This window comes from Terriglobus roseus (assembly GCF_900102185.1).
Taxonomy (GTDB): domain Bacteria; phylum Acidobacteriota; class Terriglobia; order Terriglobales; family Acidobacteriaceae; genus Terriglobus; species Terriglobus roseus_A.
In genome coordinates, this window is record NZ_LT629690.1 from 3,395,189 (window position 1) to 3,510,531 (window position 115,343).

General features: G+C 57.0%; 97 protein-coding genes (2 of these 97 running past the window's edge). 60 read left to right on the forward strand and 37 right to left on the reverse strand.

The genetic code is table 11. The features are described from left to right. Positions 1-531: the start of an Asp-tRNA(Asn)/Glu-tRNA(Gln) amidotransferase subunit GatB gene (gene gatB / locus BLT38_RS14270; RefSeq protein WP_083345784.1), read on the reverse strand. It extends 951 nt beyond the left edge of the window; only the first 531 of its 1,482 coding nucleotides appear in the window; its start codon is at positions 529-531; the stop codon falls past the left edge of the window. A gap of 177 nt (positions 532-708) precedes the next feature. Between gatB and BLT38_RS14275 the strand changes: the two genes are divergently transcribed. From BLT38_RS14275 to galU, 6 genes are all read left to right on the forward strand, one after another. Continuing rightward, positions 709-2,703, forward strand: coding sequence for a DUF3857 domain-containing transglutaminase family protein (locus BLT38_RS14275; RefSeq protein ID WP_083345785.1), 1,995 nt, complete (start codon positions 709-711; stop codon positions 2,701-2,703). A gap of 33 nt (positions 2,704-2,736) precedes the next feature. Further along, positions 2,737-4,749 (forward strand): DUF3857 and transglutaminase domain-containing protein, encoded by a 2,013-nt coding sequence (locus tag BLT38_RS14280; RefSeq protein WP_083345786.1) that lies wholly within the window; start codon positions 2,737-2,739, stop codon positions 4,747-4,749. Between the two features lie 133 nt (positions 4,750-4,882). Then, positions 4,883-8,509 (forward strand): transcription-repair coupling factor, encoded by a 3,627-nt coding sequence (gene mfd / locus BLT38_RS14285; RefSeq protein ID WP_083347106.1) that lies wholly within the window; start codon positions 4,883-4,885, stop codon positions 8,507-8,509. Next, entirely contained in the window at positions 8,506-9,174 is a 669-nt protein-coding gene (locus BLT38_RS14290) for a YdeI/OmpD-associated family protein (RefSeq protein WP_083345787.1), read from the forward strand. The genes mfd and BLT38_RS14290 overlap by 4 nt, the downstream gene beginning before the upstream one ends. A 38-nt stretch (positions 9,175-9,212) precedes the next feature. Next, positions 9,213-10,967 carry a DUF885 domain-containing protein gene (locus tag BLT38_RS14295; protein ID WP_083345788.1) on the forward strand — a complete coding sequence of 585 codons (1,755 nt, stop codon included), beginning with the start codon at positions 9,213-9,215 and terminating at the stop codon, positions 10,965-10,967. A 116-nt stretch (positions 10,968-11,083) separates the two neighbouring features. Then, entirely contained in the window at positions 11,084-11,959 is an 876-nt protein-coding gene (gene galU, locus BLT38_RS14300; RefSeq protein WP_083347107.1) for a UTP--glucose-1-phosphate uridylyltransferase GalU, read from the forward strand. A 60-nt stretch (positions 11,960-12,019) separates the two neighbouring features. Here the strand turns inward: galU and BLT38_RS14305 are convergent, their stop codons facing one another. Genes BLT38_RS14305 through BLT38_RS14315 form a run of 3 tightly spaced genes read right to left on the reverse strand, consistent with a single transcriptional unit; the run spans position 12,020 to position 15,008 of the window. Then, positions 12,020-12,952: a glycerophosphodiester phosphodiesterase family protein gene (locus BLT38_RS14305; protein WP_231966508.1), complete on the reverse strand. Its 933-nt coding sequence runs from the start codon at positions 12,950-12,952 to the stop codon at positions 12,020-12,022. Positions 12,953-13,001: 49 nt separating this feature from the next. Next, positions 13,002-14,006: a transglutaminase family protein gene (locus BLT38_RS14310; RefSeq protein ID WP_083345789.1), complete on the reverse strand. Its 1,005-nt coding sequence runs from the start codon at positions 14,004-14,006 to the stop codon at positions 13,002-13,004. A 15-nt stretch (positions 14,007-14,021) separates the two neighbouring features. Beyond that, positions 14,022-15,008, reverse strand: a complete 987-nt coding sequence (locus BLT38_RS14315; RefSeq protein WP_083345790.1) for an alpha-E domain-containing protein — start codon at positions 15,006-15,008, stop codon at positions 14,022-14,024. 196 nt (positions 15,009-15,204) lie between these two features. On the opposite strand from BLT38_RS14315, the gene BLT38_RS14320 reads away from it, so the two are divergent. From BLT38_RS14320 to BLT38_RS14360, 9 genes are all read left to right on the forward strand, one after another. Beyond that, on the forward strand, positions 15,205-16,464 hold the full coding sequence (locus BLT38_RS14320) for an efflux RND transporter periplasmic adaptor subunit (RefSeq protein WP_083347109.1): 1,260 nt from the start codon (positions 15,205-15,207) through the stop codon (positions 16,462-16,464). A gap of 13 nt (positions 16,465-16,477) precedes the next feature. Continuing rightward, positions 16,478-17,203: an ABC transporter ATP-binding protein gene (locus BLT38_RS14325; protein WP_047490166.1), complete on the forward strand. Its 726-nt coding sequence runs from the start codon at positions 16,478-16,480 to the stop codon at positions 17,201-17,203. 49 nt (positions 17,204-17,252) lie between these two features. Then, positions 17,253-19,751 carry an ABC transporter permease gene (locus BLT38_RS14330; RefSeq protein WP_083345791.1) on the forward strand — a complete coding sequence of 833 codons (2,499 nt, stop codon included), beginning with the start codon at positions 17,253-17,255 and terminating at the stop codon, positions 19,749-19,751. Positions 19,752-19,771: 20 nt separating this feature from the next. After that, positions 19,772-22,231, forward strand: a complete 2,460-nt coding sequence (locus tag BLT38_RS14335; RefSeq protein WP_083345792.1) for an ABC transporter permease — start codon at positions 19,772-19,774, stop codon at positions 22,229-22,231. A 32-nt stretch (positions 22,232-22,263) separates the two neighbouring features. Continuing rightward, positions 22,264-22,944, forward strand: a complete 681-nt coding sequence (locus BLT38_RS14340; RefSeq protein ID WP_083345793.1) for an ABC transporter ATP-binding protein — start codon at positions 22,264-22,266, stop codon at positions 22,942-22,944. A 50-nt stretch (positions 22,945-22,994) separates the two neighbouring features. After that, positions 22,995-24,983: a TolC family protein gene (locus tag BLT38_RS14345; protein WP_231966510.1), complete on the forward strand. Its 1,989-nt coding sequence runs from the start codon at positions 22,995-22,997 to the stop codon at positions 24,981-24,983. A gap of 18 nt (positions 24,984-25,001) precedes the next feature. After that, on the forward strand, positions 25,002-26,411 hold the full coding sequence (locus BLT38_RS14350; protein ID WP_231966512.1) for a sigma-54-dependent transcriptional regulator: 1,410 nt from the start codon (positions 25,002-25,004) through the stop codon (positions 26,409-26,411). Positions 26,412-26,450: 39 nt separating this feature from the next. Further along, positions 26,451-27,866, forward strand: coding sequence for a sensor histidine kinase (locus BLT38_RS14355; protein WP_083345794.1), 1,416 nt, complete (start codon positions 26,451-26,453; stop codon positions 27,864-27,866). Between the two features lie 95 nt (positions 27,867-27,961). After that, complete coding sequence (locus tag BLT38_RS14360; protein WP_083345795.1) at positions 27,962-30,679, forward strand: glycoside hydrolase family 3 C-terminal domain-containing protein; 2,718 nt, start codon at positions 27,962-27,964, stop codon at positions 30,677-30,679. On the opposite strand, the gene BLT38_RS14365 is transcribed toward BLT38_RS14360, so the two are convergent. Beyond that, the gene (locus tag BLT38_RS14365; RefSeq protein WP_083345796.1) at positions 30,680-31,426 is read right to left on the reverse strand and encodes a TIGR03435 family protein; all 747 of its coding nucleotides are present in this window, start codon (positions 31,424-31,426) and stop codon (positions 30,680-30,682) included. 126 nt (positions 31,427-31,552) lie between these two features. Here BLT38_RS14365 and BLT38_RS14370 point away from each other — a divergent pair, with 126 nt between their 5' ends. Together BLT38_RS14370 and BLT38_RS14375 are read left to right on the forward strand one after the other, a co-directional pair. Then, complete coding sequence (locus BLT38_RS14370; protein WP_156785141.1) at positions 31,553-32,248, forward strand: ankyrin repeat domain-containing protein; 696 nt, start codon at positions 31,553-31,555, stop codon at positions 32,246-32,248. 73 nt (positions 32,249-32,321) lie between these two features. Further along, positions 32,322-33,119, forward strand: a complete 798-nt coding sequence (locus BLT38_RS14375; protein ID WP_172838286.1) for a TIGR03435 family protein — start codon at positions 32,322-32,324, stop codon at positions 33,117-33,119. Between the two features lie 100 nt (positions 33,120-33,219). Here the strand turns inward: BLT38_RS14375 and rpmA are convergent, their stop codons facing one another. The 3 genes from rpmA to BLT38_RS14390 all read right to left on the reverse strand — a co-directional run bounded on the left by rpmA (position 33,220) and on the right by BLT38_RS14390 (position 35,639). Continuing rightward, positions 33,220-33,477: a 50S ribosomal protein L27 gene (gene rpmA, locus BLT38_RS14380; RefSeq protein ID WP_047490196.1), complete on the reverse strand. Its 258-nt coding sequence runs from the start codon at positions 33,475-33,477 to the stop codon at positions 33,220-33,222. A 114-nt stretch (positions 33,478-33,591) separates the two neighbouring features. Next, the gene (rplU, locus tag BLT38_RS14385; protein ID WP_083345799.1) at positions 33,592-33,924 is read right to left on the reverse strand and encodes a 50S ribosomal protein L21; all 333 of its coding nucleotides are present in this window, start codon (positions 33,922-33,924) and stop codon (positions 33,592-33,594) included. A 260-nt stretch (positions 33,925-34,184) separates the two neighbouring features. Next, positions 34,185-35,639, reverse strand: a complete 1,455-nt coding sequence (locus tag BLT38_RS14390; protein WP_083345800.1) for an MHYT domain-containing protein — start codon at positions 35,637-35,639, stop codon at positions 34,185-34,187. A 159-nt stretch (positions 35,640-35,798) separates the two neighbouring features. On the opposite strand from BLT38_RS14390, the gene ggt reads away from it, so the two are divergent. Next, positions 35,799-37,580 carry a gamma-glutamyltransferase gene (ggt, locus tag BLT38_RS14395; protein ID WP_083345801.1) on the forward strand — a complete coding sequence of 594 codons (1,782 nt, stop codon included), beginning with the start codon at positions 35,799-35,801 and terminating at the stop codon, positions 37,578-37,580. 71 nt (positions 37,581-37,651) lie between these two features. Here ggt and BLT38_RS14400 read toward each other — a convergent pair whose 3' ends face one another. Further along, entirely contained in the window at positions 37,652-38,428 is a 777-nt protein-coding gene (locus BLT38_RS14400) for a VOC family protein (RefSeq protein WP_083345802.1), read from the reverse strand. 172 nt (positions 38,429-38,600) lie between these two features. Between BLT38_RS14400 and BLT38_RS14405 the strand changes: the two genes are divergently transcribed. Continuing rightward, positions 38,601-39,224 carry a TetR/AcrR family transcriptional regulator gene (locus BLT38_RS14405; protein ID WP_231966514.1) on the forward strand — a complete coding sequence of 208 codons (624 nt, stop codon included), beginning with the start codon at positions 38,601-38,603 and terminating at the stop codon, positions 39,222-39,224. A gap of 13 nt (positions 39,225-39,237) precedes the next feature. Here BLT38_RS14405 and BLT38_RS14410 read toward each other — a convergent pair whose 3' ends face one another. Next, on the reverse strand, positions 39,238-40,569 hold the full coding sequence (locus BLT38_RS14410) for a hypothetical protein (RefSeq protein WP_083345804.1): 1,332 nt from the start codon (positions 40,567-40,569) through the stop codon (positions 39,238-39,240). Positions 40,570-40,848: 279 nt separating this feature from the next. On the opposite strand from BLT38_RS14410, the gene aspS reads away from it, so the two are divergent. Next, a complete protein-coding gene (gene aspS / locus BLT38_RS14415) occupies positions 40,849-42,705 on the forward strand; it encodes an aspartate--tRNA ligase (RefSeq protein ID WP_269456821.1) in 1,857 nt (618 codons plus the stop codon). Between the two features lie 60 nt (positions 42,706-42,765). Here aspS and BLT38_RS14420 read toward each other — a convergent pair whose 3' ends face one another. Both BLT38_RS14420 and BLT38_RS14425 read right to left on the reverse strand, forming a co-directional pair. Further along, entirely contained in the window at positions 42,766-42,993 is a 228-nt protein-coding gene (locus BLT38_RS14420) for a YgaP family membrane protein (RefSeq protein ID WP_083345806.1), read from the reverse strand. Positions 42,994-43,133: 140 nt separating this feature from the next. Beyond that, positions 43,134-44,075, reverse strand: a complete 942-nt coding sequence (locus BLT38_RS14425; RefSeq protein ID WP_083345807.1) for a GGDEF domain-containing protein — start codon at positions 44,073-44,075, stop codon at positions 43,134-43,136. A gap of 113 nt (positions 44,076-44,188) precedes the next feature. On the opposite strand from BLT38_RS14425, the gene BLT38_RS14430 reads away from it, so the two are divergent. Continuing rightward, positions 44,189-44,407: a hypothetical protein gene (locus BLT38_RS14430; RefSeq protein WP_047490226.1), complete on the forward strand. Its 219-nt coding sequence runs from the start codon at positions 44,189-44,191 to the stop codon at positions 44,405-44,407. A 149-nt stretch (positions 44,408-44,556) separates the two neighbouring features. Here the strand turns inward: BLT38_RS14430 and BLT38_RS14435 are convergent, their stop codons facing one another. Continuing rightward, entirely contained in the window at positions 44,557-45,282 is a 726-nt protein-coding gene (locus BLT38_RS14435; RefSeq protein WP_156785142.1) for a DUF72 domain-containing protein, read from the reverse strand. Between the two features lie 5 nt (positions 45,283-45,287). After that, the gene (locus BLT38_RS14440; RefSeq protein ID WP_083345808.1) at positions 45,288-46,340 is read right to left on the reverse strand and encodes an alpha/beta hydrolase; all 1,053 of its coding nucleotides are present in this window, start codon (positions 46,338-46,340) and stop codon (positions 45,288-45,290) included. 184 nt (positions 46,341-46,524) lie between these two features. On the opposite strand from BLT38_RS14440, the gene BLT38_RS14445 reads away from it, so the two are divergent. After that, positions 46,525-47,154, forward strand: a complete 630-nt coding sequence (locus tag BLT38_RS14445; protein ID WP_231966516.1) for a Crp/Fnr family transcriptional regulator — start codon at positions 46,525-46,527, stop codon at positions 47,152-47,154. Positions 47,155-47,212: 58 nt separating this feature from the next. Here BLT38_RS14445 and BLT38_RS14450 read toward each other — a convergent pair whose 3' ends face one another. Continuing rightward, the gene (locus BLT38_RS14450; protein WP_083345810.1) at positions 47,213-48,880 is read right to left on the reverse strand and encodes a cytochrome c oxidase subunit I; all 1,668 of its coding nucleotides are present in this window, start codon (positions 48,878-48,880) and stop codon (positions 47,213-47,215) included. A 360-nt stretch (positions 48,881-49,240) separates the two neighbouring features. Here BLT38_RS14450 and BLT38_RS14455 point away from each other — a divergent pair, with 360 nt between their 5' ends. The 8 genes from BLT38_RS14455 (at position 49,241) to BLT38_RS14490 (ending at position 61,193) form a co-directional block, all read left to right on the forward strand. Beyond that, entirely contained in the window at positions 49,241-53,971 is a 4,731-nt protein-coding gene (locus tag BLT38_RS14455) for a beta strand repeat-containing protein (RefSeq protein ID WP_083345811.1), read from the forward strand. Positions 53,972-54,113: 142 nt separating this feature from the next. After that, complete coding sequence (locus BLT38_RS14460; RefSeq protein WP_083345812.1) at positions 54,114-55,220, forward strand: alpha/beta fold hydrolase; 1,107 nt, start codon at positions 54,114-54,116, stop codon at positions 55,218-55,220. 51 nt (positions 55,221-55,271) lie between these two features. After that, positions 55,272-57,224: a glutamine--fructose-6-phosphate transaminase (isomerizing) gene (gene glmS / locus BLT38_RS14465; RefSeq protein WP_083345813.1), complete on the forward strand. Its 1,953-nt coding sequence runs from the start codon at positions 55,272-55,274 to the stop codon at positions 57,222-57,224. Between the two features lie 21 nt (positions 57,225-57,245). Next, positions 57,246-58,403, forward strand: coding sequence for a hypothetical protein (locus BLT38_RS14470; RefSeq protein WP_083345814.1), 1,158 nt, complete (start codon positions 57,246-57,248; stop codon positions 58,401-58,403). 4 nt (positions 58,404-58,407) lie between these two features. Next, complete coding sequence (locus tag BLT38_RS14475) at positions 58,408-58,998, forward strand: hypothetical protein (protein ID WP_083345815.1); 591 nt, start codon at positions 58,408-58,410, stop codon at positions 58,996-58,998. Positions 58,999-59,031: 33 nt separating this feature from the next. After that, positions 59,032-59,568, forward strand: coding sequence for a hypothetical protein (locus tag BLT38_RS14480; RefSeq protein ID WP_083345816.1), 537 nt, complete (start codon positions 59,032-59,034; stop codon positions 59,566-59,568). 246 nt (positions 59,569-59,814) lie between these two features. Beyond that, complete coding sequence (locus BLT38_RS14485; protein ID WP_083345817.1) at positions 59,815-60,381, forward strand: hypothetical protein; 567 nt, start codon at positions 59,815-59,817, stop codon at positions 60,379-60,381. Positions 60,382-60,881: 500 nt separating this feature from the next. Then, positions 60,882-61,193 (forward strand): hypothetical protein, encoded by a 312-nt coding sequence (locus BLT38_RS14490; RefSeq protein ID WP_083345818.1) that lies wholly within the window; start codon positions 60,882-60,884, stop codon positions 61,191-61,193. Between the two features lie 46 nt (positions 61,194-61,239). On the opposite strand, the gene BLT38_RS14495 is transcribed toward BLT38_RS14490, so the two are convergent. The 3 genes from BLT38_RS14495 to BLT38_RS14505 all read right to left on the reverse strand — a co-directional run bounded on the left by BLT38_RS14495 (position 61,240) and on the right by BLT38_RS14505 (position 64,806). Further along, complete coding sequence (locus BLT38_RS14495; RefSeq protein WP_231966518.1) at positions 61,240-62,844, reverse strand: zinc dependent phospholipase C family protein; 1,605 nt, start codon at positions 62,842-62,844, stop codon at positions 61,240-61,242. 156 nt (positions 62,845-63,000) lie between these two features. After that, a complete protein-coding gene (locus BLT38_RS14500) occupies positions 63,001-63,660 on the reverse strand; it encodes a BON domain-containing protein (protein ID WP_083345820.1) in 660 nt (219 codons plus the stop codon). Positions 63,661-63,816: 156 nt separating this feature from the next. Beyond that, complete coding sequence (locus tag BLT38_RS14505) at positions 63,817-64,806, reverse strand: AraC family transcriptional regulator (protein ID WP_083345821.1); 990 nt, start codon at positions 64,804-64,806, stop codon at positions 63,817-63,819. Positions 64,807-64,903: 97 nt separating this feature from the next. Between BLT38_RS14505 and BLT38_RS14510 the strand changes: the two genes are divergently transcribed. From BLT38_RS14510 to BLT38_RS14540, 7 genes are all read left to right on the forward strand, one after another. Continuing rightward, positions 64,904-65,794, forward strand: coding sequence for an SDR family oxidoreductase (locus tag BLT38_RS14510; protein ID WP_083345822.1), 891 nt, complete (start codon positions 64,904-64,906; stop codon positions 65,792-65,794). Between the two features lie 220 nt (positions 65,795-66,014). Continuing rightward, on the forward strand, positions 66,015-66,581 hold the full coding sequence (locus tag BLT38_RS14515) for a DUF305 domain-containing protein (protein ID WP_231966520.1): 567 nt from the start codon (positions 66,015-66,017) through the stop codon (positions 66,579-66,581). Beyond that, entirely contained in the window at positions 66,578-68,581 is a 2,004-nt protein-coding gene (locus tag BLT38_RS14520; protein ID WP_197674889.1) for an LVIVD repeat-containing protein, read from the forward strand. The genes BLT38_RS14515 and BLT38_RS14520 overlap by 4 nt, the downstream gene beginning before the upstream one ends. A 102-nt stretch (positions 68,582-68,683) precedes the next feature. Continuing rightward, complete coding sequence (locus BLT38_RS14525) at positions 68,684-69,301, forward strand: hypothetical protein (protein ID WP_083345823.1); 618 nt, start codon at positions 68,684-68,686, stop codon at positions 69,299-69,301. Beyond that, entirely contained in the window at positions 69,294-69,668 is a 375-nt protein-coding gene (locus BLT38_RS14530) for a transcriptional regulator (RefSeq protein WP_083345824.1), read from the forward strand. Before BLT38_RS14525 ends, BLT38_RS14530 begins: the two co-directional genes overlap by 8 nt. 54 nt (positions 69,669-69,722) lie before the next feature. After that, a complete protein-coding gene (creD, locus tag BLT38_RS14535) occupies positions 69,723-71,129 on the forward strand; it encodes a cell envelope integrity protein CreD (RefSeq protein ID WP_083345825.1) in 1,407 nt (468 codons plus the stop codon). Further along, positions 71,126-71,713, forward strand: coding sequence for a hypothetical protein (locus BLT38_RS14540; protein ID WP_231966523.1), 588 nt, complete (start codon positions 71,126-71,128; stop codon positions 71,711-71,713). The genes creD and BLT38_RS14540 overlap by 4 nt, the downstream gene beginning before the upstream one ends. On the opposite strand, the gene BLT38_RS14545 is transcribed toward BLT38_RS14540, so the two are convergent. The 3 genes from BLT38_RS14545 to BLT38_RS14555 are packed head-to-tail and all read right to left on the reverse strand — an operon-like array spanning position 71,680 to position 73,618. Continuing rightward, the gene (locus tag BLT38_RS14545) at positions 71,680-72,402 is read right to left on the reverse strand and encodes a hypothetical protein (RefSeq protein ID WP_083345826.1); all 723 of its coding nucleotides are present in this window, start codon (positions 72,400-72,402) and stop codon (positions 71,680-71,682) included. The two genes, BLT38_RS14540 and BLT38_RS14545, sit on opposite strands and share 34 nt — an antisense overlap. Next, positions 72,402-73,061 carry a hypothetical protein gene (locus BLT38_RS14550; protein WP_083345827.1) on the reverse strand — a complete coding sequence of 220 codons (660 nt, stop codon included), beginning with the start codon at positions 73,059-73,061 and terminating at the stop codon, positions 72,402-72,404. Before BLT38_RS14550 ends, BLT38_RS14545 begins: the two co-directional genes overlap by 1 nt. Further along, positions 73,058-73,618 carry an RNA polymerase sigma factor gene (locus tag BLT38_RS14555; protein ID WP_231966525.1) on the reverse strand — a complete coding sequence of 187 codons (561 nt, stop codon included), beginning with the start codon at positions 73,616-73,618 and terminating at the stop codon, positions 73,058-73,060. Before BLT38_RS14555 ends, BLT38_RS14550 begins: the two co-directional genes overlap by 4 nt. A gap of 134 nt (positions 73,619-73,752) precedes the next feature. On the opposite strand from BLT38_RS14555, the gene BLT38_RS14560 reads away from it, so the two are divergent. Beyond that, positions 73,753-75,153: a hypothetical protein gene (locus tag BLT38_RS14560; RefSeq protein WP_083345828.1), complete on the forward strand. Its 1,401-nt coding sequence runs from the start codon at positions 73,753-73,755 to the stop codon at positions 75,151-75,153. 103 nt (positions 75,154-75,256) lie between these two features. Here BLT38_RS14560 and BLT38_RS14565 read toward each other — a convergent pair whose 3' ends face one another. From BLT38_RS14565 to rpsD, 3 genes are all read right to left on the reverse strand, one after another. Next, positions 75,257-75,775, reverse strand: coding sequence for a hypothetical protein (locus tag BLT38_RS14565; RefSeq protein WP_231966526.1), 519 nt, complete (start codon positions 75,773-75,775; stop codon positions 75,257-75,259). 192 nt (positions 75,776-75,967) lie between these two features. Then, positions 75,968-76,192, reverse strand: coding sequence for a hypothetical protein (locus tag BLT38_RS20545; RefSeq protein ID WP_156785143.1), 225 nt, complete (start codon positions 76,190-76,192; stop codon positions 75,968-75,970). A gap of 52 nt (positions 76,193-76,244) precedes the next feature. Next, on the reverse strand, positions 76,245-76,868 hold the full coding sequence (gene rpsD, locus BLT38_RS14570) for a 30S ribosomal protein S4 (RefSeq protein WP_083345829.1): 624 nt from the start codon (positions 76,866-76,868) through the stop codon (positions 76,245-76,247). A 255-nt stretch (positions 76,869-77,123) separates the two neighbouring features. On the opposite strand from rpsD, the gene BLT38_RS14575 reads away from it, so the two are divergent. Then, positions 77,124-78,233 (forward strand): hypothetical protein, encoded by a 1,110-nt coding sequence (locus BLT38_RS14575; protein WP_083345830.1) that lies wholly within the window; start codon positions 77,124-77,126, stop codon positions 78,231-78,233. A gap of 19 nt (positions 78,234-78,252) precedes the next feature. Here the strand turns inward: BLT38_RS14575 and BLT38_RS14580 are convergent, their stop codons facing one another. From BLT38_RS14580 to BLT38_RS14600, 5 genes are all read right to left on the reverse strand, one after another. After that, entirely contained in the window at positions 78,253-79,119 is an 867-nt protein-coding gene (locus tag BLT38_RS14580; RefSeq protein WP_083345831.1) for a hypothetical protein, read from the reverse strand. Between the two features lie 6 nt (positions 79,120-79,125). Further along, on the reverse strand, positions 79,126-80,349 hold the full coding sequence (locus BLT38_RS14585; RefSeq protein WP_083345832.1) for an alpha/beta hydrolase family protein: 1,224 nt from the start codon (positions 80,347-80,349) through the stop codon (positions 79,126-79,128). A 191-nt stretch (positions 80,350-80,540) separates the two neighbouring features. Continuing rightward, complete coding sequence (gene plsX / locus BLT38_RS14590; protein WP_083345833.1) at positions 80,541-81,581, reverse strand: phosphate acyltransferase PlsX; 1,041 nt, start codon at positions 81,579-81,581, stop codon at positions 80,541-80,543. 27 nt (positions 81,582-81,608) lie between these two features. Beyond that, positions 81,609-81,794, reverse strand: a complete 186-nt coding sequence (gene rpmF / locus BLT38_RS14595; RefSeq protein WP_083345834.1) for a 50S ribosomal protein L32 — start codon at positions 81,792-81,794, stop codon at positions 81,609-81,611. Positions 81,795-81,915: 121 nt separating this feature from the next. Next, positions 81,916-82,476, reverse strand: a complete 561-nt coding sequence (locus tag BLT38_RS14600; RefSeq protein WP_231966528.1) for a YceD family protein — start codon at positions 82,474-82,476, stop codon at positions 81,916-81,918. Positions 82,477-83,427: 951 nt separating this feature from the next. On the opposite strand from BLT38_RS14600, the gene BLT38_RS14610 reads away from it, so the two are divergent. The 9 genes from BLT38_RS14610 to dut all read left to right on the forward strand — a co-directional run bounded on the left by BLT38_RS14610 (position 83,428) and on the right by dut (position 89,404). After that, positions 83,428-84,465 carry a response regulator gene (locus BLT38_RS14610; RefSeq protein ID WP_083345837.1) on the forward strand — a complete coding sequence of 346 codons (1,038 nt, stop codon included), beginning with the start codon at positions 83,428-83,430 and terminating at the stop codon, positions 84,463-84,465. Positions 84,466-84,536: 71 nt separating this feature from the next. Continuing rightward, on the forward strand, positions 84,537-85,055 hold the full coding sequence (locus tag BLT38_RS14615; protein ID WP_083347117.1) for a molybdenum cofactor synthesis domain-containing protein: 519 nt from the start codon (positions 84,537-84,539) through the stop codon (positions 85,053-85,055). Positions 85,056-85,058: 3 nt separating this feature from the next. After that, positions 85,059-85,406, forward strand: a complete 348-nt coding sequence (locus BLT38_RS14620) for a cupin domain-containing protein (RefSeq protein WP_083345838.1) — start codon at positions 85,059-85,061, stop codon at positions 85,404-85,406. A gap of 13 nt (positions 85,407-85,419) precedes the next feature. Beyond that, on the forward strand, positions 85,420-87,198 hold the full coding sequence (gene dnaG / locus BLT38_RS14625) for a DNA primase (protein ID WP_083345839.1): 1,779 nt from the start codon (positions 85,420-85,422) through the stop codon (positions 87,196-87,198). Positions 87,199-87,236: 38 nt separating this feature from the next. Then, positions 87,237-87,668 (forward strand): RidA family protein, encoded by a 432-nt coding sequence (locus tag BLT38_RS14630; RefSeq protein ID WP_083345840.1) that lies wholly within the window; start codon positions 87,237-87,239, stop codon positions 87,666-87,668. A gap of 23 nt (positions 87,669-87,691) precedes the next feature. Continuing rightward, positions 87,692-88,066: a RidA family protein gene (locus tag BLT38_RS14635; RefSeq protein ID WP_172838287.1), complete on the forward strand. Its 375-nt coding sequence runs from the start codon at positions 87,692-87,694 to the stop codon at positions 88,064-88,066. A gap of 18 nt (positions 88,067-88,084) precedes the next feature. Then, complete coding sequence (locus tag BLT38_RS14640; RefSeq protein WP_083345842.1) at positions 88,085-88,672, forward strand: histidine phosphatase family protein; 588 nt, start codon at positions 88,085-88,087, stop codon at positions 88,670-88,672. Positions 88,673-88,707: 35 nt separating this feature from the next. Then, the gene (locus tag BLT38_RS14645; RefSeq protein ID WP_083345843.1) at positions 88,708-88,935 is read left to right on the forward strand and encodes a hypothetical protein; all 228 of its coding nucleotides are present in this window, start codon (positions 88,708-88,710) and stop codon (positions 88,933-88,935) included. Positions 88,936-88,969: 34 nt separating this feature from the next. Further along, positions 88,970-89,404, forward strand: a complete 435-nt coding sequence (gene dut, locus BLT38_RS14650; protein ID WP_083345844.1) for a dUTP diphosphatase — start codon at positions 88,970-88,972, stop codon at positions 89,402-89,404. A gap of 23 nt (positions 89,405-89,427) precedes the next feature. Here the strand turns inward: dut and BLT38_RS14655 are convergent, their stop codons facing one another. Then, entirely contained in the window at positions 89,428-89,961 is a 534-nt protein-coding gene (locus BLT38_RS14655; protein ID WP_172838288.1) for a GrpB family protein, read from the reverse strand. Positions 89,962-90,059: 98 nt separating this feature from the next. Between BLT38_RS14655 and BLT38_RS14660 the strand changes: the two genes are divergently transcribed. From BLT38_RS14660 to BLT38_RS14685, 6 genes are all read left to right on the forward strand, one after another. Then, positions 90,060-91,130: an aldo/keto reductase gene (locus BLT38_RS14660; protein WP_083345846.1), complete on the forward strand. Its 1,071-nt coding sequence runs from the start codon at positions 90,060-90,062 to the stop codon at positions 91,128-91,130. Positions 91,131-91,179: 49 nt separating this feature from the next. Then, positions 91,180-93,675 carry a phosphoribosylformylglycinamidine synthase subunit PurL gene (gene purL, locus BLT38_RS14665; protein ID WP_156785146.1) on the forward strand — a complete coding sequence of 832 codons (2,496 nt, stop codon included), beginning with the start codon at positions 91,180-91,182 and terminating at the stop codon, positions 93,673-93,675. Continuing rightward, positions 93,672-95,150 carry an amidophosphoribosyltransferase gene (purF, locus tag BLT38_RS14670; RefSeq protein WP_083345847.1) on the forward strand — a complete coding sequence of 493 codons (1,479 nt, stop codon included), beginning with the start codon at positions 93,672-93,674 and terminating at the stop codon, positions 95,148-95,150. Before purL ends, purF begins: the two co-directional genes overlap by 4 nt. Further along, complete coding sequence (locus BLT38_RS14675) at positions 95,147-95,575, forward strand: MerC domain-containing protein (RefSeq protein ID WP_083345848.1); 429 nt, start codon at positions 95,147-95,149, stop codon at positions 95,573-95,575. The genes purF and BLT38_RS14675 overlap by 4 nt, the downstream gene beginning before the upstream one ends. Further along, a complete protein-coding gene (locus BLT38_RS14680) occupies positions 95,568-96,749 on the forward strand; it encodes an MFS transporter (protein ID WP_083345849.1) in 1,182 nt (393 codons plus the stop codon). Before BLT38_RS14675 ends, BLT38_RS14680 begins: the two co-directional genes overlap by 8 nt. 143 nt (positions 96,750-96,892) lie before the next feature. Continuing rightward, positions 96,893-97,954, forward strand: coding sequence for a GGDEF domain-containing protein (locus BLT38_RS14685; protein WP_083345850.1), 1,062 nt, complete (start codon positions 96,893-96,895; stop codon positions 97,952-97,954). A gap of 63 nt (positions 97,955-98,017) precedes the next feature. Here BLT38_RS14685 and BLT38_RS14690 read toward each other — a convergent pair whose 3' ends face one another. The 4 genes from BLT38_RS14690 to BLT38_RS14705 form a co-directional block, all read right to left on the reverse strand. Beyond that, the gene (locus BLT38_RS14690) at positions 98,018-99,043 is read right to left on the reverse strand and encodes a DUF4434 domain-containing protein (RefSeq protein ID WP_083345851.1); all 1,026 of its coding nucleotides are present in this window, start codon (positions 99,041-99,043) and stop codon (positions 98,018-98,020) included. 84 nt (positions 99,044-99,127) lie between these two features. Then, a complete protein-coding gene (locus tag BLT38_RS14695; protein WP_231966530.1) occupies positions 99,128-100,879 on the reverse strand; it encodes a hypothetical protein in 1,752 nt (583 codons plus the stop codon). Positions 100,880-100,937: 58 nt separating this feature from the next. Next, positions 100,938-102,416 carry an RNB domain-containing ribonuclease gene (locus tag BLT38_RS14700; protein WP_083345853.1) on the reverse strand — a complete coding sequence of 493 codons (1,479 nt, stop codon included), beginning with the start codon at positions 102,414-102,416 and terminating at the stop codon, positions 100,938-100,940. Positions 102,417-102,475: 59 nt separating this feature from the next. Further along, on the reverse strand, positions 102,476-103,720 hold the full coding sequence (locus BLT38_RS14705) for an NAD(P)/FAD-dependent oxidoreductase (protein ID WP_231966532.1): 1,245 nt from the start codon (positions 103,718-103,720) through the stop codon (positions 102,476-102,478). An 87-nt stretch (positions 103,721-103,807) separates the two neighbouring features. Here BLT38_RS14705 and BLT38_RS14710 point away from each other — a divergent pair, with 87 nt between their 5' ends. The 3 genes from BLT38_RS14710 (at position 103,808) to BLT38_RS14720 (ending at position 107,856) form a co-directional block, all read left to right on the forward strand. Continuing rightward, positions 103,808-105,268: a serine hydrolase domain-containing protein gene (locus tag BLT38_RS14710; RefSeq protein WP_083345855.1), complete on the forward strand. Its 1,461-nt coding sequence runs from the start codon at positions 103,808-103,810 to the stop codon at positions 105,266-105,268. Positions 105,269-105,306: 38 nt separating this feature from the next. Next, entirely contained in the window at positions 105,307-105,975 is a 669-nt protein-coding gene (gene msrA / locus BLT38_RS14715) for a peptide-methionine (S)-S-oxide reductase MsrA (protein WP_083345856.1), read from the forward strand. Between the two features lie 114 nt (positions 105,976-106,089). Next, on the forward strand, positions 106,090-107,856 hold the full coding sequence (locus tag BLT38_RS14720; RefSeq protein ID WP_083345857.1) for a VWA domain-containing protein: 1,767 nt from the start codon (positions 106,090-106,092) through the stop codon (positions 107,854-107,856). A 19-nt stretch (positions 107,857-107,875) separates the two neighbouring features. Here BLT38_RS14720 and BLT38_RS14725 read toward each other — a convergent pair whose 3' ends face one another. Together BLT38_RS14725 and BLT38_RS14730 are read right to left on the reverse strand one after the other, a co-directional pair. Beyond that, complete coding sequence (locus BLT38_RS14725) at positions 107,876-108,745, reverse strand: Nif3-like dinuclear metal center hexameric protein (RefSeq protein ID WP_083345858.1); 870 nt, start codon at positions 108,743-108,745, stop codon at positions 107,876-107,878. A 31-nt stretch (positions 108,746-108,776) separates the two neighbouring features. Beyond that, positions 108,777-109,502, reverse strand: a complete 726-nt coding sequence (locus BLT38_RS14730; protein ID WP_083345859.1) for a hypothetical protein — start codon at positions 109,500-109,502, stop codon at positions 108,777-108,779. 80 nt (positions 109,503-109,582) lie between these two features. Between BLT38_RS14730 and BLT38_RS14735 the strand changes: the two genes are divergently transcribed. Then, positions 109,583-109,897: a DUF3861 domain-containing protein gene (locus BLT38_RS14735; protein ID WP_083345860.1), complete on the forward strand. Its 315-nt coding sequence runs from the start codon at positions 109,583-109,585 to the stop codon at positions 109,895-109,897. Positions 109,898-109,936: 39 nt separating this feature from the next. Beyond that, positions 109,937-110,182 (forward strand): hypothetical protein, encoded by a 246-nt coding sequence (locus tag BLT38_RS14740; RefSeq protein WP_156785148.1) that lies wholly within the window; start codon positions 109,937-109,939, stop codon positions 110,180-110,182. Between the two features lie 53 nt (positions 110,183-110,235). On the opposite strand, the gene BLT38_RS14745 is transcribed toward BLT38_RS14740, so the two are convergent. Then, a complete protein-coding gene (locus BLT38_RS14745) occupies positions 110,236-113,064 on the reverse strand; it encodes an aconitate hydratase (RefSeq protein WP_083345862.1) in 2,829 nt (942 codons plus the stop codon). Between the two features lie 357 nt (positions 113,065-113,421). Between BLT38_RS14745 and BLT38_RS20990 the strand changes: the two genes are divergently transcribed. Beyond that, positions 113,422-115,343 carry the 5' portion of a YXWGXW repeat-containing protein gene (locus tag BLT38_RS20990; protein ID WP_083345863.1) on the forward strand. The gene runs 73 nt beyond the window's last position, so only the first 1,922 of its 1,995 coding nucleotides appear in the window; it begins with the start codon at positions 113,422-113,424; the stop codon falls past the right edge of the window.

Sequence of the window (115,343 nt, forward strand, 5' to 3'; positions counted from 1 at the left end):
CGTGCGGAGATCCGGCTCGCTGACGATCTCCACCAACGGCGTGCCGCAGCGGTTCAGATCAATATAAGTACGGTTCGCGCTGTCGGCGAATCCGTCATGGATGCTCTTGCCCGCGTCCTCTTCCATGTGCAGGCGCGTAATACCGATGCGGCGTGTGCCGCCCTTGCCATCGCTGACGTCCAGCCATCCGTTCTCTGCAATCGGCTTATCGAACTGCGAAATCTGATAACCCTTAGGCGAGTCGGGATAGAAGTAGTTCTTGCGCGCGAAGATGCTCTCTTCATTGATGGTGAGGTTCAGCGCACGCGACGCCAGCACGGCAAACTCCACCGCCTGCCGGTTCAGCACAGGCAGCGCGCCGGGCAGTCCCAGGCAGACTGGGCAAACGTGCGTGTTCGGGTCGCCACCGTACTTGTTAATGCAGCCGCAGAAGGCTTTCGTCTGCGTCAACAACTGTACGTGGACCTCCAACCCGATCACGGGCTGGTACTTAGCGAGAACCTCAGGAGAAACACCGGCAACGAGCGACATATCTATCTTTCATTCTAGCGAAGGCGAGCGGCGGACCATTTTGGGAATCCCAGAATCCTGCGACATCCGACTGCTTGCGCGTTGGCGCGGTGTGGCGTATTACTCCTGTATCCCGATTTCCCTGATTGACCCTGCCGTACGATTTCGTCCGGTAGGTAGTTTGAGGTACTTGCTCCCATGTCGCCCGTTGCCCTGCCTGGCAGCCTGCTTCGCGCCGTCGCCGCATCCTGGGTGATGGCAGCATGCTGTATTCCTGCGTTTGCCAAAGATCAGGTCCCGGACTGGGTGAAAACCGCAGCCCAGACCTCCACCGATAAGGTTTCGAAAGAAGCCGACGCCGCTGTCCTGCTGCAGGAAGTCACGTATTCCGTTGCGCCGAATGGCTTGCTCGTGGAGCATGTGCGCCGCGTGGTGAAGATTCTGCGTCCGCAGGGACGCAAGCAGACTGAGATGTACGCGTACTATCGCAGTTCGCGAGACAAGCTGAACTATCTACACATCTGGAGCATCGGTCCCGACGGCAAGGAATACGCTCCGAAAGACAAGGAGCAGACCGATCTTGCCACTGACGGCGGATTTGAGCTGTACAGCGATTCCCGCGTCCGCGGTTTGACGCCACCCGCCATGGATGTGGGCGCAATTGCCGCCATGGAATATGAACGGCAGGAACAGCCCTACGAAAACGACATTATCTGGATTCCGGGAGAGGACATCCCCGTTTTGCGGGAGCGGATGACCTTGAATCTGCCAGACGGTTACACCTACAAAGCGACATGGAAAGGCAAAGCGAAGGCGCAGCCTGTCGATGCCGAACATGGAAAGACGTTGTGGGAGGTGGTGAACCAGCAATCGTTGGTGACGCATGACCGTGTGCCACTATCCCCCAATCAAATTACGGTGGCGCCGCGTCTGGACATCTTCTACCAAGGTCCGGTCACGACTCCGTATGGGGCGATGACTGGCGATTGGAAGAGCATTGGCGAATGGTACGAACGGCTCGCCAAGGATCGCAACAAACCCGATCCAGCGATTACTGCGAAAGCCCAGGAGTTAGTCGCTGGAAAGACTGACTTCCGCGATCGCGTAGCAGCAGTATCGAATTTCGTACAAGGCGACGTTCGTTACGTGGCCATTGAAATTGGTGTAGGTGGCCACCAGCCACACGCGGCAGCGGACATCTTCCGCGCACGTTATGGCGATTGCAAGGACAAAGCCACACTGCTAAGCGCGATGCTGGATGCAGTTGGCGTGCGCTCGACGTGGGTGATGGTGGATACGCATCGCGGCATGATCAACGCGGAAGCGCCATCTCTGATTGGCAACCACATGATTGCTGCCATTGAATTGCCCGCGAACTACACGCCGAAAGAGATGTACAGCGTGGTCACGGCGAAGAGCGGCAAGCGCTTCCTGATCTTCGATCCCACATGGGAGAAGACACCTTTCGGCCAGCTTGAACATGAGTTGCAAGGCAGCGATGCGTTGTTGGTTGATGGAGCAGACAGCCAGGCTATCCGACTGCCAATACTGAAGCCTGAGCAGAACCATGTTCAGCGCAAAGCCAGTTTCCAACTCGCGGCGGATGGCACGCTTTCTGGAACCGTCACGCAGGAAGAAGGCGGCGACATTGCTCGTACCCTGCGTGCACTCTCACTGAATGATGAGAAAACGCAGCAGCAAGCGCTGGATCGCTCGCTGGCCAGAGATCTTCGAGCTTTCCACGTGGAGGGCATGAAGATGGAGAACACCGCGGCGCTGGATCGCAACCTGGAGCTTCAATACACGATCAAGGCAGATCACTTCGCAGAACCTGTGGGCAATCTTTTCGCGATCCGTCCACGTGTGTTGGGAACAGAATCGATGAGGGTGGACGAGAAACCACGCATCCTTCCCATTGATCTTGGTGAAACGCGCCTTATCCATGATGACTTCACGATTGCTTTGCCAACAGGCTTCTCTGTGGATGAACTGCCTGCACCGGTGCATCTTGATCTTGGCTTCGCAGCCTACACCAGCGAGAGCAAGGTGGTGGACCATGCGATTCATTACAGCCGCACCTACACCGTGCGTGAAGTAAGCCTGCCCGCCGAACGTTATGCGGATGTGAAGAAGCTGGCCCGTACCATTGACGCCGATGAACAGAGTAGCGCGGTATTGAAGCGCGCAAATTAGTTTCCAAGTACGACCACTTTAGGAGTTCGAGTGATGAAGTTCCGCCTTATCGCAGCCGCAACATTAGCTCTTGCGATCACACCGCTAATCCATGCACAGCAATGGACCGCGCCCACGCCGGAAGAGTTGAAGATGACTTCCTTCCCGGAAGTTCCGGGCGCCGATGCCATTGTGTTGAACAAGGAAGAGATCGACGACGATGACATGCATGTGCAGTACCACTACATGCGCATCAAGGTGCTGACAGAAAAGGGCCTGAAGTACGCAGATATTGAAGTGGACTTCAATAAAAAAACAGATCTGTCCGGTTACACCATTGGCGAATTCTTTGCGCGCACCGTGCAGCCAGACGGGACCATTGTTCCCTTTACTGGAAAGGGCATGGACAAGGTGTTGGAAAAGGACGCGATCAATAACTACACACGGCGCGCTTATACGCTACCAGCCGCCAAAGTAGGCAGCATCCTGGAATATCGCTATACCATCCGCCGCGACGACCATTGGTTCGCACCGGCACGATGGACCATGCAGGGCGACCTCTACATTAAGAATGAGCATTTCCTATGGAAGCCCACGGATAAGGAACTGGTAGGCACTACACGCGGTGGCCGCGAGCACGTTTCGCAGCGCCTGACCTGGGCAAAGTCGCTTCCGGCTGGCGTGGATGTGGTCCAGCACAAAACGCCCACGGGTCGTGTTCAGATGGAGGCCACTGTATCCGACGTAATGCCATTCGCGAACGAGCAGTACATGCCTCCTATCTACTCCTCGCGTTACCACGTGTTCTTTTACTACACGCCTTATTACAACGGTAAAGATTACTGGGATACAGAGATCAAGTACTGGAACTCTGACACGAACAAGTTCACCGGAAATAACGGCACCGTTTCTTCTGTTGCGCATGATGTAACAACAGGCGCAACCACCGATGAAGAGAAGGCACGACTGCTCTACAGGTACGTAATGACCCTGGAGAATACGGACTACACGCGTGCGCGTTCGTCACAGGAAGAGAAGAAAGAGATTAAGTCCGCCGAAGATGTTTTGAAGCGCAAACATGGCTCCGCGAACCAGATTGCGATGACATACGTTGCACTGGCTCGTGCCGCTGGCTTGAAAGCAGATTCCATGCTCGTTGCCGACCGCTCTTACCTCATCCTGGATGTAACTTGGCAGGACATCTCGCAGCTTACGGATACGATTGCGGTCGTTAACTATGGTGGCCAGGATCATTACCTTGACCCGGGCAGCCGTTACAACTCCTTTGGCCATCTGGAATGGGACCACACCATTTCTGGTGGAATCCGTCAGGACAACAAAAATGCGGCGCAAGAGTTTTCAATGACTCCCGGTGAACCTTATAAGTACTCACACACTTCGCGCGTTGGCGATTTGAACATTGCTGACGATGGTCATATGACCGGGAAAGTGATTTTGACTTTTGAGGGAAGCCCGGCACTTCGCTGGCGCCACGTTGCATTAAAAAATGATGATGCGGAACTGAAAGACCAATTGAAGAAAGAGATCGAATCACTGCTGCCGGGTGGATCGGAAGTCAGCGTTGCGTCCATCACAAACCTGGACAACGGCGAACTTCCACTAAAGGTGGAAGCTAATGTCAGTGGACGAATCGGCAACAGTGTTGGTTCGCGAGTGATGCTGCCCAGCGTTCTGTTTGAGAACAACAGCAATCCACGTTTCCCGCACGAAAAGCGTGATCTGGGTGTCTATTTTCCGTACTCGGAAATCAGTCAAGATGCGGTGCGCTACACGCTGCCCGCGAACTGGACGGTGGACTCTGCTCCTGTAAATCAGGGGACAACGTATGAAAAGCTGGCAGCTTACTCGCTCACCTCGCAGCAGAAAGCAAACACCATCACTCTGCGGCGCGACTTCATCATGGGCGATATCTATTTCCCGAACGATAAGTACAAGGATCTGCGCACGTTCTATAGCGACTTTGAAGCGAAAGACCACAGCAATGTCGTAATCAAACGGAGCCCTGCAACGGCTTCAACAGGGGCAGCTCCCGCAGGCGCACAATAATCATCCTTCCAATAAATAAGAGAGGCGCTCTTTCGGGAGCGCCTCTCTTATTTATGTGCATCGTGCTGGCAGCGGCTCCACGGCACGATCTGACACCACTTTTCGAACCGCGGAAGACTACACTGGAAAGGCAATGATTCTCCCCTTTGTCCGCGACATGATAGCGGACCTGGAACATACCGAACCGTTTGAACGCTTGCGCCGCCATCTTTCCGGCGGGTCAGGGCGACGCCGCGTCTCGGGGCTCACGGCGACGGCTCGATCCATTTACCTGCCATTAATGATTCGCGCCAGCAATGCTCCGGCACTGATCCTGGTCAGTGACAACAAGGCTGCAGAAGCGCTTCACGAACAACTGAACGCCACCTGCGAACTGACCGGCGCGCTGAAGTGCGAAGAGGTGCTGCGCCTGCCAGCGCACGACGTTCTGCCGTTTGAGAGTCTGTCGCCGCACGCCGAGATCGCAGAGCAGCGTGCAAGCACTCTATGGAAGATCTGCACCGGTGCCGCGCGGGTGGTGATTGCGCCGTTGGAAGCTGCGTGCATGATCCTGTTTGGTCGCGACTATTATGCGGCACTCACCATTGAGTTAAAGCGCGGCGAAGAGCATGACACCACCATGCTGCTGGAACACCTGCTCACGGTGGGTTACACGCGTGTCGATGTAGTGGAAATGCCTGGGCAGGTAACGCTACGCGGCGGCATCATGGATGTTTATTCGCCAGAGATGGATCGGCCCGTGCGCATTGATTTCTTCGGCGACGAGATCGAGTCCATGCGCAAGTTCGATCCGGAGACGCAGCGCTCGTCTTCACCCGTGGACGAAATTACGCTGCTGCCGCTCACGGAAACTCCGGTTACTGAAAAGTTGTTGGGCGCAGTACATGCACGGCTTGTGCGCGGTGGCGCGGCTGGCGCCGAACTGGAAGGCGGCGAAGAGCCGCGCGAAATTGCATCCAGTGTTGGCAATGTCTCCGTCTTTCCCGGATGGGAATTCTTTGCTCCTGTGGCAGGCGCGGCAAGCACGCTGCTGGACCTGATGGGCCCAAAGACACGCGTGTATGTGGAAGAGCCCGCCATGGTGAAAAACCAAGGCGAGCGCTGGTGGAACAAGATTGAACAGCGACACGATCGCAGCGGCATTGGCAATCTTGTAAAGCCGGGCGACATCTATATCTCACCGTGGGATCTTGAAGATCGCATCCGCCGCTACCCCGGCGTGGAACTCGATCAACTTGGCGCTGTCGATGTTCTTGATCCAGACACATCTTCACAGACGGAGATTGAATTTGCATCGCGCCCCACAATGCGTTTTCACGGTTCCATTCCTGCGTTCACGGAGCACCTGAAGTCGCTGCAGCAAGCTGATGCGCGCGTGATAATCGCCGCGCCCAATCAGGGCGAAGTGGAACGGCTTGCAGGCATGTTGCAGGAGTACGGGCTGGCTTATCGCATTGGTTCGCGCGTGCAGCAACAGAGCGGTTCCGCGACAGTATACGAAGAGAGTAGCTATCTCACCGGCGACATTCGCACGCCCGTTATCGTGCGCACGCCGCTCGCTGCAGGCGTGCAGTTTCTTGATCTGGACAAAGCGACAGCGCGGCAACTTATCATCTTTGGCGCGCAGGATCTGAATGATGAAGCGGATGTGCATGCGCGTCCTGTGCAACGTAAATCGAAAACAGCAGCATTCATCAGCGACTTCCGCGACCTTACCGTGGGTGACTACGTTGTCCACGTAGAGCACGGCATTGCGAAGTACATGGGCCTGCGCACGATTGAACAAGAAGGCGCGCCGCTTGAATTGATGATCCTGGAGTTTGCCGATGAGGCAAAGCTCTATGTGCCGCTGACGCGTCTTGATCTGATTCAGAAGTACCGCAGTAGCGAAGCCGGGCCTGCACCGGAACTGAACAAGTTGGGCGGACAGGCGTGGGCCAAGACAAAGGCTCGCGTAAAGAAGGCCATGCAGGACATGACGGAGGAGTTGCTGAAGCTTTATGCGCAGCGACAGGCCGCCATGGGTTTTGCGTACACGCAGGACACGCAGATGATGCGTGAGTTTGAAGACGCCTTCGACTACAACGAAACCGACGACCAGATCGCCGCAATTGCGGACATCAAGAACGACATGGAATCGAATCAGCCGATGGATCGGCTGCTATGCGGTGACGTGGGTTACGGCAAGACCGAAGTGGCAATGCGTGCCGCGTTCAAGGCAGTGCAGGATTCAAAACAGGTGGCGATTCTTACGCCAACGACGGTACTCGCATTCCAACACTTTCAATCGTTCAAGAAACGCTTCGCGCGTTTCCCTGTGAATGTGGAGCTTGTATCGCGCTTCCGCACCGCGAAAGAACAGAAGAGGATTCTGGAAGACACTGCGGAGGGCAAAGTCGATATTCTCATCGGCACACATCGCCTGCTGTCGAAAGACATTGTCTTTCAAGACCTGGGTCTTCTCATCGTCGATGAAGAACAGCGCTTTGGTGTGCGACATAAGGAACGCCTCAAGCAGATGCGCGCACACATTGATGTGCTTGCGATGTCTGCTACGCCCATCCCACGCACACTTCACATGAGCCTGCTGGGCCTGCGCGATATGAGTGTGATTGAAACGCCGCCCAAAGATCGAATGGCGATTCAGACCATCGTGGCGAAGTTTGATGAGAAGCTGTTGCGCACCGCCATTGAATTGGAACTGGAACGTAACGGCCAGTGCTACTTCGTACACAATCGCGTGGAGACGATCTACGAGCTTGCGTCGAAGATTCGTGAACTTGTGCCGCAGGCACGCGTGATCACGGCGCATGGACAGATGGCCGAAGGCGAGTTGGAAAAAGCGATGCTCGCCTTTATGAACGGTGAGTATGACGTTCTGTGCGCCACCAGCATTATTGAAAATGGCCTCGACATTTCAAGAGCGAACACCATCATCATTAACCGTGCAGATCGTCACGGATTGAGCGAGTTGTATCAGCTACGTGGGCGCGTGGGCCGTAGCGATCGCCGCGCATACGCGTACTTGCTAATCCCACCAGAGAACGAACTTACAGAGATCGCGCGCAGACGCTTGGCCGCATTGAAAGAGTTCAGCGACCTTGGCGCAGGCTTCAAGATTGCCGCGCTTGATCTCGAATTGCGTGGCGCCGGAAACATGCTGGGTGGCGAACAGAGCGGCCACATTGAAGCCATCGGTTTTGAGATGTATACATCGATGCTGCAGGAAGCTGTAAGCCGCATTAAGGGTGAACTGAAGGACGAGCGCCCGGGTGTGGTGCTGAACCTTGGCATCTCGCTGCGCATTGATCCCACGTATATCGCCGAAGAGAATCAGCGCCTCCGTATGTACAAACGCATTGCTGGCGCAACCGACACGGGTGTTCTTGCGGACGTTCGTTCCGAGATGATTGATCGCTACGGCGAGCTTCCCGACTCCGTGGCGAATCTGCTTGCAGCAGCCGAGATTCGTTTGCAGAGTGAGCGCATCAGCATTGCACAGCTTGATCGCAAACGTGTGCAGATGGAAGAGAACCGTCAGAAGGTCTTCCGCGAGATGATCATCATCAAGTTCGATCCGAAGGCGAAGATCGATCCTGGCATGCTGATGAAGCTGGTGTCGCGCAATACGAAGAAGGGCGCGAAGTTTACACCGCAAGGTGTACTCTACTGGCCTCTGACCAGCGCGCAATCGGCGGATGTAATCGCAGAGACGAAAGCATTGCTGGAACAGCTTGATCTAACGCCGGTGACTGCATGAAGACAAAACCGCGATCTTTCAAGGCCACGCTTGAGAAGATGCAGGACACGCTTGGTTGGACGATTGTCCCCGTGCCGTTTGATCCAGCAAAAGTGTGGCCAGAGAAGATTCGCCAGCGCATCAAAGGTACTATCAACGGCTTCGCGTTTCGCACCTCGCTCTTCCCTGTCACGGGCAAAACCGGCACTTACTTTTTGCTGGTGAATCGATCCATGCAAGTAGGTGGCGACGCATCTCTGGGCCATGTGGCATCGTTCACGCTTGAGCCCGATCTTGATCCACGACCGGCAGAATTACCAGAAGAACTGGACGCGCTGCTGGATGAGGAGCCTGGCCTTCGTGAATACTACGAATCCTTTACGGAGTACACGCGCCGTGAGATGGGTAAGTGGATTCTGGGTGTGAAAAGCGACGAAGCAAGGATGCGTCGTGCGCAGCAGGGCGCAGAACGGATGCTGTTTGCCATGGAGGGCGAACGTGAGCTTCCGCCTGCCATTGCAAAGGCGCTGAATGCGCGTCCCAAAGCAAAGGCTGGCTGGGCAAAGATGACAGAGTTGCAGCGCCGCAATGGATTGTTGGCCGTGGGCTACTACCAGACGCCCGAATCACGCGCCAAACGCATCCAGAAGTTATGCGACGAAGCGGAAAAACGCGCCGGAAAGTAATCCACAGCTTCGACCGCGCAGTAATATGTTCGCAAGCCATGCGACTGCTTTTACGCACTCTTACCGCTTCCCTTCTGGCCCTCACCACGTGCTGCATGCACGCGCAGCGCATCTCTGCCGACGGTGCCATGCAGACGTTTGATGTGCTGTCGAACCAATACTTCGATGAGTTCTATTTCCCGAACTCACCCACATCAGGGACTGCGGTCGGCTATCACCAGTTTGATACCAGGCTTGAGGATTACTCCGCTGCGGCACGCGCGAAGCAAATTGCCGGCTTGCATGATTGGGAAAAGAAGTTTGAAGACATCCCCGCAGATGGGCTGGATACCTCCGTCGCTGCCGACCGCGAGATTCTGCTGAACTCCATCCGGTCGCAACTGCTCACACTGGAGGTCATTCGCCCTCTGGATAAGAATCCGGATGCGTATTCCTCGGGCGTTACCAGTAGCGTCTTTGTATTGATGGAGCGTCCGTTTGCTCCGGCGAATGTCCGTCTGCGTGATGTGATTGCGCGCGAACGATTGATTCCACAAGTGTTTGAGGAAGCGAAGAAGAACCTGCAGAATCCCGCGAAGATATCTACAGAAATCGCGCTGGAGCAGATTGATGGCATTGTCAGCTTCTTCCAGAACGATGTGCCTTCTGCCTTCAACGATGCGACAGATCGCATTGCCAAGGTGCAGTTTGCAAAGACGAATGCCACGGTGATTCAGGCGTTAAAGGATTACGGCACATGGATGAAGTCGGATTTGCTGCCGCGCTCCAATGGCGACTTCCGACTGGGCGCAGATACGTATCGCAAAAAGCTGTTGTATGACGAGATGGTGGACACGCCGTTGGACAGGCTGCTTGCAGTGAATGAAGCAAACATGCGGCAGAACCAGGCAGACTTTGCACGCATTGCCAAAGAGCTCGATCCGAATAAGACACCCGCGCAGGTGCTGGCAGAACTGGCCACTATTCATCCCGCTCCGGACAAGCTTCTGGATGCCTTCCGCGACAGCTTTGCTGCGGAGATTGCCTTCATAAAGGATCATCACATCATCACCATGCCAAACGATGATCGGCCAGTGCTGCAGGAGACGCCTCCCTTCATGCGTGCCACCACATCAGCCAGCATGGATCCTCCGGGGCCGTTTGAAACGCGCTCTACCAAGGCTTACTTCAACGTGACATTGCCAGAGAAAGGCTGGACTCCGGAACATATTGCCGAGCACATGGCGGAGTTCAACGTCGGCACGATTGTAAGCACCAGCGTGCACGAAGCCTATCCCGGCCACTTCACCCAATTCCTATGGCAAAACCAGTTCCCATCGCGCGTTCGTAAGTTGATCGGAGCTAACACGAATGTGGAAGGGTGGGCGCACTACACAGAGCAGATGATGTTGGATGAGGGCTTTCAGACACCCGGTGCGGATGCTCGCACGCAGAAGCTGATTCGCCTGGGACAAATTCAAGATGCACTGCTACGCAACGCGCGGTTCACAGTTGGCATCAAGATGCATACCGAAGGCTGGAGCGCGGATCAGGCTGAGCAGTATTTCGTAACTGAGGGATATCAGTCCCCTTCTGTTGCGAAGATGGAAACAAAGCGAGGTACGTCCGACCCCACCTATCTGTACTACACGCTGGGTAAGCTGGAGATATTGAAACTGCGCGCCGATCTGAAAGCAAAACAAGGTGCGGCGTTCAATTTGCAGCAGTTTCACGACAACTTTATGCGGCAAGGACCTGTACCAATCAAAATCATGCGACAGGCAATGCTTAAAGAAAATTCGCCAGTTCTGTAAACCAGTAGATACTGACAAGTTTTCATTGAACGCTATTTGGTTAACGCGGTTAAATCCGATAGCATGACGAAATCGCCCCCAGCGTCTTGTACGAAAACTTCATGGATAAGCCAGAGATGACCAAGACTATTCGTAAAGCTGTTTTTCCCGCCGCCGGCATGGGCACACGCTTTTTGCCCGCAACCAAGGCGACACCGAAGGAAATGCTTCCTCTGGTGGATAAGCCCCTGATCCAGTACGGCGTGGAAGAAGCCGTGGCAGCAGGGTGCACCGAGATCATCATTGTGACTGGCCGCGGCAAGGGCACAATGGAAGATCACTTTGACCGCGCTCCAGAGCTTGAGGCATCGCTGGAAAAGCGCGGCAAGCATGCATTGCTTGATATCGCGCTATCCACCACGAAGCTGGCGAAGATCACATACGTGCGACAGCCCGAAGCTCTTGGTCTGGGTCATGCTGTGCTGATGGCGAAGGAACTGGTGGGCGATGAGCCCTTCGCTGTTCTGCTGCCGGATGATATCGTCGACGCGAAGACCCCCTGCATGAAGCAGATGGTAGAGGCCTTCGCCAAGACCGGCTCATCCATTCTCGGTAGCGAAGTGGTGGAAGGTGATGCCATTCAGAACTACGGCTGCCTTGCATGCGCACCGGATGCTTCTGACTCGCGCCTGCTGAAGGTTTCCGACATGGTGGAAAAGCCGAAGCCCAGCGAAGCACCAAGTCAGAACGCAATCATTGGCCGCTACATTCTGACGCCACGTATCTTCGAGATGCTGGAAACCATCACGCCCGGTGCAGGCGGCGAGTTACAGCTCACCGACGGCATCAAGGCGTTGCTGCAATATGAGAGCGTCTACGGCTTCACCTATGAAGGCAAGCGTCATGATGCGGGCGATAAACTCGGCTTCCTGAAGGCCACCGTTGAGTTCGCTTTGCAACGGCCTGACCTGGGACCGAAGTTCCGCGAATGGCTGAAGAACTTCCCTCTGTAATCAGCACTTCATAACGAAGCGAAATGGGATGCGATGATCGCATCCCATTTCGCATTTACATTACTTGTGCAACGGCGGAGTCTGCTTACGCAGCCAATCACGCAGCGCCTCAGGATCATCCGTGATGATGCCATCCACGTGTGCATCTGTCAGTCGTTTCCACTCTTCCGGAGTGTTGGGGGTATACGGCAGAACCTGCAAACCAAGCTTGTGCGCTACAGCAACTTCTTCCGGTGTGACGAGGCTGGCATCAGGGCTGAGGATGTTTGCGCCTGACACCTTCGCCATGTTCGCAAAGCTCTTGTCGGGTTCGTTGATGCCCATCAGCTTGTCATACTTCGCTTGACCAAAGAGTGCCGAACGTCGAATCGCCGGATCAAGTGTCTGCATCGCGTGCAGCGTGCGGAAATCAAAGCTCTGAAGAATCACGCGCTGTTGCAGATGATGTTTGCGCACAGCCGTATCGATCATCTGTACGAAGACCTCAGGCGAAGGCGTCATCTCCGGATGCAGCAGAAAGATCTTCGTCTCCACGTTGAACTCGAAGTTGCCCTTCGGCGCCAAATCCAGAACCTGATCAAACGTGGGGACGTGCGTGTTTGGTACGGCCACCTGCTTGGGAAACGCAGCTAGTGTCTTTGCGCCACAGTCATATTGCTGAAGCTGCTGAAACGTCAGCGAATGAATGGGAGTGTCTTTCGCCAGCGGCGGCCCAACACACTCGCGCTCGCCGGGATAACTTGAGTTCAACACCGGTGAGTGCGATACCACCAGAACATTGTCTTTGGTGACAGCGAGATCCAGTTCCAGGACATCGGCGCCGTGGGCAATGGCGTACTCAAAAGCGGGAATGGTGTTTTCCGGTCGCGTGGCGCGAGAGCCGCGATGCCCATGCACTACGACCATTTGCGCGCTGCACGCAGCAGTACATAGCAGCAAGGTGAAGACGTGTTTGATTCGCATCCACGCAGCATCCACTACGGCAATCAACATACGATGAACCGCACGAAAATTGCTTTCAAAGCATTCCCGTGAACAGCAACTACTGTTGTTGCTGAGCCTGTTGCAACTGCTGCATATGTTTGATGTGATCGGCCACGGGATTCGGCGGCGCAGGAAGCTGCTGCGCTTTCTCCACCAGCATGGACCAGTCCTCGGGTACCGGCATTTCCTGATCGAGTAGCGGCGTGCCTTCACTGGGACTGACTCGCACCGCCACGCTCAATTTTGAGGAAGCAGAGCCGCGAAAGATGCCATGTGTGGGCGGGACATCCGCATAGTCGCGGCCAACGGCTGTGCGAATGTGGCGATCACTTCCAACAAGCCAGTTCGTGGGATCAAATCCCACCCATCCAAGCTGTGGCAGGTAACACTCCACCCACGCGTGCGTTGCCGAATTGATACTGCGGTCGTTGTCGCGTTCGCCGCTATAGAGATATCCACTTACATAACGGCATGGAATCTTGAGGTACTCACGGACCAATGCAATCATGACGTGCGAGAAGTCCTGACACACACCGCACTTCTGCGTAAGTGCTACGTCAATGGGTGAATCGACGTCTGTAGACTTCGGAACATAGTCAAAGTAGTGATAGAGCTTATTGTTCAAATCATGCAACACCATCAGTGGATCGTCCCGACGGCGCACATCCAGAGTCTTTGCCAGCTCAGCCAATAACGGCGATGGCTTTGCGAATTCACTGGGAAAGAGAAACTCCCAGAAGTCTCCGGCCTGCACATCAGCATCAAGAGCGGCCCAGGCATCAGGAGACAGAAACGCCGGGACAGGAGCAATTTCCTCCATCTCCACAAGACTTTCCGCAACAATCACGAGTTGCTCATGACCACCAGGAATATCGAAATGATGCACATGATTGCTTAGGTGATCGCGATACGAGAAAACACGGCAACGTGGCGACACCGAAAGCTGAAAACTCAGGCATCGCTGCAACGCATCCGAACGCGGATGCATGCGCGTCTCCATAATGCTTTCGCTAACGTCGTTGGAATATACGAACTTGGTCAGATGCCGCACGGTGTAATACATAGTTCGTTTTCCTCACTAACCTGCAAGTGCAGCCTGAATAGAGTAATCAACATACAGCTCGTAGATGGCGTTATGAATCTCGCGGCACTGTCGCTGAATATCGTGCAGATATGTCACTACATCACCGCTCATAATCTCTTCCACGCTGGAGTAACTCAGTGTGGATCGCAGCCTGCCTGAGATACGCGTCAGCTTATCGCCGCGCGCCCCGCCACTTAGCCCTTGAACCACTTCCAACGCCTGCTGCATGGCATCAATAGAGAAGCGCAGAGAGTGCGGGAAGTCCGCATCCAGCAACAGGAACTCCAGAATCCAATCTGGTGACAAGTCCGCGGTGTACACCTTGCAATAGGCTTCAAACGCAGTTGCGCTTCGGAGCAGCCCCATCCATTCCAGATATTCATTCGAATCCGGAAGAGCATCCGTGTTTGCCCACAACTCTGGTTGATACGCCTCCAGCAACATGGCCGTCGCAGACGCGCGTTCCATGAATCGGCCTACCTGGATAAACTGCCACCCTTCCCCATGGCTCATGGTGGAATCAGTCACACCCTGAAACTGGTGAACGCCTTCCATCACCTGACCGAGAAATTCTGTAGGCCCTTCGTTCTGCTGCAGCGTTGAATCAGCATGCGTATCGCTCTGCATCTCAGGCCGTGTCACCTGCAGATACAGTGAGTTCAGTCGCTGCCACATCTCCGTGGAAATCTGCTCACGTACATGCCGCGCATTTTCGCGGGCGCCAATAATGCATCCCAGCACGCTGGAACTGTTGGAAGCATCGAAGGTGAGCCTGCGCGCCAGGGCGATCGCGTCGCCTTCAAACTGCACATCGCGCGGCGCACCCAGCGCCTGCAGCACACGCTGCCACCGTCGATCGGCGACGTTGGTTGGTTCGTCCAACATCAGGTTGAGGTTCACGTCTAACAGACGCGTGGTGTGCTCCGCTCGCTCCAGGTAGCGGCTCATCCAGTAAAGGCTGTCGGCAACTCGTGAAAGCATTTTGGGAACAACTCCTGTGGAGAGTGGAGTCTAGAGTAACAACACCTGACCGAATCACCAGCATTTTCGTCCGCTAATGGACACTTTATCCATTTATGGACACGCCCGGTTCTCTGCCTCATCCGTAAGACCTATGAAACCAGCGTTTTAATTTTGCTGCGAAATGGCGCATGGCATGCGTATTCAGTACGTAACCATGGACATCGCAAGGCCAGATCTAAAGCGCACAAAAGCTCGCCGCCGGGTGGTAATAGGCATCGTTGCGGCAATTGCCGTTGCTGTCACTGTTTACTTCGTCTCTCGCCTGAAGCCCGGAGCGCCTGAGGTGGACCGTGCGTCTATCTGGACGGATACCGTGAAGAACGGCCCTCTGCTCAGGCAGGTGCGCGGACCGGGAACGCTGACGCCCCGCGAAGACAAGCTGCGACTGATTCCGTCGCAAACAGAGGCCACCGTGGTCCGCATCCTGGTACTGCCGGGTGCGCATGTGTCGCAGGACACGCCGCTGATGGAGCTGGTGGATCCCCAGGTTTCGCAGGAATTGCTGGACGCACAGCTACAGCTGAAGGCCGCGGAAGCCGACCTGGTGAACACCAAGGCCAAGCTACAGAGCGACCTGATGACGCAGCGCGCCGCGGCCGCCACCGTGACCCAGGACGAAAAGCAGGCCAAGCTGCAGGCTGAAACAGATAAACATCTTTACGACCTTGGAGTAATCAGCGGCCTGACCTACTCCGCCTCCAAGGGCAAGGCTGAAGAGCTGAACACGCGCAACGGCATTGAAGGCCAACGACTGACGCTGAATGAGCGTGCGATCCAGACGCAGCTTGCTGTCCAGCAGACGAAGGTGGACCAGGCTCGTGCGCTGCTGGACCTCAAACAGAAACAGCAGGCAGCACTTACGGTTCGCGCTGGCATTAATGGTGTTCTGGTCGACCTGCCCCACCAGGTGGGCGAGCACATCGACGTGGGCACCACATTGGCCAAGGTAGTCCAGCCAGACCAATTGAAAGCCAGCCTGAAGATTCCAGAGACACAGGCCCGCGACATTTCGATTGGTCAGCCTGCGGAAGTGGACACGCATAACGGCGTGATCGAAGGCAAGGTGATGCGTATTGATCCTGCCGTTGTGAACGGCACCGTCACCGTGGATGTGGAGCTGGCAGGCGATCTACCGCAGGGCGCTCGGCCTGACCTGAGCGTGGACGGCACCATCAACCTGGAGAACATGGGTAGCGTTCTGCAGATTGGCCGACCGGCCAACGGCGCAGAAAACAGCACAATCAGCCTCTTCAAATTGAACTCCGACGGCAAAACAGCCGTAAGAGTCCCTGTACAGGTAGGACGGGGCTCGGTAAACAACCTTCGGGTTCTGAACGGACTGCAGGCTGGCGACACCGTCATCCTGTCAGACATGTCCAAATACGACAACACAGACCGCATTCGCCTGGAATAAGGAGAAGAAACGCATGTCAAGCACGCAACCCGTCATCCACATTGATGGACTCACAAAGGTCTTCTACACCGATGAAGTGGAGACGCATGCGCTCAGCGGCGTCCAGCTTGAGATTGGCCGCGGCGAATACGTGGCCATGAGCGGCCCTTCCGGCTGCGGCAAATCTACCCTGCTGTCCATCGTCGGACTGCTGGATACAGCCTCTGCCGGCAGCTACCAGCTCAATGGTCGTGAAGTTGCCGGACTGGATTTTGCCGAGCGTTCGCGCATCCGCAACCAGGAGATCGGCTTCATCTTCCAGAGCTTCAACCTGATCGGCGACCTGACCGTTGCAGAGAACGTGGAACTGCCGCTCACCTATCGCGCTGGCATGTCTTCCACGGAACGCAAGCGTCGCGCACAGGAAGCGTTGGAGCGCGTGAACATGGCGCACCGTATGCGGCATTATCCTGCACAGCTCTCCGGTGGTCAGCAGCAGCGTGTGGCTGTAGCGCGTGCACTGGCGGGTTCGCCGAGCATCCTACTGGCGGACGAACCGACCGGAAACCTTGATTCTAAGAATGGCGAAGCGGTGATGACGCTGCTGAAGGAGCTGCACTCCGACGGCGCGACCATCTGCATGGTGACGCACGATCCGCGCTTTGCCGCGCATGCGGAACGTCAGATTCATCTCTTTGACGGACGCGTGGTCAGCGAAGGCGAATTGAACGCACTGCTCAGCGAAGCCGCACTGGCATAAACCACCGCGGATATAGTTCGGCGACAGTTGCCCAGAAGGGACGACAACAATGATGCTCGGCCAAAATTTCCAGTACGCATTTCGGCAATTGCGGCGCAGCCCCGTGTTTACGGCAACTGCGCTGCTCACGCTGGCACTTGGCATCGGTGTCACCACGGCCATGTACAGCGTGGTGCGATCGCTGCTGCTGGAACCGCTGCCATATGCGCAGCCGGATCGTTTGGTCGCCATCGCTTTTCAATTCCCTAAGGAAAAACCCTCCACATCACAGGTGGGCTCTGTCGCTGATTTCCTGGTTGAACACGCGCACTCCTTCTCCTCCTTTGGCATTGCGGATGGTGGCACGACCGCAGTGAATCTTGCACCGTCTGCCACTGGCGGTGGCCGCCCTTATCAAGTGCAGCAACTGCGTGTGTCGCGTGACTTCCTCCCCACCCTGGGTCTGCATCCTGCGTTGGGCCGCTTCTTCACCGCGGATGAAGATCGCAGTGGCGGTCCTCGCGCAGCACTGATGAGCTATCGCCTTTGGCAGACTGCTTTTCAGGGTGACCCAACCATTGTGGGTCGCACCGTGCGCATCAACGGTGACGACGTTCCCGTCGTAGGCGTTCTTCCGGAAGGCGTACTCGGTGATCTCTATGGAGGGAATGCGCAATCAGCTGCGGCAGGGATCTGGCAGCCGCTTCAACTCGGTTCGAAAGATCCGGGTTACGACGGCGACAACTACCAGATGATCGCGCGCCTACGCGAAAGCGTAACCATTCCGCAAGCACAGGCAGAGATGCAGGCGCTGCAGCAAGCCTTTGCGCAGCAGCATGCCTGGTTCTATCAGTGGAAAGCGCCTAACGGCACGCTGAATGAGTTTCATGTGTGGCCGCTGCAGACAGCATTGGTCGGTGACGTTCGCGGCAGCCTCATCGTTCTGATGGATGCGGTCGCAGCAGTGCTGCTGGTGGCGTGTCTCAATCTCGCTGGTCTTACGGTTGCACGCAGCATCGCACGTTCACGCGAACTCGCGATGCGCACCGCACTGGGAGCAAGCCGTTCTGATCTGCTGCGCCTCATGCTCTCAGAGAGCATTCTGCTCGCCATCGGGGGCGCCCTGCTTGGCCTCATGGTGGCACGCACAGCAGCTATCGCATTCGTTGCGTATGCGCCCATCTCGCTTCCCCACTTCCATGCCTCTTCCAATCTCTGGATGATGGCGTTGGTGGAATGCGCTCTGGCTGCATGCGCCACGATTTGCTTCGGTCTGCTACCTGCCTTATTAGTGCTGCGTCGCGGCGTGAATGACAACCTGCGCGACGCAGGCTCGCAAGGTCAATCCGTTGGCTACGGCCGCACAGGCAGAGTGTTGGTCGTGGCACAGGTGGCTCTGGCATTCACCCTGCTGTCCGCAGCATCGCTCACGCTGCATGCCTTCCTCAGCATGCGTTCTATCGCTCCCGGCTTTGATACGCAACAGATATCGATTGCCCAGGTGACGTTGAAAGGTGAGGCATACGCCAACGCGCAACACACCGTGCAGTTGGTTCAAAGCGTATTGCAGGACCTTCAACAGCAGCCTGGAGTAAGACAAGTTGGCGCTGTGAATGGCCTTCCTTTGGATCGTGGGCTGAATCTGAGTGGTGCTCCTGCGGACCACAAAGACCAACGGCGAGTCGTTAATGCACGCTTCGTAACCCCGCACTACATGCAAGCGTTGGGAATCGCTCTGCTGCAGGGGCGCGATGTTACCGATGCAGACCGCTCCAACACACCACACATCGCCATTGCCAGTGAGACCGCGGTGAAGAAATGGTGGCCCAACCAATCCGCACTTGGCCAGCGCATCACGATCGGTTCTGCAGGCGAATTTGAAATCGTAGGCGTCGCACAGGATACGCACGAGCGTTCGTTGATGGATCGTCCCGGTGTTCTCTTCTATATCCCGCTGACGCAGATCGACGACAAGTTCATGACCATGATCAACGGTTGGTTCCCGACGACCTTCGTCATTCGTCAGGCTGGCGGCGTGGATCTATCAGCCGCCGTTGCGCATGCAATTCAACAGGCTGATCCGGAACTTCCCGTCGCAAAGTTTGAACGCATGCAAACCGTGGTGGATGAAACAGTAGCCGCGCCACGTTTCTTCTCATGGATGTCCAGCGCCTTCGCCTCATTCACACTTCTACTCACTTCCATTGGTGTCTTCGGATTGCTGAGCTATCAAGTGGTGCAACGCACGCGAGAAATCGGCGTCCGCATGGCGCTGGGAGCCAGCCGCAGCCGAGTGCTGACGCATGTATTGTGGCAGGGCATGGGCCTTACGGCCATCGGGCTTTGCATTGGCATGCTGGCCTCCGCATATATGCCGCGACTGATTGACCGCATTCTGTCAGACTTTATCTTCACACCCGATGGCAGCCTGCACATGCCGCTTTTGCAACAAGTGAATGCAGCCGCCACCGCACTGATGCTGATGCTTTTGATTGCGGCAATTGCCAGCGCTCTTCCCGCGCGCCGCGCCGCTTCCATTGATCCCATGCGCGCGCTTCGCAGCGAATAACGCAGAAAGGAAGGCCCAGGATGAACGAGCTTTTTCAGAACATTCGTTACGCATGGCGTAGCCTGCGCAACGCTCCGCTCTTCACCATGACGGTGATCCTTACGCTCGCTGTGGGTGTCGGCCTGAACACAGCCATCTTCACCATGGTCGATTCTGTTCTGCTACGACCGCTGGGTTATCACGATGCCAATCGCATCGTTGCACTCGGCACTCTCAAGCTACAGAGCGGCCACCTGAATCCGCGCATCGGTGGCGCAGACTACAGAGACCTGCAGCAGGTACAAGGACTGGAATCCGTCTCCTACTACTACCTCTACGGCAAGTCCGGCATCTCCGTCGCAGGACAGGCATACTATCTACCCATTGGCGGAGTTAGCCCAACCTTTCCCAAGGTGATGGGCGTTGTTCCGGTCGCCGGAACTACATTCCGCGAAGATGACGACGCAGCAGACAAAGCCATGGTCAGCGAATCCTTCGCGCTCGATCACTTCGGCTCTGCGCAGAATGCTCTCGGTCAAACAATCAAGGCCGCTCGCGCCTACACCATTGTCGGTGTACTCCCTGCAGGATTCAGTTTTCCTCGTCAAAGTGAAGTCTGGCTGGAAGAGCTCATCCAACCTGAAGTGCAGAACCGCACTGCCTACAACCAGTGGGCTGTCGGCAAGCGTCGTGAGGGCGTCTCACAAAAGCAACTTGATGCGGAACTAGATGGACTCTCGCATCGCCTGCAACTGACGTATCCCGAAGAGAAAACAAACGCACTCGTTGCGCGCTCTCTGCAAGAATCCATCGTCGGCAACCTGCGTCCCACGCTGCGCTTGCTCATGGGTTCAGTCGGCATAGTGCTGCTCATCGTCTGCGCAAACGTGACACATCTTCAACTGGTCCGCTCCACGCGTATGCGCCGCGCTATCAGCGTGCGTGCTGCGCTCGGTGCCACACGCAAAGACCTCCTCATCCGCGCCATGACGGAGTCGCTGTTGCTTGCCATTGCCGGTGGTGTTGGCGCACTCGCTGTGGCTGCATTCGGCCTGCGTGCACTTACACACATGGCTCCGCCGGACACACCGCGCCTCGCGGACATCCATCTCAATCGCGATGTCTTTCTCTTCTCGCTCGCAGTCAGCGTAGTGCTGATGCTGCTGACGTCCATCCTGCCCGTGTGGCGCTCATGGCGACTTGATCCTGCCACCGTTCTGCGTGCTGACTCTGAACGCACCAGCGAAAGCCGCCGCTCTGTACGCCTGCGTGACGGGCTCATCGTTGCGGAAGTCGCCTTCACGCTCGCGCTTTCCGTCACTGCAGTCACACTCACGCGCCAACTCATGCAGGATGCGCAACAGGAACTCGGTTTCCAACCGCAACACCTGCTCATGGTGGACACCCACCAGGTTTCCAACGATGCTTACCCCGGCCTTAGCAGTGAAGGCCAGGAAACGCCCCAGCTACTTGCAGAACGCCAGGCATGGCGTCTTCGTCGCATGGCACGTCTTGATGCTCTTCTGACATCCGTTCGCAAAACACCCGGTGTGGAAGCCGCTGCCGCTATTGACGGCGCGCCCATGGGAGCAGGCAGTCCGGATGTGGGCTACGCCATCCGCGGACGCACCGTCTTCGCACCCGGCGTAACGTTGCCTTATGCAGACGTGCACACCGTCACTCCAGAGATCTTCGCCACAATGGGCGTTCCCATCCTGCGTGGGCGCAACCTCACTGACGCAGATAACTTCGGTGCAGCGAAGGTTCTCGTAATTAACCAGGCGCTCGCTGATGAACAGTTTCCCCACGCCGACCCCATTGGCCAGCAGATCATGTGTGGCCTCGATAGCAAGGGCGAGTGGTGGACCATCGTTGGTGTTGTCGGCAATGTGCGTCATGACAATCCCGGAACACCTGCAGGCACCGCGTTCTACATCCCATTGGCACAACATCCTGCACGCGCTTCTGACATTCAGCTCATCGCTCGCACCAAGATCGATCCCGCGATCATGACCAGGCAACTGAGCACCTCCATTCAGAACAACTTTCCAGATGTTGCCGCAACTGCATCCACGCTGAAAGAAAACATCGGCGAAAGCCAGCGCACCGATCGTTTCCGCAGCACGCTGCTCGCGTCCTTCGCAGCAGTTAGCCTGTTGTTAGCGGCTGTTGGAATGTATGGCGTCACGGCCTACTCCGTTGCACAGCGACGCTTTGAATTTGCTCTGCGATTCGCACTCGGAGCACAACGCGAACAGCTTGCAGGAATGGTGCTGCTTCATGCCGCGGCTGTCGCAGCGCTCGGCATCCTCACTGGTGTGATTGGCAGCATCGCTTTGATGCGCGTGGTCAGCGCAAACGTGGGCAAGCTACCGAATGCTGATGCTTCATCCTTTGTCATCGCAGCAGCACTGGTCTTTGTTCTGGCCATTGCAGCAACCGTCATACCAAGCCAACGCGCTGCATCCACGGAGCTGATGCAGGCTTTACGCGCGGAATAGCACACAGTATTTACGAAGTATCGAGTAAACCGATGATTGAACTGAAGAACATTGAACGAAGCTACAAACACGCCGTTGGCGAGACATGGGTTCTGCGTCGCATCAACATCACCGTGCGTCCCGGCGAATTCATCACGCTGATGGGCCCCAGCGGCGCTGGCAAATCCACACTGCTGAATGTGCTGGCAATGCTTGACGATGGATGGCGCGGCGAATACTGGCTGGACCATGAACCGATTCACGTCATGAATCGCAAGCAGCGCTCAGAAGTTGCTCGCCGCAAGATCGGCATGGTTTTCCAGAGCTTCCATCTGCTGGATGACCTCACCGTTGCGGAAAATATCGAGCTTCCTCTCAGCTACAAAAACATGCCGCGCAGCGAACGTCAGGCACTCGTAGCCGACACACTTGATCGCTTTCAAATCGTCGGCAAAAAGGATCTGTATCCTTCGCAGCTATCCGGTGGTCAGCAACAGATTGTGGGTGTTGCGCGTGCTGTTATTCACAAGCCCGAACTTCTGCTTGCCGATGAGCCCACGGGCAATCTGCATTCCGCACAGGCGGCAGAAGTTATGCAGCTCTTCACCGAACTGAACCGTGCAGGCACCACTATCGTCCAGGTAAGTCACTCCATTGAAAATGCGCGCTTCGGTTCACGCATCATCGAACTGCGCGACGGCTGGATGACACCGGAAAACGAAACGCCCGCATGACACTCTTCTCTTCCCCAACGGAACAACCGCAATCTACGAAGGATCGACTGATGGCATCTGCAAAACACGACCGATATCGCGAGCTTCTCCACACGGCATGCATTGGAACAATGGCGCTCGCGTTCTCTGCTGTGCACCTGCATGCGCAGGACGCCGCTGCTCCGCTGCCGCAGAATCCAGCACCCACAACGACTCAATTGAAAGGCACTGCAACCGCGCTACCCGCGCCGCTGCCGGTCACCGTGCCGCACTCGTGGAATCCCTTCCGCGCGTATATGCCCAGTTCCGTAACCCCGGCCAGCATTGCGAATTCGCCACGCCTCGAAACGCTTACGCACGACGGCAAGATTGAACTGCATCTTCGCGACGCCATCGAACTCGCGCTGGAAAACAATCTTGACCTTGCAATTGCGCGATACAACCTGCCCATCGCCGAAGCCGACGTAATGCGTACACGCGCTGGCGGATCAACCCGCGGTGTGAATACGGGCATCGTTTCAAACACGCCCAGCGGCGGCTCCGCAGGATCCGGAAACTCTGGCGGCGGTGGCGCAGGTGGTACCAGTGCAGGCGCGGGCGGTGCGGGTGCGGGTGCGTCCGGTCTCGTGCAATCCACACTCGGTACAGGTACGACTGTTTCGTCGTATGACCCCTTGTTTGTGGGCGATTTCAACGTACATCACTATGCCGAGCCACTCTCAAACCTGCTGCTCAATGGCGTCCCCATCCTGCAATCCAATACTGTCGCGGGCGACATGAGTGTGCAGCAAGCCTTCGCCACCGGCACCAGCGTGAAGCTAAGCTTCTCGGGCGATCGCGTAGCCACGAACAGTAAGGGAAACTTCCTGAACCCGCAACTCGACAGCTATGTCCGCATACTTGTTCAGCAACAACTGCTTGCAGGTTTCGGCCTTGGACCGAACCTTCGCTATCTGCGCATCGCAAAAAACAATCAGAAGATTTCTGACGCTGCGTTCCGTCTGCAGATCATCGCTACCGTATCGCAGATTGAAAACATGTATTGGGATCTTGTTAGCGCATGGCAGGATGAACGTGTGAAACAGGAGTCGCTCGACTTCGCACAGAAGACTCTTGAAACCGGACGCCAGCAACTCGCACTGCAAGCCATCCCCGCGATGGATGTGCTGAAGGATGAAGCAGAAGTCGCCAAGCGCGAACAAGACCTGAGCATTGCCAAATCCACGCTCGAGTTTCAATCGCTCCTGCTGAAGAACGCGCTCACACGCAATCTCGATGACCCGACGCTGGAAGCCATGCCTGTGGTTCCCATGGATGTATCGCGTCCGCTGCAAGCTATGCCCACTGGCGATGAACTTGTCACACGCGCACTTGCCTCACGATTGGAGATGGAAGAGCAGCAGCTTGACCTCACCAATCGTCAGATCAGCCGCAAGGCAGCTAACAACGCATTGCTACCCACCGTTGCACTCACTGGATACTGGGCCGGCACAGGTCTTGCCGGTGTGAACAACCCGCTTGCAGGTGTCACCTCCACCGTCCCCTCTGACTACGGCGGCGCACTGCGCAATGCTTTCAACAGCAGCGCACCCGATTACTACGTTGGCGTCAACGTCAACATTCCCATCCGCAACCGCGTCAACAAGAGCGATCAGTATCGTTCCGAACTGGAATATCGCCAGGCTGAACTTCTGCTGCAGCAGTTGAAGAAGCAGATCCGCATCGAGGTCCGCAACGCTGAGTACGCTCTGCGACAGGCAGAAGCTCGCGTCGTCTCCGCAGATAAGGCCCGCGACCTGGCGCGCCGCACCTTTGACATCATGCAGCAGGAGCAAAGCTTCGGTGCAGGTAGCGCCGTACAGACCCTCGCGGCACGCAACGACCTTACGACAGCCGAATCCGCCTATTTCGCAGCCGTGGATGCACGCGAAAAAGCGCGCGTCGAATTAGAGCGAGCCGGTGGTATGACGTTGGAAAACAATGGCATATCGATAGAATCAGCTAAGCAGGGTCAAGCGCAGCTTTCTGCGACGGCAACTCCGCAAGCGCAAACGCCCTAGCGCATCAGGAAACACCTTTTGGACACCGCATCAAACTCGTCGCACCACGCTGCTGCCCTCGCAACGCAGCAGCGTCCCTGCCGTCTGTTGCTGGCGGATGACCAGCCTCACATTCTGGACGCGCTGGAGCTTCTTCTGGAGCCGGAAGGATACATTCTGGAGCGAGCAGGCACACCTGCGCTCTTAATGTCCGCTCTATCCAGCGAAGACTTCGACGGCATCCTGATGGACCTGAACTACACCCGCGACACCACCAGCGGCGAAGAAGGTCTTGCGCTCATCGAACGCATTCGCGGACACCATGCACATCTCCCCATCATCGTGATGACGGCGTGGGGCAACATCGACCTTGCCGTGAAAGCCATGCATAGTGGAGCAAGCGACTTCATTCAAAAGCCGTGGGACAACACCCGACTACTGACGGTTCTACGCACACAGCTTGAGCTGTACCGCATGCAACGCTCCGCCGCCCTGCTGGAAGCAGAAAACAAGATGCTTCATGCAGAAGGCGCACCAGTCATGATTGCGACTGCGCCTTCCATGCAGCGCGTGGTGGAACTGATCTCGCGCGTCGGCCCATCAGACGCGAACGTTCTCATCACTGGCGAACATGGCAGCGGCAAAGAAGTCGTTGCGCAAGCGCTGCATCGCATATCGCTTCGCTCGCAACGCACGATGGTTGCCGTCAACACAGGCGCTCTCTCGGAAGGCACGTTTGAGAGCGAACTCTTCGGCCACGTCAAGGGCGCCTTTACTGACGCACGTTCAGAACGTGTTGGTCGATTCGAACTCGCACATAGCTCCACGCTCTTTCTGGACGAAATCGCGAACGTCCCACTGCGCCAGCAAGCCAAGCTACTGCGTGTGCTTGAGACAGGAGAGTTTGAACGCCTGGGTTCATCCCGCACCCAAAAAGCAGACGTTCGCGTGCTCTCCGCGACCAATGCCGATCTGCGTTCCGCCGCAGCAGCAGGCACCTTTCGCCCCGATCTTCTCTTCCGTTTGAATACAGTGGAGATCGCTCTGCCTCCATTGCGCGAACGCCGTGAAGACATTCCTTTGCTGGCAGCGCATTTCCTTTCACGCTATGCCGCGCAGTATCGCCGCCCCGTGCACGGCTTTGAACCCGCAGCACTGGAACGCATGTTGCACTACGCGTGGCCCGGCAACGTCCGCGAGCTGGATCACACACTCGAACGAGCAGTCCTGATGGCGCGCTCTGAATACATCTCGCTCTCTGACCTTGCCCTTCAAACAGACGGCCCTGCGACTCCAAACTCTTTGGATGAGATGGATCTTGAGGCAGTGGAAGCGCACCTTGTACGCAAAGCGCTCAACCGTTATCAGGGCAATGTAAGTGCCGCAGCAGAGGCACTGGGATTAAGTCGTGGCGCTTTGTATCGCCGCATGGAAAAATATGGCCTTTAGCTGCAGCACGCAAGTTGCGCTGCACGCTGGAGTGACTCCATGAAGGAAGAAGAACGTTCCGAAGTCTTTCTGGACTCCGCGCCATGGAAGCCCGGGCAGCACGGCACAGAATCCACGCGCAGCGTGAGCTACGAGTTGCGCATGCGCCTGTGGCTTGCCGCGATCGGCGCAATTCTTCTGCTACTCTGCGGCACGTTGTTCCACACGTGGGGCATTGATAACTTCACCATCTTCGTCGCGCTTCTCACTCTCGGCATCCTCTGGCTTTTTCTCGCAGAGCGTGCGCTTCACCGCATTGTCACGCCCCTGCAAACACTCACGAATGTCATCGCAGCCATTCGTAGTGAGGACTTTTCGTTTCGCGTGCGTGGAGCGCGTCGCGGCGATGCAGCAGGCGACCTCGCCAAGGAAATCAACCTGCTCTCTGAGTCGCTACAGGCGCAGAAACGTGACGCCACCGAAGCGCGAGCATTAGTCGATCGCGTTCTCTCCACCATGGACGCGCCAGTACTTGCGTTTGCAGAGGATGGCGCATTGGCCATGGTCAATCGCGCAGCCCGCACTGCACTCGGGTTACAACTCACAGACATAGGCTGTGCCGCAGAAGAACTCCATGTCGAATCACTGCTTGAATTAGAAGACAGCACCTTGATGCCGCAACCGCCTCGCGGTCTCTCCGGGCGATGGATGCTGCGACGCAGCGCCTTCCGCTTACAGGGCCGCAGACATTTGCTTGTGATGTTGACGGAGATCGGTTCAGCACTCCGCGAAGAAGAACGCCAGGCATGGCAACGTCTTATTCGCGTGCTAGGCCACGAGATCAACAACTCTCTTGCTCCAATCAAGTCCATCGCAGGAACACTGCAACTGCGTCTCACCCCTGAAACAGATTCTGAAAACAACACATCGCGCGATGCACAATTGCGAAAAGGTTTGGCCATTATCGAGGCTCGCGCTGACTCGCTGAATCGATTCCTTCAGGGCTATCGCAAACTATCCGCACTGCCCACGTTACAGCGTCAGCCCATCGCCGTCCTTGCATTCATGCAACAAGTCACAGCGCTGGATCATGGCGTTCCTGTGACCATAACTGAATCCGAAGACCGCGTTGCATTGATCGATCCGGTGCTGATGGAACAGGCAATGATTAACCTGCTCAAGAATGCAGCAGAAGCCACACTGGAGCGTTCAACACACGAAGGCAGCGCCGCTCGCCCGATCGAAGTCATGTGGCGAGTCGCTGGCGATGACCTCGTTATTGAAATCCGAGACTACGGTCTGGGCGTGCTCAACGAGTCGAATCTGTTTGTGCCCTTCTACACCACCAAGCCGGAAGGCAGCGGCATTGGCCTGTTGCTAACGCAACACGTGGTGGAAGCGCATAGCGGCACCATCCAGCTCGCAAATCATCCCTCTGGAGTGGGCTGCATCGTCAGCATTACCGTTCCGGCGTGACTTCGTTCGACACGCGAAGTAATTGCCACAGCCACCCCCTTCCGGCTATCCTTCAGGGCGAACCTACCTTCACCTGAACCTCCGGAGCAGATCCGATGCGACGCTTGATCGCGGCACTTGTTTTCACAACCGTCCTCTCTGCGAAAGCCCAGCAACCGGCTTATCAGAACCCCTCTCTCTCGCCCGAGCAGCGCGCCGCAGACCTGATGGGCCGCATGACGTTGGAGGAGAAGGCTGCGCAGATGGTCAACGGTGCCGCTGCAATCCCTCGGCTCAACGTCCCTGCATACGACTACTGGAATGAAGCGTTGCACGGTGTCGCACGCTCCGGTTACGCGACCATGTTTCCGCAAGCCATCGGCATGGCCGCCACATGGGACGCGCCGCTGCTGAAGAACATCGGCGACGTTATCTCCACCGAAGCGCGCGCCAAGAACAACGAAGCTCTGCGTCGCAACAATCACGACATTTACTTCGGCCTCACGTTCTGGTCACCGAACATCAACATCTTTCGCGATCCCCGCTGGGGACGCGGCCAGGAGACATACGGCGAAGACCCGCACCTGACCGCGCAGCTCGGCGTGAACTTCGTCGAGGGTCTGCAGGGCACCAATCCCAAGTACTACAAGGTGATCGCAACACCGAAGCACTTTGCCGTGCACTCCGGCCCGGAGGAGAGCCGCCACCGCTTTGACGTGCAGCCCTCGCCGCATGATCTGTGGGACACCTATCTGCCGCAGTTCCGTGCAGCCATTGTGGATGCCAAGGCTGACTCCATCATGTGCGCCTACAACCGCATCGACGGCGAGCCAGCATGCGGCAGCAAGATGCTCCTCGTAGAAATCCTTCGCAAGGACTGGAAGTTCCAGGGTTTCGTCACCTCCGACTGCGGCGCCATTGACGATTTCTATCGCAGCTACGGCCACAAGACCGATCCCGACGCGGAACACGCAGACAAGACCGCCCTGCTTGCAGGTACCGATACCAACTGCGGTGGAACGTACAAGAAACTGGACGCCGCAGTGAAGGCTGGACTCATCAAGGAGTCGGACATCGACGTAAGTCTGCGCCGACTCTTCGAAGCACGCATCCGCCTCGGACTCTTTGATCCGCCATCGATGGTTCCCTACGCGCAGATTCCCTTCAGCGCCGTGAACTCGCCTGCGAATGAAGCTGTAGCAAAACGCGCTGCAGAAGAGTCGATGGTGCTGCTGAAGAACGATGGCATTCTTCCCCTGCGCGCCGGCAAGTACAAGACGGTCGCCGTCATTGGTCCCAACGGTGCCGCTCTGTCGTCACTGGAAGGCAACTACAACGGTCAGCCACATGATCCGGTAATGCCCGTCGACGCGTTGCGCACCTCTTTGAGCGGCAGCCGCGTGCTGTATGCGCCCGGTGCGCCGTATGTCGCGGGCTTCGCAATGCCGGTCTCGCGCACCATGCTCCACCCCGCCAAAGGCTCGCAGGAACATGGACTGAAGGCCGAATACTTCACCTCGGCCAGCTTCAGCGGCTCGCCCGTTATCACACGTGTTGATCCCGAATTGAACTTTGACTGGTCCGGCGTCAGTCCGCTGCGCACCGCTCCGAATGGTCCGTTCGCCGTGCGGTGGAGCGGCACCATCAGCGCACCGGCCGCTGGCACGTATGAGTTCCTGGTGAAGACGGGTCGTTGCCGCGGCTGCGGACCGGCACAGGGATACACCGTCACAGTGGATGGCAAGCAGGTCACCGAACTGAAGCGGCAGGCGCCCGTCGCTCCCGGTGGTCGCATCAACGGCACCACTGGCCTTCCGGAAGTCGACCGCCCCAACCGTCCCGGCGCATTCCAGATCACCTTTGACGACGCCAAGCAGGAACACAGCATCACCATCGAGTTCTCGCGCGACTCTGCATCCGCCGGTTCAGGCATTCGCCTCGAGTGGTCACCCAAACCAGAGACGTTGCTTCCCGAAGCCATCGCCACTGCGAAGCAGGCGGATCTCGTAATCGCCATGTTGGGCCTGTCGCCTGACCTCGAAGGTGAAGAGATGCCGGTAAAGCTTCCGGGATTCGTAGGTGGCGACCGTTCTGACATCAACCTTCCCGCATCGCAGGACGAGCTACTGAAACAGATCGTCGCCACCGGCAAACCAACCATCGTCGTGCTGCTGAACGGTTCGGCACTCGCCGTGAACTTCGCGGATGAACACGCCAACGCCGTGCTGGAAGCCTGGTATCCCGGAGAAGCCGGTGCGCGCGCCATCGCCGACACGTTGACGGGCAAGAACAATCCCAGCGGCCGCTTGCCGGTGACGTTCTACAAGGCCGAAAGCGATCTACCCGCGTTCGACGACTACTCCATGAAGAACCGCACCTACCGTTACTTCACGGGAGCACCGCTGTATGGCTTCGGCTATGGCCTGAGCTACACGCGCTTCGCCTACTCCGGGCTGAAGCTGTCCACTGCGAAGCTGAAAGCAGGTGAGCCACTCACCGCTGAAGTAACAGTGAAGAACACCGGCAAAGTAGCCGGTGAAGAAGTAGCGCAGCTTTACCTTCTGCCACCTGCAGACGGTAACGGCGGACTCTCGCCGAAGCAGCAGCTCGAAGGCTTCCAGCGCGTTTCACTTAAGCCGGGTGAAGCGAAGAAAATCACCTTCACGCTTTCGCCACGACAGCTTTCTGAAGTGGATGCACAAGGCATACGCGCCGTTCAGCCGGGCAGCTACTCCATTGCCATTGGCGGAGGGCAGCCCAAAGACGCACGCGCCACAACAACCGCACAAACAGCGGCCTTCACCATCGACGGAACGCAAGAGCTACCGCATTAGTTATTCAGAAGCAGGGTGAGTCACGTTATCGACAACAATCACGTCGATAGGACCTTTCGCTGGCTGCAAGCGAAGGCCAAGCTGCTCACGAATCACGGCAAAGAGTGTTGGGTCATCCGATTCCGGTGACGGATCGGTGGCCCAGCGAATCTGAAGGTCATACCTTCCGGTAAGGCCCGTGTGGTCCTCAATGGTGCGGCCCGCCCGCTTCTGAATCGATTTCGCGAAGTCATTCATGGAGGCGTTGGTCACGCGCATATCAATGCGGCGGTCACCATTCATGCTCATGTTCATGGGAGTGCCGGGCTTCGTTTCCTTCAACGCCGGCCCCGTTTTACCGGGCTTGTCGAGCACGAGCCAGTAGACAGGACCTTCGCGCTGATCCCGGTGAAAACGGAAATCAAACTGATCCTGCAGCAGCGAGAGGATGAGCTGCTGAAACTGTTCCGGGTTAGTAATCTCCGCATGGTCGGCAATGGTGGCCTGCATGTCGAAGAGTTCGCTTTCCGTCCAGGCAGGCGCATTCACAATCGCCTTCGGATCAATGCCAAACGCCGAACGAATCAGCGTCTGCACCGACGTAGCCGTGGCAACAAAACGTCCTCCAATGATCTGCCGATTCGAAGGATCATCGCCAGTCAGTTTATGAGGGTGAACCGCTGCGACCTCAATACGAATGGGCTGCCTCTGCGCGTGCAGCGCCGGAACAGCAAGCGCAAGAACGAGCGCACAGGTGGAAAGTCGCATGGATTGGCCAACCTCCCTATTCGATACGCGAAATATTGAGCTGTGGTTCCGTGGATTGTTTGCCCTTGGAAACTTCTATGTCTTCCTGTGATCAAGCCGGGCGTATTCTTTCCGCGGGAGGGCAACATGGACGACAAGCTCACCTCAACGCTGCGGGATTTTGCAGCTGGACGAACGGACCTGATATTCAAGCTGATCGAAGCGGCTGCTGATCCGAATAGTGAGGATGAAAGCGGAGTCTCTCTTCTTCAGTGGTGCTCTTACTACGGAGATGTCAGCGCGATGCGATACCTGCTCTCCAAAGGTGCAAGCCTGACTTCTTTGGGCGAAAACTTTGACCTGAATGGAGCATGCTTCCATGGGCACTGGAGGTTATGTAAATTCCTCCTTGAGCAAGGAGCCGACCCGAATTTCATCGATATCCGAACCGGCGAGAGCCCCCTTCACAGCACATTGTGCACAACGGATCGCGTCCGGCACGACCGCGTGCTGGAGGTACTGCTCTACAGCGGCGCAAACCCGAATGTAGCCACGAAGAACGGTGTGGAGACAGAAGGTTTTATGCGCGATGCCAGAACAAAGGGCGAAACACCGTTGCATCGTGCCGCCGCCTTTGGATGCGAAGACACCATCGAGCTGCTCCTCAAACATGGCGCCAGAGTGGATGCTCGAGATGCGAACGGAGAGTCGCCACTGAGCTGGGCGAGCTGGTATCTTCGGCCCGATTCGATCTTGCGACTGCTCTGTTTCGATAAGTTCAGAGTGCGTCCCGACCGAAAATCCATGCGAGCGAACCTGGTGGGCTTTCCAACGGTTCCGTAATTTGCTCTTCATGTGCGATCGCGTATCGTGCAGTGAATAGTGTTTTTAGTTAGTGCTGGCCACGGAGCCACTCTTGCGACTCATACTCACCCTGCTTCTATGCATCAGCATGAGCTGCGCTGCACAAACCTTTGAGGCCGCCTCGCTGCGCCTGCTGCCAGAAGGTGCAAAGCCCGATTACACCCAGCTTGACGTCCTCGATGCCACGCACCCGGGCATCTGGAAAGCGCCTTCGCTCCTCACCATCGATCTCAACCTCTTCGAGATGATCGTCACCTCCTACTCCGTCTCCAACAGCGGCATGCATGACGCACTCATGTCACAACTCCCGCTGTGGGGAATGAAGCAGGAGTACCACCTCACCGCCCGCATCCCCGAAGGCACAACGCTCGCCGACCTGCGGCTCATGCTCCAGGCCCTCCTCAAAGAACGCTTCGCACTCGCCGCACATTGGGACAATCGCACCATGCCCGTCCTGCTCCTGCAGCAGGCCGGCACTTCAACCAACCTTGCACCCTTTAGAGGCACCTGCCAGCAACAGCCCGCGAACTGCATCAGTGACTTCCGCTGGAAAGACGGCATGGTCCACATGGCCTTCACCGGCCAAACCATGCCACAGATCGCCGACACTCTCAGCGGCCTCGGCCACTACATGGGTGGACAAAAGCGTGGTCCTATCGTCGACGACACCAACTTACCCGGCCAGTGGAACGCGACCATCGACTTTTCGCCGCTTATGGGTACCAACGAAACTCAGGGCGACACCTTCGCAACAGCTCTGAAAAAACAGATGGGCCTGATACTCAAGCCCTCCGAACGCCCAGTCCCGTCCCTCATCATCGATCACGTAGACCACGCCACCGCCGATTGATACACGGGAAGTCGCGCATTCACACGAACTGCGACGCCTATCCACCAACGCAGAAAAGCCCTGCCGAAGCAGGGCTTTTCACAAATTAGTGAGACTGCGCTTAAGCAGCCGGCTCGATGGAGACAAAGCGGCCGTGGTTGCCGCGATCGGAGAAGATCACGCGTCCGCCAACCTTGGCGAACAGGGTGTCATCCTTGCCGCGACCGACGTTCAGACCAGCCTTGAGCGGTGTGCCACGCTGACGCACGATGATGCTGCCACCCGTGACCAACTCGCCAGCGAAGGCCTTCACGCCCAGGCGCTGCGCGTTGGAGTCACGACCGTTGGAAGAGGAACCGCCACCTTTTTTATGTGCCATTGCTTTGCCTCGTTGCGGTTGCCATCGTCATTCAGCGACGTGGTCCGCGAATCTTCAGAAATATTGTGCCGCTGACGCGGCGAACTACCAAAATCGAACGCAGGGGTCGAGGGCTTACTTGCTCTCGGCCTTGAAGCTCTTGCCGTTCACCAGGATCTCGTTGATCTTTACTTCAACGAAGTTCTGGCGGTGGCCCTGCAGCTTCTTGTACTGCTTCTTACGCTTGTAGTGGAAGACCAGGATCTTGTCGCCGCGGCCTTCGCCAACAACGGAAGCCAGCACCTTGGCTCCACCCAGTTCCTGCTCAAACTTGCCTTCTTCGGCGCTGACAGCCAGGACGTCTGCGAACTCGATCGCGCCGTCGTTGTGTGCTGCCGTTTCAATCTTCAGGGTGTCGCCGGGGGCGACACGGTACTGCTTTCCACCGGTACGAATCACTGCGTACATCACAAACCTCCACGCCCGGCCGTGTTGCCGGTGCGCCTGAAACACCATGAGCTCAATATGAGAGGCGATGCGGAGTGATCTTTTCTACCAGATCCCACCACGACGCGGCCGGATGCCCCACAGCCATGCGCCAGATGCGCCAAACCTGACAAGAATATCGTGAATCAGGGGTGGGGTCAAGGGTGATTCCGACCAAGAATTCCCTCAAAAGCCAAAACCCAATTTGCATTAGCACTATAACGGCTCATGCCTTTGACAAATCAGGCTTTACCCGGATCGGCAGGCATCTGCGCTGGCAGCACAATGTGGAAGGTGGTGCCGCTCTGACCGGGCCTCGTACTGCTTTCCAGGGTCATGGTTCCACCGTGCCGCTGAACGATCTCCGCGCAGATCGAAAGGCCCAGCCCCGTACCCGCGGCTCCCTTGGTCGTAAAGAAGGGTTCCAGGATGCGCCGCTGGTCCTCGACCGAGATACCGCTCCCCGTATCGGACACCAGGATTTCGCCACCACCAGCAGCCGAGGGCGAGATCTTCAGACTCAGCCTTCCCCCATGCGCATGCATCGCATCGATGGCATTTCCGACCAGATTCGCCAGCACCTGCCTGATCTCTCCTGAGCGGCAGTAGATCGACGGCGTCATCGGATTCCAGTCACGTGCAACCGTGATGTGATGCTTCTCCAACCGATTCTGGAACACAGCCAGAGTGGACTCCATCAGTTCCACCAACGAGGTCTGCGCCGGGCCGGTGGGCTGACGGTAGAACTTCAAGGTGTGCGTGGTGATTTCGGCGATACGGCGAAGCTCGTCCTGAGCAGATTGCAGATACTTCCGCTCCTGCATGCCGATGGTTCCATTCTCCGCAAGATAGAGCAGGTTGGTCACAGCTTCGAGCGGATTATTGATCTCGTGCGCAATGGATGCGGCAATGCGTCCCGCCGCCCCCATGCGTTCGGCTGTGCGTTCTGCAGCAAGAGCCTGCCGTTGTGCCTCTGATGTGCTTTTAACCAGCCGCACCTTATCGCGATAGAAGACAACCAGCAGACACGCCATGAAGACCAGCGCATTCCCCACACCAACGCGCGCCAGCGACGCTCCCGAAAAATCATGCGACTGCTGGACCGATACAGCACCCGCCGGCAACATCATGGCCAACATGCCCGTGTAATGCATCCCGCAGATCGCAATGCCGATGACCAGCGAAGCCGCTACCTGGCGGCCCACGCTGAAAGTACCGCTGTGACGCAGCATGGCCATCGCGCCCAGCGAAGCAAACACCGCGATCACAAAAGACAGCGCAACACCGGGAAAGCTCCACGTAACCGGCTCTGAGAACCTCAGCGCATCCATGCCGATGTAGTGCATCGCGCAGATGCCCGCGCCCACCACAAACGATCCAATCACAATGCTGCGGGAACTAGTGCGATCGCTGACAGTCAGATAAATGGCCAGCCACGACGACAGGATCGCCACAACCACGCTGATCACCGTGGGGACGATTGAGTAATACAGAGGAAAGGGCGGCTGCCATGCCAACATACCCACAAAGTGCATGGACCAGATGCCAAGGCCCAAAGTAAGGCCGCTCACAAACGTCCAGACCGCCGGCTGCGGGCTGAAACGGGTGTGCTCCATGGATTCAAACGCCACAAACCCCGCAAGCGAGGCAATGGTGAATGAGAACAACACAGTCCAAAGGTCAAAAGTGCCAGGCACGAAACGTATGTTCCCTTGCAGACATTCAAAGAGTGGCGTTGCGTTTCACTACTGTAAGCGTAGAAGTGGCATGTTTCGCCACTGAAAAAGCGCGGGGACTGTGTACTCGCGATATGCTCAGAACCAATCCCATCCATTGCTGAGGTGCTTCCAAGACCGATGAAGGCTCGTTGCATTGCCGCATGCGTCTCCCTGGCTGTTGCCGTTTCGCCGTTTTCCGCGCTGGTGGCGCAGGTTTCGCCCACGCCTCCCCCCGTCCGTACGCAACACGCAATGGTCGTCAGCATTCACCATCTGGCAACGGACGCTGGCGTTGAAGTTCTCAAGCAGGGTGGTAACGCTGTGGATGCCGCCGTAGCCGTGGCGTTTGCGTTGGCTGTGGTGTATCCGGTAGCAGGCAATATCGGTGGCGGCGGCTTCATGCTCATCCGTCCCGGCCACAAACACGGCAGCAAAAAACTCGGCGACGGCAAGCCGCACTTCATCGACTATCGCGAAGAAGCTCCCGCAGCTGCTTTACGTGACATGTATCTCGATAAGGACGGCAACGTCATCAAGGGCATGAGCACCCACGGCTATCACGCCAGCGGCGTTCCCGGCACGGTTGCAGGCATGGCCTACGCTGAAGCGCACTTCGGCAAGCTCGGCCTCAAGGCCGTCATGCAGCCCGCCATTCGCCTTGCTCGCGACGGCTTCACCGCATCCAGCGTAGAACTCGCGCTGTGGCAGACCAAGGTCCTTATGGATAACCCGGAAGGCCACCGCATCTACCAGCGCGACGGCAACTTCTACCAGCCCGGCGAACTCATCAAGCTCACGGACCTTGCCGCCACGCTGGAACGCATCTCCAATAACCCTGACGACTTTTACAAAGGCAGCATCGCCGATGCGATTGCCGCAGACATGGCCGCACATAACGGCAACATCACCAAAGCTGACCTTGCCGCCTACAAGGTGAAGGATCGCGTCCCCCTCGAAGGCAAATATCACGGCTACAAGTTCATGACGGCGCCTCCGCCTTCGAGTGGCGGCATCGTGTTGCAGGAAGTCCTGAACATCCTCACCGGCTATGACCTGAAGAAGCTCGGCGCTGACCGTTCGCCGGGACAAGTGCACATCATCACCGAAGCCTACCGTCGCGCCTTCATGGACCGCGCAGACTACCTGGGCGATCCCGACTTCACCACCATGCCCCTCAAGCAAATGGCCGACATGAAGTACGCCAAGGCGTGGCGCAAGACCATCGACCCTGCAAAGCCCACAGCATCCAAAGACCTCATCCGTCCCGCAGGCTTCATGCCGGAGCCGCCGAAGCAGACCGACAAGCACGAGAGCACGCAGACCACTCACTTCAGCGTCGTCGATGCCGATGGAAACGCCGTCTCCAACACCTACACGCTCAACTTCTATTTCGGTTCCGGCGTCGTCATTAAGGACGCAGGCATTGTCATGAACGACGAGATGGACGACTTCACCAGCAAGGTCGGCGTGCCCAACGGATTTGGGCTAATTCAGGGACCGAATAACTCCATCGCACCGTATAAGCGGCCACTCTCCGCAATGACGCCAACAATCGTCACCAAAAGCGGCAAAGTGAGGTTGGTGCTTGGATCGCCCGGTGGACCAACGATCATCACCACCGTCGCCAACGACATGATTAGCGTGCTGGATAACGGTCTGAACATCCAGGAAGCAGCGGACGCTCCACGCTTCCACCATCAGTACCTGCCCGACGAACTTCAGGTAGAGAAGAAGTTCCCGGCCGCGGCAGCAGACGCCTTGAAGGCAAGCGGTTATGTCATCAAGCGTTCCGGTGAGTTCGACGAAAAGAATCCCGGCGTATGGGGCGATAGCGAGTTGATTGCCGTCGATCCGAAAACCGGCGAGCTACTCGGAGGCCACGACACACGCAAGCCATACGGCAAGGCGGACGGCTACTGATCCTCTATCAGCCAGAAAAAGGGTCGCGATAAATCATCGCGACCCTTTTCTCTTTGGCAACCAAAGGACCTTTAGCTCTTCGTCGACACCAACGCAAAGTGGCCACCCTGCGGATCGATTGCCTGCAGGACGCGCGATCCACCGGGAACATCCATAGGAGGTAGCGTGATCGTGCCGCCACCTGCTTCGATTTTCGGCACTGCCGCGTCCACATCTTCCACCTGGAAGTAGTACGTCCACCGCGCGGGCCCCATGCTGCCATCAGGAGGCAGAGTCATCATGGCACCGGTGTAACGGTCCGTGTCGATGCGGAAGGTCTGGTACAGGCCCATCTCCTTCATATCCATGGCAAAGTCTTTTTCCCAGCCGTAATGCTTGGAATAGAAGTCCCATGCTTTTTCCCAGTCTGTCGTCACGAGTTCGTGCCAGCCGACGTTGCCCACTTCATTCTGTGCCAGGCGAGGCGGCGCGTACTCCCGGGAAGGCTGAAACAGCATGTATTCCACGCCCTGCGGATCAGAAACGACGGCAAAACGACCGATGTTGGGAATGTCCTGCGGGGGACGATGTACCGTGCCGCCGTCACGTTTGACGGCTTCTGCTTCTGCATCGACATCCGGTGTGTAGATGTGAGCCTTCCACACGCTGGGATTGTCCATGCCAATGGATTTCCAGCTCATGATGCCGCCAACATCCTTGCCGCCTTTGCCGAAGAGGAGATATTTCATGCCGGGCATCTCGGCATCGCGCACGTCCCAGCCCACTACATCGCCATAAAATTTTGCAGCGGCATCCACGTCGCCGCTGGCCGTCAATTCATACCAGACGAATCCTGCCTTGCCTGCCATTTTCCGCTCCCTCATTTCACCGCATGTGTACGGTGTCCACATTCAACCACCGGATGCGTCTTTTGTCCATGCGATTTGATGAAACTTCGATTTAGAATTGGTTTCAGCAATCATGTCGAAAACTGAATCGAAGTCGCGACGAAGCCCCGCAAAACGAGCAGCAAAAAGCAGGGTGCGCGACACGTTTCGCCACGGCGATCTTCGTCGTGCGCTGCTCGACGCCGCCCTTGAAATGGCCCGTCAGGGTGGCCCGCAGGCAATTGTTCTTCGCGAAGCCACGCGACAAGCAGGCGTGGTGCCGAATGCAGCATACCGCCACTTCGCAAACCAGAACGACTTACTGGCCGCAGTTCGTTCCGAGTGCATTGCAAAATTAGCCGTAGCCATTGAAGCAGAGATGAATACCCTTCGCCCGGGTAAAGATCCCGCGAGCTACGCGCGGCGCAGTCTACGGGCCGTGGGCACGGGCTATCTGACTTTCGCGTTAAGCGAACCTGGCCTGTTCAAAACGGCCTTCAGCGTTCCCGCTCCCGTCTTCGAGACACCAAATCCTGCAAATGCAGGCGCCACCGGATTGAACCCGTTTCAGTTGTTAACCCTGGCCCTCGATCGCATGTTATCCGCAGGCATTCTGAAGCCCAAAGACAGACCGGGCGCGGAGTTCCTCGCGTGGTCCACGGTGCACGGCATGGCACTGCTAATGCTGGAAGGCCCCCTGCGCGGCATCGACGCAGCCACCGCACAGATGTTCGGAAAACGCCTGCTGGACATGGTGGAAAAGGGTCTGGGCGCTTAAAGCAAAAGCCCTGTCAGAATCGCCACACAGGCCCCACACGCACACCCCAGTTCGTCGAATTGATGTAGTTATCGTGCGACAGGAAGTAAAGATACGGCGGCGTGCCAATGCCCTCCGGATCTCGATTCGGACTCTTGTATCGGATCAGCGTGTTGTGAACCTCAAACCGAAGCCCCATGTTGTGCGCCACCTTCACATCAGCGTTGATGCCCACAGTGGCGGCAAAATCCGTCGTGCGGAAATAGTTTCCGGGAGGCGTTCCAGGAGGGCTATCCGACGTTCTGGAATAGCTAACGAACCCCGGTGCGATGGACGCCTTCACAGAAAACCGCTTGCCGTTATAGCCCGAGCGAAGCCCAAACATGGCCTCGCTGATGTTGCCACCCACATTCGTACTGGACTCCGGGCTGGCATCCGGCGCCATGTTGAAGTCGCCATACACGTCCAGATAACGCCGCAGTTGAAACGCGACAGTGATTCCACCACCACGCACCCATCGCCTGCACTCCCTGCAGCCATTACGATTCGTGCGCAGATACTGCGACTGAAAATAAAGAGACACGTCCCCACGCTCCACCGGCTCCTTATCCAAAGCGCTTTGAAAGGCATGGACCATCGCGGAATCGTATTGACCGGGATGCTCGTAATCACGCCACCAGGGATAGTGACCGCGCAGAATATTCGCCAGTGAGCGCGAAGGATTTGCTCCCGCGCGCAGCAGTAGAAACGGGAACGTCCCATGGTGCCTCTGTACCAGTGGATCGGTCACATAACGGTCCAGAACATCCTCTCCCACCACCCACAGCGTTCCCACCGTCGGCGTAACGATCAGGTCCACCCATCCGGTATTGTTCGTGTACTTGGAGTTCGGCCCGCAGTTCGGTTCGCATTGAATGGGATAGGTAAAACCGCCTTGATTGAAGATGGCAGATTCGCCCAGCGGCCCCAGCTCCCACTGTGTGCTGTAGACAGCCGCCCAGGCAGCTCCGCGCAAACGGCTCATCCAGTAAGGCCGATTGTTTCCAAACCTCACGGCACGGTCGCGCGGATTGCTCTGGATTTCCAGATAGCTCGCGATGGCCCCTTCCATCGGATGCCCAACATAATTCACCGGAAAGCTATCGCCATCGTTCCATCGACGCCAGTTGAACTGATCAATCGAAGCCCAATAGTCGCTCCAGTAGGGTTTGTTCACCAGCAGGTGCATATCGTGCTCGTTGGCCATGGAGATGCGAACGCTATGCTGCAGCAGCAAAAATCCCATGGACTGCAGAACCAGTCCCTTCCAGTGGAATTTCTCTCCGGGAGCCAAGGTGACATTCGGCTGCTTAGACCTGCTCGCCATCGGAAACAGAGGCTCAGGCGCGAACCGGACGGGATTAAGCCGTGACATCTGGACAACCGTGCCGGGAGAATCTGGCAGGACGGATTGTGCCGGTATTGCACCGCTTACCGACAACAAGGCGGAGAGGGCAAATCGTCCAAATCTGGAGAATCCGACCATTTCCCCAAGACGGTAACCGGAACGAAAGAATGGAAAAGCTGGCAAAAGAATCAGTCACGTCAGCTTCCAATTGGCCGAAGCACCGCCCGCGTCCGCCAAACTTCGTACAATAGGGTCATCGTGACTCTCGATTTTCTCGGCCAACACCAGCGCACACACATGTGCGGAGACCTGCGCGCAGCCGACGCAGGACAGAACGTCACCCTGATGGGGTGGATTAACCGGCGCCGCGACCACGGCGACCTGATCTTTCTTGACCTGCGCGATCGCAGCGGCATCACCCAGATCGTGGTTGACCGCTCGAATTCCGGCGCGGAGACGCTGGCCAAGGCCGAAGCCGCTCGCCCCGAATTTGTGGTGGCATCGCTGGGCACCGTCCGCGTGCGTGGCGAGGGCCTGACCAATCCCAACATGCCCACGGGCGACATTGAAGTCGTCTGCACCGAACTCCTGTTGCTCTCCGACGCGAAGACACCTCCCTTCTCCCCCGCGGAAGACGTCATCGGCAATGAAGAACTGCGCCTGCAGTATCGCTACATCGATCTGCGTCGCCCGGAGATGCAGCACAACTTCCTCACGCGCCACAAGGTAGCCCAGGCAGTTCGTGCACAGCTTTCCAGCGAAGGCTTCCTTGAGATTGAAACGCCCTTCATGACGCGTTCCACGCCGGAAGGCGCTCGCGATTATCTGGTTCCCTCGCGCGTGCATCCGGGTCACTTCTATGCGCTGCCGCAGTCGCCGCAGATCTTCAAACAGATTCTGATGGTCAGCGGCTTTGACCGCTACTTCCAGATCGCGCGCTGCTTCCGCGACGAAGACCTGCGCGCAGACCGCCAGCCTGAGTTCACACAGATCGATCTTGAAGTGAGCTTCCCCACGCAGGAAACAATCTTCGGCGTGGCCGAGCGTTTCCTCGTCGCCGCGTTTGAAGCTGCCGGACAGAAGATCAACACCCCCTTCCTGCGCATGACGTACGACGAAGCCATCAGCAAGTACGGCATCGACAAGCCGGACATGCGCCTGCCGCACATGGCAGACCTGTCCACCGTGCTGACCGACGAACTGCGCACGACGCTGAAGATCGAACAAGGCCTGCCGGTCTACGGCTTTGTCATCCCCAAGGTCGGCGAACTCAGCAGCACAGCACGCAAATCACTCCTCAGCGAGATTCGCTCGTTCTTCGGCGACTGCGGCCTGGACGCGCTGGACCTCGTACGCCTCCGCACCGCAGAGCAGTTCGTGCCGCTGGCAGAAGAGATCGGTTCGCATCTGAACGCGACCACCATTGCTTTCAATGGCGAAAGCTTCACCACGGACGATCTCGCTGTCGTTGTCACACCGAAGCTGGGCACGCCCGCGATGTGGAACTTCGATCGCCAGTGGATTCCTAAGCGCGTGGGCGCTCTGCGTCTCGAACTCGCGAAGAAGTACGCCGACAAGCACAAGCTGTTTGAGAAGAAGGGCACAGCGGACGACTATCGCTTCCTCTGGGTCACCGACTTCCCGATGTACGAGTTTAACGAAGAGAAGAAGACGTGGGATGCCGCGCATCATCCGTTCACTGCTCCTCACGAAGACGACATCAAGAGCGGCGCACTCTTCAACGACAAGGGCGTAGTCCGCGCACTCGCATACGACGTAGTGCTGAACGGCCTCGAGCTTGGTTCGGGTTCCATCCGTATCCACCGCAAGGATGTGCAGGCGGAAATCTTCCGTTCACTCGGCATGTCAGAAGAAGAAGCAAAGGAACGCTTCGGCTTCTTCCTGGAAGCGCTGGAGTACGGAACTCCTCCGCACGGCGGCATCGCCCTCGGCCTGGATCGCATCGTGATGCTCCTCGCAGGCGCATCCTCACTGCGCGAAGTCATCGCCTTCCCGAAGACCGCAAAGGCCGTCGACCTGATGGTGGAAGCACCCAGCACCCCCACCGAACAGCAGATGCGCGAATTGCATCTGCGCACAACAGTACGCAGTTAGTTCGGATACATAACTACAAAGGCCGCTGCCACTGCAGCGGCCTTTGTTTGTTCCAGGAACCTAGTGCCCAGCGCGAGCAGCTCGTAGCCGTCGCTGCTCTTCACATGTGCAGACACCAAGTGCAGCCCACAGTGGGCACCAGCGGTATGCCGCGCTGAGCAGCGGGACAAAGCCCAGTAGCGCAAGCCAGCGCCAGTTTCCAGTCAGCAGGGTTGCCAGGCTGAACAGCGCCATTCCAATCAGAAAGCGCACGAACATATCGAGCGCACCGACGTTTACCTCGTCCATGACACTCACCTCCGCTGCGCTGAGAAATTTCCAGCCAGCGGCGCCACAGTACGCCTGTGCGCAGATTGTTGTCCAGTAAAGATTTTTTGGTGAATTTCAGCCGTAATCCAGGTATTCGAGCGCCAGTCCGGAAGTACAAACTACACAGTCTCAGCAAACTCGCGCGAAGCCACCAACAGCGAATGGGCCACGCGATTACGGCCATGCAGCTTCGCCTTATACAACGCAGAATCGGCCGCCATCAGCAAACTTTCTGGCATCTTCATCCGACCACCATCGCGAGACAGCGCCGTCGCCACACCAATGCTGACAGTCACGCGTCCTTGGCCTTCTTCATTCGTAGCGTGAGCAATATCAAGGCTTTCCACCGCACAACGCACGAGTCCTGCCATATGCAATGCACCCTGCAAATCGGTCCCTGGCAGAATCACAGCCAGTTCTTCGCCACCGTAGCGAGCCACCATGTCGGCAGGACGTTTCGTAACCGCACGCACCGCATGCGCCACAGCGCGAAGGCAGTCATCGCCCGCAACGTGGCCGTATTCATCATTGAAGCCTTTGAAGTGATCCACATCCAGCAGCAACAGCGAAGCCTGCGTTCCCTCGCGCAAAACCCGACGCCATTCGCGTTCCAACGCTTCATCAAAAGCGCGGCGATTGGGCAGCTCCGTCAAACCGTCGGTCATGGCCAAGCGTTGTAGCTGCATTTCCATCTTCTTGCGCTCAGAGATGTCGCGGAAGATAACAAGAAACTCCAGCGGCGTCCCTTCCGCATCGCGCAAAACGCTACCGCGCATCTCCAGCCACACCCACTCGCCCTGCCGATTGCGGACCCGCATCTCGGTGGCCTGGCTCTCATCACCCTGCAAGCGGCGTTGGCCCGCTGCCAGCGCGGCTGGAAGATCTTCGGGATGAATAATTTCCGCTGCGCTACGACCGGAAATCTCTTCCGGCGCAAAACCAAGAATGCTCCGCGATGCAGGCGAAACATAGCAGGTGCGGTAATCCAAGCCGATGCGGCAGACCAGGTCTGCACTGTGTTCGGCGAAGGCAAGGAAATCGATTGCGGGAGAGGGTTCCATTCTTGTGACTCTTGGGCAGTCTAAGAAACCACTTTGGAGGTACGCCATACCACGTCAGTCTCTATGAATACCCCGTACGCACTACCCCTGCGGCTGGATAAAATAAAGCTGTTATGCCGTTGTTCCCGATCAAAACCTGCGTCGTCTGTGGTGAAGAATTTGAGCTCAAGCCGGACAAGCCCGGCTTTGCCAATCGCTGTCCTGAGTGCACCGAAGAAGAGATGGAAGCACAGAAGGAAAAAATGGACGCTGATCAGCGAAAAGAGAAGTCTGAAATGGACGCGGCACGCCGCGAAACCATCCGCAACATGCTCTATCGCAAAGAGAGCTAAACCCATTGTGTGCCTTCTGATGCTGAGCACCTAAGCGCGCAGCATCAGAAGTGTAGCCATTGAGAGAAACAGCAGCAGAAGCGCTGTCGCGGCAGCGTGATAGAAATAACCCTTCATGGCACGTGGGACCGCATGCCGTTCTGCGCGGACTACATCACCTGCAGAAGTTCACATAGACGCAGCGCATTTGGCGTGGCATGGCCGAGCGCCGTGTTATCAAACACAACCCACGTAGGCGTTTCAGGCTGTTGTCGCACACGCTCTGCAATGGCCTGCAGGAACGCATCGCTGTAGTCCGAATAATACGTACGTGGCGCTCCATGTAGCCGCCAGTAACGCAGATGCGCGCTGCCCGCAGGTTCTGCGGCGCGTGGCGATCCCTTCGATGGATCGGCTGCGACGCGGGCAATATCAAACTCGCGCAACAGGCGATCAGCACGACCACCAAACCAGCTTGCATGACGAGGCTCACATACTGTGTCGCCCGTACGCAGTTCACGAAGCACGCCGAAGAAGTCGCGCACGGTGCCTTCCTCAAACGCCAGCTTCGGCGGCAGTTGCACCAGCACAGGACCAAGCTTTTCACCCAGCCCGCTGATCTCGTCAAAGAACGGCAGAAGCAGCGCGCCCGTGTTTACCAGCTTCGTTTCATGCGTAATGCTCTTTGGCATCTTCACTGCAAAACGAAAATCTTGCGGAACGCTGCGCGCCCATCGCTCCCACGTGGTGCGACGATGCGGACGATGAAAACTACTATTCACTTCCACAAAAGACAAGCGCGAAGCATATCGTTCAAGATGCGAGCCTTCTTCTGCAAACAAGGCTGCGCTCTGCTTCGGCAGAGTCCATCCTGCGGTTCCAATGCGAATACTCACTCTTGTTATGGATGCGAAAGTTGCTGATTGAAGAAGTCTGCCATGTACTTCCACGCTTCGCGCGTTTCAGGCAGCGACGCGTTATTCCAGAAGCAGTGCGGCAGCGCTTCAAACACAACTAACCGTCCATCACTTCCCGCGCGAAGATACGCACGATGCAGCATCGTCGTACTGCTCAGAAGAAGATCACGCTCACTCGTGAGAAAAAGCGCAGGCGGCATGCCATGCAGATCCGCATACAAAGGTGACAACACAGTATCGCGCGGATCAGTGGAACCGACATACGCATTGTCGAGCTTCCCAGTGGCTATGGGCACATAACCGCGCAGACCATCGGTGTTGTAAAGCGAACGCGAGTCGCCACCATCATCCATCGCAGCAGGCACTGAGAACGGACCAAGCGCCGCAGGCATGGGCAACTTCAACTGCTTGATGCGCACCGCAGCCTGCATCGTCAATCCCGCACCAGCACTGCTGCCGAAGATTGCAATGTGCTGCGCCCGATACTTCTTCAACAACTCGCGATACACAGCAACCACATCATCCACACCTGCAGGAAACGGATGCTCCGGCGCCATGCGATAAAGCACGCTCACCACGCGGCTTCCCGTCATCGCAGCAACAGGGATTGATTCTGAGTACGAACCAGAATCCGCATTGAATCCGCCGCCGTGTAAACAGATCAGCACGCGATCCGGATGCTTCATATCCTTCGGCAAAACTTCGCGCACCGGAACATTGGCAACTGTACTGTCGCGAACAGTAACCTCGAACATCTTCAACAGAATGTCGCGATGCTGCGCCTGCGATTTATCCAGCATGGTGCGGCGCTGTTCCAGGGTCTGCGGCACATCCGCATCGCCAGCAGGACGACTCAACCACGCCTTCGCCTCCGGACTAAGTCCCTTGGGCAAAGGCATCACGCGTTGCATACGGACGGTGCCATCTGCCTCCGTAACTGCGTGATTCGTCTGAATGTTTGCCGCCGGATTTTCCTGCGCACACATACTGCCGCACGCCACCGCACTGATTAAAACCGCAAGCAACGCACGAGACATGGTCGTTTCCCCCGTCCCAAACTACTTCAGATAGGGAGTTCCCAGCTACGGGAATTTTGCGACTCCCATACACTGGAAGACAGGGAGTGCCATGCCGCTGCGCCGCAGTTGCCTTCAATGCGAGACGAAAGGTCCGCACTGTTTCTGTTCGCTGGACCGCGTCGCCCTTGAAAGGCTCGACGGTATGGGCCACTTCATGCAGCTCGGCGCGCATGAACCTGTGCTGCGCGAAGGCTACGCGCCGGAACAGGTATACGTGGTCTGCCGCGGCACCATCAAGCTCACAACCTCATCTCCCGATGGCCGTTTGTTGCTACTGCGTATCGTTGGCCCGGGCGATGTTCTCGGCCTAGCGGCTGCTCTCAAACGCAGCCGTTACGAAGCCACCGCAGAAACGCTGGAGCCCACCCAGGTGAAAGCAATTCCGCGCACGCAGTTCCTGTTGTTCATGGAAGAGTTTCAGGCAGTCAGCCGCAACTCCGTCATGGCGATGGCACGCGAGTATGACTCTGCAGTCCTCAGCGCGCGGCGTCTCGCGCTTTCCAGTTCTGCATCCGCAAAACTCGCCAGCGTTCTGGTGGAGTGGGGCGGCCTTGTACTCGCTGGAGAACACGACGATCACAACGGTCGCTTCCCAAACTCTGTCCGCTTCCACATGCCGCTCACGCATGAAGAGCTGGGCCACATGGCTGGCATCTCGCGTGAAACTGTTACCCGAGTTCTTTCCTCCTTTCGTAAAGAAGGTCTGTTGCAGATGGATGGAAACACACTGCACCTGAAAGACATGAAACAGTTGCGCCACTGCGCTGAGTAACTCGTGAAAAAAAGGCGGCCTGCCAGGAGAAGTTCAGCAGGCCGCGGCACGGAAGTGTTTAGATGTGGACCGGAGCGCGGCGCTCGCGGTGCGGGAAATCAATCGACTCATAGTCATACGCTTCGTGCGTGACGATAGGCGTGACAGGAAAGTTCTCCGTCACAGGAGGTGATTGTGTTTGCCACTCAAGCCCGTAAGCATGCCAGGGGTTATCACCCGCAACAGCACCAAATTTCAGCGACCACACAAGATAGATCATGGTGAAGAAGAACCCAGCACCCATCACGGTTGCGCCTGCGGTCGACATCACATTCAGCACCTGGTACTCCGGCGGATACGCAGCATAACGACGCGGCATACCAAGGAAGCCAAGAACAAACTGCGGCCCGAAGGTCACGAAGAATCCCACAAAGATCATCACTGCAGCAACCTTTGCAGGTCCTTCGGGATACATGCGCCCAAACATCTTGGGCCACCAGAAATGAATGCCGCCCAGGAAAGCCATCAGCACAAATCCCACCATCACAAAATGAAAGTGCGCCACGATGAAGTAAGTCTCCGTCAGGTGTACATCCATGCCCAACGAGCCAAGAAACACACCCGCGCATCCACCCACAACAAACAAACCAAGGCAGCACATTGCATAGATCATCGGTGCACGGAAAGTAATTGATCCCTTGTACAAAGTGAACGACCAATTGAAGACTTTAATGGCCGAAGGCACAGCGACCAACATAGTCAACAAACTGAACACAAGTGCCGAGTATTGCGAGACACCCATGATGTACATGTGGTGCTCCCACACGAAGAACGAGAACAACGAAATCGCAATGGAAGAAAACGCCACAGCCGGATAACCAAACACTCGCTTACGACTGAAACAAGCAATGATCTCGCTGATGCAAGCCATGCCCGGCAACAACATGATGTACACAGCCGGGTGCGAATAGAACCAGAACAAATGCTGGAACAACAACGGATCGCCACCCTTGGTGGGATCGAAGAAGCCAAAGTTGAAGATGCGCTCCACTGCCACCAGCACAATCGCAATCGACACCACCGGCGTTCCCAAAATCATGATGACGCTGGCCGCATACATACTCCAGATGAACAGCGGCAAACGAAACCACGTCAGACCCGGCGCACGCATGCGATGAATCGTCGCAACAAAATTAAGTCCGGTGAAGATCGACGAGAAGCCCGCAACAAACGCCGCGAGTCCAGCCGACACCACATTCGTATTCACATAGTGCGTGCTCAGCGGAGTCGTAAATGTCCACCCCGTATCCACACCACCAGCGCCAATCGTGTAAAGCAACAAACAAGCCGCAATACAGTACAGATAGAACGAAAGCAGATTAATTTTCGGAAACGCCAGATCCTTCGCACCAATCATCAACGGCACAAGAAAGTTGCCAAGGATGGCAGGCACCGCAGGAATGAGCACAAAGAACACCATCGCAACACCGTGCATGGTGAACATCTTGTTATAGGTGTCGTAGCTCATCAGGTCCACTTCCGGCGTGAGCAACTCCATGCGGATGATCATGGCCAGAATGCCGCCCACCGCAAAGAAGATCGTCACCGCAACCATGTACATCAACGCAATACGCTTATGGTCACCGGTCAGCAGCCAGCTCTTTATCCCATGCCCGTTGTTCAGATAATTGCGTTCGTTGTAACGCGGCGTCTCCAAATTAGGCAAAACAGGTGCAACAGCACTCATCGGCATTCTCCCGCCGCATCGCAAACGGATGTGGCCAGCACCGCCAATACGATCAGCGGCGGGCAGTTGGAGCTGGTGCCATAGCCTGCACACTTACCGGTGCATGGCCGGTTGGAGTTGGGGCAGATCTTCGTCGACGGAATACGCATGGGCAGAACCTCGTATGCGTATCCTCAGCCCAATCGCAAAACGAATCTGTGACGGCCATCACACCGTTTGTCAGGCTTGTGTAACGAGAAGCACGAGGCCTAGAATCGCCTGAATTCACATCCATGTCTAAGTCCGCGCGATAGCATTGCACTACTTCTGTTAATTGATGTACGACCGCCCCAGGCTACGTACTTTCTGCCGGAGAAACGCATGCCCCCCTATGTCCGCCGCCTCATCTTTCTGATTTCACTTGTGTTGGTCGGCCATCCGCAAGCGCTGTCCGCGCAGACTGCGACCGCCACGACCCTGAGCTTCCTGTCCGGCGGCGCACCCGTCACCTCTGTCCCAGCGGGCACCATCATCACCATGAGCGCAGCCGTTACCGGCGGCGCTTCCCCGATCACGGGCGGCACCATCTACTTCTGCGACAGCATCGTGAAGAACTGTATGCTCATGCCCACCGGAACAGCCCAGGTGGTCAACGGTGCAGCGACATTCAAAACCATCCTGTCTCCCGGCACATACAGTTTCACCGCTATATACGTCCCAACCGTGGGCTTCAGCACCAGCACATCCCCGGCATCCACGCTGAGTATCACCGCGTCCTTACCAAGCACGGCAACCCTGACAAGCACCAGCAGCAACGGCGGCACATACTCGCTCAAGGTACAGCTAACATCGCCAACGCCAACGGCAATCGCACCAACGGGCACGGTCACAATCAACGACACAACGACGGGCACCGTACTCGGTTCCGGTTCGCTTCCCCGGGGCGGGGTGGGATACATCACGCTGAATCAAGGCACCCAGTTGCCGGGAGATAGCCGTGACGCCTGCTCCACCGCTACCGGAGACTTCAATGGCGACGGCCGTCCTGATATTGCGATTGGTCTCGGTTGCAAGTCGATCAACAACGGGCTCAACACAGCGACCGCACTGCAGATTCTGTTGAACAACGGCGACGGCACCTTCACTGCCGGCCCTCCAGTTCCTGCCGCAATGACAAACACCAATGTCACCGCTCTCACCGTCGGCGACTTCAACAACGACGGCACACTCGACCTCATCGTCGCAGACAGAACAGCCCCCGCAGGATCCCACCTGTACCTGCTTGCAAACGACGGCACCGGAGCCTTCACCGCATCACAGTTAAGCACCGTCTGTGGCGGCCCATCAGAACTTGTTACTGCGGATTTCAACCGCGATGGAAATCTCGATTTCGCCGCCGCATGTGGCCCCGTAAATGTCTTTCTTGGCACCGGTACCGGATCCTTCACTCAGAACCAGACAACGATTGGCGCCACGTATGGTCTGAACGGTCAACCTAAAAATCAGTTCGCTGTCGCGGATTTCGATCAGGATGGCTATCCGGATATAGCCGCAATTATTTACGACATCAGCAACCCCTTCGGCAGCTACTCAGGGGATATATTCACGAACGCGCAGAACGGAAAAGACTTCACCCAAACGAGCACCACGTATCTGCGTTTTCCTCTCGGTGTTATCGCAGGCGACTTCCACGGTGACGGCAACGCCGAGATTGTCCTTTTTGAGCTAACGTTCCAAGGCGTCAATGGAATAACGGCATCCTTAAACGGCCTCCAACTCGGCATACCACTGCCAGTACCTACCGGTGACACATCCATAAGCACCGGAGACTTCAACCACGACGGTGTCACAGATTTTGCATTCGTTGCCAGTGGTTCTATTGGCGTCGCACTGGGCACATCCTCAACGCCCGTATGGACTTATAGCAGCATCCCCATTACAGATGCCTCAGACGCCAATGCTCTCACCTCCGCCGTCGCAGACTTTAACGGAGACGACCTGCCGGACATCGTTGCCTCCGGCAGCGATCAGAGCGTTGCAACCACCTATACGGTGAGCGGCTCATCCGCGACTGACCTGCAAACAACAGTGAACGTCGTTGGTTCCGGTTCGCACGCTGTCTCTGCGGACTACAGCGGAGATGCAGCGTATGCACCATCCACCTCCAACACCCTCAACCTGAATGCGGGTCGTATTGCCACTTCCATGACTCTCACGGCCTCGCCCAGCAGCTCCTCCATCGGGACGCAGGTCGCACTCACAGCCACGTTGCAGCCATACAGCGTTGGCAGCTACACCACAAACGGCGACCTCATCACCTTCAGCATTGGCACCACGATACTCGGCACCGCAGCTCTGAATAACGGCATCGCTGTCCTCAACGTTTCAAACCTGCCCATCGGTCCAAACCTGGTCTATGCCAGCTTCCCCGGAGACACCAACTTCTCCGTGTATGTTCAGGCCACCACCGTCACCGTCACCACCATTCCGGCGCCCACGGTCAGTCCAACCTCGCTCAACATTGGTTCGGTTGCTTTAGACAGTACGGGCTCTCTTCCCGTAATCGTCACCAATACGGCTACTGGCCCACTCGCCATCTCTTCTATTCAGGCCAGCACCGGTTTCACCCAAACCAATAACTGCGGCTCCTCCCTTGCCTCGCTTGCATCCTGCACAATCACGGTCAGCTTTGCACCCACCACAACGGACGCAGCCACCGGCACTCTCACCATCAACACCAACGCGGCCACTCCCGCCATCACCGTCCCGCTGAGCGGCAAAGGCTTCGTCAACGTCACACCGCAACTCACCGCGTCACCCAATCCCGCAGCCGTCGGCAGTCAGGTCACTCTGACTGTGACAGTTCCAGCAACGTCCCACGGTTACTCCACCAATGGGTTGTCCGTTGTCTTTGGTTCGCTTGGTACAGCCACAGTGACAAACGGTGCGGCAGTCCTCAATGTCACAAGCCTTCCAGTCGGATCAAACCGGGTCACCGCTGAGTTTCAAGGTGGTACGAACTTCAATACCGTCAGCTCAAATGATGTAACTGTCGTCATCACGAACATCAAATCGCCGCTGTACACTCCGGGCTCCATCAACTTCGGCACAGTGGGCATCGGCAGTTCCGTCTCGCAAACCGTAACTCTCACCAACAACGACACGACCAGTCCCCTCACCATCGCGTCGGTGCAGATCAGTAACGGCTTCTCAATGACAAATCACTGCGGAGCATCCCTCGCGGTTGGCGCATCCTGCACAGTGACAGTCACCTTCGCTCCAACCACCGCAGCTACATTCACAGGCACACTCACCTTCACCACCAACGCGAACACTTCAACAAGCACCGTCAGCCTCACTGGCTCAGGTGTCGTTCCGGTATTGGCACTCGCAGCCTCACCCACTTCAGCACCCATCGGAGTACCGGTCACACTGACTGCAAGTCTCACTCCCAACGCTGCCGGAGCTCTCACCACAAACGGTAAGACCGTTACCTTCTCCAGCGGATCCACGTCGCTCGGCACTGAAACGCTCAACAACGGAGTAGCAATCCTTAGCCTCACCAGCCTGCCACTTGGATCAAACTCCATCACGGCAAACTTCGCAGGCGACGCCGACTTTGCCGCAGTCACCTCAAGCCCGGTAGTAGCCACCGTAACAGCGCCGCCTGCACCAACGGTCAGCCCAGCCTCCATCAACTTCGGCGCGGTTCATCTTGGTTTCTCAACCACACAAACCGTCAGCCTCACCAATACCTCCATTGGCCCACTCACCATTGCGTCCGTCGTAGCGAACAGTGGCTTTACCCAAAGTAATAACTGCGGCAGCTCACTCGCAGCAGCGGCATCCTGCACCATCACGGTCACCTTTGCACCGACAACCGCAGGCGCAGCGACTGGCTCGCTTTCCATCACCACGAACGCAAGCGCGCCCATCACCACCGTTGCTCTCAGTGGCTCGGGTGTTGCACCTGTGCTCTATCTCACAGCTTCACCAACCTCCACATCCATCGGTACGCAGGTAGCACTTACTGCAACCATGACGCCGTACAGCAACGGCAACCTCACCACCAATGGCAAAACCGTCTCCTTTACGAACGGTTCCACTACGGTCGGCACGGCAACACTGAATAACGGCACCGCCCTTCTGAACCTCACGAACCTCCCGATTGGAACAAACTCCATCGTGGCCAACTTCGCAGGCGATGCCAACTTCCCACCAGCAACTTCGGGCGCAGTCGTCGTCACCGTAACCGGACCCACCGCTCCGACAGTCTCGCCGTCCTCAGTCAACTTCGGTTCGATCATCCTCGGCAACGCAGTCTCTCAGACCGTTACCCTCACCAACGTAGCCGCAACACCGCTCACCATCACCGCCGTACAAGCCAGCGGTGGATTCACGCAGACCAACACCTGCGGCAACCTCGCTGTCTCTGCGTCGTGCACAGCGACCGTAACGTTTGCGCCAACCGCCGCAGGCGCAGCCTCTGGCACACTTACCTTCACCACGACCGCGGTCACATCCACAACCACAGTGACCCTCAGTGGCACAGGGGTAGCCGCGATATCGCCCGGCACAGGAGGGGGCAGCTTCGGAACCATCAAGCCTGGCTCCACCGCTACACTCCCTGTTTCATTCACCACAGCAGCAGGAGTCTCCGGCACACTCACGACAACCTGCATGATCAAGATGGCGAACGGCAGCACCGCATCCAACCCGCCCACCTGCACGGCTTCGCCTGGCACGTTCACTGTCTCAGGCGGCAGCACGGTAACCACCACGCTTACTGTGAGCACAACTGCCGGTTCAAGTGCCGCCCTGCACATGCCTGAAACCGGAGTCATCCTTGCTGGAGGACTCCTCAGCCTGCTCGCCTTCTTCCGTCGCAGACCAGCAATCGCATCCCTCCTGCTGCTTCTCTTCAGCTTCACAGCAATGACCATGATCACCGGCTGCGCAGGCGGTGGTGGTGGTTCTTCCTCAGGTGGTGGCGGAAGCGGAGGAGGAGGCACACCAACACCGTCCACCACAGCAGGCGCTTACACTGTCACGGTCACTGCCACCATCGGTACGCAGACTTCGTCAGTCGATCTGCCACTCACAATCCAGTAGCAGCCTCAAAAACGAATTGGCCCTGCGACATCACGTTCGCAGGGCCAATTCATTTCGTCTTCAGCACACATTGTCGTTGCACAAAATAAAACGCGCTCCCATCAGAACGCTAAAGTGGAATCAGCCGTTACGGAGCTTGCGCATGTCATTGCACCGCATCCCACGCCTCATCGCACTGGCAACACTGCTAGCAATGCCATGCGTCGCACAGAGCACGCAAGCCACGCAGAACCGATATCAGCGGGAAGCAGTCGACGCCGATGTCGCACTGCACAACGTCCACTTCGGCACCGGCGAAACACTCAACACACTCCGCCTTCACTACAAGACGTTAGGCAAGCCGCATCGCAACGCCGCGGGAAAAATCGACAATGCCGTCCTCATCCTTCACGGCACTGGCGACCGCAGCGACAGCATGCTCACCAGCATCTTTGCCGATCCACTCTTCGGCCCCGGCGATCCGCTCGACATCACTCGCTATTACGTCATCTTCCCGGACGACATCGGCCACGGCCAATCCAGCAAACCCTCTGACGGCCTGCACGCGCGCTTCCCGCATTACGACTACGACGACATGGTGCAAACCCAACACGCCATGTTGACTGAAGAACTCGGGATCGACCATCTACGCCTCATCCTCGGCGTCTCCATGGGCGGCATGCAAACCTTCGTCTGGGGCGAGACCTATCCCGGCTTCGCCGACGCTCTCATGCCACTCACCTGCCTGCCCGTTCCACTCGCCGGACGCAACCGCATGATGCGCTACGCCGCCATGCAGGCCATACGCACCGATCCCGCATACAACAACGGCGAATACAAAACCCAACCGCCCAGCATCCACACAGCGAACACCATCCTGCTCGTCACCGGCACCAGCCCGCTCGTCCTCCAAGGCATCGCACCCACACGCAAGCAAGCCGAAGCCTACGTCGATCAAACAGTCGCACAACGCGACGCCAACACCGACGCGAACAACTTCCTCTATTACATCGACAGCTCGCGCAACTACGACGCGTCACAGCACCTCGATCGCATCACCGTCCCCATCACCTGGGTCAACACCGCAGATGACTTCATCAACCCACCCGAACTCCGCATCGCCGAGCACTACGCCCCACAACTGAAACAAGGCAAATTCATCCTGCTCCCCATCTCCCCGGAAACGCGCGGCCACAGCACCAACATGCTCGCCAGCATCTGGCGCCCATACCTCGTCGACCTCATGCGCCACTCCCAGCCCGCACACTAACGCGCCATTCGCGCAACCTCTTTTCACGCACCGCGTCTACACTCACTAACTATGTGCGGAATTGTTGGTTACATCGGCCCCAAAGACGTCGTCCCCCTCATCGTGGAAGGCCTGCGCCGCCTCGAGTACCGCGGATACGACTCCGCCGGCATCGCCGTCGCTGGCATCGCGGATAACCCCACGCTCCTCGACGTCCGCCGAGCCCCCGGCAAGCTCAGCAACCTCGAGTCCGTACTCCGCGACAAGCCCCTGCACGGCACCTACGGCATAGGCCACACCCGCTGGGCCACGCACGGACGCCCCACCGAAGAGAACGCGCACCCACACCGCGACGGCACCGGCACACTCGTCGTAGTGCACAACGGCATCGTCGAAAACTACCTCGCCCTCAAGCGCGACCTCATCGCCCGCGGCCATCGCTTCGTCTCCGAAACCGACACCGAAATCATCGCGCACCTCATCGAAGACGAACTCGAGAAAGCCGCACTCACCGTTCCCGCCCCGCAACTCATCGAAGCCAACACCGCCGAAGCCATCGTCACCGCGCCAGCCTCACCCATCCCGCTCGAAGAAGCAGTCCGCCGAGCCGTCAAGCGACTCACCGGTGCCTTCGCCATCGGCGTCCTCTCCGCGCGCGAGCCCAACAAGCTCGTCGCCGCACGCCTCGGCCCGCCCGCCGTCATCGGCATCGGCGACGGCGAATTCTTCCTCGCCTCCGACGTCCCCGGCATCCTCCACCACACCCGCGACATCGTCTTCCTCAACGACAACGAAGTCGCCGTACTAACAAAAGAAGGCGTCACCTACACCGACTTCGAAGGCACACCCCACACCCGCACGCCACAGCGCATCACCTGGGACCCCATCCAGGCTGAAAAGGCCGGCTACAAGCACTTCATGCTCAAGGAAATCAACGAGCAGCCCCGCGCCGTCCGCGACACCACACTCGGTCGCGTCTCCCTCGACAGCGGCGAAGTCTTCCTCCCCGACCTCCAACTCACCCGCGAAGACATACAAAAAGCCACCAGCCTCACCATCGCCGCCTGCGGCACCAGCTGGCACGCAGGCCTCGCCGGCAAGTTCATGATCGAGCGCCTCGCCCGCATCCCCGTCGACGTCGACTACGCCAGCGAGTATCGCTACCGCGACCCCATCCCCGGCTCACTCGGCCTGCTCATCACCCAAAGCGGAGAAACCGCAGACACCATCGCCGCGCAGCTTGAAATGGTCAGCAAAGGCACACCCACACTCGCCATCTGCAACGTCGTCGGATCAGCCATCACCCGCAAAGCCTCCGGAGTCATCACCACCAACGCAGGCCCGGAAATCGGCGTCGCCTCCACCAAGGCCTTCACCGCCCAGCTCACCGCACTCTTCACCCTCGCGCTTTACTTAGGACAACAACGCGGCACCGTCACACCCCAGCAGTCAAAGCAATACGTCGCCGAGTTAGCCGAAATCCCCCGCAAGTTAGAAGAAATCCTGCGCTCCGTCGACGACCAATGCAGTGAACTCGCTAAGTCCTTCTCCACCGCGCGCGACTTCCTCTTCCTCGGCCGAGGCATCCACTACCCCATCGCCCTCGAAGGCGCACTCAAGCTGAAAGAGATTAGTTACATCCACGCCGAAGGCTACCCCGCCGGCGAAATGAAGCACGGCCCCAACGCCCTCATCGACGAAACGCTCCCCGTCGTCTGCATCGCCACCAAGGACCCCGCAGACCCCACCAGCGTCCTCAAGTACGAAAAGACCCTAAGCAACATTCAGGAAGTAACCGCCCGCAGCGGCCGCGTCATCGCCATCGCGACCGAAAGCGACCCCATAGAACACAGCCACCTCACCGGCCTCGTAGAACACACCATCACCATCCCGCAAGCCCCGGAACTACTCCTACCCATCCTCGAAGTAGTCCCGCTACAACTACTCGCCTACCACATAGCTGTAAGAAGAGGCTGCGACGTAGACCAACCAAGAAACTTAGCCAAGAGCGTTACTGTGGAATAAGCTTGATATATACCCAACGTTATGAAGATTTCAGTCGCTTTGGTCTGTTACCTTTTTTCTTGCCTATTGGCGTCAGCCCAGACAAATGTGAGTAATGCGAACTCGCCTGCAATTATCAAGGCGGGCGAAAACTTTTCGTTTTCGATAGATGTCGCGAAGTCTTATAACGTTGGCGCAAACGTTGACGGGAACTTCATTTCGGAAGACTTAAGCAAGGACCCCGGCAATTCTATTCGTCGGCAATTCCATTGCAGCGGTACCATTCCGATCGGACTGAAGCACTCCACACTTATATGCACTCTTCCTCGTGACCTTATTGCCGGAACCTATAAGTTTGGAGGCAATCTTGGCGTAAGCCGATTGGGTTACACCAACCAGTTACCCCTAACAGTCCCAGAAATCACAATCCAGGTTCTGGCGGAAGATTCCATTGATCCTGAGGCTGCCAACACCGGGCAGATTATTCTTCAGCTAACCCAAGCACAAATTCTGCGATCGCGGGCTGGCAACTTACAGAATGTGCTGAATGATTTGACTACTAGTACGTTCGGGAAAGGCGCAGACACATCTTCTATGCGAGACGTGTTGATTAGAGCGCTCCGCGAGGCTGGCGAGCAACTCAGACAGGCACGCGTTGGCTTCGAATCGATACATGCCGACCCCAACGTTAGCAGCGTAGTGATGTTTGATGACTTTCATCGTCATTATCAAGCTGCTCTAGTCGAGCTAAGGGCCCCCCAATTATCGACAATGGTAGAAGATCATCCGCGGCTATTTCAGGTCTCTTTCATTCAGAAACGGCCAAGCACATCGGACAACGTGGAAGTCAAAGACAAGAAAAGCAAGTTCTCGCATTCGATTGCACTGATTGCTTCAGGAGTGGTTGAACTAATAGGTCAGAACATCGCCGCCTTCAACAAGGCGGCGGAGACCGCGACAGACGTTTTCCAGCTTGATCTAAGGAGTTCCCCATCCGACGCTCGCATATTTTATGTGCGTATTGGTGAAGAGGAGCAAGAATACACACGGCACACAGATGTCGAAAAGGCGAGCTTTCCTTTCGCGAAATGGACCTTCATCTTTCGGAAGGATGGATGCCAGCAAACCGTGACCACACCAAACCTTTACGTAGAAGTCCACCCATCTTTATCAGTCACCCTAAACTGCGCAGGAAGGTAGGGGGATGAAGCTATCGAGCTATAAAGCCTCTGTGTTGGGTGTTCAGTGCTTCATTTTCTCGGTTCCGATCGGCGTCCATGTCCTCAGACCTCAAACACATTTCCTTTTTCCTCCGCTTGGAGATGCCGATGGTTTTCTCATTGGAGTAGGTTTTTGCATTGTTGGCCTGTTTACGATAATGCCTTGGGTTTGGAAGAAAACTCAATCGCCATGGTTGGATTCAATCGCTATCGTAGCTACATTTGCGTTTGGAATTTGGTACGGAGTATTGGTGCAAAAGTACGTAGTTGGCGTTCCAGTCCAATCCCAAGGGAAGATCGTTTACCTTTCCGTCGGATCGGTCAAGAGCCTCAACGCCCAAAAATACTTCCCTAATGCAAAGGCACGCGAGATGCTCCATGACCGTGGCCCCAGAGAAGAGGAGGTCAGGTGGCTCTATACTGACGAGTCAATTGACAGCGCCCGAGATCAACTTCTTTTGTCTTATATCTCTTTCCTTGCTGCTGCAAACCTTTCTGTAGGATTTCTCGCTCTTCGAAAGGCGCGACAAGAACACTCCAGTAATGCATTATCAAATCCAGCTAGCGCGCCTTAGGCGCGATGAGCCAGCTATGCATTAGGATCGCCGATGCCCAAGAGCCTAGCCGAGCACCTATCCGAAGTCCGTCGAGCGATCCCTGTTGGGGATCGCGACGCACAGGCAAATTCAACGGCTCCCATCAACGATCACGTCGACCTCAGCCAATACCGCCCCATCACGCCGCAGGAGAAGGCCCTCCTCACCGCTATGCTCCACAGCAGCGGCCCAGAAGCCCTCGCGTTCCTGCCGCAACTCGAAGACATGATGGTCAAACACTCGGAATGCACCTGCGGCTGCCCCAGCCTCGAATTCGCCCCTCCACCTGACGAAACACGCACTGCATACCGCTACTCGAACATCGTCGCGGACATGTATGGCTACGCCAATGACGTCCCACCCGAAACCAACCACGGCATGATGGGCCTCATCCTCTGGCAAGCTGGAGGAAAACTCACGGGCCTCGAAGCCTACGACCTCGCAGGTCGTCCCGAAGGCAAACCCTACCCTCTGCCCGACCTCGAAACCATCCACACCGCGGAACAAACCAGCACCCACGGACCGGGTGCCCCAGGTTCGCGAAGCTAACCTGGGTATCGCGCAAAGCGCGACTTCTTTCGGAAGGGCAGGGCTTCAGCCCTGCCGTAACGAAGCCAAAAGAGGAAAAGGCGCGGCCACAATCCAAGCAGGAGAACACCGCCCACCCCGCGCCCTGCACAGAATCCGGCGGCTGGTCGCGAAGCTACGACATGGCCCAACGGCGAAGGAGTCCGGAACAATACGAAGTATGAAAATCCCGGCACCTCAGGTACTCTCCTCCTGAGGGAAAACGCCTTGCCCGACGAACAGCCCAGCAAAGGAAGTTTCTTCACCACGCTCCCCGGCGTGCTCACCGGTATCGCTGCCGTGCTCACAGCCCTCACCGGCTTCTGGGCAATCTTTCATCATGACACTCCGGCAAATCCGCCCAAGGCCGCCATTATCGATGGCCCCCCCTCCGGCGCAGCCACCAGCCCCTCGTCCGGCACAACGCCGCAAAGCACCGCAGCGCAAACCTCAGCGGCCGTCAACGCAGGATCAGCCACTCCCATATCAGCGGTGAGTCTTACCTCGCGCAAGCAACTGACCACCCGTCTGGAAGGCAAGACCTTCCACCACAACATGACGGGAACGATGCTCAACCTCGATAGCGGCCAGACCATCGACTTTGAGAAGCTGCGCCAGATCGACTTCGGCAACGTCAACGGCGACGCGCACCTCGTTGCCGTAACCATCACCCTGAACGATGGCCGAACCGTCCCCGGAGACCTGCCCACCAACTACGCCTTCGCAGGCGACAGCGACCTCGGCCCCTTCACTATCTTCGTGCAGGACGTCCGCCAGATCGTCTTCACCCACTAACCCCGAACTCCCCAAAAGAACACGCCGAAGGCGTCGAGAACAGCACGAAGTGCCTTTCGGAAGGGCAGGGCTTCAGCCCTGCCGTAAAGGTTCGGATGAAAAGGGGCTTTAACCCTGAGGGAATGCTGTCAAGCCCCTATACAACCTAACCCTAACAAACCAAAGGAAATAGAGTTGGCATGTTATTTCCATGCAGCCGCTAAACTAGATACAGGGCATAACTTCGCCAAGTCGTATTTAAGTTAACTCCTTTAGAAAGACGATTTTGCCTCTAACCCCAATGGGCAGACGATTTTAGCGCCACCCTATAAGTTAAACCCAATGAAAAGACGATTTTAGCGAAACAGGGGGGAGGGGGTACCCCTCCGGATATAGCCTGTATAACTATGCATAACTCCGCATACTTATACATAAATGACGCATTATGTTGTATTTGCCAGATATTAACTCGACTTTTGTCACTTACTCGGTCAGACTTGAGTTAGTAACAAAGGTGTTTTATGTTCCACAAACATGCAGCAAATACATTCCTCCAGAACAAAGGTCCTCGTCTCGTCACGGCGGAAGACAGCACGCGTTCCACGCAGTCTTCCCGAACTGAGCTCGTAACCATCGCCTCGCGCCGCTGCTCGTCCTTCTTTGCAGAGGCTGCGGTGCTGGTCCTCGTTTTCGGCATCCTGGACTTCTTCTTCCAGCGCGGCCACATCTCTCTGCTATGGGCAGCAGGCGCCATCAGCCTCTCGGTCGCCCTCCTCGCAGCCAGCGTTGCCACGGACTTTACGGCCCGCCGCTGGCTCGGAGCTCATCCCTAGCGTCTCCACCGACGATCACGAATAGTGGCAATCCGCCACGACCAACTCAGTAGCTTCCGCCTTCAGGTGCAGGAGCCTCATCGTCGTCCCCTTCCCCGAAGGTCGGATAAGGCGTCGGCTCGCTGCTGGTAGTCATTGCGCCCAGCGTCACTAGGTCGGCCTGCAACTGCTTCCACTGGTCCGGATGCTTCCGGGTATCGAACGGCAGCCCCATGTTGGAGTAGTAGGCCAATATGTCCCGCTTGATGCCCGGCGGAATCGCCAGCCCCGGCTGCGCCGCCAGCGTGTGCGCCAGCTTGCAGAAGGTCTGGTCCGTGAGCGGATACCCGGAAGGCCGCACCACCACACCCGTATCGAGATCCCGGTTAGCCAATGGGTGTCGCGGATCCGGCGGCGTCCGAGTCCCCCGCCGCTCCGCCGCTAACGACGTCCCCCCAGCCAACGACCCCACGGGCAAACCAGCCCCCGAACCCGACGCAGCCGTCGCTGCACCTGCTCCGCCCGTCGCCACTGCTCCGGTCGCCCCTCCTGGAGTCGCCCCAGGAGCCGTAGCATCCGCCACCGCCGGGGCAATCTGCTGGGTAAGCTCAGCATCCAGCCTGCCAGTGGGATTAGGCAGAGGAGGCGCCGCGGCACCCACCGTAGCCGGAGGAGGTGTGAACCGCCGCAGCACGGCATTCAGCCTATCCGTGGATACCAGCACGGAGTGGATATACTCCGCCTCCGTATTGGAGGTAGGCCCCTTGACAGCCACCAGGCTGATCGGGCCCACCTTCGGCAACACCCATAGCACCCCCGCCAGGGTATACGTACCAATCCCAGGCTTCTGCCGATACTCATCCCAATGGTTCTGCGCAGCGATCGTTGCAATCTTTTCGTCGAGCCGCTGCACATCATCGCTGGGTGTTTCCTGTGGCAATTTGCCACGATGTAACAAGGTCACCGCATATGCAATGCGAGGGATGAAACTACGCACTGAGAACCGATAACCATCCACATTGATGCGGTGCGAACGCTTCACCGTAAAGTCGGCGCGAATGCCGTAAGTCTGGTAGTAAGCCAGCGACAACTGCCGCGTAGATACCTCCAGCCCCACATGCCGCAGATAGTGCTGCGGAGCAAGCCGACGGTGCGCCACCTCATTGATGTCGAACGCAAACTCCACCCGAACATGCTGGTGCTCCCCCTGCGCGTAGTTCACACTGCTGCCGTACTTCCGCTCCAGCTTGTGGAACTCCACGGGAACAGCACGGTTGGTTGCGGTGGCGTGTCCCACATTGTCACCGATGTAGTGCGACAGCGCCCCAATAGCGAAGGCCAGTTCGTTCGCGTTCTGCGCGTTGCGGAACAGGTTTACAACGAAGTCGCCACTGCGCACGTAATGCGTAAGGTTGCTAAAGAAGGCATCACCGAAGGGATAGTAGCCGATGTCCTGAATGACACACCCGCCATAGGCATAAGCACGCGCCTGCTCGAGTTGCTCAGGTGTTAACGATGGATAGCGGCTGCGCAGGAGCGGGACGATGGAAGCATCCCAAGTAAGGTCGATGAGTTGCTCGTGCGTCATGACGGAGTAGCCACGCGCAGGCTGACCACCACCCACACCAAACAGACAGACCATCCAGAGAACACATCGGCGCAGAGACTTCATTGGGCTAGGGGCCATGGAAGCCATAAGAGTACGCCACTGCCTCGATAGTTGCCAGAATTCTTATGGAGTACGTACCGTGCTGTCGGGAGAGATGAATTCCATCCAAAAATGAAAGCCCCTTCGTATGAAGGGGCTTTTGCTTAGCGATGCTCAGGATTACTTTTCCTTGGGCACTTCGCCTGGCCACATGAGGTCGTTGTCCACCGAGAAAGTACCAGGAGTCGAGTTGGCCTGCATGGCTGCGATGTTTGCGTCGGACTCATTGTTGACCACGCCGGTAAGGATGACGTGACCGTTGTTCACAATGATGTGAATGGCGTGATAGCCCATTGGAGGATCCTGCGTGATACCACCGGCGGCACGTGCCACGGAGGGGCCCATTCCGAAACCAACCGGGCTACCGGTGTATTTACGCAACACAGCATTGCTATAGATGCGCGTATACACTCCCACCCGAATCCGATCGTCAAAGGGCGAGTTGGGAAGAACCTTGATTTGATTGATGACGCTGGCCACACCGTCAATCTTCTTCACGGCACGTTCGGCGTCGCTCTTCAGAGTGGGGCGCGAAGCGTATCCGCGAAGCACAATGCTTTTCCCTTGAATGCTGAAGCTGAGCGAATCGAAAACACCGTAATTGGTCAGACTAAGCAGCTCATGCCGCACCTGCTGAACGATGCGCTGCGCGTCTTCCTGTGACCATGTTTTCTGGTTGTATTCCATTTGCTGTTGCGGTGCGGCAGCCTGTTGCTGTGCCACAACACTCTGTCCCGCGCACAGCGCTGCCGTCATAGTCCAAAGCAGAATCTTCTTCATTGCTGACGTTCCTCCGTACTCACGTACCGGTATGGATCTGAAGGATGCTTCCACATAGTTAAGACGCTGAAGCCAGGGTGGTTTGCTGTTCGGAGAAGGAACAAAATTTCGCTAACGTACGAGAGGCGCGGGACAGAAGCGATCACCTAATCCAAATCAGGCGGCGGAAGGCCGTGCGTAACGCTTTGGAGAGCAGCCCATGACGCGCCGAAATGCCTTGCCGAACGCGCTTGGTGAGTCATAACCCAGCGAATGCGCGATGGCCGATAGGCCCTCAGCAGAATTTCTAAGGCGGTCAGCCGCTAACAACATCCGCCACCGAGTCAGATATTCCATGGGTGTAGCGCCTACGATTTCGCGGAAGCGATGAGCAAAGACAGAGCGAGACATACCTACGCGTTGCGCCAGCGAGTGCAACGTCCAGGGATGACCTGGATCGTTATGCATGCAGGCGATGGCGGCGCTCATGTGCCGGTCAGACAATGCGGAAAGCCATCCGGGAGCGACCTTGGCCGTATCCGCCAGATGCAGGCGCAGAGTCTGAATCAACATGGTGTAGGCCAGTTGCTCGGCAATCAAAGAAGTACCCGGCTGCGGGTTGCGCAACTCCTCGCGCATGCGTTCCAACGACCACCGCAGCGCAGCCTTATCCTGCTCACTGCGGATGTGCACAACCGGCGGCAGCGAGTGCAAAAGCATCTCAGCATGGCTACCAGTAAAGGCGAAGAAGCCACCTGCCATGTATCGTGCGCCATCGTTTAGGTGCGGCGTCTCGGCGCTTTTCTTCAGGCTTTCCAACGCCACGGTGTACGGAACGGGTTTTAGCGCGAGATCGCTTGTGAGCTGAAACGGGAGACCGCGCGGCAGGATGAAGCAATCGCCCACATTCATCTCAATGGGATGGGCAATGCCGTCCAACGTTAGCCAAAACTTGCCCGCCAGAACCGCGTAACACTTGATGCCCTGATGTTTCGGGAAAGAGATAGCGAGGTCGTCCGGGATAGCGAAGCCACCACAAGCAAGACTTCGTGGCTTGAGGAGCGAGAGAACTTCCGAAAGAGGATCGACCGCCTGACTGTGGCCGAAGACCGCAGCAGTTACGGGTTGCGTATCGGAGTCCTCGGTCTGGACGATCGGACTAATCATGCGGACTATCAGTATAGATCGTCCTGCATAACGATCCCATCTACTGATCGACGGCTGACGAAGACACCTTCGCAGCGTTCAAACGAGGAGATTGATCATGCGCATTTTTGTTACGGGAGCAACGGGATTCATTGGTTCCGCGCTTGTGCACGACCTGATTCAGGCAGGCCACCAAGTCGTAGGACTGACACGATCGGAAACCGGTGCCGAAGCTCTGAAAGCTGCTGGCGCCCAACCGCTTCATGGCAACATTGAAGACCTGGATAGCCTGCGCAAAGGAGCCGCTGACTCTGACGGCGTAATCCATCTTGCCTTTAACCATGACTTTTCGCGGTTTCAACAAAACTGCGATGATGACCGCCGGGTGATTGAAGCCATTGGCGAAGTGCTCGCTGGATCGGATCGCCCTTTTGTCGTCACCTCAGGAACGGCCATTGCCGCGAATGTAGACGGTAAGCCTTCTACCGAAGAGAGTCCATTGGCTTCGTGGAATCCGCGCGGTGCTTCCGAAGCTGCCGTCAGAGCGTTAACAGAACGTGGTTTGAACACATCTGTGGTGCGCCTGCCTCAGGTGCATGACACGCGCAGGCAGGGGCTGGTGCCGTATCTGCTGGCAGTCGCGCGGGAAAAGGGCGTGTCCGCTTACATTGGCGAAGGCAAAAACCGTTGGCCAGCAGCACACGTCACCTCCGTAGCAGAACTTTATCGACTAGCTTTTGAAAAAGCAGAGCCGGGTGCGATCTATCACGCGGTGGGTGAGGAAGGCATATCGATGAAGGAGATTGCAGAGGCGCATGCGCGCGGCTTGAAGATTCCTGCAGTCAGCATCCCACTAGAACAGGCACAGGAACACTTTGGCTGGCTGGCCCACTTCGCACCTCACGACATGCCTTCCTCCAGCGCTCTGACTCAGAAGAAACTGAACTGGAAACCAAGCGGACCCAGTCTGATTGCGGATCTGGACGCCATGGACTATTCGCAGGCCTAAATTCAGAGCCAACATGCGCACCGGTTTCCTTCTGCGGGACGCCGGTGCGCATTGCTTTTTCGGCGGAATCTGGCGGGAACCACGGGGATTTGCGATACGTATGAGTTGAGTAACGCCATTGGCAGCGTGGTAGTTTGTGTTTATTGCAATCGTGAAGAACTCCCCCATTTTCGTTTTATTACTCAGCACTGCGTTGTGCTCTGCGCAGCAAAAACCTAGCGTGGTGCAGCCAGGTGCTCCTGGGCAACCGTCGAAGCAGTTGCCTGCCGACACACATGGCACGCTGCCTGCGCCGTCGAAAGACGATATCGACTTCATGCAGGGCATGATCATGCATCACGGACAAGCAGTAGAGATGACAGAGCTGATTCCGTCGCACACTACGAATCCGAAGATCCAACTTCTGGGTGCGAAGATTCGTTCCTCGCAGACAGATGAAATGAATTTCATGAAGCGCTGGCTGATCGCGCGTGGACAACCAACGAGCATGGCAATGCCCGGTATGCCGGAGATGGACATGAATGGCCAACCCATGAAGTCCATGCCCGGTATGCTGACACCGCAACAGATGGATGCACTGAAACAAGCGCACGGAGCTGAGTTTGATCACCTGTTTCTGACCGGGATGATTCAGCACCACAACGGTGCGCTGGTGATGGTAAAAGACCTGTTTGCCTCTCCCGGAGCAGGGCAGGACGCCGATCTATTTAACTTCGCTACGGATGCGGACAACACGCAACGGGCGGAGATTCGCATTATGCAGGACATGTTGAAGGAGACCCGATGAACGCACGAATTTCACGCTGGGCATGCGCGGCACTTGCCGTTGCCATGCTTGGCCTTGCCCCCTTGCACTCCTTCGCGCAGGATGCAAAGTCTTCTGACGCGAAGTCCACTTCGAAAGCCCAGCCGAAGGACGAGCTGGACGAATTTGCAGCGCAGCCTGCACCGCCGCTTCCTGCGGGCATGACCGGTGCAAATGTGAATGACCCTCGCTTCAAGCTGAAGCCCGGCCTGTACGACGCAGGTGAAATTGCCATGGGCATGAAGCGGCTCACGTCGCTCAAGAAGCCCGATGCATTCCAGCTTGGTACTCGCGATCCAAACTCCGCGAAGACTACCGAAACGTTGAAGCAGGTCATCGCCGGCGATCCGTCCAAGATTCCCGCGCCACTGAAGCTCGTGCTGGCTGATCTTGGATTTGCGAACAGCGACTTCGCCTTTCAAGGTAAGTATCTGTTTCAGGGAAATTTCTATGGCGTAAGCATCTACGACATCAGCAATCCGGCGAGGACGTCGTTGGTGACGACGATGGTTTGCCCGGGTGGACAGGGCGACGTTTCCGTCTATGGCCATCTGATGTTGATGAGTGTCGAGATGCCGAACGGCCGCGTGGATTGCGGCACGCAGGGCTTCCCGCTGAACCCGCCGCTTCCGGAAGGCACCAAGCCCACGCGCGAAAACTCGATGCCTGCTGCATCGAAAGATCGCTTCCGCGGCGTGCGTGTGTTCGATATCTCTGACATCAAGAATCCGAAGCAGGTAGCTGCTGTACAGACCTGCCGCGGATCACACACGCACACGCTATTGGTTGATCCCAACGACAAGGACAACGTGTACGTCTATGTCTCTGGCACATCCTTCGTTCGTCAGGGCGAAGAACTTGCTGGCTGCAGCGGCGGCACTCCGGACAAGGATGAAAACACCGCGCTGTTCCGCATCGATGTAATCAAGGTGCCGGTTTCGCATCCACAAGATGCGGCGATTGTCAGCCACCCGCGCGTATTCATGGATGCTCGTACGGGCGCATTCAACGGCCTGAACAACGGCGGTAGCCACGAAGACAAGGACCCTGCGAAGAAGGCCGACACGAACCAGTGCCACGACATCACCGTCTATCCGCAGATCGGTTTGGCCGCAGGTGCATGCTCGGGCAATGGCTTGTTGCTGGATATTAAAGACCCCGTGAATCCAAAACGCGTGGATGCGGTAAACGATCCCAACTATGCGTACTGGCACTCGGCTTCGTTCTCGAATGATGGAACGAAGGTTGTCTTTACAGACGAATGGGGCGGTGGTCTGGGCGCGCGTTGCCGCCCGAACGATCCGCTGAAGTGGGGCGCGGATGCCATCTTCGCCATCAAGGACGACAAGCTTAATTTTGAAAACTATTACAAGCTTCCCGCTGCACAAGGCGACACAGAAAACTGCGTAGCACACAACGGTTCGCTCATCCCTGTTCCGGGACGCGATATCGAAGTGCAGGCGTGGTATCAGGGCGGCATTAGCATCATGGACTTTACCGATCCAATGAAGCCGTTTGAAATTGCATACTTCGATCGCGGTCCCATTGATCCGAAGATGCTGATCCTTGGCGGCGACTGGTCCGCGTATTGGTACAACGGCAACATCTACGGCAGCGAGATTTCGCGCGGTCTAGACGTGTTCGAACTTCTGCCGTCGAAGTTCCTGACGCAGAACGAAATCGAAGCGGCTAAGACCATCCATGTGAATGAGCTGAACGTGCAGGATCAACAGCGCATCGAGTGGCCCTCAAAGCTGATCGTTGCAAAGGCATATCTCGATCAGTTGGAGCGCTCGCAAGCACTGCCTTCTGCAAAGATTGCGTCGCTGCGCAAAGCCATCAACTCCGCCGAGAAGTCAAAGCTGGCCGCGAAGGATGTGGAGAAGCTGAAGGGTGAAGCTGCCGGTGTCTCCGGTGGCACAGGCGCAGATGCCAAGCGTATCGAAGCACTGACCGCCATCCTGAACAATCCCACGGTATAACTCATTGCTCTGCAACAGACGGCCTCTGCTTCGGTAGAGGCCGTTTCTTTTTGCTTGCAACATTTCTCAAGATTACTTTACATTGCAAAGCAGAGGGCAGCCATGACGGATCTTCGGCGGGCGCTGGGCGATATTCACGCGATACGAAAGCAGGTGGCAGACCGCACCGAGTTTCGTGGCTACGGCCCTGTTGCTGTTACCTGCACGGGGTTGTTCGCGGTGATCGCAGCAATTGCGCAGCCGTATCTGGTACCCGATCCATCGCACATGCCAGTGCGTTATCTCGCAGTATGGTTTGCGGCTGCAACGCTATCACTGGTGTTGTCTGCAATTACGGTATATACACGCAGCCGAAGGATGCACTCAGGACTGTCTGACGAAATGATTCGCATGGCCGCGCAACAGTTTGTTCCTTCGGTAGGCGCGGGATTATTGGTAACCCTGGTATTGGTGTTCGCAGTGCCTCAGGGTGTTTGGATGTTGCCCGGATTGTGGCAAGTGATCTTCAGCCTCGGAGTCTTTGCCTCCTGCCGTTCGCTGCCAAAGACAATGTTTGCGCCTGCATGCCTTTACCTGGGAACAGGTGTCGCCGCGATGGCCTTGGGCGATGCGCGCGCGCTATCGCCTTGGGTGATGGGTGTTCCCTTCGCGCTGGGACAGATGTTGATTGCAACGGTACTTCGCTTTGATGGTGCTGTAGAGGAGGATGTCGATGCCTGAACAGGAAGGGCGATTTGCCTATGAAGGATTGGATCGCCTGATTCATGAACGCGCGCGACTGAGCGTATTGACATCGCTGCTGACCCATCCCAAAGGGCTTACCTTTGTTGAGCTCAAAGCGATGTGTTCTCTAACAGATGGCAATCTGAGCCGCCACCTAAGCATCCTGGAACAGGATGGCATGGTGGTCATTGAAAAGGGGCACGAGAAGAACCGTCCACAAACACTGTGCCGAATCACTCCGCATGGAAAGAAGCGCTATCTGGAATATCTGGAGACCCTGGAGCAAGTGGTTCGTGACGCAGCAAAAGTAGCTGAAGGTACTAAGGTAAGTTCTCGCGGACGCATGCGTCCCATCGAAGCTTAAAAAAAATTGCATTGATACTTTACATTACAAAGTTCTTTATAGGAGGAAGTTCATATGGCATCTACATCCCCTGTTTCCCCGTTAAGCGCAGTGACAGGGCGTTTATTCAGCAACGTATCGATGGGACTGAAGCTCTTTGTGCTCACGGTGCTGACGCTCATCCTCAGCCTGTTTGCTATATGGATCAATGGCTTGGTGGAAGAGCGCACGGACCGCAAAGGCGATGTTGTGAAGGAAATCAGCAGCAGCGTAGGTGGCGCTCAAACACTGTTGGGGCCAACACTTCTCATACCGTATTCCATTCCTGCGGGAGAGAAGACGCCAGAGCAGCATGAGGTGTATTTCCTGTCTGCAACGGATGCCAACGCAACGGTGAAGATACAGACACAGGAGCGGCGGCGGTCATTGTTTCGTGTGCCGGTATTTCAAGCAGACGCCGAAATGCACGGCGTGTTTGACACAAGCCATGTAAACGCAAATCTGCCTCAAAACGCACAGATCGCATGGAAGGATGCAGAGATTGTCGTCGGCATGAGCGATGCTCGGGGCGCACAGTCAGATGCAGTGGCAGAGTTTGATGGAGCGGTACATACGCTTCAGCCATCGCATATCTGGCCACGCATGGCTCTCTCGTCTGAAAAGGATGGAAAATCCGTCGCGCTGTTCGGTACCGGTATCAGCAATGCAATGGAACACGGCGCGGTTACACCTGTGACCGTGAGGATGAGGCTGTCAGGTGCACAACATATCGCATTGCTGGCATACGGAAGATCGACACGCGTGACGCAAGTGGGCGACTGGCCTAGCCCTGGCTTTGATGGTTCCTTTGCGCCCGTATCGCGCGAAATAACACCACAAGGATTCCGCGCAACATGGAACATTCCCTTCATTGCGCGTGGTGTTGCAGCAGAAGGTATCGCGGGAAACATCAGCGGACTAGACGGCACTGCAATGGGAGTTTCACTTGTAGAAGTCGCCGATCCCTATCAATCCGTAACGCGAGCGCTGAAATATGCACCACTATTTCTCGGCGTCATCTTTCTTTCCTACTTTGTGTTTGAAGCAACAACAGGAAGACGCGTGCATGTGGCGCAGTACGTTCTGGTAGGTGTGGCACAGTTGATCTTCTATCTACTGTTGCTCTCTTTCGCAGAACACATCGGATTCAGCGGAGGATTTGCACTGGGTGGCGGAGCAACAGTGTTGCTGCTGGCTTTGAATGCAGGATGGATATTCGAGTCACGAGTACAGACACTGCGCGCACTCGGTGTCTTCGGCACGCTATATTCCATGATCTATCTATTGCTGAGGCTGGAGGATAATGCGCTGATGGTGGGTGCGATTGGCAGCTTCCTCACCGTGGCAGCAGCGATGTATTTCACGCGCAACATGGACTGGTTTGGCAAGGTGAAGTCATTGGGAGATACCGAACCCCGGGTATTGCGTGTGGGTGAGTTGTGATTGCAGTCATGGAGGGCTTCCGTGGCAGTACAACTACCGCTAAGCTGGTTGCGACTGCCATGGAAGAACAACTGCTGAAACGAATTCGTGTATGGCTAACCGTGTTTATTGTCGGCCTGATCCTAAGTGGCGTCACAGCGTTTCCGCTGGAAACAGAATTGGGGGTGCTTGTAGCGGCGCTGCGCCAGCCGTCGGTCTTGTCGATGGCACAGGGAACACATCTGCTTCCCTGGGTAGAACACGTCTATGCGGCGCTGCGCACGACGAACGCTAACTATCCATTCCTCGCATACGGTACAGATTGGCTCGCATTCGGCCACCTGGTGATTGCCGTAGCCTTCATCGGTCCTTGGATCGATCCAGTCCGAAACAAATGGTTCGTCACATTTGGATTGATTGCGTGCGCTGGCGTGATTCCTTTGGCGATCTTCGCTGGCGCTGTGAGGGGTATCCCATTCGGTTGGCGACTAATTGATTGCTCCTTCGGTGTGTTTGGATCTATCCCGCTGCTGCTCGTGCAGCGGGATATCCAATCTCTTGAAGCGATGGGCTATTTCACAACTTCAACCAGTGCATCCACTTGAAGTTGACGCGGGCTGCCAATGACATCGATGTTGCCAAGATGTTGTGGTTTGTTGAGGGTGAGATTTACGACACCGTTGATCATGCTTTGCCGGATAAGTGGGTCTTCCGCGAGAACGCTGGTTTTTTCCTGCGCGATGGCGGAACGCTCCACTTTGCTCTGAAGACGAACTCCATCCGAGCCATAGGGGGTGACAGTCGCTTCGAAGCTAAAGCCTACGTCGAGGTATGTGGTCTGCTTGCTGACACCGCCTGTGTCCTTGTCTAAGGAACCGGTCATCACGGGGACTTTGTCACCTTCTTTTAGCTGCATACGTTGCGAAGGCGCTAGCACCATGCTGTATTGCTGCGCACCAATGCGTTTCCCACTGTCGGTCTCCGTAAAGATGTAGGTGAGGCGATAGAGCGGGGCTGGTACGTCAAGCATGTGCAGCAGTTCTACGATTTGCTCGTTCTGCTCTGGCGTGCCGCCAACGACGATCTGACTCTGACTGGGAACGAGAAATATCTTCACGGTTGGTGCGCAGACATTACGGATGGCGGTGAGAATCTCATTCTGCTCTGATTGCGATGTGGCGTAGTGGAGTTGGTAATTGTGAATGGGATAGGTCTGTTGCGCATTGGATTGCGCATGGGACTGCACGAGAGCCATAGGCATTGTGATGGTCAGTGCGAGGGCGGACAGTTTCATTAGTTTGCTCCGGAAATTTGTGGGTGTTCCATCGGCTGCACGTAGATGGGCTGGCCATCGAGAGACGTTGCCGCAAAATAATCGTGATAAGCCTGCGCGTCTTCATGTAGCTGGCGTGCACGCGCGTCAGGTGTGTATTCGGAGAGTTGCTGCGCAGTGTTATGGCGCATCATGCGGATGACCAGACGCTCTTGTTGGGTCAGCGGCAAGGGCGGTTCGGGGATGTATTCGTGTGTCTGAATGGCGACTTCAACACGCTGAGGCTGCAAGATCTCTTCACGATTTTGTGCATTCTTTGGGCGTGGCGGCAGTGCTTGCTTCATGGGTGAAGGCATCGGTGTCATTGCCATCGTTACAGTGTCTGGCTGTGGTGATAGCTCATTCGATTGAGCGATCTTGCGAGGGCCGCTCTGCTGCATGGAGGTCGATTGCAGATGTGACCGCACAGCAATACCAATCGTAAGTACGACGACGCAGGCTGCTGCCCATGACAGACGTGGTAGCAGAGAGACCAGCAGGCTCTTCGCTACGCTTCGTTCTGATTGGGGACTCGTCAGCACGTTATAAATGCGGGCTTCGTAGCCTTGCGGTGATTCTGTGGTGCGAAGCGCATGCAGGACGTCTTCGATGGCCCGGTCGTGTTGGTCTTGGTGCGTCATGCGTTTCTCCTTGTCTGCCATCGGCGTTCTACGCGTTCGCGGAGGCGCGTGCGAGCACGAAAGAGCAGCGCGCGCACAGCGGACTCCGACTTTTGCAACACATCCGCAATCTCGGCGGTTCCCATTTCATCGACAGCATTGAGCAGAAGCACGTGCCGCTCTGCCTTTGGCAGCCGTTCCATCTCTTCCAACACCGCGCGCAGATGCGCTGACTGTGCAAGAGCCTTATCCGCTGGCACCGTGGCAGATGCAAGCGCCTCGGCAAAAGCATCGTCCATCTGCGACGGTCGAATACGCCGCCTGCGATCCAGCGCCAGGTTCCATGCAATGCGCACTAGCCACACGCGCATGTCGCGGATTTCATGCAGCGTGTGATGATGCTGCAACACACGCACGAACGTTTCCTGCACCACATCTTCCGCTTCTGCGCGATTACGCAGCGCGGCATGAGCCACGCGAAACAGCAACGTGCCGTATTGCGGCACCAGAGCAGCAACCACATCCGCCGCACCGGCGTGCGTCGTCTGCTGTGTGCTGTCCGTTACTGCCAAGGTCAAACGGTACCCTTCCGCGGAGATCATCATGGCTCTCTAACGGTACAGACGGAAGAGTTCGCTTGGCGCTCGATATTTTTTGTCAGGCGCGATTTTGCTGCTGCAAGCAGTCCGCCCATTCAAGCAGAATGCGGAGCATGAACAAGAACGCAGAAGAGCATCAACACTGGCGGAGTTGGGTACTGCCCATGGTAGTGGGCTTCCTTTCCGCGTGGCTGGTGGTGGCATTCGTGTCCGTACCTGCGGCACATTCGCTCACGTGGCCAAAGCTGTTTTCACGATCGGCGTGGTTGATGGCTCTGGCGGCGGGATGCGCTCTGGCGATGATCTGGGGCCTCTGCCGCGTCTTTCGTCAGGAACTAGGCAGCCCAACAGCGTCACTGAGAGCGTATGCGTGGAGCGCGGCGATCTGGCTTCCTCTGCTAACGCTGGTGTGGAACGAACACGACGTGTGGCTAATGCTGGCACCGTTACCGATCGCCGCAATCCTGACGCATTACTCTCGCCGCCAACATCTAGCCGTGACTGCAGCGGAGCAGGATGAGACTCCGTTGATACCAGTCCACGAATTGTTCGATTCTCTGCGTAAACTTCGGCGCACACCACCGACGCGCGAGGCCATGTTGTTGGCCGCACTGGTCCTGAGCACGATTGCAGCAGTCGCAGGCGGGCTCGAAACGACAGCAATTTCGCTGATGATTGTGCTGACGACCGCAACGGTGTGGTACTTCACCACGCTCGCCCCTGCAAATGTGCGCGTTACAGGAACGATTGGCACACGCAGTCGCCGCGCTGCCGTGCTTCCCTGCTTCCTGCTGACCTGCCTCGCTCTGACACCGTTTCTGCGGATGGGACTTGGCTCTTCCAAAGTCAGCTCAGTTGTACTTGCAGGAGTAAGACAAACCATACAGCCACCACGCATACAAAGCGTGTTCTTCGGCTATCGGGGCATCGTGTTGCTGGCGCCGCCAATGCCAAAGCAAAAGCTGGTAAACATCACACCGAAGACCATCGCTGCGATGTCGCAAACCATGCATCCCACTCAACCTTTGGTGATCGCGTTTGATGGTGCCTATCGCTACTTTGAGGTGTACCCAGTTCCCGGCGCTACCGGCATCCGTACGCAGCGCGGCGATCCGCTGAAAGCCAACGTACATTCTGCAGACCAATCGCCGCTGACAATGGAAGCGGTACAGCCGCTGGCAAATCGCGTGGATGCAGCCTGTTGCTCTGCAATGCATGTGGCTCTGACCAATGCAGACAATCGCTTAGGACGTGTAGATGTGGAATTGATTCTGCGTAACCGGATGGCGAACGGACAGACAGTAGAACGCTCTCTGGGACGCATGCCCGTTGCTTCCAGCCTGCAGAGTCCTATTTCAATCTATCGGCCTGCAGTGCGCGAAGACCTGCGCTTCTCTATGAAGAACGCGAACGATATGGCCTTCAATGAAGTCGTTGTGAAGTTCCACCTTGCTGCGCAACGCAGTCTTTCCGGCGCAAAGATGCAGCTCCGCCAATTCGAACTAGTTCCATAAACGGAGTTATGCGTGGAACGGTACTTGGAGGATGAAAAGCAGCATTCACCAAAAGGTGAATGCTGCTTGGAGTGCATGGGATTTATCCCAACGAATGACAAGACTACGGCTGCGCAAGCGGAATCGCTACAGCGACCTGCACATCAATGAGCAGTTGTGCTTTACGCTCTATCTGCTCGTAGAGAGCGGCTTTCTTAGCCGGCAGAACTTTACGAAATGCGGGTTGATACTGGAGCCGCAGTGATGTCACTGCCGAATCCAGCTTCAACAAACGCGTAGTCCAATCGTCAGCCTGCGCGTCGGTGATCGTGTCGTAACCCTCTGCGTATTCCTTGATCAGTTGGTATTTGTCATTGTTAACGTTCACAAGGTCGGCAGTGTATTTATCGTAGACTGGCCAGAAAGCTTGCGCCTCCGCATCCGTTAGTGGCACATTCGCCGCAATCAGCTGTTTCTTCTGCGATCGAATATCTTTCCGCAACAGATCAATATCCTTATCCGTCGAGCTCTGAGAGCTTTGATTTGCAGATGTCTGTGCTTGGCTGCCCTGTGCAATCGCTGGAGTGCGGGCGAGCAACATCGCACAGCCAAATGCCAACACTGTAAGTAAGGGTTTCTTCATTGCGCATCTCCTGACTCACTCTCACCCGACTAGCAGTTTGAGGGAACTGTCAGGTTTGGCAGGTGCGCCGACCGGAAGCCGGGCATCCAGATGGCCGGAGATATGGCTTAAAAGAATTGTTCTGGCGGGAAGATGCGAAAGAGGCGGGACGGAGTCTCTCACGTAAGCAAGAGACTCCGGCGGGAGCTGCGGCTAGTGTAGGACGCGGGCGGAAGCTGGGAGCGGTGGAAAGCCGCCTTCCAATAGGAGCTGCTGCGCAGCGTCCTGGCACATGGTGAGCATGGCATGGAATGCTTCCGGCGCGAGGCGAAGGGTAACTCCGCCTACAGAGAGGTGAAGCGTGCCACAACCGCAGAGGGAGACGCCGCCGAGGCCTTCGCGTTCGGCAAGAAGATGATTGCGTACGGGAATGCACATGAGCTGGTGTTCTCCTGTTCTGCTGCGATTGTGAAAGGTTGAGGGGAAAGGTTTAGACGCCGCGCTGCGCGTAATACTCAGCCACCTGTTTGGTGTTCAGCTCAAACGGAACATGATGCGATCCCGGCATGCTGAGCACGCGACCGTGCGTATTGGTATCAGGCGTGGCGAACTGGAGATAGCTGGGCAGATCCAACCGCGGATTGGTGCGCGCAGGCTCTGTCATGTTTCCGGCAGCGTATTCAGTCAGGCGAACGAAATCGCCCACCCGAACCACAATGCTGCCAATGTTGACGGCTCTGCCGTTCAGCAGAACATGGCCGTGTGCCACAAGCTGGCGGGCAGCGGCAATGCTGCGGGCAAAGCCTAAACGGAAGACGACATTGTCCAGTCGGCGTTCCAGCAGGCTGAGCAACTGCTCAATCCAGTTGCCGCTGTTGCTGCCCCGCCGCGCCTCGCGAACAAAGCGGCGAAGTTGCTCCTCGCGCAGGCCGTAGTGGAACATCACCTTCTGCTTCTCGCGAAGCTGAAGGGCAAATTCCGACGGTTTGCCCTTGCGGCTGGCCCCGTGTTGTCCGGGGGGATAGTTCCGTTTTTCCAGAGCGCCAGGCTTGCCGAGACCGGGTAGCTCGATACCTAAGGCGCGTTGAATCTTAAACTTGGTTTTATGGCTCATGCTGTTTGCACTCCTTCCGAAGAGTCTGGAAAGAGCAACGCCCCTCAACGCTGCTTCGAAAAGAAGACTAATCTAGTCCTAGATGGCATCAAGACGAGAATTCAGCGAACGGTAGAAATTAAGACCTGAACAGTCTTATATAGCTTCTGAGGAGCAGACGGCATGGCTTGCGTTTATCTCGGGTGGTAATTCATCGGCGTGTTACAGTGAAGCACCACACACCGGGTTCCCAATCTTCAGATTCGAACAACTGCCATGCGACTCTTGTTGACGCCGTGCCTGTTCGCCTGTTTGATCGTCCTTCCGTCCGCTGCCGGCGCTGATCACAAAGCGGACACACCCACCACTGACTGGAATCGATTTACAGCTGCAAGCTATCTCGATGCTCGGGAAAGCTGGTGGCTCACCTGGCCCAAAAGCCAGCGAGACCACGCTACCGCATGCGTCTCCTGCCATACTGCTGTCCCGTATGCTCTGGCTCGTCCCGCATTGCGAGAGCCGCTGCATGAATCAGGCCCATCGACCACCGAACAGACCATGCTGAACTACGTGGTGCGACGCGTCACGCTGTGGAACGAAGTCGAACCCTTCTACAACGACGCGAAGTCTGGTCCACGCAAAACGCCGGAGTCGCGCGGCACAGAAGCCGTGTTGAACGCGCTGATCCTCACCCGCTACGATGCACCGCAGGGCCATCTTCGCGCCATCACCCGCGATGCACTGGCCAACATGTGGAAGATGCAACTGACTACCGGTCCTCAGGCTGGCGCATTCGACTGGCTGAACTTCCACAATTCGCCTTGGGAGGCGGACGAATCACAGTACTGGGGAGCAACGCTCGCTGCCATCGCCATAGGTCAGGCTCCTGACGACTACCGCAATGATCCGAGCATTCAACCGCAACTGGAGCAACTTCGCAGCTATCTCAGGCACAACTACGCCACGCAGCCACTGATGAACCGCGTTGTTCTGCTATGGGCATCGGGTCGTATCCACGGCCTTCTGACGCCACAGGAAAAACGCACACTATTGACCGAAATTGCAGCGCAACAGTCACCCGATGGCGGATGGAGCATGGCAAAACTCGGCAAATTTCAGCGCCGGGACAACACGTCCGTCCCCACGGTCAGCGACGGCTACGCCACCGGCCTCACGATCTATGCACTGGAGCAGTCCGGATCTTCACCTCAGTCGACGTTGGTCAAAACCGGTCTGCAATGGCTTCGCAAAAACCAGGACGCGAAAGGCGATTGGACTGCCGAATCTCTCAATAAGAAACGCGATCCAGAGAGTGACGCGGGCCGCTTCATGACGGACGCCGCCACTAGCTACGCTGTACTCGCATTGGAAGGCCGCGGTAACTGAGACAGCAAACCGAGATGAACTACCGCTGCTTCCACTGGAAGCCCACCAGTGAGATTCCACCGGTGACCATGACGTCGTAGGGACGGTAAGCGCCGATGCCCGCACCCACCATGACCGAGCCATTCAGTGAACCGCCACGTGTCTTGCGCAGTCCACGGCCGACGCTGGCAGTGATGGACGAGGGCGTGTGATTGTGGTTCGCCTGGTCGATCCCCAGATTGAGATCTGCCGTCATCCACCAGCGCAGACTACGCGGACTGGCGCTCATGTATAGGTCAAGGTCAGATCGATTCACGTCTGGACGTGAGGCAGGCCCGGCGAAGGAAACTTTCTGCTGGAAGAACTGGGCAAGAAGGAAGTGTGGTCCCCAGAAATGCGAGACGGCCACGCTGGGCGTCACAAGCCATTTACCTTTGCCAACGCTGTCGTCCTGCGAGGTTGGCGCGCCAAGAGTCGTTGTCAGCAGAACGCCGTTGTGGCGTGTGAGCCAGGGAATCCATTGGCCACTGACTGAAATATCGCCAAGAACGATTGGTGGTTTTCCAGTGGTAGAAGTTACCGCTGCGGGCGATGCGAACGGATGCGAGGGGGACTCGGCTATGGACGCGGAATCGCTTGTCGTTGCGAATGGGATGGAGATGCCCAGACTATTAGCAGCATGACGAAAGGGCTCGGTGTAACTGAGCGTCGTGGTGTTGGTATTGCTGGCAGCATGGATGCCATCCCACTCGTTGCTGATGGAAAGCGAACGGAAGAGAAATGTGGGATTGGTCGCAGCCGCGGGAGCCGTCGCAACGGACTCCCGCGCTTTATTTTGTGCGAGCGTGCTCGCGGACATTACAACAGCAAGCAAGGCGCAAGTGAGGGTGCGTGGCTGGAACTTCATTGCGACTTACTTGGCCAGCGAGTCGAACCACACCTTCCACTGTGGCACCGCCGTGGCATACGTTCCGCGATGCGACGTATCGCCGGTGGAGATTGCTTCCACCTTCGTATTGCCCGCACCAATGGCGCGCTGATAGGTCATCGCCATCTTGCCGATACCAGGCGTAATGGCCTCGTCCGTCTCGCCGTAGTAGTTGCGTACGGGACTCTTAATGATCCAGCGATAGGTCTGCGCCTGAGCCACGATGCGACCGTAAGCTGAGTTGGCAAAGAACTGTGGATCAAAATATTCATCGCGGATGAGCTTGTGGACGTCGGTAGGAACCTTAGTCGCATCGAAGGGTGTGCGCTCATAAGCACTGCGGCTCAGTTCGTAATACTCATCCTTCAACAAGGAGTGAGCGAGGCCGGGAACGCCGTAGTAGTTCTCATAAGAAAAGGACGACAGGATGAAAAGCGTCGTGACCCAATCGGCATCATTTTTGCGCGGAAAATCGAGGAAGCCGCTCAATGTTGCGTAGACATCTACAGGTGCGCTAGCAGTAGCCGCAGCAGTCACAGTGACACCCGCGCTCTCCAGCTTTTCTAGGAATGCCATAGTCACAAACCCGCCTTGCGACCAGCCACCGATGAAGAGTTTTGGTGATGCAATCTTCATCTGCGCAAGAACAGCGCGCGCAGCCATCAACATGTCATAGGTGGCCTGTTGATGGCTTCCCTTCACCATGTATCCCTCGTGTTCCTTCGAGTCACCCATGCCGAAGTAATCCGCGCCGATGACGATGTATCCCTGCCCACCAAACTGCGCCAACGCAAGCTGCGTCTCAGGCGACTGTTCCGGATACGATGGCACCTGCTGCTTTCCATACACAGTGCCGTGTTGGTAAGACATCATCGGATAGCTCGAAGCCCCCGTATCAGGAATAGCGAGCAAGCCGCTGGCGACGATAGGCTTGTTACCGCGCTCGGGAATCACAGACGAGTAGGTCACGCGATACAACTTCACCGCATTCACTGCGGGCGTGTACGTAACGTTCACGCCGAAAAACTTTGGCGCATCCTGCTTCAGCACCTGATTCAACTTCGCAACGTCCCACCGCCCCAGAAACTGGTAGCTGACTCCCGAAGACACCTGCACTATGCCCGTTTCCTGCGCAGTGATCTTCGGTGTGTGCAGCAACAGTCCGCTCAAAAAGACGAGCGACAGGATAAGAGAAATCCAGCGAGACATGGCAGCTCCAGAAAACGAGGGAATGCGGCACAAAACACGCAGCTTGTGTGAACAAGATGTGCGGGATGCTGTCAGTATATTGGCGGGATAGACCTAAAATGGCAGGGCTTACGACGTTCGGTTGCGCTGTGTCCTACAGCGAACAAACGAAGTTACAGCGCTTACAAATTCGCTGTTGACTCTTGATGGGATCAGGCTTCGACAGCAGCCGTGCCATTCGCCGCAGCCAATGCTGCTTCAATGTGGCGGCTAACATCCGCTTGAGCGAACTGACTGGCTACCCGGATAGCGTTCAGGATGGCTGTCTCGTTCGACGATCCATGCCCGATGATGCATGCGCCGCGCACGCCCAGAAGCGGCGCTCCACCGTACTCCGAATAATCGAGACGGCGTTTGAAGTTCTTGAATGCCTTGCGCGAGAGCAGCGCGCCCACCTGAGAAGTGATCGTCGCTTTCAGTGTCTGCTTCAGGCTTTCGGAAACCAGCTTGGCGATGCCTTCCGTGGTCTTCAACGCAACATTGCCTACGAAGCCATCGCAGGCAACGACATCGCAGCGACCGTTAAACAGATCGCGACCTTCCACATTGCCCAGGAACTGGTAAACCACATTGCGGGCATTCAATTCACGAAGCAGCGGAAGGGTTTCGCGGGTAAGCGCGTTGCCCTTGGAGTCTTCTTCGCCAATGGATAGCAAACCAATGCGCGGCTTGGGGATGCCAAGCACATTCTGCGCATAAATCTGCCCCATCAGGGCGAACTGAACGATGTTGTGGGGATCGCTATCGACGTTGGCGCCGGAATCGAGCATGACGCAGGGCGACCCCGTCTGCGTGGGCAGAATGGTCGCCAGTGCGGGGCGATCGACGCCTTGCAGAGTGCCCAACACCATCTTGGCCGTAGCCATGGCAGCGCCGGTATTACCAGCAGTCACAAAGCCGCGAGCCTTGCCCTCACGGACCAGCTTCAGGCCAACACGCATGCTGCTGTCCCGCTTTTGGCGGACAGCCTGTGCGGCCTTGTCATCCATGCTGATCCACTCCGAGGCATGCACCACCTCAATGGGCAAACGTTCGCCCATCAGATGTTGCTTCAGCGCTGGTGCGATCCGGTCTTCCGGCCCAACCAGGTGAATACGTACCGGGTAATGGCGGCATGCGGCAATAGCACCGCGGATTTCCGGCTCAGGCCCCTTTTCGGAGCCCATTGCGTCAAGGACTATGTCTGTCAGCATCCAGATGAGATACGAATCAGGTGGAGCTTAAGCTTCCTTGGTCGCGGCTACAGCAGCCCGACCACGATATTCGCCGCACTTGGGGCATGCGTGGTGAGGCAGCTTGCGCTCGCCGCAGTTGGGGCAGTTGCCCGAGTTAGGGGCGGTCAAAAAGTCATGCGAGCGGCGCTTGGCCGTACGCTGCTTGGAATGGCGACGCTTTGGATTAGGCATCGGTATTACCTTTCAATACGCAAAATCAGCACAATCGCCCCCGTTCACGCACGTTTCTTACGCGTGTTCGGAAGCGTTCGTTACAAACTGGTGCAACCTCGCAGTGCCAACGTTCAGCACGTCACTCGCCGGACAACTTACCTTCACCAAAGCCCTGAAGCGCACCCCAACGTGGATCCACAATTTGCTCTCCACAGTTGCAGGTTGTCTCGTTCAGGTTCGCTCCGCAGTGCGGGCAAAGTCCCTTGCAATCCTCCCGGCAGAGCGAGCGTTCGGGCAGGGATAGCAGCACCTGCTCGCGCACCGCGTCTTCCAGCAGAAGGCCGCTTGTTTCATAATACCCGATTTCTGTCTCCGCTTCACTGATACTGCGTTCGCCGGGATCAGAATCCGCACCCGCTGGTCGAAAAACCAGGTCGAAGGTCTGCTCTACGTGTTGCTGAATCGGCTCAAGACAACGACCGCACAGTAATTCAAAGTCGCCTGCAAGATGGGCACGCAGACGAATGTCTTCCACAATCTCGCGGGGTCCGCGATATTCTTCGAGACGCTCTGCTGTACCCTTCACGGCAAGCGGGCCAATCTGGCGGACGTCGTGCGCATAGTCGACGGAACCAGGCTCTAGGCGCAGGTCCAGTGTCATTGGGTCGGGAACGAGGTCGGCTGGGGTAATACGAGTCACAGTCCTATTATCCTCCACAATCCAATCCTGCAAAGGGACCCCACAATTCCATCCGCCGGAAAGCGGAATTCACAGATATTCCAAATTTGGTATACGCAAAAACCATAACCAGACCATTTCTGCGAATTTCCGGTAAAAAACGGAAATTACCGGTTTGGCACACAACCTGCTCTAACGAAAGGCGGGAAGAGCGTGCGGATAGGTGCTGCTGGCAAAGCTGGTAGCCCAATGCACCAAGACCACCGGCCCGGCGATGCAGACCGCGCCAGATTCGAGACCTAAAGAGGTCCGAACTGAGCAGACGGCGCCCCGGCCACCGGCAGCAAGACCCTTTAGGAGGCCAGTGATGGCCATTAAGATCGACGAAACGGCCACCCAGAGTGGCCGTTTTCCGTTGGAGGAATTTTAACTGCACTAAAAATAGTGCAGATGACACTTGCATACCGTCGCTGATACGCGTAGAGTGGTGTTGCCTGATGAACCGGCTGAGCATGGCCCACGCATTTCGCCTGGGTAGCCGCTCGCTGAAGATCGCAGGCAGGAACGAAATCATTTAGACACTGAAAGTGAATTCTCTCCGTCCGGCCCGGATTTCGTGTGCCGAGGACAGAGAGCAGAAGATAAGGCGCAGAGAACCGCTCGGCACCACATCCTTTATTTCGTTTGTGTGCCAACCGTCTCCGGCGACCTTCAGATGCAAGCCGAAATACCAAACGCTGTCGCGATGCAGCGGCATGCACAGGCAACGAACTGCACAAGGATTCCGGGACGAAACAGGCAAAGATGTTGCCCTTCTCCCGCAGGATTTCGAGTTAACGCTTGAGACGCATTTCCCTTCTGAACGCATCCCGTGTCTGCCGGCTAAACCGGCACCCGTAACGAAGGCGGCTAAGAACCGCCAGAAGAGTCCTGTGCGCAACAAACACAGGACCTGAGACAGAAAGAAGAAGCATGAACGCAGAGCAACTGAACTTCCCCGAGCCCAATGTTGCCGTTGTGGCTCCGACGTCTTCCTCACCAGCCGGCGAGGAGGGCGCATCGAATGGCGCTCCTGGTGGAGCTGCTGGAAAGAGCCGCCGCCGTCGCCGCAAGCGCAAGAACCGCCCCGCCGGTGCAAATGGCGAAGCAGGTACAGCGCCTCAGGCAGCCGCCAGTGCAGAGGGTGGCGAAGCCGCTGCTCCTGCGCAGAACACCAACCAGCAGCAGCCCCGCCAGAACAATGGCCAGCAGCAGGGTCAAGGCCAGGGTCAGGGCAAGCGCTGGAAAAAGAAGAAGCACGGTGGACGTGGAGATGGTCAGCCCCGCCCCGAGCCGGGCAACAGCCTGCAGGGCAGCAACTCTGGCATGGGCAATCGCGGCCGCAACCGCAAACAGCAGCAGCGCGGACCGCGCTCGTTCGTGGGTCCCATGGACCACAGCTACCGCGAGGTAAACGGCAACTTTGCCGATACCCCGGCCAGCACCATTGAGATCCATGGCAACCACCGGTCGCGGCAGAATAACCATCGCAACCACCACTTCAACGAAGACCGACTGCCGCCCGAACTGATGCACAATCAGCGCGCTGTGGCCATCCCGGAAGATGCGCCCACGCACATCTACTTCTTCATTGAAGACCTGTTCTTCACCGCGAAGATTCAGGAGACGGCACGTCTGCAGGGTGTGAAGGTCGCGTTCATGAAGCCGGAAAAGGACATCGTGGCACATCTGGCGGAACTGCCAGAGCACGATCATCCGTCGCTGATTGTGTTCGATCTGAACAACGCCAACGCGAAGCCGCTGACGCTGATTCCGAAACTGAAAGCCAAGTTGAAGAAGGGCACCTCGATCATTGGCTTCCTCTCGCACCTGCAGGGCGACCTGAAGGCCAAGGCAATGGAAGCGGGTTGCCACTCTGTGATGCCGCGTGCGGCTTTCTCGCAGAACCTGCCGAACCTGCTGCGCCGCTATGGTGTGGAAGACGAGCACGAGCCAAACTTCAACATGTAAGCAAGACAACGAAGTACGCGAAGGGCATCCAGAAAAGGATGCCCTTCGTTCTTTCCGAAGAAACGAAATCTATGCCTGAAACTATCTTTCAACCGATACGCATCGCTGTTCTAACCATCAGTGATACGCGCACCGCCTCCGACGATCGATCGGGCGATGCGCTGATACAACGGCTGACGGATGTAGGCCATCTGCTGGCAACACGCAGCGTGGTGCAGGACGAAATCGCCAGTATTCAAGCCCGTTTGCGCGTATGGATAGCAGACGCAGAGATCGACGTGATCCTCTGTGTTGGCGGCACCGGCATCACCGGACGCGACATAACTCCAGAAGCCCTACGTCCTCTTTTCGACAAGGAGTTACCCGGATTCGGTGAGTTATTCCGCATGCTCTCCTATCAAAAGATAGGAACGGCGGCGATGTTATCGCGTGCTCTGGGAGGAGTTAGTGGCGGTAAATTGTTGTTCGCTCTTCCCGGCTCAACCAACGCCGTACTTCAGGCATGGGATGAGATACTTGTCCACCAGTTTGATCGTCGCACACGCCCCGGAAATCTTGTGGCACTGATGCCTCGCCTGAAGGAGAAGTAAGGTATGCCTACGCGCATCGTCGATACCAGCAACGCAGAACATTACACATGGGGCATCGACTGCGATGGATGGCATCTGGTCAAAGGCGAAGAACTCAGCGTGATCGAAGAACGCATGCCTCCGGGACGCAGCGAGGAGCGGCACTCCCACACGAAGTCACGGCAGTTTTTCTTTGTTCTCGAAGGCGAGCTGACGATGGAAGTAGAGCACCATGACTTCGTCATCAGAGCCGGCAAAGGGGTGGAAGTCCATCCCGGCCAGGCGCATCAAGCCATCAACCGCAGCCAGGCCGATGTACGCATGCTCGTCATCAGCCAGCCGCCCAGCCATGGCGACCGCACGCCAGCGTAACCTGTAAGCAGCAGTGGCCGACGACTTCAAAGAACAGGTAAAAACCGCCACCGACATCGTCAAGGTGATCGGTGAATACGTGCGCCTGCGAAAAAGCGGCGCGCAGAACTTCAGCGGCCTTTGCCCCTTTCATCAGGAGAAGTCACCGTCATTCAGCGTGAATGCGGCGCATGGATACTTTTACTGTTTCGGCTGTCATGCCAAAGGCGACGTGTTCACCTTTGTGCAGAAGATTGAGAACATCTCGTTTCCTGAAGCTGTTCGCACCGTTGCGCAGAAGATGGGCATTCCACTACCGAAGCGTGAATGGAACTCGCCAGAAGAGGCAGCTCAAGCTGGCTTGCGGCGACAACTCACCGATATCCACGAAGCTGCGACACAGTATTTCCAGCAGGCCCTGCAATCTACGGAAGCAGCGCGTGCGCGCGAATATCTCTCCAGCCGCGCGGTCAGTGCGGACTCCATTGCGATGTTCCGCATTGGATATGCGCCCGACGATTTCAACCACATGCGCGAAGCGCTTTCCAAGCACTTCAATGACGAGGTGATGCGCTCTAGCGGCCTGTTCTCTTCGCGCGAGCAGAGTGATGAAGGCAGACCCGTCGGTCCGCTGTATGCGCGCTTCCGCAAGCGAATCACCTTCCCCATCTGCAACGAAGCTGGCAAGACCATCGCCTTTACAGCACGCGCTCTAGACAGTGATGAAAAGAGCGGGCCTAAGTACCTGAATTCGCCCGAAACGCCGCTGTATACGAAGGGTCATGTTCTCTTCAATTTGGACAAAGCCAAAGCCGCGATTCGTTCGCAGGATTATGCGCTTCTCGTCGAAGGACAGATGGACTGCATCCGCGTGTTCACTTCCGGTTTGCAACCGGTTATTGCGACTAGCGGAACTGCATTCACAGAGCATCAGGTGCGCTTGTTGTCACGATTCACCAAGCGCGTCGTCGTCAACTTCGACCCCGATACCGCAGGCGCAAACGCTGCCGAGAAATCGTTAGCTTTGTTAACCGAAGCAGAGTTCGAGGTCCGCATCATGACGCTCGAAGGCGGCCTTGATCCGGATCGCTATGTTCTGGAAAACGGCATCGCGGCCTATGCCGAAGCATTGCGCAATGCGAAGCCGCACGCAGACTATCTGATTGATCGCGCACGCACGCTGTTCCCTCAGCGCACTGCCGAAGCCAAAGTAAAAGCGGTGAACTTCCTGTTGCCGCATGTGCGTCGTTTGCCCTCTGCGATTCAGCGCACACAGTTTGTCGATGACGCTGCACAGAAACTCGGCATCGACTCCTCCCTGATGCGGCAGGAGTTGCAACATGCCGCAACGCATCGCTTGGAAAGCGTCCGCAGCACCTCTGCGATGCAGTTGTCTGAAACAGAACGCATACTGTTGCGTGCACTGGTGCAGCCTGAGACAGATCGCGCACGCCAACGCGCCGCAAGCGAGCTCACCGCGCATCCTGAATGGCTCGATGGTCTTGCCGCAGCCGAATTGATCGAAGCGCTTGCAGGTGCTCCGCTGACAGATAACCCGCTGGAATCAGCACCGGATGATCGCAGCCGCGAGATGCTCGCACGCCTGCTGCATGAAGACGCGATCGGTGATCCCGCGATGCTCGCCAACGAAGTCGGCAACACGCTGCACACGCTGGAGCGCCGCCGCCTCGAACGCCGCAAAAGCGAACTAAAAATCCTCATCGCAGAAGCCGTACGCCGCGACGACGCCGACATGGTGACGCAGTTGCAGATGGAAGCCGTGGAAGTGAACCGCGCACTGCGCATGCTGTAACGAACAAAGCATCCCTCGTTTCTGTTCAGGAGGAAGATATGGCGATCACGCGTCGATCCTTTGCCACACGCGCACTCGCGCTTGCATCCATCCCCGGGGTAGATGCCGCACCGCGCAAACGCATTCATCGCATGGGACCAGCCACGTCCGCGGTCTATTCGCCCGCAGTGCAATGGGGCAGCCTGCTGTTTCTCTCCGGAAAAGGCTCAGGCACTGCACCCGATCCTGCGGACATTCGTAGCTGTACGAATCATGTTCTCGATGCCTTTGCAAAAGAGCTCGCCAATGCAGGCTCGTCGATGGAGAACGTATTGAAGATCACCGTCTATCTGCAACGCCCAGAGGACGTGCCTGCGATGAACGAAGTCTTTGCTCAGCACTTTCCGAAAGACCCGCCTGCACGCACCACCATCATCACACGCACACCTCATCCCACACTGGTTGAAATGGATTTGATCGCCGGCATCTGACCGCATGCGAGAGAATGAGAGACATGAGTACCGAAGAAGCAAAGTATCTTGCCATTAATCCGAACCATCCCAACGCGGGTATTTATTCGCCTGCGGTTGTCTTCGGCAATGTGGTGTATCTCTCGGCAAAGACTTCGTGGATTGCTCCAGAGCCGGACGACATCCGCGCCGCAACAGCCTATCTCCTGGATCAGGTGGAAAAAGAACTTCTCAATGCCGGTTCGTCCATGCACAAGGTGTTGAAGGTCATTGTGTACCTGCGTGACATGAACGATTACGTCGACATGAACGAGGTTTACACCGGACGTTTCGGCAAGAACGCGCCCGCACGTACCACCATTGAATCTAAGCTGCCCAGAAACAGCATTGTGGGTTTTGATGTAACGGCTTATCTCTAACCGCATCCAAAGAGTGCAATGACAGAACAGAAGAAAAAGCAGGCGGAGCTGTGGCTCTTTCGTCACGGTGAAACAGAGTGGTCACTGAACGGCAAGCACACCAGCTACACCGATTTGCCACTGACCGAGCATGGACGCGAGCAGGCAACAGCGCTTGCCCCGGTGATTGCGAAGACACAGTTTGACCTGGTGCTGACCAGCCCGCGGCAACGCGCGCGCGACACCGCAGCGCTCGCTGGATTGGGTAATCGCGCCGAAGTCGAGCCGAATCTGCAGGAATGGAACTACGGCGTGTACGAAGGCAAGAGCACGCCTGAGATTCAAGCAGCCGAACCGGGATGGAGCGTCTGGGACAGTCCCATTACGGGCGGCGAATCCATCGATCAGGTGGCTGCGCGTGCGCAGCAGGTGATTGATCGCTGCCTGCAGCATGGAGGCCGATGCGCGTTGTTCGCCCATGCGCACATCTTCCGCATTTTGGCGGCAGTATGGGCTGAACAACCGGGCGTCTTCGGGCAGCGGCTTGCGTTGTCCACTGCTACTGTCAGCGTTTTGGGATGGGAGCACGGCACCCGCGTCATCACACGCTGGAATGCCGCTCCCTGATTGTGTTCGCGCAATGACAGGCGCACAATAAACGTATGTGCAACTGCGGTTGTGATCCATCGGCGCAGGACGAAGCGAACAAGCTGCGAAAGAAGGCGGCTGTCACCGGCGGAGCGGTCGCCTGCCTAGCAGCCATTCCAGCTGCGGTGAACTCTTCGCAGCATCCTGCGGTGATGTGGGCAGTGATTGCGGTTCAGGTGGTTCTGTTGGCACGGGCCGCAATGCTGCTGCGTAAGCGGAAGCAGTTACTGGCTGGCGCCTGAAGATTCCCTCAGCCTAAGGTTCTAAGCTGTAGGCATGCCGCACATTCCGACCAAGCGCCTTCACACCGATGCCAAGCTTCCCAAGTATGCCCATGAGGGCGCATGGGGCGATCTGGCCGCCGACCTCTACAGCGTTCACGAAGCCACAATTGAACCGCGCAAGACTGCGCTCGTTGCAACCGGCCTGGCGATGGCCTTCCCCGAAGAATACGGCGCGCTGGTAGAAGACCGCAGCGGTCTGGCCGTGAAAGGCATTACGACGCTTGCAGGAGTGATCGACCCCGGTTATCGCGGCGAAATCAAAGTCGTTCTAACCAACGTGACGGATGCCCCCATCACGCTCAGTGCAGGCGACCGCATCGCGCAGCTCCGCATTGTGAAAAAGCTGCAGGCCACGTTTGAAGAAGTCGACGACCTGGACGCGACGCATCGCGGCGAAGGCGGCTTCGGATCAACGGGACACAACTAGGCCCGTTTCAAAGCTTCAAAAGGTTACTCTTCCCAGTCGTGTTCCATTGGAAGACCCCGACTTTCGCGCGCTTGATTTGTGATGTAGCGCAGGAACGGGGTCTTCGCGGCTGTGTAACGCGGCATGTCGTCGCCATACGCCATCGCAAGATCCATCTTTAGGGCCTCATACGTCCGCGCAATATCCGGGTGTTGGATCAGCCAGTCGCGCACCAGCAACTCATTCTTGATTGGCCATCTCGGGCACACGGCCAGATGCAAGTGAAATGCCGGCTGCTGTCCCCGCGGCTCTCTCCGAAAGAACCGCCGCTTGAAAAACCCTGCATCGATCTTGCGATATCCAGCTCCAGCCAGAATGGACACTAAAGCGTCGGCATCGTCCAACGACGGGATGGGAGCCATCATGTCGATGATTGGTTTCGCGCTAAGCCCCGGCACCGCAGTGCTGCCGTAGTGTTCCAATTCGTCCGCAACGTTGCCAAGAAACGTCTTCAAGCGTTCTCGCTCGTGCCAAAACATCTCTGGCCATGAGGCATCCGGCGGCATGATGCGAACCATGCCCAAAACTCGCCTCGTATTTTCAACCCTATGCATTTGAAAGACAGTGTAACCAAGCCACCGACCCAAACAGCGACGCGGGGTATGCTGAATCTGCTATGACACTCACCAGCTATCGCACGCTCGGCCGTTCTGGATTAGTCGTCTCCCCGCTTTGCCTTGGCACCATGACCATGGGAACGCCGCGCTGGGGCTCGCCGGATGAAGTCTCTGAGGCCATCTTCAATGCGTATGTGGATGCAGGCGGCAACTTTATCGACACCGCCGACACCTATGCCAACGGGCGCAGCGAAGAGTTGATCGGCGACTACATTGCCGCACGCAATCTGCGCGATCGCACAGTGCTTGCCACAAAGTTCACCATGACGTGCGAGGCGCAGAAGGGCAATCCCAACGGCAGCGCGAATGGTCGTAAGAACATGTACCGCGCTCTGGACGCTTCGCTGAAGCGGTTGCAGACCGACTACATCGATCTGTACTGGATGCATGCCTGGGACACCGTCACACCAGCGGAGGAAGTGCTTCAATCGCTGGGCGATCTGGTGCGTGCGGGCAAGATTCGCTACTTCGGTTTCAGCGACGTCCCAGCCTGGTACGCCGCGAAGGTCGCCACCTTGGCGCAGGTGCATGGAGTTTCCGGACCAATCGGCCTGCAGTTGGAATATTCGTTGGTAGAACGCACCATCGAACGCGAGCACGTGGACTGCGCTCGCGAGTTTGGCATCGGCATCACCCCGTGGAGCCCGCTGGCCAGCGGCTTCCTCGCCGGAAAGTACAAACGCGAGGACGACGGCAAGGGCAGCGGCGACGGCCGCCTAAGCGTGCTGGGTGGCGGCGCAAACCCCGTCTTCCACAAGTACACGGAGAAGAACTGGGCCACGCTGGAGGCGCTGCGCAAAGTGGCCGCGGAAATTGGCAAGCCAATGGCACAGGTAGCGCTGGCATGGGCACTTGCGCGTCCAGCCATTTCCTCGCTGATCATCGGCGCCACCAAGGTGGAGCAGTTGCAGGACAACATCGCCTCGCTGGAAGTGAAACTAACCACGGAACAAATGGCCCAACTGAACGCCGCAGGCGCGCTGGATCTGCTGCATCCGTACATGTTTTTCACAGGAATGCTGCACCGGGAGCGCGTTTTCAGCGGAACAGACGTAGAAGGCTGGCAGTAACGGCTTTCCGGGATGCAAATCGGGGCGTCGTTCATGCGACACTAGAAGGGTGAGCGAGCCCACAGCCATCCCACACGAGGCGGAGGCGGTTGCCACTACGCCTGCCGCAGCCCAGTCACACGAAGTTCCGAAGCAGTGTAATGTCACGCCGGAGCTGTTGAAAGTACACAACATCACGGACGAGGAATATGCAAAGATTCTCGCCACGATGGGTCGTACGCCATCGCTGACGGAGCTTGGTATCTACTCCGTTATGTGGAGCGAGCACTGCTCGTACAAGAGCAGCCGCGTCCACCTGAAGCGCCTGCCCACCAAGGGCACACGGGCCAGCGGTCCTGGCTCTGTCATGCAGGGTCCCGGCGAGAACGCCGGCATTATCGACGTGGGCGACGGCTGGGCCTGCGCCTTCAAGATCGAGAGCCACAATCACCCCAGCTACATTGAGCCTTATCAGGGCGCAGCAACGGGCGTAGGCGGCATTCTGCGCGACATCTTCACCATGGGCGCGCGTCCGTATGCGGTGATGGATTCGCTGCGTTTTGGTCCGCTGTCACCTGCCACCGGCTCCAAGGACGTGCAGAAACACGCTTCTGCAGATGAGTCCTTCCATGGCGTAACGGAAGACACCTCAGAAGAAGCAGACAGCACGGTTAAGTCCGCTGGCTCTGACGACATCGACTACGCCAAGAATCGCAGCGTAATGGAAGGCGTCGTTCACGGCGTTGCCGGTTACGGCAACTGCTTCGGCGTTCCCAATGTGGGCGGCGAAACACGCTTTGAAGAGTGCTACAGCACCAATCCCCTGCTGAATGCGTTTGCACTAGGTCTCGTGCGTCACGACGAAATTTTCTATGCCAAGGCCACCGGCGTTGGAAACCCCGTGATCTACGTAGGCGCAAAGACGGGCCGCGACGGTATCCACGGTGCCACCATGGCCAGCGAAGAATTCAAGGAAGGATCAGAACAGAAGCGCCCTAACGTCCAGATGGGCGATCCGTTCCTCGAAAAGCTCCTCCTCGAAGCCTGCCTGGAAGCCATGAAGACTGGCGCAGTTGCGGGTATTCAGGACATGGGCGCTGCCGGCCTCACTTGCTCCACCTGCGAGATGGGTGGACGTGGCGGCGTTGGACTTGAGATTGAACTCGACCTCGTTCCGCAGCGCGATAGCGGCATGAGCAGCTACGAAATCATGCTCTCTGAATCGCAGGAGCGCATGCTGCTCGTTGCACATGCAGGCCGCGAGCAGGAAGTGCTGGACGTATTCGAGAAGTGGGGCCTCGACGCTTCGGTCGTCGGCACGGTCATCCCAGAGAACCGCATGAAGGTGCGCCACCACGGCGAACTGGTCGCGGACCTCTCCAACGAATCACTCACCGACGACGCTCCGGTCTACCACCGCCCCGTAGGCGAGTGGAAGGCCCCGGTATCGCTCGACGCTCCCGCTGCCGTGCTCGCAGCGTTGCAGAAGCCACGCGACTATACCGCGGACCTGAAGAAGCTGCTGGCATCGCCAAACATCTGCGACAAGCGCCACATCTACGAGCAGTACGACAGCATGGTGCAGACCAACACCGTGCAGGGTCCCGGCTGCGAAGCCGGTGTCATCCGCATCAAGGGCACTGGCGGCGACGGCAAGCCGGAACGCGGCCTTGCGATGGCTCTTGCTGGTAACGGTCGCTGGACATGGCTCGATCCGAAGCTTGGTGCAATGCATGCCGTCGCAGAAGCAGCACGCAAAGTCGCCTGCACTGGTGCAACGCCTGTTTCCGCAACCAACTGCCTGAACTTCGGCAACCCACAGAAGCCAGAAATCATGGCGCAGCTTTCGCAGGCCATCGACGGCATCAGCGAAGCCTGCACCGCGCTCGGCACGCCCATCACCGGCGGCAACGTCTCGCTCTACAACGAGACCAAGGGCGAAGGCATCTTCCCCACGCCGGTACTCGGCATTGTGGGCATCATGGACGATGTCACCAAGGCCGTTCCCAACGGCTTCCTGAAAGAAGGCAACGATGTACTGTTGCTGATCTTCGCGAAGCACGGAGAGGCATCCGGCACCTCGATGCAGCAACTCGGATCGACCGCGTTCGCACAGAGTGTTCTCGGCGCAACGTGGGGTGTCCCGCCATTCCTCGATCTCCGCAATGAGAAGGAACTTCAGGATTGCCTGATCGAACTCGCCGACAAGCGTTTGCTCGCCTCCGCATGCGATGCATCCGACGGCGGTATCCAACTTGCACTGGCAAAGGCCAGCATTGTGCACGGCATCGGTGTCGTCTGCGATCCGACCACAAGTTCCATTCCAGCCGACTCATTCTGGAACGAGGACGGAAGCATCGTAATCGTTAGCTGCACCCCAGCGAACACGGCTGAGGTCATTGCAGTTGCCCAGAAGCATGGTGCAGATGGCGGTGCTTACAAGATCGGCACGACCGTCAAGAATCAGTTTGTCGTTCCACACATCGCAACAACAGTGGATGAATTAACAACCGCCTTCACGGGCGCACTGGAAGAAGAACTCGAAGCAGAGGTGGTACTCGCATGATCGACGAACTTGAGCTGAACGACATGCAGGAAACACACGAAGCGGAAGAGCACTTCGACAAGCTGCGCGAAGAGTGCGGCGTTATGGCCATCTACAACCATGACGACGCAGCACGCCTCACCTATTGGGGCCTGTACTCGCTGCAGCATCGCGGACAGGAGAGCGGTGGCATTGCTACCGCTGATGGCGAAGAGATTCATGACCTGAAGGGCATGGGCCTCGTCAGCGAAATCTTCACCGACCCCGTCTTGGAAAAGCTGCCCGGCCGCATGGCCATTGGTCACACGCGTTACAGCACCACGGGTGACTCCGCTCTGCTGAATGCGCAGCCCATCAAGGTGGAGTCCACCAAGGGCCTCATCGCCATTGCGCACAACGGCAACCTGGTGAACCTGGGCACCGCACGCGAGCGTCTCGAACGCGATGGCGCCATCTTCCAGACCACCAGCGATTCCGAAATCATCGTGCAGCTCATCGCGCACTCCAAAGAGACCACGCTGGTGGATTGCATCGCCGACTCGCTCGGTCAGGTCGACGGCGCATTCTCCATCGTCATGATGACGCGCAATCGCATCTTTGCCGCACGCGATCCGCATGGCTTCCGTCCGTTGTCGATGGGCCGCATCCCAGGCAAAGACGGCGCACCTGACACCTTTGTTTTCGCCAGCGAAACCTGCGCATTCGATCTGTTGCATGCCAAGTACGAACGCGACGTGGAACCGGGCGAGCTGGTCATGGTTAGCGAAGACGGCGTGACCTCTCGCTACTTCAACCGCGAAACCAAGCAGGCAAGCTGCATCTTCGAACACGTTTACTTCGCACGCCCTGACAGCCGTATCTTCGGCCGCTGGGTACAGAAGAGCCGCGAAGAGATGGGCCGCACACTCGCACGCGAAAGCGGCGTTCCTGCAGACCTGATCGTTCCCGTACCAGACAGTGGTGTAACCGCAGCCATTGGCTACGCGAACGAATCCGGCATCCCGTTCAACTTCGGCCTCATCCGCAACCACTACGTGGGCCGCACCTTCATCCAGCCGGAACAGCGCGTGCGCGACTTCGGCGTGCGCATGAAGCTGAACCCGGTACGCGCATTGCTCGAAGGCAAGCGAGTCATCCTCATCGACGACTCAATCATCCGTGGCACCACGTCACGAAAGATCGTTCGCATGGTGCGTGCAGCAGGTGCGACGGAAGTCCACATGCGCATCTCGTGCCCTCCGACCATCTCGCCCTGCTTCTACGGTGTGGACACACCCAGCTCGCGCGACCTAATCGCCGCGAACAACTCGCTGGATGAGATCTGCAAGTACATCGAAGCCGATTCGCTCGCATACCTGTCACTGGAGGGTGTAGTGCATAGCTGCACGACCGGCGATGAGAAACCCAACGGCTACTGCACCGCCTGCTACACCGGCAAGTATCCGACGCAGTGGGTAGACGTGGAAGATATCCTGCCAGCGGTTGCGGGAGCATGACGCAGGAACTGAAAGAACAGGCACACCACTCAGGCGCGGACACCTTCGGCATATGGGTGTCCGCGCTGTGCGTTGTGCATTGCATCGCGACACCGCTCTTCATCTCCATGTCTGCAGTGGTTGCTCACTTCCTGCCAGCAGAAGAGAGCGTTCATCGCACGCTGGCAACTGTAGTGGCTGCCGCAGGTGGCATTGCGCTTATCCGTGGATTCCGCATCCACGGACGCAAACGCATTCTTGCGCTCATGGCAGCGGGACTCGCATTCATCTTCTTCGGTGCATGGTTCGGCGACAGTTTGCCTTCACACATATTTGAGGTCGCAGTCACCATGACCGGCAGCGCGCTGATGATTGCAGCGCACCGGATGAATCACACCTTCTGCAGCGATTGCAGCCAGTGCTGCTCCAGTGAGGACCATGCGTAAGCCACTGTTAGCTCTTGCCGTTGCCGCCTTCGGCATTGGCACAACAGAATTCATCATCATGGGACTGCTGCCGGATCTGGCGCGCGACTTCCATGTGTCCATCCCGAAAGCAGGCACACTGGTCAGCGCCTACGCGCTCGCAGTCACCATCGGTTCGCCGCTGCTGGTGTTGGCGCTAGCAAAGGTCGATCGCAAAAACGCTCTGATCCTTTTAATGACCCTATTCATCCTGGGCAACACGGCATGCGCACTTGCGCCAACATTCGGCCTGCTGCTGACGGCTCGCATTCTCACCGCATTGATGCACGGTTCATTTTTCGGCATCGGCAGCATCGTTGCATCGAACGTTGTCCCACGCGATCAACGCGCACGCGCCGTCGCCATCATGTTCAGCGGACTCACGCTGGCCAACGTTCTCGGTGTACCTGCAGGTACGGCGTTGGGACAAGCTTTCGGATGGCGAGCAGCCTTCGTTGCCATTGTGCCCATCGGCTTAATCGCAGCCATAGGTGTGTGGCGACTGGTGCCGCATCAACACTCGGAACCAGTCCACCTGAAGCATGAATTGAAATCTGTCATGCGTCGCGGCGTGCTGACAACGCTCGCTATCAGCACGTTGTCGTCCGTATCAATGTTCTGCATCCTGACGTACATCACTCCCATTCTGGAAGACGTCACACACATCTCGCCGCACGGCGTAACAGGCGTGCTGGTGCTGTTTGGGGTTTCCATCACAGTCGGCAACCTGCTGGGCGGCGTAATGGCGGACTGGAAAGGGATTCAAGCCGTTGCCTTTGGCTTTCTGGCTCTTGCGGTTCTCTTCGTGTTAATGCCGATAGCGGAAGAACATGTGCCGTCCGTATTGGTTGCGATCGCCGTGTGGGGCATGCTCCACTTCGCAGTAGGCGCACCTCTGCAGACGCGCGTGGTGGACCAGGCACGCGGTGCGCAGAACCTTGCATCCACACTGAATCAAGGCGCATTCAACCTGGGCAATGCATTGGGCGCAGCCTTGGGTGCACTTGTCCTCACGCATGGCTTCGGCTATCGCAGCTTGTCGTTGGCCAGCTCGGTCGTAGCTGCGATCACAGCCGCACTCACTCTGCTCGCCATGGTGTGGGAGCGAACAGATCGCATGAAGAGTGACGCGCGTCTTCGCATGCACGGAAGCTGAACACCGTCATCGCGGCAAGTGCCTAGCACTGCAAACACAATACAAAATCGCATCCTCGCCTAACGCTTTCGCGTCATAGCGTCCCATATTGGGACTGCTTAAGATCGGTGGCAGACATTCATTCCTGCTCTCCGAGGACATATATGCCCGCTGCACCGGCTTCTCCTTATGAAGCGCGGCGTCTTGCTGCAGTTCAAAAACTTCGCCTTTTGGGCACGCCAGCAGAAGAGCGTTTCGACAAGATCACACGCCTTGCACGCCACATGTTTGAAGTCCCCATGGCCTGCCTGGATATCGTGGGTGAAAAGCTCGCATGGCTGAAGAGCGTGCAGGGTTTTGATGGCATTGAGGGTCTGCGCAAAGACTCCTATTGCCATTACACCGTGTTGGATGACGGCGTTTGCCTGGTGCAGGATGCGCGCACCGATACACGCGTGTTCGACAGTGTTCTAGCAGACTACTGGGTGTTTTACGCCGGTGCACCGCTGCACTTTGAAGGAGAGCGTGTCGGCGTACTCTGCATCGGCGACAGCAATCCACGCGATTTTGATGCGGAGAAGATGAGCTCGCTCATCGATCTGGCATCGCTCGCCGAGCGTGAACTGCAATTGGCCGCACTGTCAGAAGCCCAGGTAGCCCTTGCTGCTTCTCATGAAGAGTTGGAGATGAAGGCGCGCATCGATGTGCTGACGCACCTGTGGAACCGCGGCGCCATTCTTGAAATTGCAAATGCAGAATGCGCGGCCGCACAAACAGACAAGCCCATGGCCGCACTCATGCTCGACATTGATCACTTCAAGACAATCAATGACACGCATGGTCATCCTGCTGGCGATGAGGTGCTGCGCGTCGTGGCATCGCGTTTGCGTGCGGCCATCCGCAAGAGCGATGCCGTCGGACGCTACGGCGGTGAGGAGTTCCTCATCATCCTGCCCGACGCGGATCTAACAGCAGCAGCAGATATCAGCGAACGCATCAGGCAAGAGGTTGCGTCCTCACCCATCTCGTTTGGAGAACTAACCATTCCCGTCACCTGCAGCATTGGCTATTCCATCGTGCAGAATACCGTACAGGACGCTATCAGTTCATTGATTGGCCGCGCTGACAGCGCACTCTATCGAGCCAAGTCTTCCGGACGCAATCGCGTGGAAGTGGGTGCTGCATCATGCGATGAAGATGTCATCGCTGACGCCGTCGGGGTCTAGACATCAGCTTCTGCACGGGGGTGATTGGTGTGCAGGAGTAATGCAATATCGGCATGAACCCGATCAGCGTGCGCCGCTGCCACCGCGCCATCGTTGGTAGTTGTTATAAAACTCAGTCGCGGCAGGACCGCGCCCGGCAACAGCCTTCGTACCGCGTTTGTTCACCAGCCCGATGTATTGGTAGATCAAAATCTCATCTACATATGGAGACACCGCCGTCATCTGCTGCAGCACGCGTTCAAACGACGCAGCATGCACGGGCGAGCGATACGGCTTCGCTTCAAACTCAAAGATCTCCACATCTGCCCAAAGCTTCGCCTTTGCCGCGCGATCATGTACCTTGCGCAAGCCTTCAAACATGCGCGGCAACTCATCAATGCGCGTCTTCTGAACGCCAATCTCGTCCTGATACGCCATGATGTCCACGTCCATCGAATCCATCTGACGCAGGTACTCATCGTCGGGCTTCACCAGCCGCGTGCCATACGGCGCAATCAGAATCTGTGCCTTCGGCGTCAATGCTCTAGCGTGCTTCGACAGCATGTTCACATACGTCATGTACTCGGGCGTAAAGTGCGGATTGATCTGCGTCTCATCGGGCCAGTACCAGCCGTAAAAACTTTTGTGGTGGCCATACTGCTTCACAAGTTCCTCAAGAGACTGCAGCCGCTTGCCCATCGCATCCGCATCGCTGATCAGTCCCGGCGACCCCAGATCACCATAAAAGCCCGCGCCGATGAAGAACTTCACACCGCACGTATCCGCAGCTGCCAGCACTGCCTCAATCGGATCGGCACACGCAAGCTCATACTTCGGATAGATTGCCGTATCCCAGAACGCGCGATAGTGCAGCGCGGTGGCGATCAGCACCAGGTATTTCATGCCCGTACCGGCAATCTCGCGCACCTTTTCCTGCCACTGCTCAGTGGTAAAGCGTGCACAGCGGCTGTTCCAATCAACCGCCTGCACCGCGCCGCTGTGCTGAAACTCAAACCAGCTACCGGCAATCGGCTTCACCGCTGGCGGCATGACATGCAGTGCGATTGCGCCTGCAGGCATAGCAGCTAGAAACTCCCGCCGATTCATCATCGAAACACTCCAAACGGAAAGCGCCTTACACTCGCAAAACACGCAGGTGTGTAAGGCGCGACCAGTATACGGAAGGTTTCTCGGTTAGTAACGCCAGCTCTTCAGGTCTGCACCCTTGGGTGCAGTCTGTTGAATCCGTTGCATGATCTTCGGTAGATACATCGTCGAGTAGTGCAAGCGGCTATACGCGTTCGATAGCTTGGGATCACCATTCCAGCAGTGTTCCGCACGAGGCCCGTATGCCACCTCAGCGTGTGCGGCAGGTTTCGCGGTATCCAGAAAATCCTGCAACAGATAAACCGCATTGTTCAGCATGTAGGTGTCGTCAGAACCAACGTAGACATGCAGCTTGCCTTCCAGCTTCGGTTGCAACTGCGGCCATTCGCGCTGCAACTTCGCGGTCAGATCGTAATGGTCCTGCCAGTATTTCGCCACGGCCGGATCAATAACGCCCGTCTGTTTATCGAAGATCGCCGCAGGATATCCATCCGCTCCGACTGGCGAGAAGACCGCCTGCCAGATGTCATATTGTTCGCCAGAGCGCCCATGATCGCCTAGCGCAGCTTCAAACTGGTTCACGCCACGCTGCGTGATGATCATGTGGCCCAGGTAATCGCGCATGGCGGGCTGTTCCATCTGGATGTTTGCACCAGGCGTAAAGTATGCGTTCTTGTCGTGATAAATATCGATGTTCGTGTACGCGTGAAAGTCCACCGGATCGGGGCACGCAATGAACGCACCATTGTAGTGATCGGGATAGAAGACCTGCGCAGCCATTGCTTCCCAGCCGCCAGTGGAACCGCCATAAACAAAGCGCGCCCATCCCTGACCAATCCCCTGAAACTTCTTTTCAACTGCAGGGATCAGCTCCGTCTCAATCGCTTCACCGTAAGGACCAAGGTTTGCAGAATCGACTGCATAACTGTCGTCGTAGAACGCGTTCGCGGTTTGTATCTTCACCACCAGGAAACGCGGAAAATCTTTCGCAGTCCACGTCTTATAAAAGTTGTAACCTTCCTGCTGCTGAATACGGTTGTAACCCTCAAGGTGAAAACGATCCGAGTAATCCGGCTTCAGGTTCGGATCCGGCGGCGTCGTGCGGAACTCCGCGAAGCCATCGTTGAAGTGGTCCTCAAACAGCATCAGAGGGAAACGCGCATTCGGATGTTGATCAAATCCTGCTGGCACAAGCACTGTGGCAGAAACAAACACCGGCCGTCCCCAGAACTTAGACAGAGGCTGCGACTGGATTCGGATGCGACGGACAAACTCAGAATCTGCAATAGGCGCAATCGCCGGCATGACCTCGGTCAACGCCACATCGACATCCTGGGTGGGCTTGCCGTTGGCTCCAATGGTGATCTTAAAAGGCTTGCTATAGAGATTGCCCGGCGCGCGATTCCACTTCTGTCCCTCGCCACGATCAGGAGCAAGCTTGATCGTCCGGCCATCGGCCATGTGGAACGTCTCGTACAAGTTCAACACCACCTGCACGTTATAAGTCCCGGGAGTAACCTCACTCAAATGAGCATGCGGATAGCCTGTGGCTTTATCGTCAACCACCACAACGCTACCTGGAGCAGCGCCATCCAGAGTTAAGCCGAAGACATTCTGCGAGCGCAAAGAATCGTTGATCTGCGTGCGCGGCTCGGCTGAAAAGTTGTTGGACAACAGCAACAAAAGTCGTCCATCCAAAGGACCGGGCGAAGTAGCGCGCTCTCCCCCGCTCTGCAAAGGACGCGCATCTGCCGGAAGATGCACGCGGAAGCTCTGCCCAAGAAGCGAAACGGCGTGGATACAGCACAAGACGACCAGCAGGACGGCACGGCAGGACACACAGGTTTTTCGCATGCCCGGAGTATAAGACGAAATAGTTCGCTAAGCTAACGATTCTTCATATCCGCACAAAGTCAATGAATGCGCGCGCCGGATCCGTATGGACCAGCTTCACATTCACGCGATCACCCACATCCAATCCCTCAGCACCATGCACCAACATGCCCTCCACTGCAGGCTTCAGTACGCGGACAAACGTACCGCTCCTCCCCGCCCCGGTAACCACTGCACGATAGTGCTCTCCAATCCTTGAACCCAGTGCCAGAGCCTGCGCCCGCTTCAGCATGGAGCGTTCCACCTTGCGGCCAGCCTTGTCACGCTCATTACAATGATCTGCAATGGCCGCTAACTCATCGTCTGTATAAGGCGCCGGAGCATTGTCCAGCATGGCATGCAGCACGCGCTGCGTGACCATATCTGGAAAGCGGCGATTCGGCGCCGTGGAGTGCGAATAGTCATTTGCCGCCAAGGCAAAATGTCCGGGAGGATAAGGATCATTCGCATGCACCACCACATACTCACCTGCGCCCATTAGCTTAATAATGGCGAGCGCAAGGTCAGGATAGTGATCCGGATCATGCTCGCGCTGCTTGCACAAAAAGTCATTTAGCGGCTTCGCGTCTGGTTCTGCAGGCAGCGTAACGCGGTGCGAAAGATTCGCACTCGTGACGTAGACCAGGTCCACAATGCGCTGCCAACGCTCCGGCGATTTCACCACGCGACGCAGCCCACTGCGATGCGCCTGCGACAACAGATGCGCCGCCGTTTCATTCGCTGCAATCATCAGGTCTTCAATCAGATCCATCGCGCGGTTGCGGCCCACATCTTCCAGCGATAGCACGCGTCCATCGGCAACCACAGGCGTAGATTCAGTGCGGCGAAAATCAAGCGCACCTGCTTCCTGCCGATGCCGGCGCAAACGCTGCGCAACCTCATCCTGCAAACGAAGCTGATCCAGAATCGCAGGATCAATCGCAGGCGGTACAGCATGCTCCGGATTCACAAGCCAAGGCCCCACATGGCTGTAAGCAAGCTGCGCTGAGTTGCATACCAGCGCCGGAAAGATGCGCTGCTCACGCACGGAACCATCCCCATCCACAACGAATTCAGCCACCATGGCCTGCCGCTCTTCGCCGGGATTCAAACTGGTCAAGCCGGTAGACAACTCAATGGGCAGCATCGGAAAGTTGCGAGCCGCGGTATAAATCGTGGCGCACTGCCGCGCAGCAAACTTATCGATCGGCGTGTCCTTACCAACGGTCGCCGTAACATCCGCCACGCCGACGCGCACACGGATGCCGCCATCCTCAAGCCGCTCCGCCCACTCAATCTGATCCAGGTCGCGAGAAGTGTCGTTATCAATCGACGACCACGCGAGCCCACGCAGATCGGTACGCTTACGATGGTCCTTCACATTGCCAGCAAGAATGTCTGCAAGCTGCTGCTGGTGACCAGGAAAAGGTGTCAACTCAAACCCCTGCAGCTTCATCTCTTCCGCGGCAGCGTTCGTAAGGTTAAACGGAGTATGGTTATGCATCGCAATCCATAGGATGCCGATTGCCGCGCGAAGTCAATTCCATCCTGGCCATGAAGGAATCAGCGAGCAAACCCCACCGCAGACTTCACCTTATTCCAAACCCACGTGGGAACCGTACTGCGCATCATGTGATTGCGGAGCTGTTCATAGGTGGATGCGCCCATGCTGTAACCAATGATCAGGTGCAACAGCTCCGGATCTTCCTTCGCCTTGCGCACGAGCGCATCCATGCGCCCGCTGCCATTGAAAAGACGATGCTGAATATCCACGGAATGCAAAAGCTCGTCACCAATCTCCTGCCTCCACGCCTTCTCATACGCTGCCAGAGTACGTTCGTCATACTGCTGTGTGCGAACTGCGTTCAGGGCCGTATCCGCAGCAAGTGCGCCACTGGTCATCGCGTAAAAGATGCCCTCTGCAGTAAACGCATTCACAAAACCACCGGCGTCACCCGCCAGCAACACTCGATCCGTGTATGTCTTTGCCAGCGGCCCGCTAACGGGGATAGGAAATGCCTTGTAACCGCTGCGATTCGTCTCGCCGGTCACATCGCCTTGCCGTTTCAACGTCTCCACCCACTGCGCATGATGCTCCGCGCCCTTGCCGCGCAGCTCCTTCAGATACCAGTCCAGCTTGCATCCAAAACCAAGGTTCAGATGATGCGTCTTGGGAAAAATATATCCGTAACCGAAGGTCTCCGTCAGGGTCAGGAAGAGATAGATGGCATCGCGATCCTTCACATCCAAGCGTGAATAGTCCGTCTCCTCCATCATGTCCACGGCGTATTCCTTATGAGCCGCTTCACTGCGAAGTCCCGTATGCCGCGCGATGACCGAGTTCGCGGAATCCGCACCGATAACCATCGGCCCAGTGATGATCTCGCCTTCGGTTGTTTCCAACTCGACGTGTGTCGGCTTCACTTCGCATTTGCGAATCGTCGTTCCCAGTCGCACCGAGCAAACAGACGCGGCACGTTTGAAGAGTGCTTCATCAAACTGCCAACGACGCACCAGATACAGAATGGGATCGCCCTGCTGATACGTCACACGCGTTCCGTCCGGTGACTCCAGATGCACACGACTTACTGGATTTACCGAAACTTCACCTGCGTCGAACAAGTCGCCCACGTAAGGAAACCGTTCGAGCAATCGCGCAGACAATCCACCGCCGCACGGCTTTTCGCGGGGAAACTCCGCAGCCTTATCAATGAGCAGAACTTTCGCCCCAGCCAGTCCGAGCTTATAGGCTGCAGTCGAACCAGCGGGGCCACCACCGACAACGATCACATCAAATGGAGAACTCATGGCAGGTGTCCATTGTGCCATCACCACTGCGGTGTTGGAATCCCTTTGAACTACACTGCGGATATCTGTAATGCAGGAGATGCGACCTTGCGAATCCTTCCAGCTTTTGCACTTTCCGTTGTGCTGACAGCCCCTACCCTCCTGCACGCTCAGAAGCTCAACGATGCCGACCGGACAAAGATTGAATCGGCTATGACGAAGGTGATGGACGACACAGGAACCCCCAGCATCTCCCTCGGTATCGCCCGTGGCGGTAACGTGATTTACACCAAGGCATTCGGTCACGCGGTACTGGAGGAACAGGGCGCCACGACGCAACGTGCAGTTCTAGCAGACGCTGCCATGGCGTATCCCATCGGCTCCATCTCCAAGCAGTTCACCGCCGCGTGCATCCTGCTGTTGCAGGAGCGCGGCAAGCTGAAGCTGGATGACCCCGTAGGCAAATGGTTCCCCGACTTCACAGAAGCCAACAAGGTTACCGTCCGCAACCTGCTAACCCACACCAGCGGCTACAGTGACTACGCACCGCAGGACTACACTATCCCGGCGTGGACCAAGCCAATCAAGAGCGAAACGCTGATACGCGAATGGGCCACCAAGCCGCTCGATTTCGAACCCGGAACCAAGTGGCAGTACAGCAACACCAACTTCCAGATGGCCGCGCTCATCATTGAGAAAGTCACTGGACAGAAATTCCATGACTTTCTCTGGGCAAACGTGATTACCCCGTTGAAGCTGCAAGGCGTTCTGGATCTTGATACTGACCGCGCAAAGCTACAGGTGCGTGGCTACGAGCGACACGCCATGGGACCGCTGCGCCCCGCCATTCTGGAATCGCCTGGTTGGTACACCGGCGACGGCGGACTAGCCATGCCAATAGCCACACTGATGCAGTGGGACGAAAGCATCGTGCATCGCACGCTGCTCAAACCCGCAAGCTATGACGAAATGATTAAGCCATTCATCTTGAAGGATGGCAGCGACTCGCACTATGGACTGGGCGTCTTCTCGCAAGTGCGCAATGGCAAACACTTCGTCTCGCATTCCGGCGAAGTAGGCGGCTTCGTTTCCAACAACGTCATAGCCCTGGATGACGACATAGCCTTTGCCGCGTTGACCAACGTGGAAGGCCCGGGCGCAGCCCCTGCAACAAGTGCGCTTGTGCCCATCCTGTTGCCATCGTTGGTAAATGCCTCGAAGAAGACCGCGTCAAAGCCGGAAGAAGCCAGCGCGCCCGCAGAACCGACCTACGACAAGACTCACGCAGAACAGGTAAAGACAATTCTGCTTGGGCTGCAGAAAGGTTCGCTGGATCGCAACCTGCTCACCGCCGACGCCAACTTCTATTTCAATGAGACGACCATCGGCGACTTCAAGTCCAGCCTGCAACCGCTCGGCGCGTTACAGACGGTCACGCAAACGTCAGAAAAACTGCGCGGTGGCATGATCTTCCGTACTTACGATGCGGAATTCGCAGGCAAAACTCTTGACGTAACCACCTACACGCAAAACGACGGCAAGCTGGAACAGTTCCTGGTAGAACCGTAAAGCTGGCCACGTGCGTCCAATCCATTGTGAGGTTCGCCATGTACCGATTCATCCGTGTTGTCCTTGCCGCTGCTCTTCTCTCAGTCACAATTGCCTGCTTCGCGGTGGATCGCGGCACCTTTCCCGTGCCGAAAGTGGACGCGGCAAAGGCTCCCGGCAAGTTGCAGACAGCGGTATTTGCAGGTGGCTGCTTCTGGGGAACGCAGGCAGTGTTCGAACGCGTGAAGGGCGTGAAGAAAACAGTCGTGGGCTATGCGGGCGGAAAGGCGTCCACCGCAACATACGATCAGGTGACGACAGAGACCACCGGCCATGCCGAAAGCGTGGAGGTGCAATACGATCCCGCCGTCATCACCTACGGCGAGTTATTGCGCATCTTCTTCTCCGTAGCACATGACCCAACGCAGCTCAACCGCCAGGGTCCAGACGTTGGCACGTCCTATCGTTCCGCCATCTTCTACATGACACCGGAACAGCAGCAGATCGCGCAGGCTTACATCGCGCAACTGGACGCAGCGCACATCTTCAAGGCAAAGATCGTCACCGAAGTTGCCCCCCTGAAGGGCTTCTATCGCGGAGAGGATTACCACCAGGACTACGCTCTGAAAAACCCCGACAATCCGTACATCCTCGTATGCGACCGCCCAAAGATCAGCGCGTTAAAGAAGCAATACCCAGACCTGTTCGTGGAGTACCACGGCCAGTAATGCCGCCGCTGACCGGTGGGTCATCTTTCTGCCCCACCGGCAGCGCATGGATGTTAGGCTCTTTCCACACCATGCCAGCCTGTTTGCTCGGCCGCGAAGGAGCTGCTTGTTTTCATGCGTCATCACTCCCTGATTGCTTCTTTTCTCCTTTTGCCAGCCTTGGCCTCTGGCCAAAATGTATCGGTACCAACGCTGCATACAGATGTAAGGCTGACTACGGTGGATGTCGTCATCACCGACAAGAACGGCAATCCCGTTCCAGGGTTAAAGAGAGAAGATTTCTCCCTTCGCGAGAATAAGCAGGCACAGGCACTTCGCGGATTTGAAGAACATACCGGAACAACTCCGACTCAGTATGATCCGCCACGTCCCGGCGTATTTACCAACGCCACCGCAGCCCGTGGCGGAGTTAGCAATGTTCTGCTGATTGATTTTTTGAACACGCCTCCGCAGGACCAGCCGTTCATGCGTGACCAGCTAGTGAAGTTTGTTCAGGCACAACCAGCGGGCACCCGAACTGCCATCTTCGCCATGAACTCTTCCGTGACACTGCTGCAGGATTTCACAGCAGATCCGCGCATTCTGAAGGCAGCGTTGGTCAGCATGGGAACAAGATTTTCAGCGTTCGTAACCAAGCCGCCGGCTGTCCCAAATGAAAATGTGCAGGCGCTGGAAACCCTTTATGAATCTGGAAATCCCGCGGTTCAGTCGATTGTCGCAGGCTTAATGCAGGTGACTAACGACATACAAACCAGACAGGATTCAGTGGTCACACGCAACAATGCTCTTTACACCATGCAGTGCCTCCGTGAGGTCGCTGAATACTTGGCCGGTGTAAACGGGCGCAAGAACCTGGTGTGGGTGTCCGGAGGATTTCCCACTGTCATCCAGCGTGACGTTGAAGCCACTGGCAATCCATTTGTAGGTAATGAAATGTTGGGGACGGAGATGCAACAAACGCAGAATCTTCTGGCGAGCAGCCAGATATCTGTGTATCCCGTAGATCCACGTGGCGTGCCGGTACGTCCATCACAACTGCCTGGGAATGATCTACTCGCAAGCGACCTCGCGGCACAGCAACGCATGAACGGCAGTAGAAGCTTCTCACCGCAGGACAAGGAATACGACAATAGCGTCTTTCAGGAACACGTCTCCATGGAGCAACTAGCGGATGCAACTGGAGGCAAAGCGTTTTTCAATACAAACGACATTGCCCAGGGGATGAAGCAGGCCATTGATGATGGAACGCGCTTCTACACATTGAGTTACACGCCTCCACTGTCTGTAAAGCCGGGCCAGTTCCGTGACATTGAAGTCTCAGTCAGAGGTAAGGGGTTACATCTCGCATATCGCCACGGATACTTTGCGGTGCCTCCGCGTGGAGCCACACCGTCTGCATTGAATTCGAAGAAAACTTCGCTTGCCATGCAGCCCATGGCGCCACAGAGCAGCGAGGTACTCTTTCAGATGGAAGTGTCAAAACCCACGACGAATATTGATGCTGCAAAGGTAATTGGCGCGCCGGTCTTTGAAGCACAACCGCATGGAACTTATCAGTTGAATGCCGTGGTGGATTTCTCCACTCTACAATTCTCACCTGATGCCGATGGCAAGATGCACGGCGTGGTGGATGTTGCCACCGTCATCTACGACAAGAACGGCAAAGTACTCGACTCTCGCAACGATCGCGCCACGCTCGCCTTGGACGACGCACGCTATCAGGCCATGCTGAAAAGCGGGATGCGCTATCACCAGATCGTTGCGTTACCTGACAAGGGTGATGGCTACGTTCGCGTCGCCGTGCATGATGCCATGACAGACAAACTGGGCACAGTACAGATGGCAATGGATTCCATCCGCACCTCAGCCAAGCCTCATTAATCTATCGCAACTGCACAGGCTAGTGAGCAAGCCAGTAAGGCTCGCCTGCGGGAATGAAATCCACGCGCAAGCCTGGCATGGTCTTGCGCAACCAACTCGCAAAGTTATCCATGCCAGGTTCTTCACTGGTGTAGTGCCCCATCAGGATCAGCGCCTTGTGCCGTCCCTGCTGCTGAGCGTCCCACGCATAAGCAATGGTCTCCCACTCAGGAATCTCGCCGCCAACGAGTACTTCTACATCGTCGCGTTCCAGCGCTGCAATCTGCGGTGCAGGCCCCGGAGCACCCGGTGCATAAGCAATCTTCGTCACCTTCAGATTCGGATCGCCAATCACACGCACCACTTTAGCGCCGGTCTTCGAGCGCAATGAATCGGCAAGTGCACGCACCGTTGTGGGTGCCGTGGTGTACAGCATCGGCTCATGCGGATTGCGTTGCGCGGTCGCCCATCCCGCCTTCTGCTTCCAGCCTTCCATGATGAAGTCCGGCTGATGTGCGTGCGCTCCATCATGCCACCGGAAGACCACCAGTTTGTGATCCTGAATGTACTTCAGCTTCTCCTGATACACAGGATCGTTCTTGACCAGCGTGTCCTGATCCTGATGGTTGTAGAACGTCGGCTCATGCGTGATGACAAGGTTGTCGTGTGCGGCAACCGCTTTACGCAACACATCCATCGTGGGCGTCGCAGTCGTCGCAACACCAGTGACAACCGTTTGCGGATCACCTGCCTTAATCGTGTCCACCGTGTTCGACCCCGGCACAATCCCGGCAGCCTCACGCATCTTCGCAATCAACTGTTCCGCAGTAAGTGCCTGCTGTGCAGAGATACCAGTAGTAGCCAGCAACAATGCCGCCACCAACCATGATCGTTTCCCAACTGAATGCATCGGCACGCCTCTCCCTTATCCCGGCAGCATGTTACTGCATACGCTGCATCGCCTTCAGGTACGCTTCGTTTTCTGCTTTGTAGATCGTCTGCAGATCACGCTCTCCATGCACAGCCTGCTCTGCAATAGCGTGAATTGTTGCAAAGTTAAGCGCAATGCTGCGCGCCTGATTCTGCTGCGCCGCCAAGGCAGCCATGTACCGACGCACATCATCCGGCGTCGCGTCCTTCCACGTATTCGCAGCCGCACCCGGCACACCAAAGCGCGCGGTGAATTCATTCAGACTGCTGCCCGCCTCATCCAGCACGTTAAACGACGCTGTCAGATTCTGGATTGGACCATCCACTTCAGAAAAGACACGAATCTCGTCCTCAGACAATAGAGCCAATCGGCCGCTTGCCTTTGCAGCCTGATAAGAGGGATCGTTTGGCTGATCCCAATCCGCAACACCCGGCAGCTCCGGCAAGGCAGGAATCGCGTTGTGATGCAGAAAAGCATCCTGCGTCTGTCGGATCACACGAGCGTCGCGCGCCACCATGGCCTCGTAATAGCGCTGCGCGCCTTCCGCATTCGTCGCAATGATTTCAAGATCGCGTTGAATGCCTTCACGCACTTCATGCCGCTGATGCTGGCGGTGCAGCCACTCCGCACTTTGTTCCAAAACAATGGCAATCATCAACCCCAAAACAACGATGCCCATGTGAATGAAAAACTGTCGCCAGGTCATCACTGGTTCTTCTGGCACATGCACTTCCATTTGCTCGCGGCTCCTTAAAGCAAGTGTTCAAGGAACACCATACCCGAATCCCGCGCCACACTCTCTGCGTCGAATGAGGTATGGATCAGTATCGTTACAAGCTGACGTTAGAACGCGTGGCAGGCAAAGACGGCGTAGTGCGTGGAAACACCGACGACAAGGTCACCTTTGAGGCCTACAATCACGACGACCTCTTCAACATCCTCGAACGCCAAAAAGCGAAGGGCCTATGGGATGACGACACTGCAGCCCAACTCGCCATCGGCTTCAAGATGTTCGCAGAAGTTGCACTGCACCACCGCAACGATCCACTCTTCGAGCCACTGATGCCCCACATCAAAGAATTCATCGGCCGTCTTAAGGCGCTACCCGCCAAGAGCGAAACGACAGAGTAGCCCCGGCCCTTTCCAGTACACTTCCTGCTGGAGTCAGCAATGAAAACAATACTTCGCCGAATCGTGCCGTGCCTGCTTCTACCACTGACAGGATGCAGTGCAACCAGTGTCATCACAGGCCAGCGATTCGTACTGGTAAACGACCCCAGCGGGATATCGGACAAGATCCCCGTCGGCACACTTGCCATGGATACACGCACCGGACAGCTCTGCTACACCATCAGCGGCAATGCTGCAGGAGCACCTGCACTGCCCATGTGTACCGATCTGGCCAAGAAGAATTAGCAACGACAAAGGCCCGGATCACTCCGGGCCCTCCTGCCGCGTTCGTGGATTGCTTATGCCTTACCAGCCAACTGACGCAGCACATACTGCAGAATGCCGCCGTGCTGGTAGTACAGGATCTCCTGCGGCGTATCGATGCGAACGGTTGCCGGAATGTGCAGCACAGTACCGTCAGCCTTCTTTGCTTCCACGGTGATCTGCTTGCCGTTCGCAAACTTCGCGTCCAGCATGTCCTTCAAGCCAGGAACCGAGTACACCTCTTCGCCCGTCAGGCCCAACGATTCCACATTGTCACCTTCCTGGAACTGCAGAGGCAAAATGCCCATGCCCACCAGGTTCGAACGGTGAATGCGTTCGTAGCTCTCTGCCAGCACAAAACGAATGCCAAGCAGACGCGGCCCCTTCGCAGCCCAATCGCGCGAAGAACCAGAACCATATTCCTTACCAGCAAGAATCGCCAGCGGCGTGTTGCGCTTCGCGTACTCGACCGACGCATCGTAGATGCTCATGCCGGTCCCTTCCGGCAGCAGACGAGTCACACCGCCCTCTGTTCCCGGAGCCAGCTTGTTGCGCAGACGCACATTCGCAAACGTGCCGCGCACCATCACCTCATGGTTGCCGCGACGCGAACCGTAGCTGTTGAAGTCTGCGGGCTTCACGCCGTTCTCAGTCAGATACTTGCCTGCGGGACCGTTCAGCTTAATCGAGCCAGCGGGCGAGATGTGATCGGTCGTAACTGAATCACCCAGCACCGCAAGCACGCGAGCATCATGAATGTCCGTTACCGGCGTGGGGATTGCGGGCATGCCGTCAAAGTACGGAGCCTGACGAATGTACGTGGAGTCAGCCTCCCATCCATACACATCACCCAGCGGGAACTTCAGCGCCTGCCAGTTATGATCGCCATCGCTGACAGTGCTGTACTGCGTACGGAACATCTCTGCATCAATGCTGTCGTTCACAGTCTTGTTGACTTCTTCCTGCGTCGGCCAGATGTCCTTCAGGAAGACATCGCTGCCATCCTTGCCCTTGCCGATGGGTTCGTTGTCGAAGTCAAAATCAATGCGGCCAGCCAGCGCGTAAGCAACCACCAGCGGCGGCGACATGAGATAGTTCGCGCGCACATCTGAGTTGATACGGCCTTCAAAATTACGATTTCCCGAGAGCACACTCACTGCAACCAGCCCATGCTCTTCAATCGACTTCGACACATCCGTGGGCAGCGCACCGGAGTTGCCAATGCAGGTGGTGCAACCATAACCAACCGTGTTGAAGCGCAATGCGTCCAGATACGTCTGCAGACCAGCCTTGTTGTAGTAGTCGGTCACCACGCGCGAACCCGGCGCAAGCGATGTCTTCACCCACGGCGGTGTCTGCAAGCCCTTCTCAACTGCCTTCTTCGCCAGCAGACCAGCAGCCAGCATCACGTACGGATTTGAAGTATTCGTGCACGACGTGATCGCCGCAATCACAATGCTGCCGTGATGCAGATACGGATCAACGTCAATACCAAAGCGATCCTTGATCGACGGGATCGGCTCGTTCGCTTCTACCAGCACGCCGTCCTTACCCGGCTCCGGCGCACCCACCGCAGACTCAATGGAGCCATCAGCCGACGGATGTCCGCCCTCACCCTGCCAACGCACAATCTGACGATCGCCCTTGGTGTTCGCATTCGGGCCATACAGCGAAGGCAACTGCTTCGCGAACGACGCCGCGGTCTGCGACAGCGCCACGCGATCCTGTGGACGCTTCGGTCCGGCAACGCTCGGCTCCACCGTCGCCAGATCAAGTTCCAGCGTGCTGCTGTACTGTGCTTCGGGCGCGTCGGCGGTGTGGAACATGCCCTGCGCACGGTAGTAGTCCTCAACCAGCTTTACCTGCTCATCCGTGCGTCCGGTCAAGCGAAGATACGCTAGCGTCTCCGCATCCACAGGGAAGATGCCGCACGTCGCGCCATACTCAGGAGCCATGTTCGCAATCGTTGCGCGATCAGCCAGCGGAAGCTCGCTGATACCGCTGCCGAAGAACTCCACAAACTTGCCGACAACACCATGCTTACGCAGCATCTCGGTCACAGTCAGCACCAGATCGGTAGCCGTGGTTCCCTGCTTCAGCTTGCCCGTCAGGCGGAAGCCCACCACCTGCGGCACCAGCATCGACACCGGCTGGCCCAGCATTGCAGCCTCGGCTTCAATGCCACCAACACCCCAACCCAGAACGCCCAGGCCGTTGACCATCGTCGTGTGGCTATCGGTACCAACGCAGGTATCGGGATACGCTTCACCGCCCGGCGTTGTAAACACAACGCGCGCCAAATACTCCAGGTTCACCTGGTGGCAGATGCCCATGCCCGGCGGCACCGCGCTGAAATTGTTGAACGCGCTCTGTCCCCACTTCAGGAAGGCGTAACGCTCGCGATTGCGTTGAAACTCCAGCAGCGAGTTGATGTCATACGCGTTCTTCAAGCCGTACTCATCCACCTGCACCGAGTGGTCTATAACCAGTTCCGCAGGGATCAGCGGATTAATCTTCTCCGCATCGCCGCCCAGCGCCTTCATGGCATCGCGCATCGCGCCCAGGTCCACAATTGCCGGAACGCCAGTGAAGTCCTGCATCAGCACGCGTGCAGGCATGTAGGCGATTTCGCGCGAGGGCTCAGCCGTGGGCTGCCATTTGGCGAGGAATTCAATGTCATCGGCGGTAACCGTTACGCCATCTTCGCGGCGTAGCAGGTTTTCAAGCAGAACGCGCAGCGAGAAAGGCAGGCGCGACAGCTCCACACCCTTTTCTGCCAACGAATCCAGCCGGTAATAGGTGTAGCTTTTGCCGCCCGAGGTAAGTGTGGCGCGGCTTGCGAAAGTATTCAGCGAAGTGCTCATGTGTCAGTCCTCAATCGCGCCTGTGCAAAGGCGCGAGGTCTGGCCGCAGACCATGTGGCATTCGCAACGCGAAGCCTGGCCCGGGCGGCTGTGGCAATCAAGAGTAGCAAAACGAGAGCGATGCAGAGTTACAGGGAGATCCGGCCGCGATCATGCCTGCCGCGGCGGAAACGCTTCAACCTCATCAGGGAGCGGTCCATAGCCTCTATCGTAACGCGGAACGGGTACTCTTCAACAGTGCCCAAGAAAAGGGAAATAGTTTCTCGCAACCCTTTGCCTCTGACCGGGTTTGATTCATGCAGGATGGGGATCAACGGCAGAGAGCTTCGCGGCATCTGACCATCCCTGAGGATTTTTATGAAGAACGTATCGCTCTACCGGTCTGCAGTACTTATTTCCTCGCTGGGGCTCCTCCTGACAGGATGTCGCAGCAACGCGGCCAATCCCGCGCCTATCGTGGACGGCAACGCCGCCGCCACCGATCCTGCCAATGCGAACCTGCTGCCAACACAGGTGGCCGGTGTCAGCTACGCCGCCATGCCCCAGAGCAACGGCACCAGCTACGCCCCGCAGGCTGCGCCACAAGCCGCACCACAGTCCGGCCGGAACACCCAAAATGAATCGCTGCAATACAACACCACGCCGCCTGCCTATCAGGGCGACGATCAGCAGCAACAACCGCAGCAGCCCGTCTACGACAACTCGCAGCAGCAGCCACAGCAATACAGCAACGGCCAGCCATACACTGACCAACAGGCTGCCAACGCCGCGGAATACGACGAATACAACGCCCTGCTCGATCCTGACGTTCCTGCTGCAACAGAACCGCCTCCCCCATTGCCCCAGGACTATGAACAGCCTGTAGCTCCCGGCCCCGACTATATGTGGACACCCGGCTACTGGGATTACGCAACCGCCGGTTACTACTACGTCCCCGGAGCATGGGTTGCGCCTCCCTACGTCGGTGCGCTGTGGACCCCCGGATGGTGGGGCTGGTACGGCAGTCGGTATCGCTGGCACCACGGCTATTGGGGCCAGCACATCGGCTACTACGGTGGCATCAACTATGGCTTCGGCTATATCGGCTTCGGCTACCAGGGTGGCTACTGGAATAACAATCACTTCTGGTACAACACCGCGGTTAATCGCGTGCAGCCAGGAAGAGTGAACAACTACGTCTACAACCGCCGCGTTGAGGTCATAAACAACACGTACATCAATAACTCGCGTGTCTCCTACTACGGCGGCAACGGCGGTCTGCGCCGCGGTCCGGCTCCGCAGGAATTCGCTGCAGTCCGTGAACAGCGTGTGCCTCCCATGCAGTCGCAGGTGCAGAATCGTCAGGCTGCCATGCAGAACCGTGCGCAGTTCTTCCAGCAGAATCGTGGTCGCCCCAACATGGTCACGACGTCACAACCTCTGCAGGCACAGCGCGGGATCGTTGCGCCTCCCCGGACCATGTCACCCATGCCGGGAAACAATCTGCACCCCGGACCGAATGGCTTCAACGGCGCGCTGCCTGCCAATGCAACGCCGCAGCAGCGTCAACAGTTCGAACAGCAACGTCAGCAGTTCAACAACCAGCAGCGCATGCAGCAGCAGAACATGAATCCGCAGCAGCGCCAACAATTTGAACAGCAGCAGCACGTCCAGCAGCAGAACCTGCAGAACCAGCAGCACATGCAACAGAACATGAACCAGCAGCAGCGCCAGCAGTTCGACCAACAGCAGCGCGTGCAACAGCAGAATCTGCAGAACCAGCAACACCAGCAGCAGGAACAACAGCGCCAGCAACAACAGAACCTACAGAACCAACAAAACCAGCAGCGCCAACAGCAGGAGCAACAGCGCCAACAGCAGCAGAACACTCAGAATCAGCAACGCATGCAGATGGAGCAGCAGCACCAGCAACAACAAAACCAGCAGCGGCAGCAGGATCAACAACGTCAACAGGATCAGCAACGCCAGCAGCAGATGCAGCAACAGAACCAGCAACGCCAGCAAGAGCAACAGCGTCAGCAGGAACAGCAACGCCAGCAGCAGGTGCAGCAGCAGCGTGACCAGCAGCAGCAACAACAGCGCGCTCAGGAACAGCAGCGTCAACAGCAAGCACAGCAACAACAGCGCCAGATGCAGGACCAGCAACGCCAACAGGTCCAACAACAGCAACAGCGCATGCAGGAGCAGCAGCGTCAGGCGCAACAGAATCAACAACGCCAGATGCAACAACAGGTACAGCAACAACACCAGATGCAGCAGCAAATGCAGCATCAGCAACA

Excerpts from the sequence above, each read along its gene's own strand:
- BLT38_RS14360 (WP_083345795.1), top strand. The coding sequence starts at position 27,962 with ATGCGACGCTTGATCGCGGCACTTGTTTTCACAACCGTCCTCTCTGCG.
- BLT38_RS14660 (WP_083345846.1), top strand. The coding sequence starts at position 90,060 with ATGACACTCACCAGCTATCGCACGCTCGGCCGTTCTGGATTAGTCGTC.
- galU (WP_083347107.1), top strand. The coding sequence starts at position 11,084 with ATGACCAAGACTATTCGTAAAGCTGTTTTTCCCGCCGCCGGCATGGGC.
- rpmF (WP_083345834.1), bottom strand. The coding sequence starts at position 81,794 with ATGCCTAATCCAAAGCGTCGCCATTCCAAGCAGCGTACGGCCAAGCGC.
- BLT38_RS14460 (WP_083345812.1), top strand. The coding sequence starts at position 54,114 with ATGTCATTGCACCGCATCCCACGCCTCATCGCACTGGCAACACTGCTA.
- BLT38_RS14320 (WP_083347109.1), top strand. The coding sequence starts at position 15,205 with ATGGACATCGCAAGGCCAGATCTAAAGCGCACAAAAGCTCGCCGCCGG.
- BLT38_RS14355 (WP_083345794.1), top strand. The coding sequence starts at position 26,451 with ATGAAGGAAGAAGAACGTTCCGAAGTCTTTCTGGACTCCGCGCCATGG.
- BLT38_RS14725 (WP_083345858.1), bottom strand. The coding sequence starts at position 108,745 with ATGCATTCAGTTGGGAAACGATCATGGTTGGTGGCGGCATTGTTGCTG.
- BLT38_RS14680 (WP_083345849.1), top strand. The coding sequence starts at position 95,568 with ATGCGTAAGCCACTGTTAGCTCTTGCCGTTGCCGCCTTCGGCATTGGC.
- BLT38_RS14530 (WP_083345824.1), top strand. The coding sequence starts at position 69,294 with ATGCCTGAACAGGAAGGGCGATTTGCCTATGAAGGATTGGATCGCCTG.
- BLT38_RS14430 (WP_047490226.1), top strand. The coding sequence starts at position 44,189 with ATGCCGTTGTTCCCGATCAAAACCTGCGTCGTCTGTGGTGAAGAATTT.
- BLT38_RS14335 (WP_083345792.1), top strand. The coding sequence starts at position 19,772 with ATGAACGAGCTTTTTCAGAACATTCGTTACGCATGGCGTAGCCTGCGC.
- BLT38_RS14450 (WP_083345810.1), bottom strand. The coding sequence starts at position 48,880 with ATGAGTGCTGTTGCACCTGTTTTGCCTAATTTGGAGACGCCGCGTTAC.
- BLT38_RS14440 (WP_083345808.1), bottom strand. The coding sequence starts at position 46,340 with ATGTCTCGTGCGTTGCTTGCGGTTTTAATCAGTGCGGTGGCGTGCGGC.
- BLT38_RS14475 (WP_083345815.1), top strand. The coding sequence starts at position 58,408 with ATGAAGCTATCGAGCTATAAAGCCTCTGTGTTGGGTGTTCAGTGCTTC.
- BLT38_RS14400 (WP_083345802.1), bottom strand. The coding sequence starts at position 38,428 with ATGGCAGGCAAGGCAGGATTCGTCTGGTATGAATTGACGGCCAGCGGC.
- purF (WP_083345847.1), top strand. The coding sequence starts at position 93,672 with ATGATCGACGAACTTGAGCTGAACGACATGCAGGAAACACACGAAGCG.
- BLT38_RS14615 (WP_083347117.1), top strand. The coding sequence starts at position 84,537 with ATGCCTGAAACTATCTTTCAACCGATACGCATCGCTGTTCTAACCATC.
- BLT38_RS14560 (WP_083345828.1), top strand. The coding sequence starts at position 73,753 with ATGAACAAGAACGCAGAAGAGCATCAACACTGGCGGAGTTGGGTACTG.
- dut (WP_083345844.1), top strand. The coding sequence starts at position 88,970 with ATGCCGCACATTCCGACCAAGCGCCTTCACACCGATGCCAAGCTTCCC.
- plsX (WP_083345833.1), bottom strand. The coding sequence starts at position 81,581 with ATGCTGACAGACATAGTCCTTGACGCAATGGGCTCCGAAAAGGGGCCT.
- BLT38_RS14325 (WP_047490166.1), top strand. The coding sequence starts at position 16,478 with ATGTCAAGCACGCAACCCGTCATCCACATTGATGGACTCACAAAGGTC.
- rpmA (WP_047490196.1), bottom strand. The coding sequence starts at position 33,477 with ATGGCACATAAAAAAGGTGGCGGTTCCTCTTCCAACGGTCGTGACTCC.
- BLT38_RS14700 (WP_083345853.1), bottom strand. The coding sequence starts at position 102,416 with ATGCATAACCATACTCCGTTTAACCTTACGAACGCTGCCGCGGAAGAG.
- BLT38_RS14645 (WP_083345843.1), top strand. The coding sequence starts at position 88,708 with ATGTGCAACTGCGGTTGTGATCCATCGGCGCAGGACGAAGCGAACAAG.
- BLT38_RS14470 (WP_083345814.1), top strand. The coding sequence starts at position 57,246 with ATGAAGATTTCAGTCGCTTTGGTCTGTTACCTTTTTTCTTGCCTATTG.
- BLT38_RS14370 (WP_156785141.1), top strand. The coding sequence starts at position 31,553 with ATGGACGACAAGCTCACCTCAACGCTGCGGGATTTTGCAGCTGGACGA.
- BLT38_RS14685 (WP_083345850.1), top strand. The coding sequence starts at position 96,893 with ATGCCCGCTGCACCGGCTTCTCCTTATGAAGCGCGGCGTCTTGCTGCA.
- BLT38_RS14690 (WP_083345851.1), bottom strand. The coding sequence starts at position 99,043 with ATGATGAATCGGCGGGAGTTTCTAGCTGCTATGCCTGCAGGCGCAATC.
- BLT38_RS14410 (WP_083345804.1), bottom strand. The coding sequence starts at position 40,569 with ATGGCGAGCAGGTCTAAGCAGCCGAATGTCACCTTGGCTCCCGGAGAG.
- BLT38_RS14290 (WP_083345787.1), top strand. The coding sequence starts at position 8,506 with ATGAAGACAAAACCGCGATCTTTCAAGGCCACGCTTGAGAAGATGCAG.
- glmS (WP_083345813.1), top strand. The coding sequence starts at position 55,272 with ATGTGCGGAATTGTTGGTTACATCGGCCCCAAAGACGTCGTCCCCCTC.
- BLT38_RS14505 (WP_083345821.1), bottom strand. The coding sequence starts at position 64,806 with ATGATTAGTCCGATCGTCCAGACCGAGGACTCCGATACGCAACCCGTA.
- BLT38_RS14705 (WP_231966532.1), bottom strand. The coding sequence starts at position 103,720 with ATGAGTTCTCCATTTGATGTGATCGTTGTCGGTGGTGGCCCCGCTGGT.
- BLT38_RS14295 (WP_083345788.1), top strand. The coding sequence starts at position 9,213 with ATGCGACTGCTTTTACGCACTCTTACCGCTTCCCTTCTGGCCCTCACC.
- BLT38_RS14310 (WP_083345789.1), bottom strand. The coding sequence starts at position 14,006 with ATGTATTACACCGTGCGGCATCTGACCAAGTTCGTATATTCCAACGAC.
- BLT38_RS14585 (WP_083345832.1), bottom strand. The coding sequence starts at position 80,349 with ATGTCTCGCTGGATTTCTCTTATCCTGTCGCTCGTCTTTTTGAGCGGA.
- BLT38_RS20545 (WP_156785143.1), bottom strand. The coding sequence starts at position 76,192 with ATGTGCATTCCCGTACGCAATCATCTTCTTGCCGAACGCGAAGGCCTC.
- rplU (WP_083345799.1), bottom strand. The coding sequence starts at position 33,924 with ATGTACGCAGTGATTCGTACCGGTGGAAAGCAGTACCGTGTCGCCCCC.
- BLT38_RS14490 (WP_083345818.1), top strand. The coding sequence starts at position 60,882 with ATGTTCCACAAACATGCAGCAAATACATTCCTCCAGAACAAAGGTCCT.
- BLT38_RS14745 (WP_083345862.1), bottom strand. The coding sequence starts at position 113,064 with ATGAGCACTTCGCTGAATACTTTCGCAAGCCGCGCCACACTTACCTCG.
- BLT38_RS14500 (WP_083345820.1), bottom strand. The coding sequence starts at position 63,660 with ATGAAGAAGATTCTGCTTTGGACTATGACGGCAGCGCTGTGCGCGGGA.
- BLT38_RS14420 (WP_083345806.1), bottom strand. The coding sequence starts at position 42,993 with ATGGACGAGGTAAACGTCGGTGCGCTCGATATGTTCGTGCGCTTTCTG.
- BLT38_RS14630 (WP_083345840.1), top strand. The coding sequence starts at position 87,237 with ATGGCGATCACGCGTCGATCCTTTGCCACACGCGCACTCGCGCTTGCA.
- BLT38_RS14305 (WP_231966508.1), bottom strand. The coding sequence starts at position 12,952 with ATGTTGATTGCCGTAGTGGATGCTGCGTGGATGCGAATCAAACACGTC.
- BLT38_RS14575 (WP_083345830.1), top strand. The coding sequence starts at position 77,124 with ATGCGACTCTTGTTGACGCCGTGCCTGTTCGCCTGTTTGATCGTCCTT.
- BLT38_RS14315 (WP_083345790.1), bottom strand. The coding sequence starts at position 15,008 with ATGCTTTCACGAGTTGCCGACAGCCTTTACTGGATGAGCCGCTACCTG.
- BLT38_RS14340 (WP_083345793.1), top strand. The coding sequence starts at position 22,264 with ATGATTGAACTGAAGAACATTGAACGAAGCTACAAACACGCCGTTGGC.
- BLT38_RS14425 (WP_083345807.1), bottom strand. The coding sequence starts at position 44,075 with ATGGAACCCTCTCCCGCAATCGATTTCCTTGCCTTCGCCGAACACAGT.
- BLT38_RS14510 (WP_083345822.1), top strand. The coding sequence starts at position 64,904 with ATGCGCATTTTTGTTACGGGAGCAACGGGATTCATTGGTTCCGCGCTT.
- BLT38_RS14635 (WP_172838287.1), top strand. The coding sequence starts at position 87,692 with ATGAGTACCGAAGAAGCAAAGTATCTTGCCATTAATCCGAACCATCCC.
- BLT38_RS14730 (WP_083345859.1), bottom strand. The coding sequence starts at position 109,502 with ATGGAAGTGCATGTGCCAGAAGAACCAGTGATGACCTGGCGACAGTTT.
- BLT38_RS14280 (WP_083345786.1), top strand. The coding sequence starts at position 2,737 with ATGAAGTTCCGCCTTATCGCAGCCGCAACATTAGCTCTTGCGATCACA.
- BLT38_RS14620 (WP_083345838.1), top strand. The coding sequence starts at position 85,059 with ATGCCTACGCGCATCGTCGATACCAGCAACGCAGAACATTACACATGG.
- ggt (WP_083345801.1), top strand. The coding sequence starts at position 35,799 with ATGAAGGCTCGTTGCATTGCCGCATGCGTCTCCCTGGCTGTTGCCGTT.
- BLT38_RS14275 (WP_083345785.1), top strand. The coding sequence starts at position 709 with ATGTCGCCCGTTGCCCTGCCTGGCAGCCTGCTTCGCGCCGTCGCCGCA.
- rpsD (WP_083345829.1), bottom strand. The coding sequence starts at position 76,868 with ATGAGCCATAAAACCAAGTTTAAGATTCAACGCGCCTTAGGTATCGAG.
- BLT38_RS14545 (WP_083345826.1), bottom strand. The coding sequence starts at position 72,402 with ATGAAACTGTCCGCCCTCGCACTGACCATCACAATGCCTATGGCTCTC.
- msrA (WP_083345856.1), top strand. The coding sequence starts at position 105,307 with ATGTACCGATTCATCCGTGTTGTCCTTGCCGCTGCTCTTCTCTCAGTC.
- BLT38_RS14365 (WP_083345796.1), bottom strand. The coding sequence starts at position 31,426 with ATGCGACTTTCCACCTGTGCGCTCGTTCTTGCGCTTGCTGTTCCGGCG.
- BLT38_RS14445 (WP_231966516.1), top strand. The coding sequence starts at position 46,525 with ATGGGCCACTTCATGCAGCTCGGCGCGCATGAACCTGTGCTGCGCGAA.
- BLT38_RS14610 (WP_083345837.1), top strand. The coding sequence starts at position 83,428 with ATGAACGCAGAGCAACTGAACTTCCCCGAGCCCAATGTTGCCGTTGTG.
- BLT38_RS14640 (WP_083345842.1), top strand. The coding sequence starts at position 88,085 with ATGACAGAACAGAAGAAAAAGCAGGCGGAGCTGTGGCTCTTTCGTCAC.
- BLT38_RS14580 (WP_083345831.1), bottom strand. The coding sequence starts at position 79,119 with ATGAAGTTCCAGCCACGCACCCTCACTTGCGCCTTGCTTGCTGTTGTA.
- BLT38_RS14495 (WP_231966518.1), bottom strand. The coding sequence starts at position 62,844 with ATGAAGTCTCTGCGCCGATGTGTTCTCTGGATGGTCTGTCTGTTTGGT.
- mfd (WP_083347106.1), top strand. The coding sequence starts at position 4,883 with ATGATTCTCCCCTTTGTCCGCGACATGATAGCGGACCTGGAACATACC.
- BLT38_RS14345 (WP_231966510.1), top strand. The coding sequence starts at position 22,995 with ATGGCATCTGCAAAACACGACCGATATCGCGAGCTTCTCCACACGGCA.
- BLT38_RS14740 (WP_156785148.1), top strand. The coding sequence starts at position 109,937 with ATGAAAACAATACTTCGCCGAATCGTGCCGTGCCTGCTTCTACCACTG.
- creD (WP_083345825.1), top strand. The coding sequence starts at position 69,723 with ATGGCATCTACATCCCCTGTTTCCCCGTTAAGCGCAGTGACAGGGCGT.
- BLT38_RS14720 (WP_083345857.1), top strand. The coding sequence starts at position 106,090 with ATGCGTCATCACTCCCTGATTGCTTCTTTTCTCCTTTTGCCAGCCTTG.
- BLT38_RS14525 (WP_083345823.1), top strand. The coding sequence starts at position 68,684 with ATGACGGATCTTCGGCGGGCGCTGGGCGATATTCACGCGATACGAAAG.
- BLT38_RS14520 (WP_197674889.1), top strand. The coding sequence starts at position 66,578 with ATGAACGCACGAATTTCACGCTGGGCATGCGCGGCACTTGCCGTTGCC.
- BLT38_RS14455 (WP_083345811.1), top strand. The coding sequence starts at position 49,241 with ATGCCCCCCTATGTCCGCCGCCTCATCTTTCTGATTTCACTTGTGTTG.
- BLT38_RS14550 (WP_083345827.1), bottom strand. The coding sequence starts at position 73,061 with ATGACGCACCAAGACCAACACGACCGGGCCATCGAAGACGTCCTGCAT.
- BLT38_RS14735 (WP_083345860.1), top strand. The coding sequence starts at position 109,583 with ATGGATCAGTATCGTTACAAGCTGACGTTAGAACGCGTGGCAGGCAAA.
- BLT38_RS14480 (WP_083345816.1), top strand. The coding sequence starts at position 59,032 with ATGCCCAAGAGCCTAGCCGAGCACCTATCCGAAGTCCGTCGAGCGATC.
- BLT38_RS14330 (WP_083345791.1), top strand. The coding sequence starts at position 17,253 with ATGATGCTCGGCCAAAATTTCCAGTACGCATTTCGGCAATTGCGGCGC.
- BLT38_RS14565 (WP_231966526.1), bottom strand. The coding sequence starts at position 75,775 with ATGAAGAAACCCTTACTTACAGTGTTGGCATTTGGCTGTGCGATGTTG.
- BLT38_RS14655 (WP_172838288.1), bottom strand. The coding sequence starts at position 89,961 with ATGGTTCGCATCATGCCGCCGGATGCCTCATGGCCAGAGATGTTTTGG.
- BLT38_RS14675 (WP_083345848.1), top strand. The coding sequence starts at position 95,147 with ATGACGCAGGAACTGAAAGAACAGGCACACCACTCAGGCGCGGACACC.